We start from the raw sequence: 115,343 nt of genomic DNA, 5'->3' as shown, positions 1-115,343 counted from the left end.
TCCTGAAGTACGGCACCGAGCAGCAAAAAAGCGACTTTCTGATGCCTTTGGCCAGCGGCGCCATGCTCGGGGCGTTTGCACTGACCGAGCCTCAGGCCGGTTCTGACGCCAGTGACCTAAAAACCCGTGCTCGGCGTGAAGTTGACGGCTACGTGCTCAATGGCTGTAAGCAATTTATTACCTCGGGGCAAAACGCAGGGGTGGTGATTGTGTTTGCGGTCACGGACCCCGCCGCCGGCAAGCGCGGCATCAGTGCCTTTATCGTGCCCACCGATACGGTGGGTTACAGCGTGGCCCGCGTCGAAGACAAGCTGGGGCAGCACGCCTCCGACACCTGCCAGATCCTGTTTACGGAGATGAAAATCCCGCTGGGCAATCTTTTGGGTGAAGAAGGGCAGGGCTACAAAATCGCGCTGGGCAACCTCGAAGGCGGTCGCATCGGCATTGCCTCACAAGCGGTGGGGATGGCGCGCGCGGCCTTTGAGGCGGCTCGTGATTACGCTCGCGAGCGTGTCACGTTTGGTCAGCCTTTGGTCCAGCATCAAGCCGTGGCCTTTCGTTTGGCAGACATGTCGACTGAAATTGCGGTGGCCCGCCAGATGGTGCAATACGCCGCCGCGTTACGTGACAGCGGGCAATCGGCCTTGGTCGAGGCTTCGCAGGCGAAGCTGTTTGCGTCGGAAATGGCTGAGCGGGTGTGTTCCAAGGCGTTGCAAACCTTGGGGGGGTATGGCTATTTGAGCGACTTCCCGCTGGAGCGCATCTATCGCGATGTGCGGGTGTGTCAGATTTATGAAGGCACCAGCGATATTCAGCGCATGGTCATTTCGCGCAATCTTTGAATTGAGGACCTTATCCATGAGTTACGAAACCTTGCTGTTGGACATTCACGGGCATGTTGGCCTGATTACCCTGAACCGGCCACAGGCGCTCAATGCCTTGAATGCGCAGCTGGTGAGCGAAGTCAATCAAGCGCTGGACCAGTTGGAGGCGAATAACGAGATCGGTTGCATCGTGCTTACGGGGTCTAAAAAAGCCTTTGCGGCCGGGGCCGATATCAAGGAAATGGCCGATCTGACCTACCCGCAAATTTACCTGGACGACCTGTTTTCAGACAGCGAGCGCGTATCGACCCGCCGCAAACCAATTATTGCGGCAGTGGCCGGGTTTGCCTTGGGCGGTGGTTGCGAGCTGGCCATGATGTGCGACTTCATTTTGGCCGGTGATAACGCCAAATTTGGCCAGCCTGAAATCAACCTCGGCGTGTTGCCGGGTATGGGCGGCACGCAGCGCTTGACCCGCGCTGTGGGCAAGGCGAAAGCCATGGAGATGTGCTTGAGCGGGCGCTTGATCGACGCGGCTGAAGCTGAGCGCTCGGGGCTGGTGTCGCGCGTGGTGCCGGTTGACGAATTGGTTGAAGAGGCTTTGAAAGTGGCGGCTTTGATCGCCAAGAAATCCTTGCCGGTATTGATGTTGACCAAAGAATGCGTCAACCGCGCCTTTGAAGTGACCCTGGCAGAAGGCGTGCGCTTTGAACGTCGGGTGTTCCACTCCCTGTTTGCCACTCACGACCAGAAAGAAGGCATGGCGGCTTTCGTGGGCAAGCGTGAAGCGCAGTTCAAGCATCAGTGACGGGTTGTGCCTGAACACCGCGGGGTCTGGATGGCGTGCAAGCGTGCGTCAGCTAAAAGGCCTTAACCCCTCCAGAACCGCATTTGTGCGCTCCTGGAGGGGGCAGGTTCAGATCAGGTAGTTTTTCAGCTCTCGCGCAATCACCATCCGCTGAATCTCGCTAGAACCTTCGTAGATCTGGGTAATGCGCGCATCGCGGTAGTAGCGCTCGACCGGGTAATCCTCCAGGTAGCCATACCCGCCGTGAATCTGAATGGCTTTGGAGCACACGTACTCGGCGATCTCCGAAGCAAACAGTTTGGCTTGCGACGCCTCTGACAGACATGGCTTGCCGGCGCTGCGCAGGCGCGCAGCGTGCAGGATCAGCAGGCGCGCAGCATTGAGGCGGGTTTGCATGTCGGCCAGCATGTTGGCAACGCTTTGGTGCTCGATGATCGCTTTATCAAACTGCACGCGATCACGGGCGTAGGCCAATGCGGCTTCAAATGCTGCACGGGCGATCCCCAGCGCTTGCGCGGCAATACCGATGCGACCGCCTTCAAGATTGGACAGGGCAATCGCCAGGCCCTTGCCGCGTTCACCCAGCAAATTGGTTTGCGGCACGGTGCAGTTGCTCAGCGTGACAGCGCAGGTGTCCGAGGCGCGGATGCCCATTTTGTGTTCTGTGCGATCGACGATAAAGCCCGGCGTATCAGTTGGCACCAAGAACGCAGAAAGGCCCTTTTTACCCAGCTCAGGATCAGTGACGGCAAACACGATGGCGAGTTTGGCGCGCTTGCCGTTGCTGACAAACTGTTTGGCGCCGTTGATCACCCAGTGGCCGTCATGCAGTTCTGCGCGGGTACGCAGGTTGTGGGCTTCGGAGCCGGCCTGCGGTTCAGTCAGGCAAAAACAGCCAATGGTTTGACCGCTGGCAAGTTCTGCCAGCCAGGTTTGCTTTTGCGCTTCGTTGCCGTATTTGAGGATCGGGCCACAGCCTACCGAGTTATGAATGCTCATCAGCGCGCCGGTGGCACCATCGCCGGCCGAAATCTCTTCGACCGCCAGGGCGTAGGCTACGTAATCAACATAGGTGCCACCCCATTCTTCTGGTACTACCATGCCGAGCAAACCCAGCTCGCCCATTTTCGCGACCAGAGCGTCGTCAATCCAGCCTGCTTTTTCCCACGCCTGGGCATGTGGCGCGATTTCGCTACGGGCAAAATCACGGGCCATGTCGCGAATCATTACGTGTTCTTCGCTCAGTTCGATGTCCTGCATGGCTCAGACTCCCGCAGGTTTAAAGTTAATGAAAAAACTCGCGACTTTATCCGCATCCAGGGCGTCTAGCGTCGGTGGATTCCAGTGCGGTGTTTTATCTTTGTCGATAATCAGCGCGCGTATCCCTTCAATCAAATCGCCACGGTCGAACCATTGACGATCCAGGTGCAGCTCCAGCGCGAAACATTGTTCAAGCGGTAGCGCAAGGCCACGGCGCAGCATTTCGAGGGTGACGGCCATGGCCAGAGGCGAGCGGGTGTGCAGCAGGTCAGCCGTATCATTGGCCCAGGCTTGGTGCGCCGGGTCAGAGGTCGCACGCAGCCGGGCGACGATGTCAGGGACGGTCTGGGCATTGAAGGTGTTATCAATCAGTGTGCGCAGTTTTTTTAGCGGCGGGTCGGGCAGGGTATCGACGGTCAGCCGCTCGAGCTGGGCCTTGAGATCGTCCAGAGGCGCGGAGCGCCATTTCATCGAGTCGAGTGCACGGTCAAGATCGGGCAAGACGCTGCTGTCGATGTACCGGTCTGCAAGCCCGCAATACAGCGCGTCACTGGCGCGAATCTGTACACCGCTGACACCCAGATAGGTGCCCAATTGGCCAGGCGTACGGGTCAAAAAATAGCTGCCGCCCACATCCGGGAAATACCCGATGCCGACTTCCGGCATTGCCAGCTTGCTACGCTCAGTGACGACACGCAGATCAGCGCCCTGAACCAGTCCCATGCCGCCGCCCAAGACTAAACCGTCCATCAGCGCCAGAACGGGTTTGGGGTAGTGGTTCAGGGCCAGATCGAGGGCGTATTCCTCTTCGAAGAACGCGGTATGCAGGGAGTTTTTATGGCGGTAGCTGTCGTACAGCGAGCGGATATCACCGCCTGCGCAGAAGGCTTTGTCACCCGCACCGCGCAGAACCACCGCTTTGACGTTGACGTCTTTGGCCCACGTGTCGAGGTGACGCTGAAGTTCGCGCACCATGTTCAGATTGATGGCATTGAGGCCGCTTGGGCGGTTCAGGGTCAGGTGGCCAATATGGTTGCGCACGTGAGCCAGAATTTCGGATTGAACGACCTCAACATACGGTGCCGGTGTGGAAGAAACCTGAGCAGTCATCACTAACTCCCTGCTTTGTCTTGTTTTTAGGGCTGTCCGCAGGCGAACGATGCTCGATGCTAACAGTGCAAATTTGCCCATTACAACCGGAATAAGTGCAGGGCAAACGTGCATATTTGCATGTTGGTTGGGCGTAAATATGTGCTGTTACTGCGCGAGCCAACCCCCATCGACATTCCAGGCGGCGCCGCGCACTTGGCTGGCTGCTTCGCTGCACAGAAATAACACCAACTCTCCCAGTTGAGGCGGCGTCACAAACTCCAGAGAGGGCTGCTTCTCGGCCAGCAGGTCATGTTGGGCCTGATAGGGGTCGATGCCCTGGCTGATGCGTTGATCAATTTGATTTTGCACCAGTGGGGTGAGCACCCAGCCGGGGCAGATGGCGTTGCAGGTGATGTTGCTGGTGGCGGTTTCCAGTCCTACGACTTTGGTCAGACCGATCACGCCATGTTTGGCAGCTACATAGGCCGATTTGCCCGCCGAGCCAACCAGCCCGTGAACCGATGCGATATTGACGATGCGTCCCCAATTGCGCTTGTGCATGCCGGGCAGGGCGAGGCGGGTGCTATGAAACACCGCTGACAGGTTGATGGCGATGATCGCGTCCCAGCGCTCAACCGGGAATTGTTCGACGCTGGCCACATGCTGGATGCCTGCGTTGTTGACCAGAATATCAATGCCGCCGAATTCACGTTCGCCATAGCTGATCATGTCGGCAATCTGGGCGGGGTCGCTGACGTCGGCAGCATGATGGCCAACCCGACCACCGAATTGTTCAACGTCTGCGATGACTTTGCTGGCATCGCCGAACCCGTTGAGTACTACGTCAGCCCCCGCTTTGGCCAGGCTCATCGCAATGCCCAGACCAATGCCACTGGTGGAGCCGGTTACCAATGCAGTTTTACCCTTAAGGCTCATGATCAATTCCCCCAAGTGAGACACGATTCATTCGTGAATGAGGAAACGTAGCACGAGGTTAAGGCTGCGGATACGAAACGGCCCACCAAAGGGCGGGCCGTTATCACACAAAACCGCAGAGTTAGTCCTGACGGCTGGTGACTTCTAGCAGGTGGTAGCCGAACTGGGTTTTAACCGGGCCTTGAACCACGTTAATCGGTGCGCTGAACACTACAGTGTCGAATTCTTTAACCATTTGGCCTGGACCAAAAGAACCCAGATCGCCACCTTGACGGCTTGAAGGGCAAGTAGAGTTGGCTTTGGCGACTTCAGCGAAATCAGCGCCGCCTTCGATTTGTGTTTTCAGTTCATTGCACTTGGCTTCGCTGGCAACAAGGATGTGACGGGCGGTGGCTTTAGCCATGAGAGAGTGCTCCTTTCAATAAAGTGGTGAGACTACCGGATTCAGTCCGTTTTTTCTCGGCAAAAGTTCCTGAGATGAATCGCTCTTGGTGCGTCACAGGCCTTTGGCCTTCAGACGCTGGGCATGCTCGACATATAGCTTCACGGGGTCTACGGCTTTTGGGGGGCGCCTGCCTGCCAAGTGATTAATCGTGTCCATGTGGTCCAGCGCGTAATCCGAACGAATGACATGGCCTAAATGCGAGCTGAAACGCCCCACCATTCCGTCGTTTTGTTTGGTTTCATGGGTGAAGAAACGTGCGAAGACCCGGCAGGCATTGTGCAAGGGGTCCAGGATGTTGATCGACTCGGACAGGAGTGACCCTTTAATGATCCCGCTCCAGGAATAATAGAAAACGCCATTGGCCTGTTCCGGGCCCATGCCGCCCCAGACGCCGGGTAAACCTTGCGGGTATTTGCGGTTGAATTGCGCTACGCCTTTTGTCGTCAGCGCATTTAACGCACTGAGTGCATCCTGCGGATTGTTCGGTTGGCCGCTGATGGCGGACATGAACGAGCCAAATGCTGTGGTCAAGGCCGCGACGACCAGCTCTGGACGTTTGCCCGGGGTAAACGCCTGACGCAAACGGTCGGCCAGTTCTGAGCCGTGGTTGGGGCCGCTGACAGAGGTGACGGACGCCACGGCCTGCGGGGCGATAGCGCCTGCATAACGGGAGGTCAGGGCGCCCTGGCTGTGGCCGATCAGGTTGACCTTGGGTGAACCGTAATGACGACAAATGGCGTGTACTTGCTCAAGTAATTGCTCACCGCGTAACTCATTGCTGTTTGCGGCTGATACTTGCGCTACGTAAACAGTGGCACCAGCGTTATTGAGTGCCTGCTTGATGCCTTTGAAATAGTTGAACGGGCCGATGTGGTCGAAGCCAAAAAGCCCGTGCACCAAAACAATCGGGTACTGCGTATGGGCTGACGTATCCATGTCTATGCGCATCCTCGCAAGATGGTTGATCCATAGACAACACCCTAGATGACAACCTGAGCGTTGTTGTGCTGGGGAGTTGGATAGCCTTAGCGGCTCATAAGCCTGGATTAGAGCCTCATTAGCAGCAATCCTGCCGAGGGGGAGCGCATATCTGGCTGGTTGTGCTGAATTGTCAGACCGCTTGAATTGGCCTGCCTGACAGGTACGCTCCTGTTCTTGCGCAACCGCAGGCATGGCAATGCCGGGTTGCGCAGGGGAGCAAGGCTAGCCGATGACGTTGGTCTTTATCCGTTGTTGGCGCAGTTGGGTAGCGGCATTTCGCAATAAGTGCTCGGTCGCCTCCCAGCCAAGGCAGCCGTCGGTCACAGACACGCCGTAGCGCATGTCGTCACTCAGGGGTTGGCAACCTTCGAAGAGATGGCTTTCGAGCATCATGCCGATCACTGAGTCATCCCCCGCGAGCCGTTGCGCAAGCACATCGTTGAAGACGTCGGGTTGGCGCAGCGGGTCTTTGCCGCTGTTGGCATGGCTGCAATCCACCATCAGGCGTACGGGGATGCCATTTTTCTCAAGCCCGGCACGTGCTTTGGCTACATGTGCGCAGTCGTAGTTCGGGCCGCTGTGACCGCCGCGTAATACCAAGTGGGTATCAGGGTTGCCTGGGGTCAAGACTATGGCCGGATGGCCTCGGTCATCCACGCCGAAGTGTCGATGGCTATGTGCCGCGGAACGCATGGCATCGCAGGCAATGGAAACCCCGCCATCGGTGCCGTTTTTGAAGCCTACGGGCAGGTCAAGGCCACTGGCCATTTCCCGGTGTATCTGTGATTCGGTTGTGCGTGCGCCAATCGCCACCCAGCCCAGCAAGTCGTCGAAGTATCCAGCAGCAATGGGTTGCAACAGTTCGGTGGCAACAGGCAGCCCCATGCGCAACATTTCGATCATCAATTCTCGCGACAGTTTGAGGCCGTGGGCCATATCATCGCTGCCGTCCAGATGGGGGTCGTAAGCCAGACCTTTCCATCCCACCGTGGTGCGCGGTTTTTCGATGTAGGCACGCATCACCAACAGCACGTCCTTGCTGATATCGCGGGACAGAGCCGCCAGATGGCTGGCGTATTCAAGGGCTGATTGAGGGTCGTGGATAGAGCAGGGGCCGACCACAATCAACAGTCGGGCGTCTTCACCGTTGAGGATGGCGCGGATGGCTTGGCGTTGTTCGCTGACCTGATTGCACAACAGTGTGCTCAGCGGCAATTGCTGCTTGAGTTGCGCTGCGCTGGGCAGGCGTTGGGTCAAGACGTTTTTGCTTTCTGGGGTAGCGGTGGGTAGTGCGCAGGCGGTTGCGTTCATGATGTGAGCTTCCTGGGCAGGCGGCGGGATTTCCCGCGCGCTCGGCCCTAGTGGGGTGTTCGACGATTGACCGGACAGGTCGTGAGTGCATGCTTGCCACCAATGTGGGTCCGTTCGGAGGCGGCAGACTGTCCCGAACGACGGCTGATAAATCGCCATGCAGTGCAAAGGTCGAAGCGGTAATAAGTGGCGTAGTTCATGGGTTAAATCCTCAAATTAATAAATTGTCAGGGCCTGAAAAAACAAAACCCCCGGTCGGGGAGCCGACCGGGGGTGAGAATTCTCTGGTAGGCGACCCCTGAAACATGGGCGCCGGTTGGGTATCAGGCGCGCCAGTGGCTAAACCAATACCCAAAATAAAATCGTGCAGCGCAGAGCGTGTTGTTCGCGCACACAGTGCCACCCGAGCGCGAAACGCTGGCGATCTGGCAAATGTCTAAGTGGGCGTGGTGCAACATGGCTGCTCTCCGATGAATGGCTTGAAGCTTACTCGAGACAAGTCAACCGATTCAATCAAAAAATGCTATGAGCCGTTGTAGCGGGGGCTATGAGTGGCGAATTCATGAATAGTCAGATCAAGGATTTAGCGTTGAACAGTCCCTGGATCGTGTGCAGCTGACGGCTTTGACCGCATGGCTCAATACTAAAGCGGGTGGTATTTGCATTAAGGCGCATACTCAACTGAGGGAATCACTTTTCGCCATAGCCTCTGCTGGAGCAGGAATGATTCCATCCTTCATGCCCAACAGCACCGCCACTTTGTGGGCTTCTCCGCGCTTTCCTTTTTTGCGCCCGGCGAGCACTTGATACGTGGTTGCCGGGTCAACGCCGTGTTCTCGAGCAAACTCTTGAACCGACTTTCCTTGATGCTCCAGCCATGCCTTGGCTTGTGCGGCAGTACGAATTCCGGTCATAGCTCAAAACCGTTCAAAGTTGTTTAATATTTTTTGATTATACCATCCGGGCGGGTGTTTAAAATGGGAACTTACATCCAAATGAGTGGAATTGGTTCGCGGTTGAGGCATGAGAGAGAGCGACTGGGTATGTCGCAGAAAGCTTTTGGCATAATCGGTGGCGTTGAAGCAAATGCACAGGGCAAATATGAAAATGGCGATCGCGCACCCAAGGCAGATTATTTATCGCGGGTGGCTGAGCGCGGTGTAGATGTACTTTTTGTGTTGACGGGCAGTCCAACGCCGACATTGGTCGATAATCTGAGTCAGGTAGAAGAGAAGGTGCTGGTCAGTTACCGCGTGCTGCAAAAGGAGGATCAGGATGCTATTCGCCGCTTGACGACTACATTGGCCGACTTGACGGTGATCCATTCAGTTAAAAATCGTCATGAGCCGAGTGACGCTTAAACCCATGAACACGGGCGGCTTATAGGCTCATCTTGTTTTTGCGGGGGGTGACGTTGCAGGTAAATAGGTTGGTTCAATTGTTTTTTGCTAAGGTGTCGGCAACCAACGAAGACCAATTTACGAGGTGTCGACTTGATTCGGGTTCTAGTGGTCGATGACCATGATCTTGTGCGTACAGGCATCACACGAATGCTGGCTGATATCGATGGCTTGCAGGTAGTAGGTCAGGCCGAGTCCGGCGAAGAGTCATTGATCAAGGCTCGTGAACTGAAACCGGATGTCGTCCTGATGGATGTCAAAATGCCTGGCATTGGGGGGCTGGAGGCGACACGCAAAATGATGCGTAGCCATCCCGATATCAAAGTAGTTGCGGTGACCGTCTGTGAAGAAGACCCGTTTCCTACGCGCTTACTGCAAGCAGGCGCTGCTGGCTATATGACCAAAGGTGCAGGCCTGGCTGAGATGGTCCAGGCCATACGCCTGGTGTTCGCGGGCCAGCGCTACATAAGTCCGCAGGTGGCTCAGCAGTTGGCGCTCAAGTCATTTCAGCCTGCCAGCGACTCTCCCTTTGACGCCTTGTCCGAACGTGAAATCCAGATTGCCCTGATGATCGTCGGCTGCCAAAAAGTGCAGGTCATCTCCGATAAGTTGTGCCTGTCCCCCAAAACGGTGAATACCTACCGTTATCGGATCTTTGAAAAACTTTCGGTTAAAAGTGATGTTGAACTGGCCTTGTTGGCTGTTCGCCACGGCATGGTAGATGCTGGTTGACGATGACTGACGTGTTTGATTCAAGTGCCTTTCTTTCGACGTGCAGCGGTCGCCCTGGCGTATATCGCATGTTCGATCGCGACGCTCGCCTGCTTTACGTGGGCAAGGCCAAGAACCTGAAAAAGCGTTTGGCCAGCTATTTTCGAAAAACCGGGCTGGCCCCCAAAACAGCTGCGCTGGTCTCGCGCATCGCTCAGATCGAAACCACGATCACCGCCAACGAAACCGAAGCCTTGTTGCTTGAACAGACGCTGATCAAAGAATGGCGTCCGCCGTACAACATTCTGCTTCGTGACGATAAATCGTATCCCTATGTATTTCTGTCTGATGGTCAATACCCGCGCCTGAGCATTCACCGTGGCGCCAAGAAACCCAAGGGTAAGTATTTTGGGCCATATCCCAGTGCGGGTGCGATTCGAGAAAGTTTGAGCCTTTTGCAAAAGACTTTCCTGGTGCGTCAATGCGATGACAGCTACTTCAAAAATCGAACCCGGCCTTGTCTGCAATATCAGATCAAGCGCTGCAAGGGACCGTGCGTCGGCCTGGTTGAACCGCAGGAATACGCTGAGGACGTGCGTCACTCGGTGATGTTCCTTGAGGGGCGCAGCAGCGCACTGACCGACGAATTGAACAGTGCCATGGAGCAGGCCGCCAGCACTTTGGACTTTGAGCGTGCCGCCCAAATACGCGATCAGATCTCATTGTTGCGCCGTGTCCAGGACCAGCAAAGTATGGAAGGCGGCAATGGCGATGTGGATGTGATCGCCGCATTTGTGAACCCCGGTGGTGCCTGCGTGCACTTGATCAATGTGCGGGGCGGGCGGGTGTTGGGTAGCAAGAACTTCTTTCCACAAGTGGGCATTGAGGAGGAGGTGGCCGAAGTCATGGCGGCCTTTCTTGGGCAGTACTACATCAGCAGCCCTGAGCGTGACTTGCCAGGCGAATTGATCGTGAACGTCGAGCACGAGAGCTTTGAAGCCATCAGCGCGGCCATAGAGGAGCTGCGCGGGCGGGAAATGGCAATCAGCTATCGAGTACGCGGTACGCGTGCGCGCTGGCAACAATTGGCCGTGACCAACGCCGAGCAGGCGTTGAGTGCTCGCTTGGCTAATCGCCAGCATGTAGCGGCGCGTTTTGAAGCGCTGGCCAAGGTGCTCAAGCTGGATGAAATTCCGCAGCGGCTGGAATGCTATGACATCAGCCACTCAAGCGGGGAGGCCACTGTTGCCTCTTGCGTCGTTTTCGGGCCTGAAGGCCCAATCAAGTCAGACTACAGGCGTTTTAACATTGAGGGCGTCACCGCAGGTGATGACTACGCCGCCATGCGTCAGGCCCTGATGCGCCGCTTTAGTCGACTCAAAGAGGGTGAGGGCAAGTTGCCGGATATTCTGCTGGTCGACGGTGGTAAAGGGCAGATGTCCATGGCCCGGGAAGTGCTGAATGAATTGGCGGTTCCCGACCTCATCTTGTTGGGTGTTGCCAAAGGGACAACGCGTAAGGCCGGTTTCGAAACCTTGTACCTGAATGATTCAGCTCACGATTTCACCCTGAAGGGGGATTCTCCGGCTTTGCATTTGATTCAGCAAATACGCGACGAAGCTCACCGTTTTGCCATTACCGGGCACCGCGCTCGTCGCGGAAAAACCCGTAGAACCTCCACGCTGGAAGGCATTGCAGGGGTAGGCCCGACGCGCCGCCGAGATTTATTGAAACATTTTGGTGGATTACAAGAGCTGTCTCGTGCAAGCATCGAGGAGATCGCCAAAGCACCCGGGATCAGTAAAAAGCTCGCTGAGTTGATTTATGCAAATCTGCACAGCGAGTAGAATGCCTACTTAGCACGGCAAGAGGTCAACCCAATGATTCCGGGGCTTTGACCATGATGAACACCGCCACGCACCCTCAAAGTGTTAGAACAATGTTAGAGCTTGCGCGTCCCTATCTGTATAGGCGCCAAGGTCGTTACACACTCAGGGTCCGTCCTATGGGCTCCAAAGAGACCCTTTCGGTCTCCCTCAAGACAACCAACAGGCAATCCGCATTGGCTACCGCTGCACACCTTCTGGGCACCCTCAGAGCCTTCCACCTCGATACACCCGACGCTACCTGGCAAGACCTCAAAGAGAACCTCTTAGACATCGCCAAAGACATCCTCAAGACTCGCTCTGTGTGGGACCAGTTGGGCGACACTCGGTTGGTCTATAGGGACGTTCGTAAAGACCTCAACGAGATATCCAGTACTGAGCCACTGAGCATTGATCAGGCCAGAGCTGTGTCCTATGGCAAACGGATAACTACTGCCGGTGAGAGACGGGACGAGGGCGATATGGGGCCCATCCTGGCAATCATCGCGGAGTTAGGAGAGGGCGAAGGGAGGACTGATTGGAAACCGGAAATATCGGTTCCGAACATGGTAGGGGTAGCTCCAGCCAGCAAGACGCTTACCTTCAAGACTCTCGCAGATACCTACTTGGAAGAACGCAAGGAGGACGTTAAGGCGTCGTCTATGCGCAGCATGAAGGCTTGTTGCGACATTCTCGTAGGGGTGCTGGGTGAGATGGACATGGCGACTCACTCAAGGGCAGACCTTGTGGGCGTCCGTGAGACATTGAAGGAAGGGCGTAAGCCCGTGACTGTTAACAAGATCGTTACTCAGATGACCACCATCCTAAATTGGGCAGTGGACAACGGGCATATCAAACAGGCTTTCGGCAAGAAACTTCAGCTAACGAAGGGGGCTGAGAGCGGACGTATACCGTTCTCCCAGGAACAGATAGCCAAGCTCATTCAGTGCGCTAATAGCCTTCCTGCGGATGATTGGAAGCGCTGGGCGGTCACTTTGGGGGTTATCAGTGGGGCGCGCATTGGTGAGATTCATCAGCTCACTACGGCGGACATCGTAGAGATTGATAATGTGTTGGTGATGGACATCAACACCAATGACGGGAAGGGTACTAAGAACAAATTCAGCATTCGTAAGGTGCCCTTGGTGGACATCTACGGGGTGGACCTTGAGGCGTTGAAGGCCTTCGCTGAGGCTTCTAACGGGAAGCTCTTCAAGCGAACCCTTGGTTCCTTCTACGGGGTCCTCAACAAGTTTATTCGAGAGACACTCGGCATTCAGACCAAGGGAGGTCTGTCGTTTCACTCCCTTCGGCACTTCGTCGCGGGCTCTTTGAAAGCCGCTGAGGTTCCTTTGGGCACCGCTCAGGAAATATTGGGGCATAGTTCGGGGTCTATCACGTTCGACCTGTATGGCTCAGGGAGGTCCGTGCAAATGCAACGCATGGCCGAAGCCCTCAAGGTCGCTTTAGGAGCAAGGGGGAGTGCAGGTGAATTAACCTACTTGCCAAATAAAAACCTATTAGGTTAATATTCGGTCATGGAGAAGAAGACACCCCACTGCAAGCTAACAACCGTCAAGGCCCTGATTAAATCTGGGAAGGTGCGCACCACGAACTCTGCACGAGTGGGCGCCGATGCACTTAACCTTGACCTTTCCGATATGCTGGCCGTGGTAATGGGCCTTCAACCAATGGATTTTTATAAGAGCATGACCACCTACGCCGACCACACGATATGGCAAGACGTGTATAGGCCTCACACGAAGGCGGGTAATGTGTACCTGAAACTCACGGTTATCGAAGACGTGCTAATCGTGTCCTTCAAGGAGCTTTGAACATGAAATGTCCTGTTTGCGGCGCTGCGGGTTTGGTCCATGACACCCGCGATGTGCCCTATACGTACAAGGGCGAAACCACATTGATTAAGAACGTGACGGGTGATTTCTGCCCGTCTTGCTCTGAGTCGGTCTTGGACCTTGCGGAATCAGATCGGGTCATGAAGGAGATGCGTGCGTTTTCCAAGCGGACCAATGCGGACCTCGTAGACCCTGGCTACATCACGAAGGTACGGAAGAAACTCGACTTGGACCAACGGGAAGCCGCCGAGATATTCGGGGGAGGAGTTAATGCCTTCTCGCGCTATGAGAACGGTAAGACTAAACCACCGCTGGCACTCATTAAGCTTCTCAAGGTACTCGACCGACATCCTGAGTTACTCAACGAAGTCAGAACGGCTTAGGTCGCTCGGATGGGCCGCTAACGGTATCATTGGGGCTTCTTGATTGGAGTCCCACTGATGCGTTGTGTTGTCCTTGCTTTACTTTGTGGCCTTGTAATGGGCTGTAGTAGTCACTCTTCTAATCTTCAGGTAGGCAACGATCAGTCCTACACGAGCCTCAAGGACCAGCGTGAAGCGGTTCGGACGGTGAAGGTTTACGACGCTCTCCCAGCAGGCGCGGAAGTAGTGAGCAAGGTTTCAGCCGGTCGCTGTCATAGGAGCTTCGTTGAGCAAGCCCCGGAAGAATCCACAGTTTTGACTGACTTGAAGATTGCAGCATACGCACAGGGTGCAGACGGCATTACAGGTGTAGCCATATCGAAGGATTCCGGCCTTAACCGTAACTGCTGGTACGTCCTGGGCGGGACCGCTACGGCCTTCACTCTTCACAAGGATTGACCCATGGACCGAGCGTTAACAGTCGCCGCGTGGGTCGTCAGTGCCGCTGTTCTCTACGGGATCGTTAAGCTTGTCCAAGCGTTCCCAAAGGTGACGGCTCTATTAGGATTTTGATTCATGGAATCACCAAAACTATTCACGACCACCTACGAGATTCTCCAAATGGGGCCGGTGACAACTCGCCCCAGGTCTCACGCTGACTTGATAAGGACTTTTCGAGCTGCATTGGCTGAGCTATCCGAGGCTGGTGTTCTTGTCGAAAAGCCTGCTGGTTTTTGGTTTGCTGGCAGTACGGCTGTAGCCCATCATGGTCAGTATAAGGATGCCTACGGGAGAAATCAGGACTGCATATATTTTGGGTCTTGGCTGTGCCTTGCGATGTCCCTGAAGGTCTCTCACATTGAAACACGCCGCTCCCTAATGACGCTGCTGAAGCAGAATCCTCTTTACTGATAGCGCCACACTGAAGCCCGGTTGAGTCCCTAAGGATTCGCCGGGTTTTTTTTTCGTCTTCGCGTTGACATATACGCATCTTGTGCGTAGATTAGGCGACCTCAGTGCAGTTCTGAGCAAGGCTTTAAATAGATATACGCATTAAATGCGCACACCCCCCCAGACCGAGATTTCAAGCTCATGCACAACCTTCGCAGCTTCACCGTAGCGGACCTCAAAGCAGCCCCTGAAGGGATCACTGCCAGTCATAGCGGCTACGCATTCGAGTTCTCCTAAACCCCTTTGGGTGAATGCTGGACGAACTATTCCATGAAGGCGCCGTGCGGCCATGTGTACCGCGATAACAGCTTGGGCTACCTCAAGAGCTGCGCTCGTACCTGGGCGCAAGCGGAAAGGAAACTCAGTAAGCCGCAGCCACCTTTAGTAGTGGGTCGTAGGACAAATGCTCTAATGCATCGAATATGCATAAATGCATAAACGTGGATGGAAATACAGTGTTTGGGGCCCTATTGTGGCGGCCCCTTGGGAGTCACGGACGATCCCAGGCTAAAAACCCTCACTGTTAGAAACCCTCAGCAAAGCGTCACCGAGGCCCAACCGACAGCCTTATAGGCACCAGAAAGGCGGTTCCAGGTTGAAGCCGGATATAAAGGAAAGGTAAACCATTTTCGAAGTATCACTATTCCTCTTAACGGTAGCCCTTTGGGGCGCCAGTTCACTCTACTTAGACATTAGAAGGTAACTACAAATGTTGACCAAACTCAACGTGACGGCGTTCGCGTCGGATTCGCTCGCCTCGAAGATTCTTAAAGCTGTCGATGACGTACTAACTACAGGTGCTGAGCAGTACTTGGAGAATCGCAACCGGAAGCGCTGGCTTCGTGTGGACATCAAGGAGCAGGGCGGTAAGCAGAACTTGCAGTTCCTCGCATATAACGGTCAGGAAGTAGGCGACATTATCGCGCAGTCCTCTTGGTTCCACTGGTCCCGCCCTTTGGAAATTCGTTTCGCTGCCTTGTTGAAGGCCGTATATGAACTTCTTGAGCACCCGGCTGTGACCATTGAGAAACGTGAGGCCTGGAAAAAGGAACAAGTAGAAAGGGCCGCTGTACGACTTGAGCGCGAACGCACCGCAAGGGTCAACACTGCGGCGAAGCGTGTTCGTTTGCATGCTCGCGCAAAACAAATGGGTGCAACTCATATTATCCGTACCGGCGCCGGTAAGTATTTCTTTGCGAGCTTTAAGAAAAGCCTGTTCGGCTTCGGTAAGACCGTCATTACGGTTTATCCGAAAGACGGTGAGATAGCAGTCAAGCGTAACGGGGGCGGGAAGTTGAAGACTATTGAGGCGGTGCCCTACAAGTTGAGCCCCGAAGCATCCCAATACGTAACCCTTATCGGAGTCTTGAAGTAATGACACACGTTTTATCGAAACCGTTAACAGCAATTCCAAGCATGGATAAATACGCAAGTCGTTTGCGGAAGAATTTGGATGTTCTTAAGGAAATGGCCGAGTACGCAGAAGGTGTAAACCCGGTGTCGGCTGAGGATTACGCACTTGCAAGTGACTGGAGTGATGCACTTCGCCCAATCACGCAGCATGCCCCCGGCGTCTTCTCGTTCCCTTACCTGGCCCCTGAGTTCTGCAAGGACCTCATGCTGGAACTCGATTGTATGAACTACGTGGTAAACGAGGCGGAGCCCGAAGAGGCCCAGATTCCCGAGCTGGTCTTTGCGCATCACTGCCCGTCGCTTCACGAATGCTTGAGGGCCTTGTGGCATGACGCTGGGATCACTCTCGCCAAGGTTTTGTTCGGGCAAGACCCGCACAAGTTGCGGACTATTCAGGCCGCTAAGTACACCCCTGAGAATACGCCTGGGGGGCACTGGCACGCGGATAACGATTCGGATGTAACGATGGTTGTAGCTCTAACTAATGACCATATAGGCGGGGGCACAAAGGTGCATCTTGGTCCGTTCTCCAAGTCTGTAGTGGTCCCTCAACTTCCAGTGGGACACGCAATGTTCTTCAACGGTAAGTCCATGCGTCATTACGGCTTGCCCGTGACGAGCGGTGAAAGAAATCTTTTGGTTCATTGGGGCGAAGTTAAATGACCCCTTTATTTGCACCGATTCCTTTCGGGTTGACGGAGCTGTACAACACCCAACTAAGAGAGGAACAAACAGCGACAAAAACCAAGAGTATCAAAGTGCCATCATTTGGCAAGCCAGTAAGTAGTCTCCGCTTCTTGGCGACGGTTCCGCGTTTCAGTGTTTGCGACGGTGATTATCGGTTTCGTGTCGAGCGCTGTGAGTTCTCGTTAGGACTTGGCCCCTGTGGCCGGACAGTAACAGCTCTTTGGTATCGCGCAGATGGCGACTTCCTTACGATCATTCAAGAGTGTGCGCCTCACGAATGCGGCAAAAGCGATGTCAAGGAGTTTGTTTACCTAATAAGAGAAATAACAGGCCGTGTCGAAGCTACTTCGGTGTGAGAATCGGCCAGTAGGCTTAAAAACCCTCACTGTTAGCAGTAACTCTCCGAGCCTCCCTTAGAGATTATTTAAGACCATCACAAAGAAATCTTAGAGATACCTCTAAGGGCCCTCTACGCCCTCGATTTAGTAAATAACCCAACTACCAGCCAACAACTTATTGGGCTCTTAAAGAGCATCCAAGGGATAATCATGTCCGTAAAAAGCAATATTAAAGTAACTAAGCACGACTTTAGCGACATCCAAAGCGAATCTTCGTGGGCCTTTGAGACTCTCGCAGGAATGTACGGCGACGAGCTTGCGGCGGCCCAACTGAGCCTTGAACATGAAGCTTATACGCTTGGTGAAGAGCGTTTTAATAAGCAACTGGAACGCCAGATTGAACGCGGAGAGTTTGCAGATAACGCGACTGCTAAGCCGGTGCTTGCTCACTTGGTCCCTAAGTTGGTCGAAGCCTATGAAGCGTGGATAGACCATCAAGTTAACAAGGTTCGGCGTAAGCATGTGGGTCTTTCCTATTTCCTGCAAATGAGCCCTGAGGCCGTCGCGGCAGTAACGATTAAGATTGTTCTCGGTGACTTGGCTAAGCCAATGGTTAAAACTATTCAGCAAGTCGCCGTAAGGATTGGCCAGTGTTTAGAGGAAGAGGCACGCTTTGGCCGCATCCGTACCCAAGAAGCCGCCCATTTCAATAAACACGTTAAAAAGGCCCTCGATACTCGTAATGCTTATACCTACAAGGTCAAGTTTATGGAGAAGGTCGAAGGCCACATGCTGGACGCTGAACAACTTACTTCCGCTTGGGTGAAGTGGGACACGCTTGATAATGATGTGACCTATCACATGGGTATTCGCCTGCTGGAGCTTCTCATTGAATCGACTCAGTTGGTCGAAGTTAAGCGGGAGTTTGCGGGGATCAAAGCTAAGGACGGTGAATACGTCTATTTGCATCCCGAGTGGGCTAACAAGCTGTGCGACCGTGCGTTCTCTCTTGCAGGCGTATCGCCACAACATCAGCCCATGATTGTTCCACCCCGTGAGTGGACGCAGATGGTTGGTGGTGGTTATTGGGCGAAAGGCCGTAAGCCTATGCCGCTGATTCGAGTCCGCTCTAAGAAGGCACTCAACCGTTACCGTGATGTGTACATGCCTGAGGTTTATAAGGCCGTTAACCTGGCCCAGCAGACCGCATGGAGCATCAACACTAAGGTCCTCGACGTCGCTAACGCGGTGATGACTTGGAAACACGTGCCTATCGACGGCTTCCCTTTAGCTGAACGTGAGGAACTCCCTACCAAGCCGGAAGGCATGGAAGAAGACGCGGAGCTGTTGAAGACCTGGAAGCGCGAAGCTGCAACGGTTTATCGCCGCGACAAGGCACGAGTATCGCGCCGCTTGGGCTATGAGTTTGCTTTGGAGCAGGCTACGAAGTTCTCCGCTTTCGAGTCCATCTATTTTCCTTACAACTTGGACTGGCGCGGCCGGGTGTACGCGATCCCTGTGTTCAACCCGCAGGGTAACGACATGACCAAAGGGCTCTTGCAGGCATCTATCGCGGAACCTGTAGGCGAAGAGGGCATTGAGTGGCTAATGATCCACGGCGCGAACTGCGCTGGGGTCGATAAGGTCGCTTTCGATCAACGTAAACAATGGGTGAAAGACAATGAAGAGCTTATCCTCGGATGCGCCGCCGATCCCCTCAATAACACTGAGTGGACCTCAATGGATTCGCCATTCTGCTTCCTCGCTTTCTGCTTTGAGTGGGAAGGGGTCAAACAGAACGGCGCACAGCACCTTTCCGCTCTACCTATCGCCTTCGATGGCTCGTGTTCTGGGATTCAACACTTCAGCGCAATGCTTCGAGATGAACGTGGTGGTCGTGCGGTCAATCTCGTGCCCTCCGAAACCGTGCAGGACATCTACAAGCTTGTCGCAGACCGCGTTAATGAAGCGCTGGCACGAGACCTTGCAGAAGGCTCCGACGATTCAACGGAAACCGTAGCGAACAAGAAGACCGGGGAGATAGCTGAGAAGCGGATTCTTGGCACTCGTGGCATGGCCGCTGGATGGCTCGGCTACGGGGTTACTCGTTCAGTTACCAAGCGTTCCGTAATGACCCTGGCGTATGGCTCAAAAGCCTTCGGGTTCTCCGAACAACTCATTAGCGACATCATCAATCCGGCAATGGATCGGGGAGTGGGTCAAGAGTTCTTCGCCAACGTTCAGCAGTGTGCGCGGTACATGGCCAACCTCATTTGGGAAGCCGTAGGGGTCACCGTAGTAAAGGCCGTTGAGGCGATGAAGTGGCTACAAGTGGCCGCTAAGCACCTGGCTAAAGAAGTGGTCTGCAAGGAGTCCGGTGAACAGCTCAAGCCGTGCATGCCTGTCTTCTGGGTAACCCCTGATGGTTTCCCGGTGTGGCAAGAGTATATGAAGCCTGAACAGCGCCGAATTGACCTGACGTTTCTGGGGTCCATGCGTCTCCAAACGACAATCAACGTCCGCGACAGTAATGTCATTGACGGCCTGAAGCAGCAATCGGGCATCTCTCCGAACTTCGTACACAGCCAAGACGGTAGCCACTTGCGGAAGACCGTAGTGAAAGCCTCTGAGGCTTACGGGGTGACCTTCTTCAGTTTGATTCACGACAGCTTCGGGACCATCCCAGCGAAGGCCGGTGCAATGTTCCGGGCCGTCCGCGAAACAATGGTTGAGACCTACGACGCTACAAACGTCCTCGCTGATTTCCGGGATCAATTCCTTGAGCAGCTCCACGAGACCCAGCTAAGCGATATGCCCGAGGTTCCTGCACAGGGTTCCCTGGATATCACTCAGATTCTCGAATCCGACTTTGCATTTGCCTAACCGCTGCAACACCCAAGAGGGCGCCTAAGGGCGCCTTTTTGCTGCCTGAAATTTAAAAACCCTCACTTTTAGAAATACCAACCAAATCCCTTTAGGAGAACCGAATGAACGCTGCAATGACCTTTGAAAAGAACCCTCGCAAAGTCCGCCGTAACGCTGACGAGATGGAACAAGTCCGTGCGAAGAAAGGCAAGCGTAACAAGACCCAACGTGGTGGCCGTACTGAGTGGGAGGCTGCCGAATGAGCGACTCCATTACCTATAGCGTCGTAGCGTTTCGCCTGGATCACCGGACGTTTTGTATTGAGTCCCGTGTAGGTGGAACTGTCGCCCGAAAGGCTATTGATCAGTTCGCGCTGATGCACCTCAAGTGCCTCTCGGGGTCTTCGGCTCAGCGCCTTGAAGTACTGCGTAAACAAGAAGAGGACGCCATTGGTGAAACCCTTCGCCGCCTCGTTAACGACCGCCTTAAATCCCTCAAGGAGACCAACTGATGTCCAAAGTAGAAGCTGTAATCCTGGCGACCAAGCCACACCGCCCAGTTGATTACAACGAGGCACAGTTGCAAGCGGTTCTCGACGAAAGCTATTTGATTGCCGACAAGAAAGAAGATGGGGTCCGCCTGAATCTGATCGTTCAGCCCTCGATTTTTACAGGCAAACATCACACTGAATGGCTCAGCCGTGAAGGTAAGCGTTTCCCGCGTCTTTCAGGTTCCCCACTGGCTCGTGATGACCGTTGGGACACGTTCTTTAACCCGTACTACGGGGATGCCGCCTTGTTCCCCGATGGCTTCATGTTGGACGCCGAGTTGATCGTACTGGACCATTTGGGCAAGCCGATGGCCTGCAAGGATACCGCGGGCTCTTTGCGTCGCGATCCGATCAGGGCAGGCAAGATGCACGTTAGCCGCCTGAAGGTAGTTGTGTTCGGAATCGTCCCGCTCGATGTAGTACTGACCGGAGAAGCCTATGAGGTCTCTCACAGCGTCATGAAATACCACGTTGAATACCAAGTGTCCCTCTTGCAGAAGCGGTTCCCTGAGATTCAGTGGGAAGTCGTTGAGAGCGTCGACGTGTTCAGTCTCGAAGAGCTGCATCTGTTCAACGAGAAAATACGTGGTGAGCGGGGTGAGGGCGTTGTAGCCAAGGACCCAAACGGTTTCTACAAACGGTCGAAGCAAGCCGGTATGTGGAAGGTGGTTCCGAAGGACAACGAAGACGGCAAGGTTGTTGGTCTGGTCTGGGGCACTGAAGGCAAGGCTAACGAAGGCAAGGTGATTGGCTTTGAGGTTCTCCTTGAGTCCGGCCATGTCGTCAATGCCTGCAAGATCAGTCAGGCGCAAATGGAAGAGTTCACTAATGCGGTTGCTGTCGCGGAGTTTGCTAACAGTGGTGGCCGTGTGAACCCTTTCGAGGGCTGGACCTGCAAGGTCACCTTTATGGAGCGCTACGAAAACGGCTCGCTCCGTCACCCAAGTTTCGACTCTTTCCGGGGCATCTCAGACCCCAAGATCAAAGAGTAAGCCTCTCCCGCAATAGCTAATCACTCAATGGAATACCCAATCACCTAACCAAAGGAGGTCCCCTCGTGGCCGAAACATTCTTGCACCACAACAAAGGCGTTCCGAAGCTGGCTTACACCGTTCGCATTAACCGAGCGATTAACCACGTTTCCCTGAAGCCATTCAACGCGGTCCTGAAGGACCAAACAGACGGCGACACTTTCATTGTCACCAAAGGTGTTTGTGAGACTGCCCGCAAGGTGGGCCGTTTGAAGCTGGCCCCGTATGCCGGTAACTGGCCGCGCTGCGCGTTGATCATCAAACGCCTTAAGGAAATCGTCAATGACTGACCTTCTGGCTCTGAACAGCATCCGGGGGAAGTCCGGCAAAGACACCCTTATAGGTCTGTTGGAAGCTGAGGGCCGTAAGGTTTTCCGCGTGGCCTTCGCTGATGTTCTTAAAGAGATGTGCGCCCAGGTTCTTGCGGGTGGCCCTGGCGAGCTTGCGACCGCGTATCAGCGGGACATGCACAAGTCCATTAAGGACAAGCCCCAAAGCTGCCTCGGTATCTCCCAGATTGCACCCAGTTCCTACCAGCATTGGCTACGTACAACTTACTGGGAAGAGCCATCCGCACCTAAGTCCTTGCGCTGGCACTTGCAGACCTTCGGGACTCAATACCACCGTGAATATCTCGGTAAGCCTGACGTTTGGTTTGACCTCGGCATGCGTGAGGTACGCCAGGGTCTCGAAGACTCTTCCTATGACCACGTTGTCGTCACTGATATGCGTATGCCCAACGAATACAAGGGCCTTCTGTACGCACCTGACGTTAAGACGATTCGAATAGTTCGTGACTGGTTCATTCCAGGCGTCGACGACCAGCCTTATCACATCTCTGACATAGCCCTGATGGCGCACCCCTTCGACGCTCTCGTAGTGAATCGACTGGGCGAACCGTGGGCAATGCTCGACCAACTTAAAGCACAAGGAGTTTTGAACTAATGGAACACGCAAAGAAGGCTTTTAAAGCAACCGTACAGATTGACGATCATGTCGACGAAGTAACCGTCTACGCGGTGAGCCTTGATGCCGCATGGGCTCAGACCGAAACTATGTTTACTCAAGCTAAGGTCACTCGCATTCGCCCAGCCGTTGCGCCAGACACTTCCCGTTTCATGGTGACTCAGTGAGGCGTTCACACGGTAATGGCCGTGCCAAGCCTGATGGCTTCCTTCACCTGAACAACTTCAGCCACGTCAAACAATCCGGTCTTGCCGGGGTTCTTTACGAACGTGTTATGACCGAGCCACAGCAAGAGCTTGTCGAGCTGACCCTACTGGAACTGTCCCAAGGGTCGGAGGCTGCACACTTCAAACATGACGTTTGGCGATTCGATAAGAAGTTCCTACGGGACCACTTCAAGTCGGTCGTGTATTCGGTCTATCGGTCCATCCGTAAGAGCCCAGCCCAAGAGGTCTCAATGGCAATTAGCCGTGAAGAACTCCAAGAGACTTCCGTGTTTGTTGTACGGCCTAAGTTCTCTTAAAACCCCTCACTGTTAGCAACACAACCCGAAAGGAAACCAATCACCTAACCAAAGGAGCATTTTTCGTGGCTATTAAGAAAGAATTCATGTTTACCCCTCGTGGCACCGCTGAACCATATTGCTCGATTCAAAAGCCGGACTACGGCAATCCTGAAAAGGGTTTCGGCAATCCACGCGGCGTTTACAAAGTTGACCTCACTGTCCCAAGCAAGGACGCCCAAGCGCTGATCAACAAGATCAACAAGCTTCACGAGGCGAACTACGCGGCTATCTGCGAGCAATTTGAAGCAGATCGTCCAGGCCTGATGGCTAAGCTCGGTCGCGGCAAAAAGCTGCAAGAACCCTACGAGGGCAACATGCCGTATTTCGTCAACGATGACGGTACTGTGACTTTCAAGTTCAGCTCTTACGCCTCCTACGTGGACAAGAAAACCGAAGAGCTGAAACCCCTGGTCCTGAAGGTCGTGGACTCCAAGGGCAAACGTATTGACAACGTTCCTGCCATCTCTGGCGGTTCCGAGTTGAAAGCCCGTTTCTCCATGTTCGCCTACGGCTTCTCGGCTGTGGCCGGTGCGTCCGTCAAGCTTCAGTTGGACTCCGTGATGCTGCTGAAACTCGTTGAGTTCGGCGGTGGTGATGATGAATGGGGCGACGAAGCTGAAGAGGGCTACGTAGCCGAAGAGAATCGCCAGGAAGCAGGCTGGTCCGATGCTGATCAAGGCCAGGGCGAAGAAGCTGAAGCTGATGATTCCCAATACGGCGGCGACTTCTAAAGGTGGCCTTCGGTCGCTACACGGGACCACGGAGAACCTCTGAGGTCTTCCGCTCAGGTCTCGAAGAGAAGAACAGCGAGCATCTCGACAAGAACAAGGTTGAATACAGCTTTGAGCAACACTGGATCAAGTACACGATTCCAGAACGAGCCGCAAAGTATCTGCCCGACTTCATCCTGGCGAACGGGATCATTATCGAATGTAAAGGAATCTGGGAGGTTGACGACCGCGCTAAGCACCTGCTGTTGCGTGAGCAATACCCTGACCTCGACATACGCTTAGTGTTCTCTTCGTCAAAATCGAGACTCTACAAGGGCTCGCCTACGACTTATGGGGCGTGGTGTGAGAAACACGGCATTCAATACGCAGACAGGCTGGTTCCACTGGCTTGGATGAAGGAGAAGCGAAAGGTAATCCCGGAAGGGGTCCTAATACCAAAGGGGACCAAGTAATCATATGGCTAAAGTTCAATTCAACAAGAGGACTAAAACGAACCTGATTGTTATCCACTGTGCTGCAACTAAGCCGACTATGGATATCGGCCTTCGTGAAATTCGGCAATGGCATGTGCAACAAGGTTGGCTCGATGTTGGCTATCACTTCATTATCCGTCGAGATGGTCAAGTGGAAGAAGGGAGGCCCCGCGATGTTGTCGGGTCCCATGTAAAAGGCCATAACTCAGAATCTCTCGGTATCTGCCTCGTAGGTGGTATCGACACTTCGGGGAAACCTGAAGATAACTTTACGGACGCACAGTGGACGGCCCTTGATGGTCTTGTCTGGGAAGCGTCCACGGTCTGGTATCCCGAGGCGCGTATATGCGGACACCGGGACCTCGACAGCGGTAAAGCCTGCCCGTCCTTTGACGTGGCCTCTTGGCTTAAGACCCGTATCAAGAACTAACACACAACTTTAGGCGGGCCGTATTGGCTCGCTTAAAACTCATTCTATTGACTTAGGAGGATTTTCTATGTCTGTAAATCGGGCAACTATGCAAGGAGCTTTCGATATCGTTGAGATGTTTCAGAAGGAAGGCGTCCCGGCTATTATTGCAGGTGGTGCGGCTCGTGATATTTATTTCGGTGTTCGTCCCAAAGATATCGACGTAATTATTGCAGGAATCTCAATGGCGACAGCAGCCGAGATTCTCGAAAAGGTTGGCATCGTTTCCGTAGGTTTTCATATCTACAACGGCGCGGCCACTGATCGCCTCTTGGGCGGTTATAAGTTGGTGGGCACCGATATTGATATCTGCGTGTATGACTGTGATGACGTAATGGATGCGGTCGACTCGTTCGACTTCAACCTGAACCAATTCATCATCTCGGGCATTCATCACGGTATTGACGGCGCTCATGTCCGCTTCGTTGGTGCGCGTCACTGGTCCACCTTGGTCCCTGTCCGCAAGGATTACACCAAAGAGCGCCACGACAAGATGCAAGTTAAGTGGTTAGACCTGTCGTATCGCCGAGCTACTGGCGAGGCCGTCGAGGTCCCTGTGGGCGGCCCTGATGGAGCGTTCTGAGGACTACCCAGAAAGCGAGCTGCTTCATAAGGGGCCTTGTGATCAGGACGACTGTGGTTCTTCGGATGGATGCGCAACTTATTCTGATGGTCACACCTATTGCTTCGTCTGTAATCACCGCACCGGGGCCAACGGCGATGTATCTGGTGAGCGCGCTAAGACCCTGAGGGCTGACGGTACGTTGTCCCTTGGCGACCACCAGGGCCGCTACGTCGATTTGCCAAAACGATTCCTACAGTCTGCCGTGTGTAAACAGTACGGGTACTGGGTCGGCAAGCGTAACGGCAAGTGGATACAGGTAGCGGACTACCGCGACGAACACGGGAATCTCGTGGGTCAGAAGATACGCGACGAGGACAAGAACTTTTCGTCAACTGGCAAGCATGGAGTGGACTGCCTCTTTGGTAAGCACCTGTGGTCTGGCGGCCGAAAGATCGTCGTAACGGAAGGTGAGATTGACTGCCTTTCTGTAGCTCAGTTGCAAGGTGGTAAGTACCCAGTGGTGTCCATTCCGACTGGTGCAGCCGCTGCCCGTAAGTCCTGTGCCCGTAACTACGAGTACTTCGACACCTTCGACGAAATCGTATTGATGTTCGATATGGACGAGCCTGGGCGCAAGGCAGCAATGGAAGCCGCTGAGGTCCTGCCCGCAGGCAAGGTCAAGATTGCCGTATTGCCCTTGAAGGATGCCAATGAGTGTATTCAGCAAGGACAAGCCAAGGCTGTCACTGACGCCATCTGGAACGCTGCCCCCTTCGTCCCTGACGGTGTGGTCTCCGCGAAATCCCTCAAAGAGCGCATCAAGAATAAGCAGGAAATCCCACAGATTCCGCTGATGGGCCCCGCTGAGATGCGCCGTAAGACCAAGAACGCACGGGCCGGTGAGGTACTCATGGTGACCTCTGGGTCTGGCATGGGGAAATCCACTTGGGTCCGGCAGAACGTCTACAACTGGTTTCATAACTCAGGTCTGCCGACCGGCGTAGCAATGCTCGAAGAGTCCGTAGAGGAAACCGTAGAGGACCTCGTGGGCCTCCATATGCGCAGACGTTATCGCCAGGACCCCGAAGGGACCACCGAGGAAGAGTTTGATAAAGCCTTTGATACGATCTTTGAACACGACAAGCTGTTTCTGTATGACTCCTTTGCGGAATCCGTAGAAGACCGCTTGTTATCAAAGCTGCATTACATGGTGAAGGGCCAGGGCTGCAAAGTAATCGTCCTTGACCATATCTCTATCGTTGTTTCCGGCATGGAAGATAACAGCGACGAGCGTAAGACCATTGACCGTCTTATGACCAAGTTGAAGACCTTCGCTAAGACCAATGACATTCTGATGGTGGTCATTTGCCACTTGAAGAACCCAGAGAAAGGGAAGGCCCACGAAGAGGGGCGCCCAGTATCTATCACGGACCTCCGTGGTTCCGGCTCTTTACGCCAACTATCAGACACCATTATCGCCCTGGAGCGTAACCAGCAAGGCGACTTTCCTAACGTGGTCACTATCCGCGTATTGAAGTGTCGTTTTACTGGGGAGACCGGCGTGGCTGGATATCTGATTTACAACAAAGAAACGGGTTGGCTCGACGAAACACCGGATGGCTGGAAGCCTGAAGGTGACGACGATTCCTCTACCGAAAACACCTGGGCCGGACAAGTGGACCAGAACGCAGACTATTAAAGGAGAAACAACTATGACTATCGTAAAACTGTACACCTTCGCCCTGACCAAACTGCAAGCCGCCTTGTTGAAGTCTTCGAAGAAGGCCGACGCGAAAGCAACCGCTCTCTTCAAGGCTGCCCGTGAGGCTAATTCGGCTGCCGCCGCACAACTGCGTGAATCCAACGAGCTGGCCGTTAAGGCTGAGAAGCTGTCTGCGTTGATTTAACTGTTATCCAAGGGTCTCCGTAATTGGGGACCTTTCAGTAACCGTTACACCAACCAAAGGAGAGTTCTATATCCGATTAACTTAATGGGAGGGCTATTGCTCACATCTGACATTGAAACAGATGGTCTCCTTGAGGATGTTTCTAAGTTTCACTGCGGTGTTTCTCAAGACTACTTCACAGGTGAGACCTTCGAGTATGGCCCTGATCAACTGGGCGAATACATTAAACAGCTTGAAGCTGAAGCGGCCAAACCTAACGGCCTTATCGTTTTTCATAACGGTATCAAGTACGACATTCCCGCCCTCGATAAACTGAAGCGCCTGTACTTCGGTAAGCGCCTGAACATCCCCCGCAAGCGCGTAATGGACACCCTTGTCCTGTCGCGGCTGATCTACGCAAATATTCGAGACATTGACGCGGGGCTTCTGCGCACAGGAAAGCTCCCAGGTTCCCGTTTTGGCTCTCATGCCTTGGAAGCCTGGGGTTACCGCCTGGGCGAGATGAAGGGGGAATACAAGAACGACTTCGTAGCCATGTGCGCCCGAGAGGGAATCCCTTATGTGAAGGGCATGGAGTGGGCCAAGTGGTCCCCTGAGATGCAGGCTTACTGCGTTCAGGACGTTGTGGTTACCTCCAAGCTCGTCACCAAGATCATGTCTGACCCTTACTACTTCCCAGGTGGTCTCGCCCCTAATGGCGAACACTGGATGAAGTCGATTAAGGCAGTCCACTTGGAGCATGAGGTGGCCTGGACGCTGGCACAGATGGAGCGTAATGGCTTCCCATTTGACCAGGACGCAGCCGAACGACTCTACGCGGACCTTGCGGGCCAACGCTCTGACTTGCTCGTGAAGCTCATTAAGACCTTCGGGAGTTGGTACGAGCCCAAGGGCGGCACTGAGCAATTCCGCCACCCAGTCACACGGAAGCCGATTGAGTTTTGGTCGGATGGTCGTGTGATGCCTCGGGTCAAGTACCCAAAGGTCGGTGGTGTCTACACCAAGGACGGTAAGCGGAAGGACAAGCGGGAAACCTTTGAGGGTGCCCCGTATACCCCGGTCGAGTTCATCACCTTCAACCCTGCGTCCGGTAAGCATCTGATCCGGGTCCTGAAGATTGCCGGTTGGGAACCCACCGAGTTCACCGAGAAGGGCGCCCCTAAGGTCGATGACGAGACCCTCGAAGGGGTCCATGTCGATGACCCTGAGGCCCAATCCTGCATTGCACTGGTACGTGACTATCTGATGATTCAGAAGCGTATCGGGATGCTTGCGGAAGGGGATAACGCCTGGATGCGCCTTGTCGGTTCTGATGGGTTCATGCACGGCTCTATCAACCCTAACGGGGCGGTGACCGGGCGAGCTACTCACAGCTATCCGAACATGGGCCAAGTGCCTTCTTCGAGTTCCCCGTATGGGCCTGAATGTCGTTCGCTCTTCGGGGCGATCTTGGCGAGGCACTTACCGGGCTGGGAGAACTGCGTACAGGTTGGCGTCGATGCCTCGGGTCTTGAGCTTCGCTGCCTGGGCCACTTCGGGGCTCGCTTCGATAACGGCGCGTATGCCGATACGGTTCTGAACGGCGATGTGCATTGGGCTAACGGCTTGGCCGCTGGCTTGATTCCTGCCGGGACCGTCCGGGACAAACACAACGATGCCCATGAGGCTTGGCGTGGTAACGCAAAGACCTTCATCTATGCGTTTCTCTACGGTGCTGGTGACGCCAAGATCGGCTCAATTGTCGGTGGCGGTGCGAAGCGCGGTAAGGAGCTGAAGAAAGCTTTTCTTGACGGTACGCCAGTTATTGCGGACCTCAGAGCGGCCCTCGAAGACTCCCTTATTGCGGACCAGAAGTGGAACCAGGCGCTTCGCAAATTCGACATCAAATGGAAGCGCCGTTGGATCAAGGGCCTCGACGGTCGAAAGATTCACGTTCGTTCCCCACACAGCGCCCTTAACACTCTCCTACAGAGTGCCGGCGCGTTGGTCTGCAAAGCCTGGGTAGTTGAGGTTGAGCGGATTTTGATGGAAGAGCATGGCCTGACCCATGGTTGGGACGGCGACTTCTGTTTCATGGCTTGGGTCCACGACGAACTCCAAATTGCCGCACGAACCCCAGCAATTGCTGAGCTGATTCTGGGCGTATCCAAGCAAGCAATTCAACACGTAGCTGAAGTCTTTGAGTTCCGGTGCCCCCTCGATACAGACGGGAAGACCGGGCCGACTTGGCGCGAATGTCACTAAACCATAAGGGTCCTTCGGGGCCCTTTCTCGTTTCTAAAGGAGGACTTAATGGGTGAATACCTACGCACTCTGTACGCCATCAAAAAGGAGGCCCGTACCTACCAGTCGGACTTTTACCGAAAGAACGCTGCATTGGTCTCCGAGGCTGCCTCCCGAGGTCATATTTCTTGTGTGTCTACTTCTGGCCGCAACATGGGCTATTGGTCGCTGACCACGAAGGGCCAACTGTTCCTGAGTGAACACGGCGGTGCCGTATGACCGCTCGTATCGGTGTGGCCCTGGACATGGACTTCCTGATTTTCTCCGCGTTGTCTGCGAGTGAAAATGAGGTGGACTGGGGTGATGATGTTTGGTCCCTGGAGTGCGACCACAAGAAGGCGCGGAGCATTCTGGCGGGCACAATCAAGACGATCCTTTCGGACATCGAACGGACTTTGAAGAAGGGCAATAAGAAGCCCTTCGAGTTGATTCCGCTGTGCATCGTGTCTGGCGCTGACAACTGGCGTAAAGAGGTCCTTGAGACCTACAAGGCGAACCGTAAAGGCAAGCGCAAGCCAGTGGGTTACCCGGCGTTTGTCGAAGCCTGCATGCAGTACTACGGCCACGAGCGAGCCTTTAAGTGGGACGGCGTGGAAGGGGATGATGTCTGTGGGATCCTATCGACCAAGCCCGAGCTTGCAGGCTGTGACCGCGTGGTTACGGTGAGCTGCGACAAGGACTTTAAAACGGTCCCCGGCATGTTCCTGCACCTGACAACAGGCGAGTTCCTGCGCGTCACTGAGGATCAGGCAAACGACTGGCACATGTATCAAACCCTAATGGGCGATACCACGGACGGCTATACGGGAATCCCAGGTCTTGGCCCCGAGAGCGCTCGACAGTTCCTTGATGCCCCTCAGTTCTTTTACCCCGCAACGAAGGTCATGAAGTCCGGTCCCCGTAAAGGCCTTGAGGTCGAATTCTGGGCCGCTCGTGAACCTGAGGGTGAAACCCTGTGGGAATGCATGGTCTCCCTGGCGAAGTCCAAGGGCATGACGGAAGGTGAGCTACTTGTTCAAGCTCAAGTGGCGCGAATCCTTCGAGCTTCTGATTGGGACTTTGAAAACAGCAAACCAATCCTTTGGCAGCCGCAACACTAAAAGCCCTCACTATTAGCAGCAGGGGTCCTCCCTGATTACTTTAAGTTCATCTCTAAGATAAGGAGGTCTCTTGCTTCATGTGATTCAGGAAACTTTGGATGACCCGGAGAACATACCGGACATTCCGAATGCTTCAGCTCAATACTTAATGGTTCGTTGCAACTATTCATATCTTCAGCGTACCGGGGTTATTGATGACCTCCGTAAAGCTGGTTATTCCGAACAATACATTCTTGGGTTTGTGGACGGTTTGGGCTCTGTGCCCGAGCTGTGCGAACTCATGATGTCCCAACGAAATGCAACTAACGAGGATGACGACTAAGGAGGATTGAATGTGTTTTAAATCCAAGGTCAAGACACCAAAGCAAGACCCTAACGCAATCATTGCGCCCGCCCCAGTGAATCTCGAAGAGCCTAAGGGCATTGAGTTTGGGTCGGATGTCAGCAAGGACGATGGCGGGGAAAACGATGGTATCGGAAGTTTGAAAGTCGAGAAGGGCACTAAGGATTCCGGCGACGGCTCCTCTACAGCGTCCGTCAAGGCCCCAGCTTCAACCAGCAAGAAATCTAACACCGCCGTAAAGCGGGCCCTTCAACGCTCAACATAAGGAGGTCTATATGGGTTTTCTCAAAAAGGCATTCAAAAAGGTAGTAAAAGCTGTATCTAACCCCCTTGGCGGCGGTGACGATAAGAGGGCGCCAGAAGTTGCCGCACCTGAGGCGCCTGCACCGGCCCCGGCTGCTGTCGTCGAGGCTCCGAAGAATGACGATAAGGTAGACGACGACGCAGACACCGAAGCAGCAAAACGCGCCGCAAAGGCCAAAGGTAAACGAGGGCTTTCAGTAGTCCGCAGCTCGGGGACCGGTCTGAACGTCTAAGGAGGTCTTTATGGCCTCTACGGCTCGAACTGGTCTCGGGGAGGAAAGTGCAGTTGCAGCCTATAACCGGCTGAAGAACGACCGACAACCCTACGAGACCCGCGCTGAAAACTGCGCAAAAGTCACCATCCCTTCGCTATTCCCCAAGTCCTCCGACAACGCCTCAACGAACTACACCACACCATGGCAAGCCGTTGGCGCTCGGGGCCTTAACAACCTCTCCGCAAAAGTAATGCTCGCCCTGTTCCCGCTGCAAAGCTGGATGAAGCTGAAGGTTTCTGAGTGGCAAGCGAAGCAGCTTGTAGCAGACCCACAGCAACTGGCGGTCGTTGATCAGGGCCTTGGCATGGTTGAGCGTATCTTGCTCGCCTACATGGAATCGAACAGCTACCGGGTCACTCTCTTTGAGCTAATCCGACAGCTTGCCCTGGCCGGTAACGGCTGCCTGTACCTTCCACCGCCTGACGCTTCCGACACGGGCTACAACCCAATGAAGCTCTACCCGTTGCCTTCGTATGTGGTGCAGCGGGACGCCTTTGGGAACGTCTTGCAGATTGTCACCTTGGATAAGGTCGCCTATGCGGCACTGCCTGAGGATGTCCGAAACGCTCTGTCTTCCGAAGGGGAGACCAAGCCGGAAGAAGAGATTGAGGTCTACACCCATGTTTACCTCGATGAAGACTCGGGGGACTACCTGAGCTACCAGGAAGTGAACGGCGAGGAAGTAGACGGCACCGATGGGCAATACCCCCGTGAAGCGTGCCCCTGGATTCCGGTGAGATGGACCAAGCGAGATGGCGAGCACTATGGCCGGTCGCACTGTGAGGAATATTTGGGTGACCTGACCTCATTGGAAAACCTGCACGAAGCAATGATTAAGTTTTCCATGATCGCCTCTAAGGTGGTCGGTTTGGTTAACCCCAACGGCTCCACACAGGTACGTCGATTGACCAAGGCCCAGACGGGCGACTTCGTAGCGGGCCGTAAGGCTGACATCGAATTCTTGCAGCTTGAAAAGACGGCTGACTTCTCGGTAGCCAAGTCCGTAGCTGATGCCATTGAGGGCCGCTTGGCTTACGTCTTCATGCTCAACTCGGCGGTTCAACGATCCGGCGAACGAGTGACAGCAGAAGAGATTCGGTATGTCGCAAGCGAACTGGAGGACACCTTAGGGGGCGTCTACTCGATTCTCTCCCAGGAACTGCAACTGCCTATCGTGCGAATCCTGCTTACTCAGCTTCAGGCAACCGCCCAGATTCCAGACATGCCAAAGGAGGCCGTAGAGCCAACCGTAAGCACCGGTTTGGAAGCGCTCGGACGCGGCCAGGACCTGGACAAGCTGCAACAGTTCTTCACGGGACTACAGGCCATCGCACCGCTTGCCCAAGACCCCGATATCAACATGAGCAATCTCAAAATCCGATTGGCGAACGCTATCGGCATGGACACCTCTGGTCTTCTCCTTACCGATGCCGACAAGGCCAAACGGCAGGCAGAAGCGATGGTCGCTCAAGGTGGTCAGCAGGCAGCCGCAGGTATGGGCGCCGGTCTGGCAGCTCAGGCGACAGCTTCCCCAGAGAACCTACAGGGCGCTATGGACGCTACTGGCGTCGAGATGGCTCCCCCAGGCGCTTAATTTAAAACCCTCACTATTGCGAGCAGACAACTTCGGGAATCTGTTCGCCTTCTATTTAATCCGATAAGGAGATTTGAATGCGTCTTAATATGCTGGCTGCTGCTATGGGCCATGTTCTGCAATCTGCCGATGTATATGCGAGCTTCGGTGTTAACAATGCTGTTATTAGCTCGAACGATATTTCTGAGCATGAGCAAAACATGCTTGCTCTTGATGTAAGCGCCCGTGATGGTGACGATAGCCTGACCCTCAATGACCCGGAACAACCGGAATCGCTCGAAGAGGAACAGGAGGAAGAACAAGAAGAAGAGGGTGAGTCCGAAGAAGAAGGCGAAGAGGAAGAACAAGAGGAATCCGAAGAGGACGCCTTTAAACCTCTTGGCGAGCCCTCTGAGGAACTTACCAAAGCTTCCGCACAGATCGACGATTACGCAGCAGGCTTTGACCAGATGCGCGCCCAGGCTGTTAAAGCTGGTCTTCCTGACGTCGTAGCGGATCGCATTGAGTCCGAGTACGAAGAAAACGGGCAGCTCTCAGAAGACTCCTATGTTCAGCTTGAGAAAGCCGGTTACTCCCGTGGTTTTGTGAATAGTTTCATGCAGGGCCAAGAAGCTCTCGCGGAAACTTTCGTGGGCAAGATCATGGACTTTGCAGGCGGTAAGGAGCAATTCCAACGTATCTGCAAGCACCTACAGGCGAACAGCCCTGATGCGGCTGACATGCTCGCGGATGCTATCTCTCGGCAAGACCTGGGCGCTATTCGTACGACCATTAACCTGGGTATGGCGAGCCAAACCAAAAAGTTCGGTAAGAGCCCTTCGCGGACTTTGAACCGCCGAGCTGCTGCACCTGCTGGCCGTAGTGTCGCTGGTCCTGATGGTTACACCTCACAGGCTGACATGATTAAGGACATGAGTTCTCGTGAATACCGCGAAGACGCATCTTTCCGAGCAAAAGTTGAAGCCCGCGTAGCGGTTTCTAACTGGTAAACAAAACCCCTCACTATTAGCAACAGACAACATAGGTCGGCAAGTTTCCTTCAGTTCTGAGGGAGGCCGGTTTGTGTCTGCTTGCTTATCCCTAACTTTTCCAAAGAGGAAATAAAGAACTAAATACAAGGAGGCTTATTAATGGCAAATGCAAAAGGCGGTCAACAAGTAGGTGCTAACCAGGGCAAGGGTCAATCCCCAGCCGACAAGCTCGCGCTGTTTCTGAAAGTTTTTGGTGGTGAAGTTCTGACCGCATTTATGCGCCGGGCTGTGACCATGGATAAACATATGGTCCGAACTATTCAGAACGGTAAGTCTGCCTCTTTCCCTGTTATGGGCCGGACTGGCGGTTACTACTTGGCACCGGGTGAAAGCCTGGATGACAAACGCGGTGACATTAAGCACTCCGAAAAAGTGATTCAGATTGACGGCCTGTTGGCTTCCGATGTGCTGATTTACGACATCGAAGACGCAATGAACCATTACGACGTTCGTGCTGAATACTCGGCGCAACTGGGCGAAGCTCTGGCTATCGCTGCTGATGGTGCGGTCCTGGCTGAAATGGCAGCTCTGTGCAACTTGCCAGCGGCCAACGATGAAAACATTGCAGGCTTGGGGAGCGCGTCGGTTCTGAGCGTTGGTAAAGCTGCTGACCTGACGGACCCGGCTAAATTGGGTCTGGCAATCCTGGCTCAGTTGACTATTGCCCGTGCCAAGCTGACTAAAAACTACGTTCCCGCTGCTGACCGTAAGTTCTACACCACGCCGGAAAACTACTCGGCAATCCTGGCTGCACTGCTGCCCAACGCTGCGAATTTCTCGGCGCTGACTGACCCAGAAACCGGCAACATCCGGAACGTAATGAGCTTCGAGGTAATTGAGGTTCCACACCTGACGGCTGGCGGTGCTGGCGATGACTTGGCCGGTACTAACCGTAAGCACGCATTCCCTGCGGCTGCTGGTGGTGATGTCCGAGTGGCCCTCGATAACGTTGTGGGTCTGTTCAACCATCGCTCGGCTGTCGGCACTGTGAAGCTGCGTGATATGGCCCTGGAACGTGCACGTCGCTCGGAATACCAAGCTGACCAGATTATCGGTCGTTACGCGATGGGTCACGGCGGCTTGCGTCCTGAAGCTGCGGGCGCTCTGGTGTTCGATGCGGTGAAAGCCAAGTAACACGTAAAGAACAAACAAACCCTTGGGGTCCTTAACGGGGCCTTGAGGGTTTTTTTTATTCACAACTTAAGGAGAAACATAAGGAGGAATAAATGTCGCGCTCTATTGAAGCAACACTTGAGTCTGACGAGGAACTGGGCGCTGTTAACGACATGCTCGCAGCTATCGGGGAGAGTCCCGTAAGTTCGCTTGAAGGTGACCCAAACGCAGACGTGGCGAATTGCCGGAGAATCCTGGCAAAGATAAACCGAGAGGTTCAGGCAAAGGGCTGGACATTCAACATTGAGGAAGGGGCAACACTTCTTCCTGATCAGTTCTCGGGCCTCATTACATACCTTTCCGACTACCTGAAAATTACGACTTCTGGCGGTTCTCTCTATGTGAATCGCGGTGGGTTTCTTTTCGACCGCCAAGCGAAGACGGATGTGTTCCGTAACCCTATTACTGCTGATCTTATTCGCCTGCGTGAATACAACGAGATGCCTGAGTGTTTTCGCTCGTACATCGTTGCTAAGGCGGCGCGTAAGTTCAACATGAGTTTCTTCGGCGCCGGGGAGATTGAAGGTTCTCTTGCAGAAGAGGAAGCAACTCACTGGGCGAGTGTTCAGGAATACGAATTGGATTATGGGAATTTCAACATGCTTGACGGTGACGCTTTCGTAGGGGGCCAGATCGGACGGGGATAATTAACAGGGAGGGCTATATGGGTCTTGTTTCTCAAAGTATTAAGAACCTCAAAGGAGGTGTTTCACAGCAGCCGGATATTTTACGCTTTAGTAACCAGGGCGAGTTTCAAGAGAACGGGTGGTCTTCGGAAACGGAAGGTTTACAAAAGAGACCACCAACCACTTTCCGTAAGCGCTTAGGTAACATTGGGCTGTTTGGTGATAAACCACTTATTCACCTCGTGAACCGTGACGAGAAAGAACAGTATTACATGGTGTTTACCGGCACTGGGATTAACGTAGTTGACCTCTTCGGGAACTCCTACAGCGTCCGTGGGTACGATGGGTATGCGAACTGCGACCGGCCTCGGGACGACCTACGGTTAATCACCGTGGCCGACTACACGTTTGTTGTGAACCGCCTCAAGGTGGTCGCATTGAATTCAACGATGACCCAGGCAGGCTACCCAGCCTTGACCAGTCGGGCAATTGTGAACGTCCGTGGTGGGCAATATGGCCGCACCCTAACGGTTAGCGTCAATGATGCAGTGGTGGCGAACGTTGTGATGCCAAACGGTAACGCTGTTGAGCAGGTTGCCCAGACTGACGCTCAGTTCATTGCCAAGGCCATCGCTACCCAGGTCAACGCAACTGCCCTGTGGAAAGGGGAGGCGGGCCCCGGTTGGGTCCTAATAGAGCCGAAGACCGCTGGCACGCTGATAGACAAGATCACTACAGCGGACGGCTACGCGAATCAGCTTATCTCCGCGTTCATCTATCAGGTCCAAACCTTCTCAAAGCTGCCGTTGCAGTGTAAGGACGGATACCTCGTGGAAATCACCGGCGAGGCTACACGCTCAGGCGATAACTACTGGGTCCGCTATGACGCAAAGGGCCAGGTCTGGAAGGAAACCGTTAAGCCTGGGATCATCGAAGGCTTCAAGGCCGAGACCATGCCCCATGGGCTTGTCAGAGCGGAGGACGGACAGTTTGATTGTAAGGTTCTTCCGTGGGCTGGCCGGACTTCTGGGGACGACACCACCAACCCTATGAGTTCCTTCGTGGACGCGACGATTAACGACGTGTTCTTCTTTCGGAACCGCCTCGGTTTCCTCTCTGGGGAAAACGTAATCATGTCGAGGACCGCGAAGTACTTCAATTTCTTCCCGGCGTCCGTGAGCGTCCTCAGTGATGACGACCCTATCGACGTGGCCGTGTCCCACAACCGAATCTCCATCCTTAAATATGCCGTTCCTTTCTCCGAACAGTTGCTGCTGTGGTCTGATCAAGCTCAGTTCGTGTTGACCTCTCAGGGCATCATGTCGAGCAAGACGATTCAATTAGACCTCACGACGGAGTTTGACGTGAGCGATGGTGCCCGACCGTGGGGGATTGGCCGAGGTGTTTACTTTGCGTCTCCACGCGCGTCCTTCACGTCGGTAAAAAGGTACTATGCGGTACAGGATGTTTCCTCGGTGAAGTCTGCTGAGGATGTCTCTGCGCATATTCCGAGCTACGTTCCGAACACCGTCTACAACATCCATGGGTCAGGGACGGAGAACTTCGTGTCGGTCCTCTCGGATTCGGTGGAACACCGTCTGTACCTCTACAAGTTCCTATACCTACGTGAAGAACTGGTGCAGCAGGCTTGGTCTCACTGGACCTTCGGGGATGACGTACGGATTCTCGCGGCTGCTTCCATCGGGTCCTATATGTACCTGATTCTTGAGAGAGCCATGGGCGTCACTCTGGAGCGTGTCGAGTTCACCAGTAACACCGTGGACTTCATAGAAGAGCCCTACAGGGGCTACATGGACATGAAGAAGGTAGCCAAGGTTACCCAGTACAACGAGGACTTGAACGAGTCTTACCTGAACCTTCAGGACATCTATGGTGGTTTTCCGCACCTCACGGCTGTGTTCTTCACCCTTGACCAACGAGGCGTACTTGAGCGTCACGAGCCGGTGACTACATGGGAAGCGGATGCACGGTTGGTCCTTATAGGGGATCGCCGGGATCAGACGTTTATCGTCGGCCAGGAATACGCATTCCAGTATGAGTTCAGCAAGTTTCTGATCAAGCAGACCGCCGACGATGGCACCAGCGCTACCGAGGACACTGGGCGGTTGCAGCTTCGGCGCGCCTGGGTGAACTACGAGACCTCGGGGTTCTTTCAGGTCAACGTCAACAATGGGTCAACAGAGTACGTCTACCAGATGGCCGGTGGCCGCCTCGGCACAGAGACCGTTCTTGGCTCTCTGATGCTTGGCACAGGGCAGTTCAAGTTCCCGGTTACAGGCAACGCCAAGGCTCAGCGAGTAACGATCTACAGCGCGGCCCCAGTGCCTTTAAAGATCATCGGGGCAGGCTGGGAAGCTAACTACATGCGTCGTTCTGCTGGGGTGTGATAGCTCCAAAAGTCCTCACTATTACGAACAATAGGGAGGCTCAACGCATGTACAAAGTAAAGGCAACACACGGGGACCTATGGGCCGCATCCCTCGACTTATCCGCTGGTGACCTTGCGGAATTCCATTCTCTTCAATCTGGCCGAACACCCTCTGACGTACTCCCGAAAGCCCTCGACGAAACAACTCACGCGATCAAGTGTGGGGCTCTCGTGCTGGCCGTTGGTGGGCACGCTCAGGGGGTTGTTTGGTTCGTGACTACGAATGTCGTAGGCATGCTTAAGAAGTCCGAGCGATTCCGGTTCTACCGAATCCTTAAGGAACACTTGGCGCTCGTGAAAGACGAGCTACCCAACAACACACCACTGACCAATTGTGTGTCCGTGGACAATCACGCCCATATCCGCCTCTTGAATTCGCTCGGTGCCACCTTTGATAAAGGGCATGTAATGAGCCCGGCTGGATGTAGGTTTCGTCAATTCTGGCTATAGGAGGTCACCAATGTGCGAACCGGTTTCTATTGGTTTGGCCGTGGTCGCTGTAGCTGGCGCAGCCATGGGAGCATCCGAACAAGCTAAGGCTAAAGGTGCTGCTACAGATGCCCAGCGCAAGAACCAACAGGAAATAATCAAGCAAGCAAACATGCAGGACGCGGACACGGCCTTAACGATGGTAGACAAACGTGAAGAGGCGCAACGCCAGCTCACAGAAGTAAATCTACAGGCCCTTCGCAATCAGGGAACGATCAACGCGGCAGTGGGTGAGTCTGGCATGGCCGGTAACTCCATTGACCGTATCCGACGCTCTGCTGACAACGAAGCCTCAGCCGAGAAGATGAACATTACCGATAACTACAACCGCGACTATGCGGCGATCTTTCAGAACCGTGTCGGTGCTGTGGAGAATGCCCGTTCGGCTGTGCGCGGCGGTGGTGGCCAGGGTGCGAAGGTGAACAACATCGCGAATGCCTTGAACATCGTCGGAGCGGGTCTTGGAGGTTACGCCGCAGGCGGCGGCTTCTCGAAGGCAGCACCTAAAGGCGCTGGGACACCACAAGGAGGACCCACTAAATGAATTCGATTGAACAGGCACTAAGCCAGTCGCAGCAGACCACAGCGAAACGTAAGGGCTTCACCGCGCAAGGTGGGGGTAACTTCCAGGCGCAACGACAGCTAAGCGATTACACGGGCAGCAACGGGTTCGCTGAAGGCATGGCGAACTTCGTGAAAAACTCGGGAGCCGCCTACGGTGCCATGCGGGAGCAGCAGCAACAAACCGCTGATGAACGCTCTAACGAGATAATCCGAAAGCTGAGCCCAGAGCAGCGCCGGTCCGCAATCGCTGACGGGACGCTTCTGTACAAAGATGACCCGGACGCAATGAATCAACTGCGCCTGAAGTCGGGCCGGAATGCTGCCTATCAGGTCGACTCCGAGATTCAGCAAGAGATTCAGAAGGGCACCTTCCGAACTCGCAAGGACCTTGACGAATACCGACAGACTCGCATGGAGATGGTCAGCAAGAGCTACGCGGAGGATGCAGGCATTGACCCGAACGATACGCTGTATCAGAAGGGCTTTAACACCGACATCACCAACCGCAACGCTGCTGTTTACGACTTGCACGGCCAATGGATTTCCAAGAACTTTGAGGCCCAATCGGTTGTTGAGACTCGGGCAGATACACAACCGATGCTCGATGACCCAAAGGTTATGTCTAACCCTGCAAGCGCCCAATGGTTTTCTAACTACATCAACACAGGGCTTCAGTCGGGGCTCTTCCCGAGCGACCACCACGCTATCCAGGCAATTCAGCAGGTAGCTTCAGAGGCCGTTAACAAAGAGGGCGGTACTACTCTTTTGGATAACCTGGGGGACCAGACGCTAAACGTCTATGGGGCACAGCACCGGGTAAAGGATCTATTGGGCCCTGAGGTCTACGAGAACCTTCGAGTTAAAGCTATGGGGGCCTCTTACACACGAGACTCCAAGCGCAACGAGACTTTTCAATTAGGTATCACCAACGCCATCAATCAGGTTGATCCGGCTGCTGGCTGGCAGATGCTCAACAAGCTCGAACAGGGTAATGATTGGTTGCAGGCAGGTCCCGAGATGACGCCTCAGCGGCAAATGCTGATCGACGCAAAGTCGCAGCTCTCACACAAAGTGGCTCAGTCGTCACAGCAAGGACTGGTGAAGCTCCAACAGGCAGCCCAGGCGGACAACCGACAGCTTGTAATTGATGATGCCTACACCCGTCGCATGAATGGGGAAAACGTTTCGGTTGATCCCAAGTTTCTCCCGGTTAACGAAAACACAGGGGAGATGAAGGCGAGTGATATGGCGACCTACGCGGCAAAGAAACTGGGTCAGGTAGACGCCTTGCAGATTCCCGATGATCAGAAAGACGCTATGAAGGCTTCGCTGTTGCGAGCCGACTATGACAAAGGCCCGTTTCAAGCAGCCTTCGGGACGCTTATTACGGACGCCTCTCGGGAATGGCAGGGGGCGTTGATTAGCCCAGAGCCAGCGGGTGACATGCCACGGCTCAAGGAACTTCAGCGAGCCTATCAAGCAGACCCCGCGACAATCTCTCAACTCTTCCCGGACCAAGCGGGGCTCTTGGAGAAACTCCGTTACTCAGCAGAATCCGGCATTGACCCTCAGGTTCTTATCGACGCCGAGAAGTCCAAGAAGGGGCTATCCCAGGATGAACAGAAGTACAGGAATGAGCAGTGGGCATCCATTAAGAACGACAGCAACGCGAAGGAGCTGAAGTTTCTACCGGGCGCCTTCGAGACCCAGGCAAGAGCCGTGTTTGACGCGGTGACACTGCGTTCTGGCGACTCCAACGAAGCCTCCCGTGCAGTCTCTGACTACCTCAAGAAAACCACTGTGTCCTTTGTCGAGGACAACGGGTGGAACAGCTCAAACAGCTTCCACGGAATGATTAGCAAACGGGACTTGATGGTAGACCCGAACGACTCGGCATCTTGGGAAACCGGGAAGGCGCATATAGACGAAACCATGCAGGCCCTACGCAAAGATTCCGAATGGGGGGGCGGTGGGATGACCGTCGAGAGCAAGGGTGGCGCTCTCTATATCTCGAACATGATCGGCAAGCGCATGCGTATCAGCCGTGAAGACATGCAGAAGCACGCCCAGGAAAAAGCAGCGACGGCCCAACAGAAACGATTCGATGACGGAGTTAAAAGCGCCGAGCGCATTAACGACTTGCACGAGCGTTGGATTCTGGGAGGTGCCCGCAAACAGTAACCACAAGGAGGACATTTTGAATAGCAAAGACGAATACACCCAGGTCCTGGCAAAAGGGACTCCGTTTGATTCCATGATTCGCCAAGAGGCAGACCGTGAGGGCGTGCCCTACGACTTCGCCCATAAGCTGATCTTCAATGAATCCCGGTTCAAGACCGAAGCGAAGAGCCCCACAGGTCCTCTCGGGTTGGGCCAGTTCACAGAGGCGACCGGGAAGGCATATGGTCTTATGAGTCCTGAGGACCGCATGGACCCACAGAAGGCAATCCCGGCTGTCATGCGCCACCTTAAGGACCTCAAAGGCGCCTATGGCGGTGACTTGCTGAAAACAGCCCTTGCGTATAACCAGGGGCAAGGTCGGCTCGGTTCCCCTCAGTTGGCCGCATTGGATCAAGGCGACTTCTCCAAGATCAGCCCGGAAGGTCAGACCTACATGCGCAATCTCTTGGACGTGTCCGGTGATAGCCCTTCGCGGAAATACTTTGATGCCCTGGAGGTGACCGACCCAGGCATTCACCCAAAGGCTAAGGCTGTATCCTTTGAGGACGCCACTCAGGGGACTACAGCCACCAACCCCATTCACGTAGGCCAGGACCTCCCAAGTCTTGGCGCAATGGGTCTTAAGGGTGGCGAAGCCCCAGTGACCCAGCCCGATTACCTGTCGATGGCGAAGCCAGAAAAGACGTTCTTCGAGGGGACGGGCGAGGCTACGAAAGCCTCTGTTATTACTTCCCCAATTCCCTCGATTCTGCGCTACGCAACACAGGACACCGTGGACCCGTTGGAGTGGGCGAACCCTACAGATACCTCTTCTTGGACTCGTGACGACTTCGAGATGATCCGCAAGGAGGGCGTAGACCCTCAATACTTCGGTTTCATCATGGATTACTCGAAGGGCAAACGGGCAAATCTCCCTCAGGCTATTGCGATGGCGAAGGAGAATGCTGGCTATGAGGCTCGAATCCGGGGGGCGGGTACAGGGGCTCAGATAGTCGGCGGGTTTGTATCAGCCGGTGTTGATCCAATGACCTACGCACCACTCCCAGGCGCTACAGGGGCCCGTTTGGTTTCCCGTTTGGCGCAAGGCGCTGTGTACGGTAGTGCGGGTGCTGTTGCGTCCGAAGGTCTCCGTGAGGCGGCTACTGGTATCGAGGGGCACTACGGGACCGCTTTGGTCGGTGGGGCTCTCTTTGGTGCCGGTGCTACAGCTCTGTTTGATCGGGCGGCACAGCGAGCCGTCAAGGCACCACGTGAGGAAGTCCCTGATGACCTCTTGGAGAAAACCTTGGCGATGCACGGAGAGTCGGCTTTACCTAACGAGCGGTTCGACCTACACCCTGAAATGGAGAGCTTTGATAACAACCCTTTTGCGAGCGCTGCGATTCGCCTGGAAGCACGTGAGACAGCCCGACAGACCGGCATGGATGACCCTTCGCGGTTCCCTTGGCAGGCTGGGGAAACGCCTGAGAACATCGGCGGGATTGAGGTAGTCCCACACCCAAGCGAGCCCGGCGCAGTTCGTCTGCAAGACGGTTCGATTCTTTCAGCCAACAACCCGTTAAACCCGATGACTATCCGTGATGCTGAACAGTTCATGGAAGAACCAGCGGAGAGAGCGGCCCGAGGGGTTTCGATGGGTGGCTTTACGGAGATTGGCTACACACTGTTGCGCTCCGAGAACCAGGCTGTGAGGGACATCGGCGGCCAGCTCTTCAGGTCTCCTACGGGGACCGTGAGCGGGTCTAATGGCAAGTTCGGGGCGACTGCTTCGGACATCATTGAACGTACAGCGTCCCAGGATCATGTCACGTACAACAAGATGTCTGAGCAGCTCTTGGAGGCCATTAAGGACCCTCAGTTTGCTACTCAGGCAGGGGGCCGACAGGCTCACATGGACATGGTGAACCGTCGTGTTGCTGAAGCCGTTGAGGACACCACAGGGGCTAAAGCGGCTCAACTAACCCAAGGTGAACGCAAGCTGATGGAAACCGTAAAGGGTCATTACGACCGTAAGGCGGATTACCTTGCAGCGCCTGCACAGTTCGGCAATCGGAATGCCAGAGCGATCCTCCCAGAGACTCGCCACGCTGGCTCATACATTCCCAACGTCTACTCGACGGCAGCCAAGGCACTTCACCTTCAGAAGTTCGGGGGCCAGGAAGGACTACAGCATGCAATCTCTGAATCCTGGCTCGCCAGCTATGCAGCAAGACCACACGTAAAGGCTCGGGTAGATAAGTTCCTGACGGATCAGGCAGCCCGTGAAGGTCGCGTGTTGGAACCGTCGGACCTGCAAGCCGCCGTAGAGGATTACGCCACACGTAAGGCTTTCGGTATCGCCAAGTCTGAGGACTTCGACGGTTCCACCCTTCTTTCCGTAGGTGACCACGGCAGCATTCCCGGGGAAATGGGATTGGCTTCTAACAACTTCCTCGAAGGGCGGCACCTATTTGATTCTGATATGTCCGTGCCTCTTTCGGATGGGACACAGTTCGCAGTCAATGACCTTCGGGAGTTTGACTTGGGCCGCATCACTCCGAGCTATGACCGCCGTGTTAACGGTGACATCGGAATTATGGGCGCCACTGGCCGAACCACGGGGGAATTGCTACACGACATCTCCCAGGTCAAAGCCCCCAGCAAGGTCGAGAGGGCAGCGCTTGAAGAGTCCCTAAAGATTCTCACAGGTCGGGCACGTCGTGACGCGGAAGGGGCCTTAGCCACCACTGCGCGGATCCTCTCGGACCTGGGCTTTGTCGCAAAGAATGCCTACATGGGTGTTCAGTCAATCTCGGAAGTGGCGGGCATGATCACGAAGGGGCATACACACATGCTCTTAAAGGGCGTCCCTTTGCTTCGTGAGATGACTCAGTGGGGCTCCAAGATCAGCGCTAAGGACTTGAAGGACATGCACTCAATGGTGTTCGGACGTGAGCTGGATAACCACCTTCGGCCAACTCGGACGGACATCGTTGAGCGCCTTCGGGACCAAGCTGATGTAAACCCGCTGATGGCAAACGTCGTGGGGACTGCTAAGTACGTCACACAGGAAGTATCGGCCCGTTCACCGTTCACGAAGTTCCTTACAGAGTCCTCTAACTACATCGCAGACGCGGGGCGGTCGGGTGTTCTGTCGGACCTTGTGGACCACGTTTTAGCTGGCCGTAAATCGGGCCTGTTTGAGCCCCAAAGGCTTCACTCGATGTCGATCAGTCCCGAGCAATTCGAGGGAATGAAGGCCGCTATTCGAGAACACATGACTGTCGACGGGAAGGGCAAGTACACCATCAAGGACCGTGCAGCTCTACAGCGCGACCCTCGGACAATGGACATGTGGCGGATGGGCGACAAGATTGCCCACGAGACCATCCTACGCCCACACGTTTTGTCTTCTGCCGATACCCAGGCTTACGGGGCAGGGGTCAAGATGGCTATGCAGTTCAAGAACTTTACGATGCGCTCCGTTAACTCTCGGTTGGTTCGGGGCTATCACGATGCTACGAAGAACGACCGGGCGATTGATCAGACTTTGCAAGCGGTTCTCTCCACGGGCCTTGCTGTGTCCACTTACGTAGGCATGAAGTACAGCCAAGCGTCGGGCATGCCAAAGGACCAGCGCGAGGGGTTCTTGAAGAGTTCCCTTGATCCCAAGATGCTGGCTTACGCGGGCTTGTCTCGTAGCTCTCACATTGGGGCACCACTGGGCTTGCTGAATATCGTTGCGGCTCCTTTCGGATTCGACCAGGGCGCCGCTGTGCGCTCTTCGATCCTTCCACGAGGGGTCAAGGAGAAACCTGAAGAGGGCGCAATGAAGTACAGCGCGACCCAGGACAAGCGATTCACCGGGTTTCTTGGCCGTGTCACTGAACAGGTCCCCGCCATGGGCGTCCTGGCGAACGGCTATCAGGCTGGCTACAACGCTTTTGGGGCCTTGGGCTCCGACTCCCGTAGGGCTGATCAAGAGTACATGACAGGCGTTTTCAATGGCCTGCGTGGGCTCGTGCCTAACGATCCAGTCACACAAAAGCTTTTGCTAATGATGATGGAGTCTCAAGGCGTCGAGATTCGATAAGTCCCAAAACTACTCACTATTAGAACCCGGCTCACACAGCGGGTTTTCTTTTGCCTATTACAAAGGAGGACTACATGGCCGCACCAAAGACAGTCCTTACGTATCCGCTCGACGGGTCCCGTAAAGACTTTGATATCCCTTTTGAATACCTCGCTCGTAAGTTCGTTGTGATCACCCTTGTAGGCGCCACTCGACGAGTTCTTATTGCGAACTCTGATTACCGCTTTGCAACGAAGAGAACCATTACGACCACCAAGGCCTGGGGTCCCGGTGACCTGTTCAATAGCATAGAGATTCGCCGGGTCACTTCGGCAACAGAACGACTTGTGGACTTTTCAGACGGTTCCGTCCTTCGGGCCTACGATTTAAACACCTCGCAGGTTCAATCTTTGCATATTGCTGAGGAAGCTCGGGACCTCACAGCGGATACTATCGGTGTGAACAATGACGGCGACTTAGATGCTCGCGGTCGGCGCATTGTAAATGTCGCAGATGGTCTGGGCGACGGGGATGCAGTAAACCTACGCCAACAAAAGGCGTGGGCAGGATCAGCGCTAAATCAAGCGAACCGGGCACAGCAAGAGGCCGACAGGGCTACTTCGCAAGCTAACTCTGCGACTTCTCAGGCAGGCATTGCCATTGCCCAAGCAGGAATAGCAAAAAGTGAAGCGGATCGCGCAACGACTCAAGCTAACTCTGCGACTTCTCAAGCAGGAATCGCGGTAGCGCAAGCGGTAATTGCGACTTCTCAGGCAAACTCTGCGACTTCTCAGGCAGGCATTGCTCAGAGTGAAGCCGACAGGGCAACCTCTCAGGCAAACTCTGCGACTTCTCAGGCAGGCATTGCTAAGAGTGAAGCCGACAGGGCGCGCACTGAAGCGGATAGAGCAAAAGTTGAGGCCGGGAAGTTAGGTAGCGCTAACCAATTTATGGGAACTCTTAGTCAGATTGATAACGCGTGGGTTTATTGGAAATATCCCTACGGCCTTGCAACATCACGTATGGCTACAGACAAGATCGTAGGTTATAGGAGCAATCTTGTAATTGATGCAGCCACTTCTTTCACAAGTTATATTAATGTCAATGCCGGTGGCTTTGTAACAGGTAACTGGCAAGCATCGGGGAATGTCGTAGCAGGCGGCTCAATATCATGTACAGACGCGTTAACCACTCAATCAACTCTAAATGCCCACGAAGTTTCTCTGTGGGAGAATGGTGCGCGGCAATCTCGGATAAGCACTAAAGGAAACATTGAATCCCCTTTATACCTCGGCGGCTCTACTTACGATGAACTGGTGCTACATCGTGCAGTTCTACAGTGGAAGAATGCGGGCGCGCGGTGGCGCATGCGTGAAAGGTTAGTTTTTGAAGGAACCTTCGCGGGAAACACTACAATCACGTTTAGGGAACGCATGGACATCTACGACACTGTTTGGGTCTCCGACAAATCTAACAGTACAAAACGCCTACCTTCCGTACTTGCGTTCCCGGCCGTAGGTGTAGAGTGGTTCTTATCCAACGCAGGAGCTTGGTACGCCGTAGTATGGATGGACGCAAATTATACGACCCTGAAAATGGTGGGCTGGTCAGGTTCCGCAACTGACATATTGCGGATCTATGTGTCTGAGCGATACACGCCTTTTATTTAAAGGAGCACTATAAATTGATCGAATTAAATTTCAACGAAGGTGTGCTTCGTGCCACTCCCGTTGTGGCGGCGGCTGGTGCTGATGTAGCAAGTCGCTTTGCTGGCTTAACGATGTCCGATTGGTTTTATGCAGCGGCCATCATCTACACACTGACTCAATGCGGCGTCTTGGTCTACAAGACCGTCAAGGGGGTTAAAACATAGGAGGCTCTAATGTCCGAAAATCCACTTGAACAACTACTTGAAGCTATCGACACCGAAAAAGCTCGCTACATGCTTGCCGACCTTCGCAATGAAGAGAAGCGCACCCCGCAACTCTATAACGCCATCGAGAAACTGTTAGAGCGTCACAAGTTTACTATTCAGAAGTTGAAGCCTGATGCGTCCCTATTGGGCGACTTAGCGTCTTCGCTGGATTCCGTGCGTGACCTTTCTGATGATGAACTTTACGGAATTACGCATTAAGTAATAAGGAGACCCATGGGAACAATCACCAAGATCATCTTGGGGCTTGCCTGTGCCTGTCTGTTGGTCCTTGGGATTTATTCCAAGGGCTGGCATGATCGGGACCTTAAAGCATCCAACGATAAGGCTCAGGAGCTTGTAAAGCTCAACAGTGAACGGGAGGAAGAACGTGCAGCAACTCAAAAGGCTCTTAACGAAGTCTCGAAGAATTGGCAGGACTACAGCGCAAACAGTAAGGCTGTGGCTAACCGTACTATTGATAGGCTGCGCGCTGACGGTATCAGGCTGTCAGTCCAGCTCGCAGATTCAACCGTCTGCAACGTCACAGGTAGTTGTGGACCAATCAGCAATGGTAAAGCCGAGTTACACCCAGACACTTCTCGATTTCTTATCGAGCAAGCCCAGCGCGCAGACGAACAAGTAACCGCGCTTCAACAAATTGTAAGGAGATTACAAGGAGAGAAATAATAGGGAGGGCAATTGAATCAATCAGAAAAAGACATAGCGTTAATGAAAAGGTCCTTTGTGGCCTTTCTTTTTGTCCTGTGGGCAGCCCTTAACTTACCGAAGCCAACGAGATGTCAGATAGACATGGCTCGGGTACTTTCCTCCGGGAAAGATAAACGGTTCATCCTTCAGGCATTCCGAGGTATCGGCAAGAGCTTTATTACGTGCGCCTTTGTGGTGTGGAAGCTCTGGAATAACCCAGACCTAAAGTTCCTCATTGTGTCGGCCTCGAAAGAACGGGCGGATGCAAACAGCATCTTTATTAAACGGATCATTGATCTACTTCCGTTTCTGCACCACCTGAAGCCAACCGCGAAGCAACGTGATAGCTCTCTAAGTTTCGACGTTGGACCGGCTAAGCCTGACCACTCGCCGTCTGTGAAGTCGGTTGGTATTACTGGGCAGCTTACGGGCTCCCGTGCAGACATCCTTATTGCGGATGACGTTGAGGTCCCAGGTAACAGCGCCACTCAGGCAGCTCGTGAAGCCCTGGCAACACTCGTTCAAGAGTTCGACGCGATCCTAAAGCCGCTGCCTGGGTCTCAGATTATTTACCTGGGCACGCCACAAACCGAGATGACCCTTTACAGGTCGCTCGAAGATAAAGGCTACGTGACAACCATCTGGCCAGCTCGGTATCCCAAGGACCACAAGGACCTTGAGAGCTACGCGCATGGTGGTGGGAGTCGACTGGCGCCGATGCTTCTCCGAGAGCTTCAAGAGGATGACTCGCTTTACTGGAAGCCTACTGACCCTGTTCGGTTCGACGATACGGACCTGCGGGAACGTGAACTGTCCTACGGTAAAGGCGGCTTCGCGCTTCAGTTCATGCTTAACCCGAACCTTAGCGACGCCGAGAAGTACCCGCTTAAGCTTCGTGACTTCATCGTGGGGCTGTTCTCCTTAGACACTGCACCAACAACCCTTCAGTGGTTGCCCAACACCAACAACGAGGCCAAGGGCGTTCCTAACGTGGGCCTTAAGGGTGACCGCTTCCATCGCTACGAATCAGCCGGGGCCGCTACTGCTGCTTACGGAGCAAAGATACTGGCGATTGACCCAAGCGGGCGGGGCAAGGACGAAACAGGCTACGCAGTCCTCTACATGCTCAACGGCTATATCTACCTGATTGACTGGGGCGGTTTCCGTGGTGGCTACGATGACAAGACCTTGCAGGCCCTTGCCGACATCGGGAAGAAGTACAAGGTTAACGAAGTGGTCATTGAGGGCAACTTTGGTGACGGGATGTACGTGAAGTTGTTCAGCCCTGTGATGACCAGGACGCACCGCTGCGCCATTACTGAGGTGAAGTCTAAGGGCCAGAAAGAACTACGCATCTGCGATGTGCTGGAGCCTGTATTGGGCAGCCACCGGCTTTGTGTCCATGAGTCTGTCATTGAGAAGGACTACCAATCGGCTCTAAACGTCGACGGGACCACGGACGTTAAGTACAGCGGCTTCTACCAGCTCACTCGCATCACAAAGGAGCGGGGCTCGCTGCTGCATGATGACCGCTTGGATGCCCTGGCGATTGGCGTTCAGTTCTTCACAGAGGCCATGGAGAAGGATTCGGAGGTTGGGGCCCAAGAGATGCTCGCGGATTTCCTTGAGGAACAAATGGAGAACCCCTTGCACGGCTACGAGTCGGCCATGAGCTTGACCGTAGGCGGGGACATAACGATGTCCTGGGAGGATGACGTGGGCTCTGGGAGCTTCATGGAGTGGGGCAGGTAACAGCTACAAACACGAGGGGTCCTTAACGGACCCCTTAATTTCACTGTTTGGTTACTTTTTGTACACCTCTGGAGCCCTTACAGGCCGGGGCCTCCAAAAGAACTCACTATTAGGATAGGGGGCCTAAAGATATCCCCTTAAAGACCATCTCAAAGACCCAGAGAGGGTTGGTGATTATGCTGATAAGCATCACCTCCCACGGCAGACACAAAGGAGTAAACAGGAATGAAGGATGTAATGAGCGCCGCATGGCCGTCCCTTCGAGTCCTGCTGACGCACCGTGTCACCTACCGATTTCTTGCTTTACTCCTTGTGTCTCTCGGAGTTGTTCAAGGTGGTCCACTTGTCGAAACCTTTGGGGATGTCGTCTGTGTTCTACTTGGTGGCTGTGACGGGTGACCTTAGCGGGATTCTCGTAGGGCATTTGATGGGTCCCTTAAAGGAAGCAGGGCAGAAGAGGCATGAATCCAAGCACGATTGAGAACTACTATTTCCACCGCATGTACTCCATTGACCTGGACACGGCGCTTCACACTTTGCAGACACTCAAGCGCTACAAGCGGTTGGACGTCCGTTATGCCTTGCTGCGGGACCTTACGGTTTCTTATGCGCGGCCTTTCTCCGTGAATAAAGGCAAGCTCGCTAAGCACACTCTTGGGGTCAAAAAGTACGTCCCGAAGGAAATGGTGCCGCTCCATGAGGAACTGGTACGCCTGCGCATGCAGCAGTTCGCACATACGGACCTTAACTATTACAACCCGAAGGCTTCGTCGTTGGGGGCTGGGCCGTTAGGGATGATGTTCAGGGGCTTTGATTACGCCGCACTATTGGCGAAGCTACCGGAAATAGAAGCGCTTATTTGGGCCGTCGAGGGGAGCGTTCACGCGCGCATAGTGGAATATGAGAGTGATCAGGGTCTATTGGAAGGGCTGCGCGCCCCGAACCCTGCGGTGCATCTATGATTCAATGCGGTCAATGAGAATCTGACAGAAAAATCTGAATGACCACCTCAATAGGGGTCAGCCCGCAGTTCCCCCCATGGGGCCTCGCCTGGGGTCCTTATCGCGCACATGGGCGCCTCTGTAGGCCGGTCCTTTCTGGTATCGTTACGGCCTGTCTCCCTGATTCCCGAGTGTTAGACTTGGGTTATAACACCGTTAGACATTCGTTCGATTATGCTCGTATCATGGCTGTGCCACGCCTCTTGTGCCTGCATAGCGAGTAGAATGCCACCTCACCTCGTAGCCAGTTGTGCCGATGAATATCCCTAATTTGATCACCGTACTACGCGTTCTTCTGATTCCTATCTTCATCCTGTTGTTCTACCTCCCCTACAGCTGGAGCTATGTTGCCTCCAGTTCTGTCTTTGCATTTGCGGCGGCAACGGATTGGCTGGACGGGTATCTGGCCCGGCGATTGGAGCAAAGTACCCCCTTTGGTGCCTTCCTTGACCCGGTGGCAGACAAATTGATGGTGGCTGTTGCCCTGGTGTTGTTGGTGCAAGAGCACCATAACGTCTGGCTGACCTTGCCGGCCGCCGTAATCATTGGTCGTGAGATTGTGATTTCTGCTCTGCGCGAGTGGATGGCCGAGTTGGGCGCGCGAGCACAAGTTGCCGTATCCAACATGGGCAAATGGAAAACCGCCGCACAGATGCTGGCACTCGTGATTTTGCTCGCTAACCCCTCAGATTTCAGCTTTTGGGTGGTTGTCGGATATGGCCTGTTGTTGGTCGCTGCCGGGTTGACGTTGTGGTCGATGCTCCAATATTTGCGGGCTGCCTGGCCACATTTGAAAACCACTTCAGGAAAATAAAATAAAACTTATTGAATCAAGGGGTTGACGCATTCTTTTAAAACTATAGAATGCGCACCACCAAGACGCGGGAATAGCTCAGTTGGTAGAGCACGACCTTGCCAAGGTCGGGGTCGCGAGTTCGAGTCTCGTTTCCCGCTCCATATATCGATCTACAGAGTTCCACGGAAGTCTGTAAGTCATTGAAAATAGACGCTTCGGCGTCTTTTTTCGTTCCAGTGCAATCCATCGAAAACCAGTGTATCCGGACTTTTTTAGTCCAGAAATTAGTCCATGAAATCCGGGTGGTCGCGGTGCGGTTTTTTGCTGGAGAGGAGCGTTTGAGGTAACGAGCATCTATCCCTGAATCCTCTATCAGGAGCTCGTACTATGACGTTCTCAGATGCAACGGTTCGCTGGTCACTGTCGTCGAACACCAATTGGTTATGGCCATTGCCGTCAAAGCCCAGGGTTTTGAACCCGGACAACGCCGCCGCATTGCGATGCAAATTGTCGCCTGCACCGCCACCGTGCCAGGCCGGGCTGTTGCCACCGGCGAGATTGGCTTCGGCGCTGGGGCGCTGATCGCTGGCATTTTCATACACTGACAGTTTGCTCTCGCCAGGGGCGCCACCCGGCGTCGGGGGAACACCGCCTTCGCCGCGGCCATTGTATAGCGCCTTGGAAATGATCGGCCGGTCGATGTCGCCGTTGACGAAATGCACCAGGACTTCCTGGCCAATGCGCGGCAGAAATTGAGCGCCGAAGCCTTTGCCAGCGAAGGCTTGGCCGACGCGGATCCAGCAGGCACCGCTGTCGTTTTCGGCCTGCCAATGAAAGTGCCCCCTGACGCGACCCAATGCATCGCAGTGCACAGGCCCGCTGCTGCCTGGCGTGGTTTCACCTTCGGGGCCAACGACCAAGGCTGTCTGCGGCCCATGAGCGGTCGGGCGTGGATTCAGGCGTTGGCCTGTGCCGTCCACGAGGGTAGGGCGCCAACGCTGGGTGTGCAGCCCTGTAAGATGCGGATTTTCTGTGCTCATCTTCAGCGAAGCAATTATCGCCACGGTTGCCTGTTTATAATCCGCCTTACCGTCTTTCCAGCTTCCTCTATCACCGTATCAGCTACCTCTTGGGCCGTATCCGCCGCCGCGTCAACGACTCGTTTGCGCGTGCCATCAATAGCTTCGTTTGTGGCTTTTTTCGCTGTATTCCAGGTCCGTTGGGCCTTCTCGGTCAGCGTGTCTTGTGGGGAGTAATAAGTCCTCCAGCGCAGGTATCCCCATATGGAACTGGTTTCTCGTCCGTCTGGCTCAACGGGCAAACTACCGTCCTTGAGATAACGATCAAGGTCAATTCTATCCAGCCCCCATATTGGGGAGGGGGCAACATCACCTGACCCCCCTTCCTCGTAGGGGGCGTACCGTTTGATAGCGGCCTTGGTGTCGCGCTGGAATTCGGCTTGATACTGCCGGTAGGCTGCCTCCTGCTGCATAAGCTTTTTCATGCGAATGGTTTGATTATGTTTCCACACATCCTCACTGGGGGCGCCGAGGGGTTTGAACCAGGCACGCGAATCATGTACGTAGTCGTCGAACAGGCGGATGATCTCCGGCTTCAGCGCCTTTTCATGTTCCCAGTACGGTTTTACTTCGCGCCATTGCCGGACTTTCTCACCCCATATCGCTCGTTCTATTTCACTAGAAAGCGCGCTGGCAGGCACCGATTGCAATAGAGTTCGGGCCATCCAACCATCAGAGTAGACAAGCTCATTTTCCCGCTCGCGTAATACCACCGCTTCGCGGCGTAGCTCATCATTGGCTCGCTGCAAGTCTTCAGCGTCTTGCCGGTTGTTGATCCTTGCGCGAGCAAAAAACGGTTGTTGCTCCAGAGCGTTAGAGTTGTTGGTGATGCGAAGACGACGCCAGCGAAGATAGAGTCCGTATTGAATAGTGGCAGCTTGGGTCGTACTAGCGTTGCTGGGCGTCATGGCAGTGACGATAGCAACGTAATCATTGAAGGATTGACGAAGTGCTGGACTGATCGTGAATGCGTTTTTGATTCTAGGTGCAAGACGCGGATTGTTTATATTTAAAGGCACGCCAGCCGCAACCGCACTGCGATACATTTTTGCAAGCGGTACTTGAGATAGTTTGCTGCCATCGTCAGGCATATCATTGGTGCTGCATCCACGGCCTTGATCGCCTGGTGGATAGCCTCCTCCGATATCCGAATGCACGCCTGGGTATACCAGCTCAATACAGTTAGGATGATCGCCCACTATATCTAGCGGGAAGGAACCACGAACCTCGTGGCCTGAAACAAGGTGAACAACTCTTTTGATTTCCTTGGGCACACGTAGAAAACGTTCCTGTCCCCAGCCACCATGCCCCTCGAATAGCAAGGTGCTTTGCGCAACTCCTACCGAAGCGACGGTGTCAAAAATACCCAAAAAGTCAATGCTGACCGGCACACCAGCCAACGTTCTGTTTTTGTCCAGTGCATCGGTCAACCAGTTGCAAAATACACGAGCTTGCGCTGCTCCTCGGGAGAACCCGAATACCGAGAGTCGAATGCTGACTAGCTTTGGTTTAACGCTGGCGATCTGGCTGGATAGTTTTTGGGTGAGATCATTGTGTCTGGACTGTAAAAGTTTTCGTCGCTCAGTATGTCGCGGCTCGAAATAGGCAGTGTCAAGAATTTTGCCAATGGTGGGTATGGTGCTAGCGTTTTTCAGCTGCTCTACGTCCGTATTACCAGCTGCTATTAGGTCGGCCTGGGGTAGGTTAATATCAGTTGAAATACGTTTGACCAGTTCTATATCTTCAAGCCCGTTAACTTCACTCAGCGTTTTATTGGTAAAGAAATAATGAACTTGGTTGGATAGTTGCAATAATGCCCAGTTGATTCTCGCTTCGCCTCCCCAGCCAGCCCCAAGGCCTGCGCGTGCATGGTAACCCCTTCCGGTATCGCCTGTTTCTTTCGGTAAGGGAGTACCAACACCAGGAACGTAGATTTTCACAGTGTTCTTCGTTACTTCGAATACGTCAAATAACCGAGCAACGTTGCTGTGGGCCAGCTTTGGCGTATCGCGATCTTTGTTATTATTGGTTCCATCGAAAAAGAACCCGAGGTGCAGGTTAGTGCAGCAATCCATGTTGCTGCTAAGGTTCTGGTTCGATAAAAATTGCGCTTGTTCGGCTAATGTCAGTGCGCTTGGATCATTGTTTAGTTTTTCTAGCTGCATGTTCTGATCCCTCAGCAGTTTTAATCAAAGAATTTTTCTTTGCAAATTGGGTTGGCTTTGCAAAGGGTCTCTGGACGCTGCAAGCCTTCCGGAAATTCAGGATGCCCTGGACCCATGCTGCTAGGGAAAACTTTGATTTCTTGGTTGGGGAAAAAAGCAACGAATAGAATACTCGGATAGTTGCCGGTGTAGGGCGAGACGGGCACCACTGCACTGTGTAACGCGTTTCGATCTTTCTGATAGAGAGTATCGTCTTGCCAGTCGACCCTTACAGTTAGTCCTGGGCGCCACTTTCTCGGTAAACTTGCGCTGCCTGCAAAAGAGTTGCCTCCACCATGAATCAGCATCCCGCCAGCCCAATTGTCATTGACATACACCACACCGAGAGGTTGATCCGTGTAGTTGAGGATAGAAACAGACAAGCCGATTTCTGAATCTTGCTGTGAGGGCTCTTTCTTGAATACGACGAGCGCCAATACAGCGAACAACAGCGCGGCAGCGGTGGTCGACCACCTCAATAGCGTAAAATTTTCTTTCATCATTGAGTTATCACCGTCCTATTCTTGAGCTTGTGAAAGCAAACCATTGCGGCAAAGCGACTCAAGTATCTGGCGAAACACAACAGCGTCATGTACTTGCTCTGAGTCGTGACTGTCTAATACTTCCTGAATACATCTGTGTGCGGCTGAAGGACGGCCTGACAGTCGCCCAAATATCTCTGCGTTTTTTCGCAGGCAGAACAGCAAACCGTCGGCACGCGCACCGTTTTCCATCAGTTGTATCTGTCGGCTATCGAATTGATAAGGTTTGATTGGTGGACTGTTATCACTTACCGCTCTGCATCCTTGGACGTAGCGGAGCTCTCCGTCTCGACGCCAATACCACCATTGCAGGCCGTCGAATAGCAGTCGTTCACGTTGTGGTTGGGTAAGTGTTTTCAGCAATAGGTCCAGTGCACGCGTGTCGGCGAAGCGAAGTAAAAAACCTCTACCTTGGATGTCTTTTGCTTCCAGTTGAGTGTGCAGATGTTCGAGTAGTGGGGTTTTCTCGGCTGACAGGAAGCTGAGCATCGGTTTCCCGTTGCTGGCACGCATCAGGTAGGTGATGAGTTCAAGGCGCTCCTGCGGGATGTCCGGTATTTCTACCAAGCAGGGACTCAAGGCAGCCAGGTCAGTTCCTGTGTATAGGTCCTTGAACAAAGACTGTTGAGCCAAGTGCGGAAAACGGTGCTTTAGCCCAGCACTCAAAGTAGTGTCGAACGCTCGATCAATAAGCGCGTACACATCACTGATTGGTAAGGCGGTGATTAATGCTTGCAGTGCCCCAGTAGGGTAGGCGTCTATCCAATGCGAAAAGCTGCTTGAACGCGTAGATGTTTGGATCAGGTCAGGTAATGACATGCTGAGCACTCTTAGGCATTTTTGTTGGCGAGCGGGTTTCCGGCTTCCATTGCCTTAAGCAGGCATTCCGCGCAGATGCCTTGTGGGAACTGCGGCATTGCGAAACCTTCTTGTATCGGGCCGGAGAACGACTTTTTGCCAGCATGCACCTTGATCGTGCCCGGACAAGCGAAGGTAATATTGCCGCCCTCCATCGTCAGGCTGGCACCGCCATCCACGGCCAAGTGCAGAGTCGTCCCCGCAGCCATTTCCGCTTCTGCATTGATGGAGATGATCTTCAGTTCGCCTTGGGCACTAAGGTTGATATCACTTTGTTGCGCCTGCACATCCACCGGCCCGGCGCTGGCGATCATCGCCAGCCCAATGCCCTCAGCCTTCTGCGCGCCGGCGAGATAGCCGATGGCTTGGCCGCTGTGCAGGCGCAGGGTATTGCCGGTGGCCATATGGGTGTCGTAACCGCTACCGAGGGTGAGGGTTTCTCCGGCTGTCCATTGCAGGGATTGACCCGCGATCTTGGCGATGCTGTCGCGGGCACTCAGGGTCAGTAGAGCGTCACCGCTGTGGGGAATAGCGTGATGGGGTTCACGTTGTGGGGCTTCACCGGCGGCCTTGGCCAGTTGCTCATTGGTCACCGTGGTATTCAGGCTGGTGTGCAGGGCATGGAGCGGCGACTGGTCGTCAATCAACAGGCTTTGATTGGCTTTCTGTACCCCGCGATGCGCGGCCAGCGGTACTGTTTGATGGATCTTCGCGGCCAGGTCAAAACGTTCGGCCAGGTCGCGTTGCTGTTGCAGCAAGGCCTGTGCGGCGACGGCATCGCCGGCGGGTGTTTGCGGGTCGATGGCGTATGTGCTGAACAGCAGGCCTTTGGTCGCGCGAATCGAGCCGTAGGCATCGGTGCGCAGTTCAAACCCTAGGCCACGAAAGCTCCCCCGGTAGTTGCCCGCCTGGTGAATCAGGTGGCCTAGGTTGAGCTGGGTATGCGCTTGGGTGGTCGCCATCTGCACACGGCCTTGCTGGTCACTGTCGTCGAACACCAGTTGGTTATGGCCATTGCCGTCAAAGCCCTGGGTTTTGAACCCGGACAACGCCGCCGCATTGCGATGCAAATTGTCGCCTGCACCGCCACCGTGCCAGGCCGGGCTGTTGCCACCGGCGAGATTGGCTTCGGCGCTGGGGCGCTGATCGCCGGCTTTTTCATACACTGACAGTTTGCTCTCGCCAGGGGCGCCACCCGGCGTCGGGGGAACACCGCCTTCGCCGCGGCCATTGTATAGCGCCTTGGAAATGATCGGCCGGTCGATGTCGCCGTTGACGAAATGCACCAGGACTTCCTGGCCAATGCGCGGCAGAAATTGAGCGCCGAAGCCTTTACCCGCGAACGCTTGGCCGACACGGATCCAGCAGGCACCGCTGTCGTTTTTGGCCTGCCAATGAAAGCGCACCCTGACGCGACCCAATGCATCGCAGTGCACAGGCCCGCTGCTGCCTGGCGTGGTTTCACCTTCGGGGCCAACGACCAAGGCTGTCTGCGGCCCATGAGCGGTCGGGCGTGGATTCAGGCGTTGGCCTGTGCCGTCCACGAGGGTAGGGCGCCAACGTTGGGTGTGCAGTACCGCGCGAAATTGCTGTGCGAAGCCACTGCGGTCTGCTTCACGGAGCACTTCTGCGTCGAACGTTTCCAGGCGCAGCAATGCTGCGGTATCAGCATCCAGCTCAGGCATCCCTAATTTCAGATTATTGATACCGTAGCTGCGTACTTCGGTGAACAGAAAATCCTGCATGTCACGCATATGCTCGGCAGCGGCCCAGGGCGTCTCACCGAGATGGAACCGTGTACCGGTCCGGGCGCTGCGCACGGTACCTCGGCCCTGCCAAGACGCTTGTTCAGTGTGCATCGCTTCGATGTGCAATCGAGTGTAATGCTCGGCTTCGTTGAGAGTGGCGAAGGCGTAGTCGCCCACCGGGTCGTAGCTTTCCAGACCTTCGCGTTCCGGGCCGATGGGGCGCGAGGCGCTGATGGCTTGGCGACTTTTATAGTCGGAGCTCAATAGCGTGACGCGGTGGCTGCCCAATTGATGGACGCGGCCCATGAACTGAATGGTGTCCTGTTCTTCTGTCGCATCGGCGCGGTGAAAGCGTAAGCCGGTGGCACCAGTAGAAGTCGGGTCCTCAGGCAACATGGGGCTGTCACCGAAGATGACCAGGCGGTGTCCGGATGGGCTCAGTTCATCTTCGACGAAGCAGTAGCCCAAGCCTTCCTCGGCCAGCAGTCGCTGCACGAAGTCAAAGTCGCTCTCGCGGTACTGCACGCAATAGCTACGGGGGCGCACCGCGCTGAGCAGTTGCACGGCGTCGCTGGTGAAGCGCCAGCTGGCGTAGTCCGTATACCCTGTGAATACCTGGTTGATGATCTCCTGCACGGTCTTGTCTTGGAACACCCTTGAGCGAAAGCTCTGGGTCAGGATCCACAGCCAAGGCACCAGTTGCACATGGTAGCGGGTCAGCGCGCCGTAGCTGCCGGTGCGCCGCGCCACATTGACCAGCCCGCTGCGCCGGCACTGATGGCCATCCGCCAGGGTGGTCAGCAGTGTGAGCTTTTGGCCGAGGAGGGTGTTGAGCGGCAACGTGTGGTCGCTGGTCAAGGCCAGTACATCCCAACGGTAAAGGTCTGACAGCAGTTCATAACCGGACCAACGCTCTACATGAAGTTGGTCTAGTGTTGATTCAAACGAGTGCAGGCGTGTGTGACTGATAATGATCGGTGCAGTTGTGCTCATCGGCATTGAAATCCATGTCGTACGCTTTCCCCTGCTGCTAAACGAAAGTTTTAGGCGCAGGCTTGTCTGGCGGAAAAAACACAGTGATGATTATCTGGCTTAGTTTCTGACTGGGCGTAGTGTAATCACTTACATCAGAATATTGCATCACTGGCAGGGGGTTTTAGTGTCTGATCTTGAAATTTTGTTGCGCTCTATAAATGGCTTACACGGAAAGGGAAAAGATCTTACATATTCGTCTGAGTTTGATGAAATACAAAAACTCCGGGAGTTTGATGATCCAACATTAGAGCAAGGTGAGTGGGTTGCCGATCTTAAAGTCGCCAATTGGCCGGAAGTAGTTAAACGGTGTTCGAAACTGTTACGAGAGGACAGTAAAGACCTGCGTGTTGCAGGATGGCTGACGGAGGGTTGGGTCTACACCCAGGGATTCTCAGGGTTGGCCCAAGGCTACAGCTTGATTGCAGGGTTGGTTGAGCAGTACTGGGACGACTTGTTTCCCGCCATTGAGGACGGAGACGATGTTGAGCAGCGGGTTGGTTGTTTGGCGTGGGTGCTCAAGCAGAGCTTGCGCTGGGTGTCCTCAATTTCTGTGGTGGATGATGGCGTGCGGCCGTACACGCTCTCTGACTATGCCGTGGCGCATCAGCGATCTGGCTGTGCTCGTCTTGGGGATTCCGAGCATGTAACGCTGGAGCAATTGGAGCGTGCCAGGGCTGCAACGCCGGTAGAGTTTTATCAGCACCAGTGGCTTGCGGTTCAGGAGGCAGTCGTTGCGCTAAGTCGTCTGGAGCATCAGGCAGAGGTGCGTCTAGGCGATCGGACGCCCAGGTTTGCTGCAATCCGAGAGACGTTGGACTCCGCTTGCAGCAGTATTCAGCGGTTTGCCAAAGAAGCGGGTGTGGATGTGCGTGGAGGGGAAGAGTCGAAAGTTCCAGTGCTTGAGCAGCACTCCAGTCACTTGCCTCCTCCTCCCGCTGCGCCATCAGTAACTGATGCTCAGGTTGTGGTGTCAGGCATTTCTTCGCGCGTGGAGGCGCTGAATCGGCTGCGCGAGGTGGCAAATTACTTTCGTCAGGCTGAGCCCCACAGTCCGGTGGCTTACATGGCAAACCAAGCGGCCGAATGGGGGGAGATGCCCTTGCATGAGTGGCTCAAGGTGGTGCTGAAGGATGACGCCGCACTGGCTCGTCTGGAGCATGTACTGGGTGTGGCCAAGGCTGTCGAAAGTGGCGGCTGACCTCTGGGTTTACTGGTGGTCAAGGCGAGGGGCACAAGCTCACCGAGCCCGAAAGGTCGGCGCAAATACGCTGACGACAGTCAATGCCCGCTTCGGTGTTGGCTGCCGGGCAGGCTTTGATACGTTCTTGCAAGGCTTTGCGAGTAGGTGGGGGGAGCTCGTTGTCCGGGCTTTCGATATAGCTCATCAGAGCAATCAGCACGTCTACATCGCTGGCGCGAGGTGAGGATGCTGTGCTGTTTGCTGAGCGTGAGGCAGGGGTTGTGTAGTAAGGTTTTGCGGCTTGGGTAGGTGGTGTTTTGTTGGGGGGTGGGCTGGCGCGGGTGGTGCTGATGAGGTTCGTGGGCTGCTCCGTAGGGGCTTCGTTAAAAATCTGGGCGGACTCACTGATCATTGGCGGTGGCGTTTGCTCACTCATGGACGGCGAATGGTCGGGGGCATCTGTGCTGCTGACGGTGTAAGCCTCTGCGGGGTTTTCAGCCACTTGAGGCGCCGAATCGAACACCCAGGCCACGCCGGTTGCGAGTGTCAGCGCGATGATGCTCAGCCAAATGTACAGAGTCTTTTTTGAGCGGGTGCTGGACTGGCCTGCATTGTTAATCGGGCGAATATTGGGAGTGCTGCCTTCTTGAGCATCCGCTAGCAAGCTGGGCGCTTTTGAATGTGCGTTACTTGATGTCACGGCGTCGATTCCGGTATTTGGCGGCTGTTTCGCCAGTGAGGTGGTGTGCGCTTATTTGCGGGCTGGCAAGTTTGAGTGGCGCAAAATGTTGCCAGGGATTTAGGCGCAGCTCTATTTAATTTTCAATGCTGTCATTTTGATAGTTCGTCATATTGGCGTCGCCGTTTGACGCTGGCTCTATATTTTTATTCGAGGCGGGTTGTATACTTCATGCTATTGCTCGTAGTTTTTTGTTCGACCGCAAGTGCGATTGGCTACTTGTGGTTTTTGTTGTTTCCTGAAAGCGTATCGGCATATTTAAACTCGATAGGTCGACTCCTGAAGCGCTGTAGGAAGTTTCTCTTTGCTAGGTTGGAAAGTTCTGCTTCTGTTTCGGGTAGTAGTGTTGTTCGCCTTGGATTTAATTGTAGGCGCTGGTTATTGCCAATAGTTCATTACCAACGGCTCCTTTGGCTAATGCTTCTCTTGCTGCTGTTGCCGCCCGCATTGGTTTTCAACTTGCGTGGGACGGTGGAGCTCGAAGGGTATGGCAGCGATGTTCATCGTGGAGAGGCGCCAAGCTTGATTGCAGAGCTGTTGCGTGGTGAGCGTTTGGTGCCGCCTCGCGCGTTGCCGCCGCAGGTGTTCACCTCCCGAGAGGTAGAGCGAATTCGACCCCGTACCGGCGCGGCAGACAGGTCATGGGACAAGATGGATGCCGACTTCGTCCAGCGACTACTGGTGGTTTACAAGGTGATGTTGGAGCGCCATGGGTACGAAATGGTGTTGCTAGAGGGCTATCGCAGCCCGGAACGGCAAGACGTTCTTGGCCTCTTGCCAGGAACGACCAATGCCAAGGCCTGGCAGAGCTACCACCAATACGGTCTGGCGGCGGACAGTGCGTTTTTGCGAGAGGGGAAGTTGGTGATTACCGAGAAAGACCCTTGGGCAATGCGCGGATACGAGTTGTACGGGCAGGTGGCTGAAGAGCTGGGTTTAACCTGGGGAGGCCGCTGGAAACTGATGGATTTCGGGCATGTGGAACTGCGCACTGCCGGCCGTGGGCCGTCGGCCAGATCCACGCCTTAACCCTGAGCTGATGCAGTGCTTGGGCCTACATGGAGAGCCAAGATGACGCGACCTTTGATTGTAAAAGGGGATACGACCAGCCACGGCGGGATGGTGATGGAGGCCAGTGACGATTCGACGATCAACGACAAGGGCATTGCCCGCGTAGGTGATCTGGTGGCTTGTCCTGTCCATGGCCCCACAGTGATTACGACTGGCGACGGCGACTATGAGGTGGATGACAAAGCGTCGGCCCGCGACGGTGATCTCACCACATGTGGCGCCGTCTTGATTGCAGGCCAATCCACGACGTACAGGCCGTAAGTGTATGGCGAGCAGGAATGGAATCTGATGTTTAAACGAGTCCTTGGCTACAAAACGCTGTGGGTAGTATTGGTCTTTGCCGCTAGTTGGGGCTTTACCCTGTGGTCCTGGCGTGACCATTACCGTCTGCCGACGGCGGAAGACATTATCGCCCACTTTTTGGTGATACCCACGGCGCTTTGCCTGGGGTATTGGGGGGTGTACCTGGGCGTTGAGTGGCTGAAGCGCCGCCGACAGCCGGGGCCGGCAGAGTATCTGGCTGATGTTGAGCCGATGCTGGCCGCTGAACACGTCATGCCAGTTCAGATACAGGATTGGAGTCTGTATTTGCCGCTTGGCGATGAGCCTGCCGGGGTTATCGAAGCCTTGAAGGCGCGTGACCGACCGGCTCTTCACCCCACACTGAAAGACACAAACGGGTTCCCACGTCGTATTGCCTGGATTGATGCCTTGAGCACTGAGGATTTCATCGAATCAGGGCAAGACGATCCGTTACCCATCGATGTCCGACGCGCACTACTGTTGGCTTCGGAGGTTCTCGAACCTTTGCTGATGCGCCACCTGGAGCGCGACAGTATCGATGGGAGCGAGCTTCGAAGTCCCTTGCCTGTGCATGTCCTTGTCCCCACTCGCTGGTCGATCAATACTCAAACAACAGCACGCCAATGGTTGGTATCAGCCTTTACGCCGTTCTCTGAGCATGGCCTGGAATGCCCCGTGTTTATTCACGGTGCGAGCGACACTCGCCAGGTGCTGAATTTTATCGAGCAGTTGCGCCATACCGAGGGTTTGGACGCGAAGTCCCATCTACAGGTCGTGGTCGCCATTGTTTCGTTTACCCAAGACGATGCGCTACTTGAGGCGCTGCCGGAGGTGTCCGGAGAGGGGGCGTGCGCGCTTTTGCTCGCGTGTGGGCTTCCCGCGACCACTGGGCCCGTCTCGGCGATTGTTCATCCTTTTCGCAGCGAGCAACGGGCGCAATCGGCCGACCTGCCCGGAAAGGTGCGAGCCGCGACGCTCCAGCACCTGCTCGAGCAATACAGCATGGACCTTCCACTGGTCAGTGTGGTGATTGCCGATGCGGATCAGCGTACCTCTCGGCAGACCGAACTCTTGGCTGCTTTGCATACAACGCTTCCCGAGTTGGACCCTATCGATGAATGCCTGAGTTTGCCGGTGTGCTGTGGGGAGATGGGTGCAGTGACAACGCTGGCCTCATTGGCATTAGCCGCGTCAAACAGCCTCGAGACGCAGCAGGAAACCTTGCTGGTGTCGGTTCAGGATCCCTTTTGGCGAGCGGTCTGCCGCATCCAGCCCTCGCCGCCACGGGCTCCAAAGCCTCTTCAAGACTTCGCATGAATTTGCGTATCACGTTAGCCCCGGGAATTGTTCACCATGATTAACAGCCTCTCCGCTTTTTTCTCCAACTCTCGTGTGCTCGCTGTTCTCGGGCTCTTGATCGTTGCAGGCTTGCTCCTTCTTAATGCTGCCACGTTGAAAAAAGTGCTCCTTGCGCTCTTGGTATTGACGCTTGTCGCATTGGCGGCCGCTTGGTTGTGGCGGCGAATAGTGGCCAAGAAGTCGGCTGCGGCGTTGCATCAGATGGTTGCCGGTGGAGAAGGAGAGACTCCAGAGTTGCGCCAACGGCTTGAAGAGGCACTCCGCGCGATCAAATCCTCGCGACTTGGTCGGCGCAGCGGGTCAGAGGCACTGTACGAATTGCCGTGGCTGATGGTGATCGGCAACCCGGCAGCGGGTAAAAGCACAGCGGTCTTGAACTCCGGGTTGACCTTTCCCTTCAATGATCAAAAAGGCTCTGCGCTGCAGGGGATCGGCGGTACGCGCAATTGCGATTGGTACTTCACCACTGAAGGCATCCTGCTGGATACCGCCGGGCGCTATTCGGTGCAGGACGAGGACCGGGGGGAGTGGTTGACGTTCCTGAGCCTGTTGCGTAAACACCGCCCACGCGCGCCGATCAACGGGATTATTATCGCGGCCAGCGTTGCCGAGCTGACCGGAAATTCGCCGGAATTTGCGATCGATTTGGCCAAAAAGCTGCGCCAACGTATTCAGGAGCTAACCGAGCGCCTTGAGGTGGTCGCTCCGGTCTACGTGGTGTTCACCAAGGTCGACTTGATCAATGGTTTTAATGATTTTTTCCAGACGCTGGAACCTCAGGAACGAGAAAAAGTGTGGGGGGCCACCTTCGCTTTCAACTCACAAACAGGTCTGGAGGCTGTCAGCCAGTTTGACCAGCACTTCGATGAGTTGTGTGACGGCCTCAAAGAAATGAGTCTGGCGCAGATGGCGCTTAACCGTGGGGGTGTCCAGGCACCGGGGCTGTTGACCTTGCCGCTGGAGTTCAAAGGCATCAAGGCCAGCCTGAGCACGTTCTTGATGGCGCTGTTCGAGGAAAATCCTTATCAGTACAGGCCGGTATTTCGAGGTTTTTACTTCACCAGTGCTGTCCAGGAAATTGCCAGCGTTTGCGGCATGTCCAACGAAATTGCGCGGCGTTTTGGTCTGAGCGCGGCGCAACAATCAAATGTGCCTGGTGAAGACCCGCAGTTGTCCCGCCACAGCTACTTCCTCCTGGATCTGTTCCGCAAGGTGGTGTTCGTCGACCGGGAGTTGGTGCGCCAGTATTCCAGTCGTTCACGGACTCGAAAACGTTCTGTAGCGTTCCTCGGCACCGCGTTGTTGCTCGGCGGTAGCTTGGCGGGTTGGACATGGTCCTACACCAACAATCAACAGCTGGTAAGCAACGTCCAGGCCGATTTGCGTAAGGCCCAAGACATTCAGAAGGATCGTATCGACCTGCAGTCGCGCCTTGAAGCATTGCAGGTGATTCAAGACCGGCTGGGCCAGCTACAAAAATACCGTGATGATCATCCGTTGATGCTGGGGCTGGGCCTCTATCAGGGTGCAGCACTGGAAGCCAAATTGCGTCATGAGTATTTCCAGGGGATGCGGCAGGTGATGCTGACTCCGGTGGCCGAGCAGCTGGAATCCTACCTGCGCCAGGTCAGTGCGAACTCTACTGCACTGAAGCCAGCGCAATCGACTGCCGCGGTCAGCGCAAATTCTGTCGGGGTTTACCAGGCCCCATCGCCGAGTAATGTTCAGGATGCTTACAATGCCCTGAAAGCGTATTTGATGCTGGGCACGGCCGAACGCGTAGAACCCGCACACCTGAGTGACCAGCTCACCCGTTTCTGGCGCCTCTGGCTGGAAGACAATCGCGGTGGTATGGACCGCGAAGACATGGCGCGCCGTGCCGAACGCTTAATGAGTTTCTATATCCGCCAATCCAATGCACCCGACTGGCCCGTCCTGGATACCAAGGTCACCTTGACTGATGACTCTCGTCGTACGCTCAGTAGCGTGATGCAAGGGCTGCCGGCGCGAGACAGAGTCTATGCAGAGCTCAAAGCCAGGGCTGCCACACGTTATCCGAGTGTGACAGTTGCGGGATTGCTGGGGGAGGGTGACAAGATCTTTGCTGGGAGTTATGCCATTTCTGGCGCCTTCTCTCGAGAGGCGTGGGAAGGCTATGTGAAACAAGCCATTCGCGACGCTTCTCATAAAGAGCTGACCACCACGGACTGGGTGCTGCAGAGCGCGCGTGCGGATGACCTGACGCTGTCAGGTAGTCCAGAGCATATCCAAAAAGAGCTGGAGCAGTTGTATACCCAGGAATACATCGCAGAGTGGCGAAAATTTCTGCAAGGCATCACGGTTGCCAGCTTTTCCAGCTTCAGTGACGCCAGTGCGGCGATGAACCAGCTGGGTGATCCGCAGAACTCACCTATGCGCAAGCTGATGGAGGCGATCTACCGGCAAACATCGTGGGACAACCCCTCGCTGATCAATGAGGGTCTCAAAACGGCTAAGGGTGGATTTTTGAGTTGGTTCTCCAAGGCCCCTGCCGAAGCGCAGGCGTTGGCGCGCGACAATGCCGGAGAAATTCCGGTCGGGCCTGTGGGTCTTGAGTTCTCCGGGATTGCTCGACTGATGGTGGCTCGCGACAGCGCGCCGTCACTGCTGCAAAGCTACCTGCAAAACCTGTCTGGCATTCGTACGCGTTTGAATGCCATCCAGACCCAGGGTGACCCTGGGCCAGGTGCCCGTGAGTTGATGGTGCAGACACTGGATGCGAGCCCCACCTCCGAGTTGTCTGCTGGGCTCAGGCTGGTCGATGAGCAATTGCTGTCCAGCATGGAGGATGGCCAGCGTCGCACGTTACGGCCGCTGTTGTTATGGCCGATGATCCAAACCTTCGGCGCACTGATTCCACCGACTCACAACGAGATCAACAAGGTCTGGAAAGCCCAGGTTCATGAGCCTTTCCAACAAACCTTAGCGGGCAAGTACCCCTTTGCCCCTGCAGGGCAAATTGAAGCAGGCACTGCCGAAATTTCCCAGGTGTTTGGTCCACAAGGGTCTATCGCGCAATTTGTTAACGACAGCCTCGGCCCCTTGGTGATCCGTCGCGGAAACAGCCTGGTCAGCAAGCAATGGGCTGATGTCGGGCTGAGCCTCTCGCCGTCCTTGATGACCAATTTTGCGCAATGGGTGGCTCCGTTAGGCCAAACGGCTGAAGGCGGGGCGCTGGTGACGTTCCAGGTATTGCCGGGTTCTGCCGCGGGGTTCAGTGAGTACAGCGTGCTGGTAGGTGATCAACAGCTGCGTTATCGCAACACCCCCGCTCAGTGGAACAACTTTGTCTGGGATAGCAGCAAGCCCAATCAAACCGCCAAAGTCAGTGTGGTGACCTACGACGGAAGGGCGATCGACCTTCAGAGCTTCGTCGGTCAAAACGCGCTAGGCCAATTGATTCAAAGTGCTCAGAGTCGACAAAACGCTGATGGCTCTTACGAGCTTCAGTGGCGTCAAGACGATTGGGTTGTACCTGTCACCATGAAGATCATCAGTAATCCGCGCGCCAATGCCGATGGCAGCCAGCGCAAAGGGTTGGATGGTACTCAACTGCCGCTGGCTGTCGTTGGTCTGGATGCGACCTTGGAGGAGCGGCCATGACCTCGGACGATCTGATGTTACCCATCAGTTACTTTGGTAAATTGCCAGCGCAGGGGGATTTTTTAAGGGCTGCGAACAATCACCGTCCGTTGATTGCCATTCTCGATCGCTGGGCAACTGAGGGGTTGGATTTGCTCGCCCAAGACGTTGCCTGGAAATCTCTCTATGACAGCGCACCTGGGTTTAACTTTGCCTTTATGGGGTCTCGCCATCGGTCGGTGATCGGTGGGCATCTGTTGCCCAGTGTCGACGCGAGCGGCCGGCGATTTCCATTTATGGCCGGTGTTGCCTTTGAAGTGGCAAAACCGTTGGAGTTTCTTGCGCGCAGCCCATTGGCGTTCACCCGAATGTGGTCGCACCTGGGCCGTGAACTGTCGTTGGCGAAGCAGGCAGGTGAGCCGGCACCCATCCTGAATGAACTGAGTGTGTATAAGGCCAACCTTACGGTCAGCTCCGACACGCTACACCATACCTTTGCCGGCTTTCTGCAAGCGCAGACGATGGGCTCGCTACAGCAGATGCTCAACACGGCCGGGCACCAGGTTGATGTTCGGCGTATCTTGCTGGCCCTTGGTTTGCTGCTACGTCCGGTCATGAGCACGGGCGCGCCAAAAATGGGTAAGGGTTTGCGCTTGCCACTCCCATCCGATCCGCTCCACCGGCATCTGGTTTCGGCATTTTGGCTCGATTTGATCGCCGAGTTTTTGGGGCGAGCAGATTTTGAGTTGATGCTGCTGCAACGTGGCGAACATCAACCGACGATGACACTGGGTTTTGGTGGCGCCTCCGCCCGTGGGCTTTACGGTGTCATCGATCCGCGAATTGAAGAGCAAGACACCATCTGGCTTGCAGACCCTCAGTGGGTCGAGCAAGAGGTCAACGCGAGCTACGCATTGAAAAAAATGTCTACCTACACCAGTCAGCCGGAGCTTTCCTTGAGCACCGCCAGACACACCTTTCGCGAAATTTTTTTGGGGTTATGACATGCGTATTGCCTTAGGCTTTTTGCTCTCATTGATGTGCCTGACCGACGCTGCCCAGGCTGTCCAGGACAAGATTGTGGTCAGCGGCACCGTACCTACGGAGGCGATGAGGGCGCAAGTACTCTCACGTTTGCGTGACCTGTACGGTGCCGAGAAAATTACCGATCAAATGGAAGTGGGGAATGTCGTAGCCCCGGCGAACTGGGATCAGTACGTATTGAAAATGCTTAGCCCAAATCTTCGGAATATTTCCGCCGGGCAGGTGCAAGTGGAAGGCAATCAGATCCGAGTCAGCGGTAATGTGAAGAACGAAGCGTTGCGTCAGGAGGTCACCAGTACGCTGGCCAGTTCCTTCAACCAAACTTATCAGGTGCACAACACGTTACAGGTCAGCTCAGGACAGCAAGCACTGGATGAAACGTTGGGTCAACGCACCATTGAGTTTGAAAGCGGCAGTGCGATTCTTACCGCCAAGGGCCGTATCGTGCTGGATGAGATGGCGCAAGTTATACGCGAGCTCAACAATGCCCGGATTGCGATCATTGGCCACACCGACAATGTTGGGTTGCGTGAGAGCAACATCGAACTCAGCTTGGCGCGTGCGGCAGCAGTGCGTCAGTACCTGATCGGCAAGCGGATCGAGTCCAGCAGCATGTCAGTAACGGGGAGCGGGCCGGATGCGCCGATCGCTGACAACAGTACGGTTGAGGGGCGGAGCAAAAACCGTCGAATTGACTTCAAGATCTTAAATTGAAGGTCAGTACTTCACTGCGAAATTTACCGCCTGTTGGGTTAAATACTGGTCCAGCGCCAGGAAGCGTTTGCGCGTTTCATACTCAAAAAACCGGATAGCCAGTTCGTTGACTAAACCGGCAAGCACGGCGGGTCTCAGCTGCAACGTGAATGAGTAACCAACTCCGAAGTGCCGCCGCTCAGGTTGAGGTGGCGCATTGTTGCAGCCCACCACTTGAATGGGCCGCTGGGTTCAACCAAGACCGTCGACGCAAGCTCGGAGGTACGATGTGTCCTCGCTTGATCATTTCTGGAGTAGGTTGATCCGTCTGGGTGCTTGTGTCGTAGAAGGGCCCTGTTTAGATCGGCTGAATGCCTCTATCCCTAGCCGTCGTCGGCGTTTGAGCACTGCACCGCTGGTCACCCCGGCCAACTTGGCTATCTCGCTGTCTGGTTGAGTGCCAAGCAGCCCATCAAGACCTTCCCATGGTGATGGGTGTTGACTGCGTTGAGATTTGATTCCCATCTTTGTGCGCCGAAACGTCACGGCTGCTTTTGTAACTCCCGCGAGCTGGGCAACGATCTGGTCGGTCAATACGCCCAACAAGAAATCATATCTGGCAATACGGCTCGGGGTTTTGCTGTGGAACGAGGCGATACCCAGACTACGCCGGCGCTTATTGACAGCACCTTGAGAGACTTTGGCCAGTTTGGCGATTTGCGCGTCAGGTTGCGTGCCCAAGAGGGCGTCGAATTTGTACAGATCGCTCTTGTTTTTCATCGGAACTCCACCATCACATCAGTCGCTGACGGCGGCTTGTAGCCAAGGCCATTTGCAGAGTAACGGGGGGGAGGCGGGCGGCAGGCAATCTTCCAGGACCTTTGCCAGAATCACCAATAACAACAACGCGAGCCCCGAAATGATCAGGTAGTGGCGCGGGAGCAGACGCTCGTTGGAGGGCTTTTTCGAGTTGAAGTGAATAGGGCTGTTCATTGGCGAATCTCGCATCGTCCTTTAGTAATTGCTTCATGCTTTGGGCGACTACAGCTTCGGCGCGGATTGATCCGTGCTCCATTGCCAGAAGGTTGTGCCGTAGTCGCTGCCCTCTATCGCCGGAAAGGCGATGCCTTGTTGAACGTAGCGGCGGGAGTTGAGTTGGGCGGGGGTGAACCACCAGCCAGATTTTGGGCAGGACTGTCCTGCCGCAATGCCGGCATTAGTTGCAGGATCGCGTAGGGCTTTTGTATCAGTTAAATATTTGGTTTTGTTGGCTCGGTACCAAGCAACCAAGTCCTTGGGGTAATAGAGGTATTTGTGAAGGCTGCTGTCATCCTTTATGCCTAGAAGAACAACGGCAGCTCCCGCTTCAAAGCTCCAGTAACCAAAGTATCCACCCTCAGCTTTATGGCTGTCGTGCCACGCACAACCCACGAGGTCTTTATACCAATGCTTGAGGTAAGTATTTAGCTCTTTAAGTCTTGCTTCGTCAGATAGCTCCGTCAAAGCATGGAATAACGCCCGGTATGGTTTGGTGCAACACAGGTAGTCGCTTTGATAACGCTCCTCGGGTCCCATTCCATAACACATGAATTCTTCGAAAAGCGTATCCATTCCAGCATTTTCTTTATTAACGCCGTCTTGCAGGGCGGCAATTCTTGGCAGCAGATCGTATCTGTGCAATAGAAAGCAGAGTCCGATAATTTGCATTAGGGTGGTGTAGTCATCAATGATGGCTAAATCAAATGCAGGGCGGTTGTCGTCATCGTAGTATTTCCAAAGGAGGTTTGCATAGCGTTCGTAATTGGCAATAATTCCTCCAATTTTTTCTCTTAAGATAACTTCGCTCTCGCCAGCAGTGTAGTCCAGCATTAATAGATTGAATTTGTCATTGGCGATGCCGTGCGCAAAGAAGATCTTTTCTTTCGGTTCGGTTTTTGAAGAGGCCAAACTTGCCTCAAGTCCGTCGTCATCGTCAATTATTTGGTTGTGAACCTCGGTGGCTAGCTTGTAATATTTCTCTGACAAAAACTGTTGTCTTCTAATCAAGTGAAAGCTCATTGTGTTAACCTACTTTGCTTCTGCCTTTGGGAGAGATTCCAGCGCGATTGTTAACGACCTGCTCAATTTGATTGTCGGTCCATTCTCTTGTTGCTTCGTGTGCAGAATGAGTCGATGAATTCACTTTGGAGCTTGAGCTGTGCAGGATAAGTGCTTCGGCGTGCGCCATTGCGTGAGGAATAGAGAATAGAAATACGTGTCGGGAATATCCATTTGTTCCTGCTTTTATTAAGCGCGGGAAGTCTGCTGAACCTGGGCCAACTGCTTTAGAAAGACGTCTCTTTATCCACTCATGACTCATTTGAGTAACTTTACCGTTCTGCTGTCGTGGAGACTTAGGTTTAGAGCTGCCTTTACCTCGAGAATGCCCACCTCCTTTACCTGATCCTGGTCCACCTGTACTCGCATCACTTCCATTTTTATCTCCTGCCTCACCAAGCAACTGCCCCAATGACTTAGCAGGATTAAAACTGGCCTTGGCTTCAATGATGGCGTACGGCTTACGCCCATTGGACTTCCACACCGCATCAATCCCACGACCTCGCGGAATGCACGGCCACAGTTGCACCATACGATGCTGGTCATTCAGCTTGGCCAGGTTTTTTGCGCCTACATCGTGAGACGCTTGGCCTTTGCCCCAGCCCTTTACGTCCTGGCAGTGGTAGTCAGCCATATGTTCACCTAGCACCCCGAGCACTTTGTTGCTGAGCGTCTTGAAGCGGGCCGTTCGTTGGGTATGAGCATTGGGTTGATTTGGATGTGCATCGTTGCTGGCGTCACGCCGAGCATTGCGGCCTTCACCGTTTGGGCTGTTGGGTTTGCTGTCAGGGGTCCGGGTGGAGGGCGTGCTTCTGACCGGTGCTTCGGCACTGGTTTTGCGGCCTTGCCCGAGCCAGCCATCCACTTCTTTTTTGAAACTTGCAAACTGCTTGTCCAGGCTGTTGCGGATGCGACTGACCTGGGCACGCATTTGCGGGGAGAGCTGATTGATCAGGCGCGGGTTATTGAGAATTTCGTCGAGCTTTTTACGTAACGGCCCCAGGTCCATCACTTGTCGCAGCAGCTTTTCCGGGTCGCCGGAATAGAAGCGGCGGATCATGGCCAGCAAATCATCAACGTTCGCAGCACCGCTTTTAACCGCACGCAACGAGCGTTTGGCAGCGTCACCACCGCCGGGGATCAGACCTATCAGTGCTGTGATGACATTGAACCAACCCGCCGCACTATCGGGCTTCCCGGAGACTTCGACCAAGCCCTTAACGATATCGCGTGCGTCGACGATCTGCCCGAGCACCGGGACGCAACCAATAGCTGTTTCGGCGAGGATTGCCCAAGGCGCGTTGTTGTCACCTTTGAGAAAGCTCAACGATTCGGATTTCAACGATTCAAACCAGCCCTGGCGAGGGCTGGGTGCTTTGGATGCTGCAGATAGGCTGCTCATGCGTCGTCTCCAGCCAAGGTCGTGCGTAGTTGTTCTTGTTGAGTTGGGTCCAAGTAACCCCACAAGCTCTCTTCAGAATCAGACACAGAGTCACTGCTCAACTCACTCATCGTTTCGCGTTGCTCTGTATCAGCTTTTTGCTGCCAGAATTGGTCGGACTGATTGAGGTAATGCTGAATATTGGCGAGTGCTTGCTCATTGTTGCTGGACTGGCCCTTGAAGGTGTTTTCGGGTAACGGGGTTCGAGTTTCGGGTGGTCGAGGATCTTCGCCGTAGTACACCTGTGCGGGTAGGTCAGGAACACCTTCCAGGCGTGCGTGCCCTTTGGTATCTAGCTCACCTTGTCGAACGGTACCGTCTTCAAAAAGCACCGTGTAGGGCGCACCTGCCAAGGGTGTTAACGCTTCGTCGTGGTAATTGAGTTCCATGGCAATGGGAGGCTTTAACAGATTGCCTACTGGCAGGGCAGGGAGTGATGGCGTGTTCTTCGCCCCACCTAACAGCGGATGCTCACTGCCCTTGACACTGAACACCCCCGGACAGGCAAAGGTGATGTCGGCGCCTTGCAACGTAATGCTCGCCGAACCGGCTTGCAGGACGATGCGGGTCTTGGCGATCAGGTCGATCCTCCCTGCCGTCGCGGTGAAGGTTGCCGCTTGGTCGGCCAACACCTCCATACGGTCGGTGTGTGCCTGCAGGCTGACAGCACCTGTCTCCGCCACGACCTTGGCGCCACCGTTGGCGGTATACCAATGCAGGTTGCCACCGCTGGCCCCAGCGATGGTGTGAGCGGCGCTTAAATGCAGGTCCTGTTGACTGGTCACCTGTAGCTGCTGCCCGGCAAACACATTGCTGCTGGCCGGGGTGGCGACCGTTAAGTGATCTGGCGTTTCCAGCACTAAATGCGGCGCACTGAAGCGTTCGACTGCTTGTTCCATGTCGGGTTGAGTGGTGCTTTGCCCATTGACCTGGGCGGGGTAGTGCGCGCCCTTGCGCGGGTTCAACTCATCGCCTAACGCTTGTTGCGCAGCGTGAGCGGCCATGATCCCTGCCTGAGCTTGCTGCGCAGCCTGGCTCAAATGTTCGGCAGTGTTCATCGCGCCGTAGAGTTGGTCGAGGGCGTCGCTCATCTGCATCTGGGTGGCGTTTGCGCCAGTCTGGAGGCTGGCGGACAGGAGCAATCCTTCAGCGGCCCGAATCTGCCCCCAGCCTTGTGTGGACTGGCTGAACCCTAACCCCTGATAAGCATTGCGTTTGCTCCCTTCGCTGGCAATCGCATACCCCAGGGTGAGGGTGCTGCGCGCGGTCTGGTTACCTAGCTGCTGGCGCAGTTGGCCTTGGGCGTCATCCAGTTGCCAATGGCTGGCGGGTTGGCCATCCAGGCCAAGTGTTTGCACCCCACTGATCGTACCGGGATGGTTGGCAGGCGCGCCGATACCGGCACTGAAGGGGGCAGTGGCTTCGCCGTTGAACACCTGCGCGATGACCACCGGTTGATCAATGTCGGCATGGGTGTAGCTGATCACCACTTCACTGCTAATGCGCGGTGTGAAGTTCTGACCAAAGTGCGCACCGGCCAGGGCTTCGGCGACACGGATCCACGTGCCCGACGTTTCATTGCCGGGGGCATGCGCGTAGTCCTGCAGGCCTCCTGGCAGAGGGCTTTCTCCCCGTTGCCAAAAAAACTGTACCCGCACTTGGTGGTCACGGTTGCTGGTGATGACGTGCTGCTGCGCTCCGACCACGGTGGCTGTTTGTACACCGGGTGCCTGCGGGCGAGGTCGTCGGGTTGGCACGATCGGCACGTTCGGTGCAACGGCGTGGAAATGATTGGTGTAGGTGCCGCGCTCCAGAGCGGGGTCCCCCAGCCGATTGGCCAAAAGAAGGCCGAGATTATTGCTTGCCACATGCCTGATCTGCCGGCAAACCAGCGGGAGGGCACCCATGACTGGATGTTGCTCCACGGTATAGCGGATGCCCAGTTGCAGAGACCGCGTCGCGCTGTCTCCTTGATATCCATGGCGTGCAAGGCGACGCGAGTTCAACAGATGGTTGGCGGTCTGGCGTGCTTCGTTCGACGTCTCGAAAATGGCCGAAGGATTTGCATCGAACACTTCCAGCTCAGGCAACGCGGGGCCTTCGGCGATGGCGCTGTCAGCGGTCCCACTCAACCCTAGCAACTGCTCAGCGTTCCAGGCGCAGGTTGTGGCCGCATCAATAGTGATTTGGTGCTGCTCTTCCAGGTGGCGAATACCGTCATCCGCCTGCGGTGTATCTTCACGGGAAAAGACCAGCACACCACCGTCAGGCCATTGGTAGTCACGGTCAATAATCACCAGCCTGGCGCTATCCTTCCCGTTGCCCCCGTGTTCAAAATAGAAACTCAACCCCTCTTCGGATAACAGCCGGCAGACGAATTCAAAGTCGGTCTCGCGGTACTGCGTGCATAACGCACGTCTTGGTAGCAGTTGGGTAACCCGTGCATCCCACTGGGCGTGAGGGTAGCCCGCAAAAATTCGCGTGACTATCTCAAGCGCATTCAGATCCTGGAAGATCATTGTATTGCGGCGTCGCTTGAGTAAGCTCAACCAGGTTCCGGCATGCAGTCGATAGCGTGCGATACCACCGTCGCTGCCGTGCTGTTCTGCGCTGACCACGATGCCTTGCCAGCTGCGTTGCTGACCATCCAATTGCGCCAGTTGCAACTGCAGGGCTGTTCCCGGCAATGCAGCCAGATTCAACAAGGCTGAAGGGCTGATGCAGTCGAGCGTGAAGACTGGTTCTTCATTGATCGCTTCGAGGCTTTCCCAGTGCCGCACCACCAAAGCGTCGGGCAGAACCGTTTGCACGTGCAGCAGGCGGTTGTGCTGCGAGAGCAACGACCAGTCGGTGGCATCCATGTCAGCCGGTGTGGGCATGTGTAGCTCCTTCAGGGGAGGGTGATGGTCAGGCTGGCCGTGCGGGTCGGAAGCTGAATCACGTTGTCGAGTAAGGCCATTTGCGCTTGAGTGTCGGTTGAAAGCGTCAGGCTGAAGGCGGTAAAACTGATTGCCCCAACCACCCCCAAGACTAATGCGGGCGTCCATAACGGCACCTGACGACGCAGGAGGTGGGCGACACGGTCTGGTGAGGCCCAATGGGGGGCGAAGGCGGTTCGTTTGCCTTTGAGAAATACCAGCTCCTCGCCCAGGCGCGCCGTCAGATAGCCCAGCTGTTCCGAACCCTCCAGACGATATTTGCCCTGAAAGCCGATCAGCAGGCAAAGGTGGTAGACCTCCAGCGCCTGCAAGCGAACCGCACCTTTACTGCGCAGATCTTCCAGATAGGTGAAGAACTTGTCCCCCGCCAACTGATCACCGAACATCACCAACTGCATCGGATTGAGCTCCCACTGATCGCGGAAGGGGCAATCGGATGCGGAGAGAATCAGCTCGTCGATGGTTGCGCAAAACGCATACTTGGCTGCGTAGATGTCTTCGCTCGCGATACCCGCAGTAGCGGCAGCGTTCTCTATGCGGGTAAAAAACTGTTTGATCGCTGCGCTGAACGCTTGGTGGTGTTCTGGAGCTTGGCGGCGTTGAATCATCAGCAGCAGATAAAAGCCATCGGACATCAGGTCGATCAGACGTTGTGGAGCGTTGCCTGTGTGGCTGAGAAGTTCTGCCGGGGCAGGCATGTGAGGGGCGCTGGTATAGGTCATGGCATCAGGGCTAGCAATTCAAGTTTCAATTCGGAGAGGCCGTTGGGGATGTACACCGTAACGGTCTGGCTTTTAAGCATGTGTTCGTAAAGTGACCCGCGCGGCTCAAGGGCGAAATACAACATGCCTGGCCGCACAGGGATCGCGGACGGTGGCACGGGGGTGTAGGTCAATGTCACACCGGGCATAGAGGAGGTGACCAGTTTTTCAACCGCGTCTGGCGAGCCAATTTTTACTGTGCGCGGTACGATTTCTGCGAGCTCTGCGCCAGCCTTTTCCGCACTGACACCCAGGTAGAGGGTGCAATTGCCATCAATGCGCTCATTGTCCAGGCGCCCTTGGTGGTACGCCGGTTTCACTTGGGCGAGCGCAATGCTGAAGTAACGAGCAGAAATAACGGTGTCTACCAGCGTGTGAATAATGGCGAACAGGGTGTTGAAGCCAGGTGCTGGGTGGTTATGGTCGTAAGGTGGTAGATCCGCAAGGCGATGTGTCTTGGAAAACGTCAGCAGGGCGCCTGCCAAGCGAAGCAGTTCTTGATGAACGCGTTCGGGATGCAATCCCGGATGCTGGAAGAGGTGAGAAAGGCTGGCGCACGCGGTATTACTGGTGTGCAACAACCAGAATGACGCGATATCTCCGGCGCGGAACTCAACGACATTCTGAGAGGGCTCGCGGTGAGCTTCCTGCATGACCTGGACCTTGGCGTCGAGGGCTTCAAGCAGCTGTCGCAACTTGATCAGCAGGCTGGGCATGGCGGCCAAATTCACGGCGGGCGCCATGTACTGTTCGTCGACCTCAAAGCCTCCGGTGCTGCTGCGTTTCAAGCGCGCTATCGGGATGACTTCAAATGCATCATGCGCCTGGTCTTCCGTCAGCAAGCGAACGGCGGGGGCAAGGAATGCCACTTCGCTTTCTTCTGCTTCGGTGAACATATCCGCAGTTTGTTCGTTGTTCTGTGCATAGCGGCCAGCGTTTGCACCTGAGTCGCTGACGGCCAGATTGCGGCCGTGAGGGTTCAGTCGCGGCAGCGCCAGATACGTTGTGATTTCAGACACGCTGAGGGGGAGATCCTGAAGCCCAATGGCCGATGGCAGCGTGGCGCCTTCTGGCGCAGAGTACAGTTCACCGCCCGGAAACACGGCGGACACCTCCAGAACGCGTAACGTGCCTTGGGCCAGGCTCGCTTTGTCGAGTTTCAGGCGTTGAATGCCCCAGGCATAAGGCTGCAGCAACTGGCTCATCTGACTCAGCCTTGCCTCGTGATAGCGGTCCTGCTGTTGAAAAAGTTGCGGGCGCAGAAACAGCCCTTCACCCCACAGTATTTTGGCGTTATGACTCAATGGTGGGACTCCTGTCGGGCGCGGCGGGTGGAAGCACCGTGCTCATCTTTTGCTCTGGCATTTGACCGTCGCCAGTGTGTCGGTGGCGCCAGCGGCTGTGTTGATCAGTGCTCCTTGGGTGGAGGTGAGGGCGCAGGCATGAACCCCCAGGGTGATCCCCGTCAGAGCCGAAGCGTTGGCTTCATACGCAAAACGCCAACGCCGCTCGGCCGGTTCCCGGAAAAACGCAACAATGCCAATGTAGGCGGCACCGTTTTCCAGCTTTTCGTTGAGTTCGTAATGCTGCTCCGGCAGCAACAACATTTCCCTTACGCTGACCAAGTCTGAGCCTAGTGCTCTGAGTTCCTGCGCATCGTCTAGGAAGCTGTCGAAAGGTGTCTGTTCAAAGCGTTCGGTAGCGCGCAAGTGATAAATTTTAATGACTTGTGCCAGCGGTTTTTTATGGGTTCCCTGATTCATATTGGCGGCGGCATGGATGCGTAGGGGGACCTGGGTGTTCTTATCCTTCGGTGTTTCATTGCTTGAGCAGCCAATCAAAAAAAATATTCCAACCAGAGGCAGGTGCTTCATGTTACTTCCAAGTGCAGTTATAAAAGCGATGAGGTGATGAAGAGAGGGCTTTTTTTGTGTTTGCATCGGTAAGTGGCTCTAGAGCATATGAAGAAGTGGTGTGGCAGTTGAGTTCTAGCTCTAAGTTGGTCCGGAGGCCATTGGCCTCTCAGAAATTGCTTGCGCGCAGATGCACTGTTATCGCCGCGTGTGCGCTTGTCTATAAGAATTCATAGCGCTCAATTTGAGAGGTTTATCTACTTTGGTCAAGTGCGAGTAGGGGTTTTGGCTGTTTTAGTTTCTGTAAAGAGGTTGTTGTTCTTTGGTTCTGTAAGATGTTTTTATTTGTGTTGTGGGAAATGTTACTGGCTAATAGATTCCCTGAAAATTCTATAGAATTTGTTTGCAAGCCTTTTTCGGTTGCTATACGGTTCGGTTTCTTGCCAGTGCCGGTAGTTGTTTGCCGGATAACTCTAACGTTATACACGGATCTTTTAGTCAGGGAGGGATTGCTGTGCGTGCCATTCTTATTGTGATTGGTTTTCTAATAGTGTCAGGGTGCGCAATGCAATCTGCACAAGAGCCAGTCCCAACGTTTGAACACTTAATGTTTAAAGCAGATGAACGTATTCAAGCGCGCAACTTCGAAGCGGGTAGGAAGTTGCTGTCAGAAGCTGCATCCATGGAGCCCACTCGAAAAGAGCCTTGGTTGCGTCGAGCTGAGCTGGAGTTCAAAGCTGAGAATTATGGTGCCGCGATTCTGGCCGCGCAGGAAGTGTTGCAGCGCGATGCAGCTAATACCCGTGCTGACGCCATTCTGACCGTCTCGGGCTTGCGAGTCGCGGTGCAGTCGTTGGGAAGGCTACGCGATGAAAAAGACGTCAACGGCCCAGTGCATCAAGAGGCGCAAAAACTTGCTGCGAGACTGCGCGAAACCCTGGGAGCCAAGGCTTTGCTGCCCAAGGCCAAAACTGCGCCACGTAAGTCGGTGCCTGCACCCGCCAAAGCCACGCCAGCGGCATCGAGCTCCAATCCGTTCTCCAGCCTGCCGGGCATGAATTGAGCGTGAACCTTAAGTAAGTATTTGATCGAGGCGGTACCTGCTATGGCTAAGAAGGAAAGTGTGCAAAAACGCCTGCAAAAGGTGCGGGCGCCGAGGATTCAGCTGACCTACGACGTTGAGATTGGCGATGCCATCGAGCAGAAAGAGCTGCCCTTTGTGGTCGGTGTATTGGGTGATTTTTCCGGGAATCCGGAAACACCTCTGGCTCGTCCCAAGGATCGCAAATTCGTGTCGCTTGATCGGGATAATTTTGACGAGGTCATGGCGGCGATGACGCCACGTGCCACGTATCGGGTGGCCAACGCACTGACCGGGGAGGGGGAGTTCGGCGTGACCTTGAACTTTCAATCACTGGAAGATTTTGGACCAGAGGCACTCATTCGCCAGGTGCCAGCACTGCATAAGCTACATGAGGCCCGTAGCAAACTGGCAGACATGCGCAACAAGATCTCGACCAACGAGACCCTTGAGGATGTGCTCAGCGACGTGCTGACGAACACCGAGCAGATGGCCACGATTCGACGTGAATCTCAGGGGGATGTATGAGCACCGCAAACGCTTCTGGTGATATGAGTGCTCCACTGTTAAATGAAGGGTCCAGCTTGCTTGATCAGGTGGTCGAGCAAAGCAAGATTGCCAAATCCGAGTCGGAGCACCTTCGAGCGCGTGACCTGATCGCCGAGTTGGTTGCTGAGGTCATGCAGGGTACGGTCGTGGTCTCGGAGAACCTCGCTCGTAGCCTGGATGCGCGTATTGCAGAGCTGGATCGTATGCTCTCGGAACAGCTGTCGCTGGTCATGCACGCCGCAGAATTTCAGAAGCTCGAATCCAGTTGGCGCGGCTTGCACCATTTGGTGACTGAGTCGACTACCGGGGCCATGATCAAAATCAAGGTTTTCAACGCCTCGAAAAAAGAGCTGATGCGCGACTTCAAGGCCGCATTGGAGTTCGACCAAAGCTCGCTATTCAAGAAGATCTACGAGGAAGAGTTTGGCACCTTTGGTGGTGCGCCGTTTGGTGCATTGATTGGTGACTATGCGATCACCCGTCAGCCAGAAGACCTGTACTTCCTTGAGCAAATGTCCCATGTCGCGGCTGCCGCCCATGCGCCATTCATAACGGCGCCTGCGCCGGAGCTGCTTGGCCTGGAGAGCTTTGCCGACCTGGGCCGCCCGCGCGATATGGCCAAGGTATTTGATACGGTTGAATACGCCAAGTGGAAATCCTTGCGCGAATCTGAAGATGCGCGCTATGTGGGCTTGGCGTTGCCGCGCTTCCTGGGGCGCCTACCGTACAACCCTATTGATGGCATCACCATTGATAGCTTCCCATTCGTAGAGGATGTAGACGGTCGCGACCACTCTCGATACCTGTGGTGTAACGCTGCTTACGCCCATGGCGCGCGTCTTACGCAAGCGTTTGAGAACTTCGGATGGTGTGCCGCCATTAGAGGCGTTGAGGGTGGTGGTCTGGTGGAAGGGCTGCCGACTCATACCTTCAACACCGATGATGGTGAAGTGGCGCTCAAGTGCCCGACTGAAGTGGCCATCACTGACCGCCGGGAAAAAGAACTCAGCGATCTTGGCTTTATTTCCCTGGTGCATTGCAAGAACACCGATTACGCGGCTTTTTTTGGCGCGCAGTCGTTGCAAAAGCCGCGTAAGTACAACACCGACGCGGCCAACGCCAACGCGCTGCTGTCCTCGCAACTGCAGTACATCTTCGCTGTGTCGCGGATTGCTCACTACCTCAAGTCGATGATGCGCGACAAGATTGGCAGCTTCGCTTCGGTGTCCAGCGTTTCAACCTTTCTGAACACCTGGATCAGCCAATACGTGCTGCTCAATGACAACGCGAGTCAGGAGGCTAAAGCCCAATATCCCTTGCGTGAAGCGTCTATTCAGGTCTCCGAAGTGCCCGGTCGTCCTGGCGTATTCCGCGCCGTGGCGTTCCTACGCCCCCATTACCAACTTGACGAACTGTCGGTGTCTTTGCGCCTGGTCGCGGAGCTGCCCGCGGGCGTGAAGGCATAAAGTCACTGTTGCACCAACCCTCCCTAAAAAAGGACGAAGTAATGAAAGACATCTACCTCAAAATTGGACAGCCGGATGTTAAGGGTGAGTCGCTGGATAAGGACCACGCGGACTGGTTGGAAATCGACTCCTGGGTGCATGAGATCCGCCAGCCGAAATCGTCAACGGCGTCTGCGACCGGCGGCAACACGGCCGAGCGTTGCGAGCACGATGCGATGGAGTTCACCAAGGCGATGGACGTGACAAGCCCTCAGTTGTATGAGGCAGCGTCCAGCGGTACCACCTTCAAAGAAATCACCATCGAGTTCTTTAAACGAGACGGCGAAGGCAATCGCGTGAAGTACTTGGCGATTGATTTGAAAAACGCCGTGGTGGCCAGCATTTCGCCCAAAGTCGTGGCGGGGCAGGAGCCTATGGAAACCTTCAAGTTGAAGTACGCCGCCGTGCAATGGCGTTACACCCAGAAAGCCAGTGGTGGCGGTCAGCAGGGCAACACCCAAGGCGCTTGGAGCTTGACCAAGAACGACAAGTCGTTCGCGGTCTGATTGATGCGTTAAGTCGGGCCATGACGTAGTCATGGCCTCGAACTGTTTTTCCGAACATTTTCTGCATGGCTCTGGGTGAAAACCTCTCGGCCCAAAGGACTACTTCTGCGTGAAAGGATACGAACCTAGCCTGCTGGAAAAGCTCTTTGATGAGGCGCCGCACAGCGTTGCTCAGGGTAAATTTACCCGGCACACCCTGGAGCAGTTCAAGGAGTCCGTAGCGCTGGATGTTGAGGCTTTGCTCAACAGTCGGTTGGTCATGGAGGAGCACGTTTTAAAAGAATTCCCGCATTGCCAGGCGTCATTGATGACCTACGGCTTGCGCGATGTTTCAAGCCGCAGCTTGGCCAGCTCGGTGGACCGTGCGTTTATCTGCACGGCATTGGAAAAGGCCATCACCTTGCACGAAACCCGCTTGAAAGATATCCGGGTATCTCTGGATGAGCACCGGCGCGCGTCGGGGGGGTTACGCTTCTCGATCAGCGCCATGCTGATTGTTCATCCGGCACGTGAACCCGTCAGTTTCGATGCGTTGTTGCAGCCCAGCACGTTGCAGTACCGCGTCAGTAAAACCCGACGCTTGGCGGTGAGTGAATAAATGTCCATGGATGATCTCCTGCCGTTTTACGAACGCGAGCTGGCTTTTCTGCGCAGCTACTCTCGTCAGTTTTCTGAACGCTACCCGAAAATTGCCGGACGGCTGCTGCTGGCTGGCGACGTCAGTGAAGATCCCCACGTCGAGCGGATGATCCAGTCGTTTGCCCTGATGGGCGCACGTATTTCGAAAAAGATTGAAGACGATTACCCCGAATTTACCGAAGCACTGCTGCAAGTGCTGTACCCGCACTACTTGCGACCCTTTCCTACTTGTTCGATTACCGAATTCGATCTCGGTGATGGTGCCGGGCAACTCTCCGAATGCGTGACATTGCCGCGCGGAACGGAGTTGCTGTCCCGTCCGGTGCGGGGTGTGGAGTGCCGGTTTCGTACGGTCTACGACGTGACCTTGGCGCCATTGCGTATTGCTTCGGCGCGTTTTAGCCCATTGGTGCAAGCGCCCCGTGCCGTACAACTGCCGCTCAAGGCCAGCGCCCAGCTTTCAATTACCTTTGAGCTCCTGTCCACTCATGGCTCCATGCGGGAGCTGGGTCTGGATCATGTTCGACTGTTTATCGACGGTGAGCCGTCGTTTTGTGCAGTGCTGCGTGATGTGCTCGCGCTGAACGTCGCAAAGGCCTATCTCGAGTCGAGCGACAGCGGACAATGGCAGGCACTATCCGCGTCACCGATGAAAAGTGTCGGTTTTGCCGAAAATGAGGCGCTGATTGACTGGCCGGCGCGGGCTCATCCGGCGTATCGGTTGTTGACAGAATTTTTCGCGTTCCCAGAGAAATTTGGTTTCTATGACTGCGATTTGAGCGGCGCTCAAGGCCGGCGTTTCACGCTGCATCTATTGCTCAGCGATGTGCTGCCTGGTTCGACCGCTTCGCGCCTGTTGGAAGGGTTATCCGCCGCTAATGTGCGCTTGCACTGTACGCCAGTGGTGAACCTGTTTCGACAGCATGCACGTCCTATTTTGGTGTCGCACCAGGCCGTGTCTTACAACGTTGTCGGAGACCAACAAGCGGCGTCTGCGTTTGAAGTGCATGCCATTGAATCGGTCACCCGGACCACCGAAACAGCGGATGGAGAATCCCAGAGTGAGATCCGGCCATTTTATTCGTTGCACCACGGCGAATGCCAGGAACGTAACGGCCTTTACTGGGTAGCGCACCGGGATGAAAATCTGGCGCGTAGAAGCCCAGGTCATGAATTGCAATTGACCATCGTCGATCCTGACATGGATCCCATTTCTCCAGGTAATTCATCGTTAAGCCTGGAGCTGACTTGTAGCAATCGCAATCTCCCTGAGCAGCTTGCCTACGGCGTGCCGAGTGGCGATTTACGCATGCCTGGTGGCTCCCTGGCACAGCGTATTTCGCTGTTGCGCAAACCTACGGCCGCCGTGCGTTTTGCCTGTGATCGTGGTGCGCAATGGCGCTTGATTTCGCATTTGTCGCTCAACCATTTGTCGCTGGTCGAGGGCGGGGCTGCTGCGTTTCGCGAAATGCTCAAGCTGTACGACTTGCAACGCTCAGCCACGACGGCCCGGCAAATTGAAGGCATACACGCGTTGAGTCACCGCCCGGTCACCGCCTGGCTGCCCGGCAAATACTTCGCCAGCGTGGCGCGTGGGACTGAAATACGGTTGGTGATCGATGAGGAAAGCTTTGTCGGTATCGGCTTGCACATCTTTGCCCAGGTGGTGGATCACTTCTTTGGGCTTTACGTTCATGCCAACAGCTTCACGCAGTTGGTGCTGATATCCAAACACAGCGGTGAGGAGGTCCTTCGATGCCAACCCCGAAGCGGCGACTCGATATTGGTGTGATCGCTCGGATGGTCGAGCAGCCTTATCGCTATGAATTTTTCCAGGCGGTTCGGGTGCTTGAGCATCTGTTTGTTGGACAAGGCGACCGCCCAGGCGATGTGGTGGGTAAGCGTCTGCAATTTCACAACACCCTAACCCTGGGTTTTCCCGCCAGTGAGCTTGAGCGGATGGAGGTGTTGGCAAACACCCCCGAACAGGGGTTGGAACGTGTTGAGCGATGGCAGGCGCATTTTCAGGGCCATCTTGATTCGGTGGCACTGACCCCGGCGTTCTTTGGCCTGCTGGGAGGGCAAGGGGCGTTACCACTGTCCTACACCGAGCGACTGGGAGAGCGGGAGGTGGTCCACCGCGATAGGGCCGCGCGAGCGTTTCTGGACATCTTCAGCAACCGCGCCACGGCGCTGTTCTACGGCGCCTGGAAGAAGTACCGACTCGCCTTGCAGTATGAGCTGGATCGCCAGGGGCGTTTTCTGCCGTTGACCCAAGCCTTAACTGGGTTGACGCAACGCTTTCTTTCCAACGACCCCGAGTCGGGCGGTGTATCCGACCAAGCCCTTGCGTTCTACAGCGGGGCCATCGGTCATCGGCCGTTGTCGGCGGCGTATTTGCAACGCGTGCTCAGCGAATATTTCCAGGTGCCCGTACGAATTGAGCAGTTTGTTGGCGGTTGGCATTCGGTACCGACGGATCAACGCTCCCACCTTGGCGCCCCCGGCTTGACGTTGGGACGCAATGCCTTGGTCGGTGGCCGTGTCTGGCAGTGCGATTTGCGCATGCGCTTATGGATAGGTCCGCTGTTGCGCGAAACGTTTGATGACTTCTTGCCCGGTGCGGACGCTGCCAAGGCGTTGGCAACATGGCTGACCTTGATGGTCGGTAGCAGCCTGGAGTTTGAGGTGTGCCTGGTCTTGCAAGCCGATCAGGTGGCCGGGGTAACCCTGTCACCAACGGGCAGCAGGCGGCTGGGCAGGGATGCGTTTTTGGTCACCCAGGCCCAACAAGTGGATCGCACCGACGCCCGTTACCAGATCGCCACATTGCATTGAACACCTGGGTCAACGCTGACGGCTTGACCCCGACATTTATCAAGGACGCACGATGAGCACTTCACTGAAAACCCTGATCGCCAAACTCAACACCACCTGCCGTCAAGCCGCCGAACAAGCTGTCTGCCGTTGCCGGGCGCGTGGGCACTTTGAGGTGGAGGTTGAACATCTGTTGTTGGCCTTGTTGGAGCAGCGCCACAGTGATGTGTCCGTCATCGTCAAACGAAGCGGCTTGAGCCTGGAAAAACTGGAAGCGGAACTCAGTCAGGAACTGGACACGTTACGTGACGGTAACACCCGCACCCCGGTGTTCTCCACGCAACTGCCGGTGTGGCTCGAAAGTGCCTGGCTGATTGCCTCCCTTGAAGCACAGGACGGCGCTATTCGCAGCGGTCATTTACTGCTGGCGTTACTGACCCAGCCGGCGCTGGTGCAAAGGGCGACCCGTAGCTCAACGGTGCTGGCGCAATTGTCGGTTGAAGACCTTAGGGGGCATTTTGACCGGTTCACCGAAGGCTCTCAGGAGCAGGATCATGTTAGCGATACTGCGCCTGAGGCAGAGGCCAGTGAGGGGGCGGCTGTACGGGTGAAAACACCGGCGCTGGATCAGTTCACCACCAGCCTGACCCAGCGCGCCCGCGACGGACACCTGGACCCGGTTATTGGCCGCGAGGTGGAAATTCGCCAAGTGATCGACATCCTCATGCGCCGCCGGCAAAACAACCCGATCCTTACCGGTGAAGCCGGTGTGGGCAAAACGGCGGTGGCCGAAGGCTTGGCGCACGCCATCGCCGTCGGCGATGTGCCCAGTGCGTTGCTGGGTGTTGAATTGCTGGCGTTGGACATGGGGTTGTTGCAGGCCGGGGCCAGCGTCAAAGGTGAGTTTGAACTGCGCCTTAAAAACGTGATTGAAGAGGTCAAGAAACACCCGGTTCCCATCATTCTGTTTATCGACGAAGCCCACACGTTGATCGGTGCAGGGGGCACGGCCGGGCAAAATGATGCTGCCAACTTGCTCAAACCGGCATTGGCGCGTGGGGAACTGCGCACCTTGGCGGCGACCACGTGGTCCGAGTACAAAAAGTACTTTGAAAAAGACGCCGCTCTGACCCGACGCTTCCAGATGGTCAAGGTCGATGAACCGTCCGAGCCGGTAGCCGCCGCGATGTTGCGCGCGTTGGTGCCGTTGATGGAACAGCACTTCAACGTCCGTGTGCTGGATGAGGCGGTCACTGAAGCGGTGCGCTTGTCGCATCGCTATATCAGTGCCCGGCAACTGCCGGACAAGGCCGTCAGCGTATTGGACACGGCCTGTTCAAGAGTCGCCTTGAGCCAAGGTGTTCGGCCTGCGGTGATCGCGGTTCTTCAGAAACAACTTGAGCAACTTGAGGTCCAGCGCCAGGCGTTGAATCGTGAACTCGCTAGCGGCGGTCAGCACGAAAAGCGACTCAGTGAACTGCAAGCTCAATCCGCGACGCTGAAGCAACAGCTGGACGACGCCAATGCGCTTTGGCAGCAAGAAGTGCAGCTGGTCCAACGTATCGCTGAGCTACGTGGTGAGTTGGAGGAGGGTATGCCCTCTGTCAATTCGTTGACGACGGGGCGTAAAAAAGCGCCCGTGTCACCTCAACGCTTGGAACTGGCCCGGGCGATGGAAGCCTTGGCCAACGTGCAAGGGGAAAACCCCTTACTGCCGTTGCAAGTTGACGCTAATGTCATTGCCCAGGTGGTGTGCGCGTGGACCGGCATTCCTTTGGGCAAGATGGTCAAGGACGAGATTCGCACGGTGCGCACCTTGGGTGATGTGTTGGAAGCGCGGGTGATCGGTCAGTCCCATGCTTTAGCTGCTATCGCACAGCGGGTGCGCACCGCTCGCGCTTATCTTGAAGATCCCAATAAACCCAAAGGTGTGTTTCTGTTCGTTGGACCTTCCGGCGTCGGCAAGACTGAGACCGCCCTGGCCTTGGCCGATGCGCTGTATGGCGGCGAACGCAAGTTGATCACTTTCAACATGAGCGAATACCAGGAGGCCCACAGCGTCTCAGGACTCAAAGGCTCACCGCCCGGCTACGTCGGTTACGGAGAAGGCGGGCAACTGACCGAAGCCGTTCGGCGCAACCCGTACAGCGTGGTGCTGCTCGACGAAGTGGAAAAGGCCCACCCGGACGTGCTCGAACTGTTTTACCAGGTGTTTGACAAAGGCGTGTTGGACGACGCTGAAGGTCGTGAGATCGACTTTCGTAACACACTGATCATCCTCACCAGTAATACCGCCTCGTCGCTGATCATGCAGGCATGCCTCAACAAAACACCCGACGAACTGCCGAATGTCAAACAGCTGTCGGAATTGATCCGCCCCACGCTGTACAAGACCTTCAAGCCTGCCTTTCTGGGCCGGATGGATGTCGTGCCTTACTACCCGATCAACGATGATGCGTTGGCCGCGATTATCCGTTTGAAACTGGATCGCGTCGGTCGCCGTGTTGAGGCTAATCACCAAGCCGAGTTCCACTACGACGATGCGCTGGTCGAGTCACTGCTGGTGCGTTGCACTGAAGTCGACATTGGTGCCCGTGCCGTTGACCAGATCATCAATGGCAGCCTGCTTCCGGAAATCGCCGATGCCGTGTTGGCACGCATGGCCGATGGGCAGGCCCTGTCTCGAATCAAAGTCGGCGCCAATAAGCGCGGCTTTACCTACCAGATCAAGTGAACTCCATCAGGAAGGATGACCTGTGACGGCCTCTACCGCATTGACGCAACAGCAGCGCCTTTTGCAATTGCACACCCCCTTGGGCGCAGACACGCTGGTCGCCGAGTACCTCGACGGCTGGGAGGCACTGGACCAGCAAGGGTACCGCTTGCAACTGAGTGCCTTGTCCGCGGACGAGCGCTTGCCTATTGAACAACTGGTCGGTGCCCCGGTGTTGTTGCAGATGCAATGTGCTGACTCGCGTACTGACTTGCGCGCCTTTCATGGGCATGTCAACCAATGCACGCGCGTCGGCAGCAATGGCGGATTGGCCCGTTATCAGTTACGGATCGAGCCCTGGTTGAGCCTGTTGCGACACCGGCAGGACAGCTACACCTTTCATGACCTGACCGTGATGGAGATTTGCGAGAAGATTTTCGGCTTCTATAGCAAGGGCGTGATTGAACCGCAGTGGCGTTGGGCCCTGGAGGATCCGGGCGTGTACCGCAAACGTAGCCTGACGACTCAATACCAGGAAAGTGACCTGGCGTTTGTGCAGCGGCTGCTGGCGGAGGAGGGCATTGCCTATCACTTTGAGCATCTGGGCGATGCCCAGGCCCCGAACTTGGGCAGCCACATCCTGGTACTGACCGACAGCAACCGCAAATTGGCGCCGAATGCACCGGTATCCGTACGCTTTCATCGCAGCGACGTCACCGAGGCAGAGGACAGTGTGCAGCAATGGGCGGAAGAGCACCGCTGGATGGTCGGACAGGTACAGCGCCAAAGCTGGGACTATCGCAGCCATTCATTGTTGTCAGGACATGCTCAGGGCGACACCGGCATCAGCGGCTGTGTGGACCAGGACACGGTCGGGCCTTATGCCTGGACGGACACCGCCCAGGGTGAGCAGCGTGCACGTCAGCACCTGAATGCTCAGCAGGTTGTGCGTCGCCAAGTACACAGCCTGGGGACATGGCGACGTTTAGCACCGGGCACGCAGCTCTGTTTAAGCGGGCATGACAGTGTTCAGGCAGATGAACCCATGCTGTGCATACGGGTGCGCCATCAGGCCCGCAATAACCTGGATGCTCAGCTGCAGGCGGCGGTACTGGCAGGGCTGGGGCCTGTACCTGACCAGGTGGAGGCTGTCTATTGCAACCACTTCACACTCATCCCCGGCAGTCACCCTTATAGCCCGCAAACCCAAGACGGTCATGGACGTCGCTTGCATCCCATCCCTACCGTCCACGGTGCACAGAGCGCCATTGTGATCGGCGACGGCGGCCCCGTGATGACTGATCGCGACCAACGCATCAAGGTGCAATTCCACTGGCAGCGCGGCGAACGCTCATCCAGCCATCACCCCCATCCTCGGGGTACTGACAATGCGCCGGCAGACACCAGTGTTGGCACTTGGGTGCGTGTGGCCGCGATCCAGGCCGGTGGCAATTGGGGGAGTGCCTGGGTGCCCCGGGTCGGGCAGGAGGTGCTGGTGGAGTTTCTTGAAGGGCATATCGATCGCCCCGTGGTCATCGGCTCGTTGTACAACGGCCGGGGCCAGGCCGAAGCGGCACATAACCAGATCGCGGGCGGCGCCTCCGGCAGTACCGGCAACGCACCGGCGTGGTTCCCTGGTAACCAGCACGCCGGGGTACTCAGTGGCTGGAAAACCCAAGACCTATCCACCAGCGCCACAGGCAACGGCGGCTATCGACACCTGCAGTTCGACGACACCCCAGGGCAAAGCCGCGTCCAGCTCTACACCACCGATCAAGACAGTGGCCTGACGTTAGGGCACCTCAAGCAGAACAAAGACAACAAACGCTTGGCTGACCGAGGCTACGGCGTCGAACTGCACACCCGGGCCCAAGGTGCATTGCGAGCTGGTACCGGGCTGTTGGTGACGACGGAATCGGCTGACCAGCAAATGCAGGCCAAGGGGCTGTTAGCCGAGCTGGAAAAAGCCCAAGACCAAGTGGATCAATTGGCCGACAGCGCCAGACAGCAAAAAGCCGGGCTGGCCCGCGACGCTAAGGCGTTGCCCACCAGCGAGGCCCTGCAGAACAGCCAGGAAAGTCTGAAGGCGACGCAGCAGGGCACTGCGTCAGGCGCGGGCATCGGTGGTGGTGAAGGGCAAGTAGCGGCGTGGAGCAAACCGCTTCTCGCGCTCTATGGTCGGGCCGGCGTGCTCAGTCTGACGCCCAAGCACCAGGTCTGGGCGACGGGCACCCAATGCCTGCTCAACGCCGGTGCGGACATCAACCTCACCGCCCAAGGCCATACCGCCTTTCTCGCGGCGCAAGGCCTGGTGCTTTTTACCCGTGGCGCAGAGGGCGACAGTCGCCCCATTGCGAACACCGGCATTGCCCTGCACGCCGCCACCGGAGCGGTGAGCGTACAAGCGCAAAGCGACAAAATCAGCGTGGCTGCACAGCAAAATATTCGCATGGTCAGCACCCAGAGCAATGCCCATGTGCAGGGCAAAGAGCACGTGTTGTTGAACGTGCAAGGGGCGAGCGTTCGGCTGGTGGGGGGCAACATTGAGATTCATGCGCCGGGGGCGGTGACGTTCAAGGCGCAGCGTCATCAGTTGACTAAGCCTAAAAGCGACACAGGCGTTAATGCAGTCATGGGCAAAGGCGAACTCAAGCTATGCGACTTTAAAATGGCAGGCGCCAACATTGGCAATGATGCTCTGGTCTCGGTGGAGGGGTGATATGAGTGTTGTTCGGGAGCATCGCCTTATAACGGATTGCCCCTTTGCGCTGGTCAACCCTTTTGACGTTGATCGCGACCTTTGGGTTGACCTGCCTCATCACCCCTTAAGCGCTCCACGGCTGAGTGCTTTGCCTGGTCAGCTACCTGTACTGGTCGACCTGCTTAAGCTGTCGTTCACATCCCGTTTGGAATTAGTACAGCGTACCTGGGATTGGAAGCGCGCGAACGAACGACCATTGTTCTGCGGGTTTATTAAAAGCACTGAACCCGTCGAAAGGATGGTCCGCCACTTGGGACGTCGTTTGCTGATAAAAAACACCTCGGATGAGCAACTGTTTTTGCGTTTTTACGATCCTCGGGTCTTTGAGCACTTGTGTTGGATATTCACGCCTGCGCAGTTGGCGTCCTTGATGGGACCGGCTGAGGCTTGGTACTGGCCGACGCGTTGCGGTGAATGGCAGAAAACCGTTCGCCCTGAGCTGAAAACTTATTCGTTGATTCTGGAGCCGCAACAACTCTTATCGTTAGGGCGCATAAGCATCCTAAATCGAATATTGAAAAACCTGCACCGGCGAGAGCCAAGCAACGCTTTGGACATCACATCGGTTCGACAAATCGAATCATGCTTGCGACGTGCGCTTGACGACGGGCTAAGCGAGGCAGCCGACCTGCAACTGTATGTCTTTCAGGCGTTGCAGTTTGGTGCAGGCATTCATCGGCACCCAACACTAGCGAATGCTCTACAAACGGTACGTATGGGGCATTCCACCTACGTCGGTGCGTGCTTGAGGATCAATGACGAAGAACTGCATCATTCAAAGGAGGCCCAATGAGCCAATGCGACCCCTCAAAAGCCTGCGCGGTCTGCGATCAACAGGGCCTGGCACTGATGCCGCTGCGTTATGCCGTCGCACAACCGGCCACTAAGAGTGCGCCAGCGATCCAGGCGCCGTTTGGTGAGGGCCTGGAGGCGGTGCCGTTGCCCACCGATAACGCCCACTACACCGTGCGTCACTTGCGCGGCGGTTACCTGTACGTGTTCAACGAAGTGCGTGGTGAGTGGAAAGCTTATGTAGTCAACGAAGATGCCTACCTGGTCGAGTACGACATTCACGATAAGACACCTCCCAATCTCTCAGGCGCCCGCCCTTGTTCGCGCATGGCGAAGTCGGCGGCGTCGCGTTGCGTGATGATCCCGGATGCCATTCGTGCCGGTGCTGTGTGGTTGGGCTTCAGCGATGTGGCCTGGACTGACAGGGTGCTGGAGCGACATCGGCAAGCGGCGTATCGCGACAAGCATATGCGGCGCATCGACCTGGGTGCTTGGGCCAAGAGCCAGACCGTGCAGCCCCACCTGACCGGTCTGAGCAAGGCGCGGGAGGTGGTCGCCGAATACCACCTGCCTGCTCAATCGGCGGCGGCTTCGCAGACTGCCGCCCCACACCTGCCCGGCATCCGCTTACAAAGCGTCAATGTTCACGGCTACAAGGCTTTTATGCATTCCCCACAGGACTTCCAGAATTGCCACGCTGAACTGGAAGCGTTCTTGGTCAGTGCACAAACGTCAGGTCGCGGTGTGCCGCCTGCCATGGTCGCGCTGGCCGACCCGCTGGGCATCACGTTGGAGCTCAATGCCCTGACCCTCGGCCGGGTCGAGCGGTTTGAGCAGGAGGATGATCGCGACTGGAAAAAGACCACCTCGACCGCGATCCAGGGCCTGCGCCAGATGCTGGAAGAGGACGCCGTGGCCACGGCACTGGCGCGTCATCAAGGCGAACGCTATGCCACCTTCGAAGGCATGCCGCTGCACCCGGAATGGGATGAGGCAGCACGTGAGCGCAATGAGCTGATCTTTTCTTCCCTACCTGCCGCGAAGGAAGCAAAAGCGCGCACCGACGCCTGGGCGCGCTACATCGACAACTACCGTGAAGCTGATCGCATTGCGTTTGAAGAGCAACTCCAGGTAGATCTTGAGCAGTTTATGCAGACCACCGTCACACCGCTGGTGAAAGCGTTGGCAGGCTGGTACTGGGGTGAGCCATTGCGGCAAAGCATGCTGTGCAACCACGACGCAGAAGAATGGGACAGTGGCTTGTGCTTTACCACCCTGGTGACCGCCAGTTTGACCGGACTGACCGGGCACCCGTTGATCATCGACAAACTAGTGGAGGATCTGCGTGGGCGTTACAGCGACCCCAACAACCTGACGATGCGGGCGTTGGTGTTGAACAATGATCGGATTGCTGAACGCCTGGACGAAGCCGCCACACCAGAGTTGGTACTGGGCAACCCATTTGCGTGGCGCAATGTGTTGAATGCGTTTGGTCATGTGCTGGACGAATACGACAAAGGCCTGGTCAGCGGCGGTCTGGCCAGGGCTGCCGGGCTGGCGCATCAGATCTCCGGAGCGCTGGTGCGCAGCTTGGGCAATCCGTTGAAAGCCGGGGCCTCGGGGGCACTGGACTTGAGTGTTCGCTATCGCATGCTCGGGCTGCTGGGGGCGTTGTCGGGCAAGCAGATCCTGTCGTTGTCGACCACGGCGTCCGAGGCACAGATGGCGCACATCATCAGTGAAAAAGTTGCGCTGCTGCAGCCGGGGATTGATCGCAAGGCCTTGCAGGACAAGGTCACGCGGGAACTTCGGCAGCTGGAAAAACAAGCTGGGGTGCGTGAACCCACGGGGGCGAGAAATGCGCGGCAGAAAAAGGTATTCAGCTGGACCCTGATGTACGACGCAGATGTAGGCAAAGCCTTGAGTGTCGACAGTCGCGGCAAACTGAACAGCAACACACCGTTTCTGATGAGCCAGGACGAATTACGCAGGGTGATCGCGCAACGGCATGCGAGCTTGCCGAGGTTGGCCACGATGAATGTCGGTGTAGGCGTAGTGGGCGGGATACTGGATGGATGGAATGCGTATATGGCGGTGCAGTTGGTGGATAAGGAGGGATATACAGCTAAATCCAGTGTCAACTTGACGGCGGCAGCGTTTGGTTTGACCGGGGCAGGGGCGGATATTGCACATAGAGTTTGGAGCAGGTACCCAATTCAGCAACTACGGTTGGCTAACACTTTTCAGTTGATAGCAGGACGTTGGAGGCTAAGTCTGGGGCGACTTGGTACTATAGCAAAATGGCTGGGTGCTCTCGGAGGTATTTTGACTTCCCTGGTTGATTTAATGAGCGGTCTCGAAGCTTTGGGAAATGGAGATTTATTGACCGCAGGTCTTCGTTTTGCCACAGCAGGACTGGGCGCTTTAATCGTTATTTTGGTTGTGTTTTCCAGTATGACTGCTGGGGTAGGGTTCATCCTCTTTTTGATGGTTGCTGGAATTTCAATGCTGGGCGATTGGCTGATTGGTATGTTCAAAAAAAATGGAGTTGAGATTTGGCTTGATAAAACTCCGTTTGGAGCGGAAAAGGTGAATGGATATGAATCTTTTGAGGCGCAACAAAACGCATGGTTTTCTATGGTTGGTGGTAAGGAGCATATAGAGTGAGAGGTCCAAGTGAAAACCCATTTGATGGTTGGATAACCAAATATAGAGTTAGTCGATCTGTTCATGAGTCTGAAATCCAAGCGAGGTTAGATCGAAAGGTTGGTATACATCTTCCGTCAATAGATAAAGGTGTTTTGAGAATTAATAGCGTATTTTTAGAGTATATTGATCGTTATTTTTTTCTTCGAGGTTATGCTGCCGTAGGTGGGGGAGTCATAGCCATTTTTACCCTATGGGCATCTGTAATGCTTTTTATAGTTGCCAATAAGCCGCTTAACAGTGGTGAGCTACCTCCGGTGGCCGCGTCAATTATGGTTTGGTTTTTTTCGTTTTTGTTTTTAAGTATGTTTTTTTGGGTGTTAAAGTTTGCGCTACTTCGCGAATTTTTTTGTTATACCTACTATCCGATACGCTTCAATCGAAATACTAGAAAGGTTTATATTTTTCTTCATAAGGATAAAAATGGTGTATTGGCTCTGGATTGGAATAAAGTCTTCTGGTTCATCGGACGCTCTCGTGATGGTTCTCACTATATTTATGACTTGCGTGGTCATGTCTTGGATGACGAGAAAATCGTGCGGTACACCTTTGCTGTCGGGCACTACGGTGAAACTCAAGCGGAGATTTTGCAGCACTGGGAAATGATCCGCCTATATATGGAAGAGTCTCCTGCCTCTCTGCCTTATCCGCCGCTAGCCTTGTCGCTTTCGACTCAGCCGACTTTGCGAAACTGTCTTCTCATCCAAATGGGCTGGCTGAATACCTCTCAGTCGGGAGCTGTATTCCTTCTGAGCGTGGTCTGGGGCTTTTTCCGCTGGCTGGCACTCAAGACCTGCCGTCAACCTCGCTGGCCCGCTGATATCGAAGCCGCGTGTCAAATCCCGGCCAATGATCCCTATCGGCAGACTGAGCCGTTGAGGGCTGGCGAATTTCCCGATTTTGGCGAAGCAGAGGAACTTCGGCAATCTGAATATATACGGGAGGCTCGGGCTGCGGCCGAGGCATATGAACAGGCTCGTTCCAAGGCAAACGCCAGCTGATGCCTGAATGTAATCCTTCAGCAATCTGCGCGATCTGCGATCAAAAGGGCCTGGCACTGCTGCCACTGCGCTACGCCGTCGCACAATCTCTCAGGCGCCCGCCCTTGTTCGCGCATGGCGAAGTCGGCGGCGTCGCGTTGCGTGATGATCCCGGACGCCATTCGTGCAGGTGCTGTGTGGTTGGGCTTCAGCGATGTGGCCTGAACTGACACGGGGGCGAGAAATTCGCGGCAGAAAAAGGTATTTAGCTGGACCCTGATGTACGACGCAGATGTAGGCAAAGCCTTGAGTGTCGACAGTCGCGGCAAACTGAACAGCAACACACCGTTGCTGATGAGCCAGGACGAATTACGCAGGGTGATCGCGCAACGGCATGCGAACTTGCCGAGGTTGGCCAAGATGGATGTCGGTGCAGGCGTGGTGGGCGGGATACTGGATGGATGGAATGCGTATATGGCGGTGCAGTTGGTGGATAAGGAGGGATATACAGCTAAATCCAGTGTCAACTTGACTGCGGCGGCGTTTGGTTTGACCGGGGCAGGAGTTGATTTGATGGATCGGATCCTGAAGAAACTTCCAGCAGAGCAGCTACGTCTCGCTACGCCTTTCAAAATACTGCGTGAACATTGGATTGTACGTTTGGGACGGCTCGGATCGATAGCAAAAATATTAGGAGCTGTTGGTGGAGTTTTAACGGCAGTTGTTGATTTCATCGCCGCATCAGAAGCTGCTGCTGTTGGGGATAAGCCTATTGCTTTTTTACGAGGTGCTACCGGGATGTTGGGGCTTATTTTAACGTTGTTGGTGCTGTTTGGTGTGCTAAGTGCCGGGCTAGGATTTTTACTTTTTTTAATACTGGCTGGGCTGTCGATGCTAGGAGATTGGCTTATCAATTTAATTCGCGATAATCAGGTGGAAATATGGTTGGATAAAGTTTCTTTTGGGGTAAATGAACATGGTTTTTTTCATTCGGCAGAAGAGCAGGAAAGATCTTGGTGTGCTTTGATGGGCCTAGACTATCAGGAGACACAGTAATGAGAAAACGATCCTTGATTTATGATGGCTGGTTGACCCGGTATAAAGTAAATCGTGTGTTGGATGACTATGAGGTCCAGAATCGAATTAGTCGCCGTACGGCAATAAAATTGCCTCCTATTGATAAAGGGTTAGTTAAAATTAACAGTGTTTTTGTAGAGTGTGTGGATCGATATTTTTTTCTGCGCGGCTGGGCAGCAATGGGGGGTTCACTTGTGGCGAGTGTATGTCTCGCGTTTATGATTTTCTTTGGATTCGATTTGTATTTGGTGCTCTATGGTGATCTGGTCTTATCATCGTTTCAGGTGGAGTTCGCCATAGGGATGACTTCATTGCTTGGTATATTTTTCATTGTGATTTTTCTCCTGATTTTGATTAAGGATTTTTTTTGCTTTACTTACTACCCTATTCGCTTTAACCGATTGAATAGGAAAGTTTACATCTTTAAAAATAATAGTGCGAATGGAGTCTTGGCGCTGGGTTGGGATGACGTTTTCTGGTTTGTCGGACGCTCTCGTGACGGTTCTCACGATATTTATGACTTACGTGGCCATGTCTTGGATGACGAAAAAATCGTGCGGTATACCTTTGCTGTCGGTCAATACGGTGAAACTCAAGCGGAGATTTTGCAGCACTGGGAAACAATTCGATTATATATGGAAGAGTCTCCCGCCTCTCTGCCTTATCCACCGCTGGCTTTATCACTCTCGACCCAGCCGACCTTACGAAACTGTCTTCTCATCCATATGGGCTGGCTGAATGCCTCTCAGTCGGGAGTTGTATTCCTTCTGAGCGTGGTCTGGGGGTTTTTCCGCTGGCTGGCACTCAAGACCTGTCGTCAACCTCGCTGGCCCGCCGATATCGAAGCCGCGTGTCAAATCCCGGCCAATGACCCCTATCGGCAGACTGAGCCGTTGAGGGCTGGCGAGTTGCCCGATTTTGGCGCAGCAGAGGAACTTCGTCGATCTGAATATATACGGGAGGCTCGGGCTGCGGCCGAGGCATATGAACAGGCTCGCTCCAAGGCAAGCGCCAACTGATGGCGGAATGTGATCCTTCAAAAATCTGCGCGATCTGCGATCAACAGGGCCTGGCACTGATGCCGCTGCGTTATGCCGTCGCACAACCGGCCACTAAGAGTGCGCCAGCGATCCAGGCGCCGTTTGGCGAGGGCCTGGAATCAGTACCGCTGCCCACCGATAACGCCCACTACACCGTGCGTCACTTGCGCGGCGGTTACCTGTACGTGTTCAACGAAGTGCGTGGTGAGTGAAAAGCTTATGTAGTCAACGAAGATGTCTACCTGGTCGAGTACGACATTCACGATAAGACACCTCCCAATCTCTCAGGCGCCCGCCCTTGTTCGCGCATGGTGAAGTCGGCGGCGTCGCGTTGCGTGATGATCCCGGATGCCATTCGTGCCGGTGCTGTGTGGTTGGGCTTCAGCGATTTGGCCTGGACTGACACGGGGGCGAGAAATGCGCGACAGAAAAGATGGCCGAGGTGCTGCCGGTCAGGGTCAGCAGAGTCGAGCTTACTTCGTGCAAGTTAGCCTTGAGTACTTCGGCGGTTCCAGAAGGATGCCCGGTGTCATGAAGGTTGAGCAGTTGAACACGCGTCCCTTGGCTGTGGTGGCCTTGAAGGCCAGTTCGGCACCGCCGAGGAAGTCCTCCTTGCCTTTGGTCACGGGTCCCATAGTCAACTCATCGGTAGAGGCAAGCCCGATCGTTTCGGCGGTAACTTTGTGGAGTTGCAATACGTTGGGGTTGCTGGCACACGCTGCCAAAGCGCTGGTGAGTAGTAGCAGAAAAGCGACTCGGGAGATCGTTGTCATGAGAGTGATTCCTTGGACGTGAGCGGTTGCAGCCTCTTTTCTCTTAGAGAGACTGAACGATTCGTTTTGGAGTGTGGTTTTTGCCCTTCGGCGAGCGGAGTCTAGGAACGTCAATCTGCCCTCACAATGGGTCGGCAGAAATCAGGAGCGGGATGACCGCTTACGGCGTTAATGTCTGACAGTTGCGTCCTACAAATTTGACGTCGGTCTTGGTCTTAACGCAATAACCAATCCAGGTTTGTCACCGCCAGTGGGTTCCAGCGATCGGCTGGAATCCACCGACCGTGTAGCAAGGATGGTCAGGTGCTTCAGAGTGCAAGGTGGTTGAAGTAATCCTGGCGGAGTTCGCGCCGTTGCGGTTTTCAGGGGATTGGTCGGGACAACTTCAATGTTTGGGTGAAAGTGCCATTGCCGTTGGGTTGCGAGCTCATTTCACCCGTAAACCCGGCATATTTCCCGGTGCTGCCGATGACCGCCACCACTGATGTGCCGACCTCGTGCTCTTGTCCGGCCACCACTAGAGTGCCTTCGACGTTGCCTGTTGCGTCATGGAACAGCAGTGTCCACTGACACTGGCTGTGAACGCTAGGTTGTGTATTAACGCAGTAACCACTGTTGCTGCCGATATCCTGTTGATCTTCATTCATCAGGGGCTGGTCAAACACAAACAGATCGCCCTGTGTGGAACCAGTCGCCCCTAAATCCACCGTATTCTTGGTGCCCCGGTTGCCGTCCGCAAGGGTAACCAGAGTCAAGGATTCGGGCTCATGGGCCTGAGCGCCGAGGGGAAGTGTCATCAACAACAGGCAGAGCAGGCGAAAATAAGTGTTCATGGGGACTCGATTGTCGGAGAGAACGTTGCACGGCGCTGCAGGCCGTGTTGTCGTGATAAAGCGTAGCAATCGCTGACGGGATACGAGGGAAGAAGTATGTGAGTTTTTATGAGAGGTTCAGTGGGTCGGCAGGATCGGCGGCCAGTTTTGCGCCTCATGCAACACGCGCAGGATCCGCACACGGTCATCGTATATCCGGTAGGCCGTGAGATGGGGCGTGCGATCAATTACCCGTTCGCGTGTGCCGAAGGGGAATCGGCGCTCTGGTTTTCGACACTCACCGAGGCCGAAGCGCTTGACGTCTATCCCCGGCTTCAAGGCGAACACGCTGATTAGGCATTCAAGCCTGACTTCAACGCGTTTCACCGCTTTACCCTGTAAGCCTCTCCACGCATCATGCCGCCCACTGATAAATGCCCGAGGTATCGGGCAGTCGTGGTCAAAAGGAAGCATCGTTTGAATGAACACACATTGTCCGTGCGCCTGGAGCGTGTGGCGGCGCACGTCCCGGCGGGCGGGCGTTTGGGGGACATAGGTTCCGATCACGCGTATCTGCCTGTGGCCTTGATGCGGCGCGGCGCCATCGTGGCAGCCGTAGCAGGCGAGGTGGCGCTGACGCCGTTCCATGCGGCCACCCGCACCGTGCGTGAAAATGGCCTGAGTGAACACATCACTGTGCGCCTGGCCAATGGTCTGGCAGCGATCGAAGCCCAAGACGCCATCACTGTCGTCACTGTCTGCGGAATGGGGGGCGAGACGATCCGCGATATCCTCGAACACGGCAAGGCAATACTCAGCGGTGAGGAGCGTTTGATCTTGCAGCCCAATGGCGGTGAACAGCCTCTGCGCCAATGGCTGATGGAAAACGGCTACCGCATCCTCTGCGAGGAGCTGCTGCGCGAGAACCGTTTTTTTTACGAGATAATCGTCGCCGAGCGCAGCGGGCCGGTGACTTACTCTGCTGAGGAGTTGTACTTCGGGCCGTTGCTCATGCAAGCGCGCAGCCCGCTGTTTCTGGCCAAGTGGCAGCGCATGCAACAACAAAAACACAAGACCCTGACCAGCTTGAGCCTGGCGCGCGAGGCAGTCCCCCGTGAAAAAATCCAGGAAACAGAGCAATACATGCGGTGGATCACTGACTTGCTCAAGTGAACCTAAAGCGTAATAACAGCACGCTGTTCATTCACATGACACAGCGTGCGTGGCTCTCGGGTTCGCCTCACATCACTCTTCGATGCGCGGATGCTGCTGTGCCAGGTTTTTGCGCTTGGCTTCCAGATCGGCGATTTCCGCGTCGATGTCTTCGATTTTCTGCTCGATGTTGTCGTGATGCTCCTGGAGCAACTCGCGTGCTTCCTCAATATCAGAGGCTGCTGGCGCGGCGCCGCGTAGCGGTTTGTTAGCGGTTTCTTTCATGGTGATGCCCGTTACCAGGCCGACCACGGCGATCACCATCAGGTAGTAAGCAGGCATGTACAGATCGTTGGTGCTTTCTACCAGCCAAGCCACGGCAGTCGGGGTCAAGCCTGCGATCAGCACCGAGATGTTGAAGGCGCTGGCCAGTGCGCTGTAGCGAATGTGCGTGGGGAACATCGCAGGCAGTGTGGAGGCCATTACGCCGATAAAGAAGTTGAGCAGCACGGCCAGCATCAGTAACCCGGCGAAGATCAATCCCAGCTTGCCACTGTTGATCAGGATGAACGCGGGTACAGCCAGGAAAAACAGCCCCACGCTGCCACTGATGATGAACGGGCGACGACCAATCTTGTCACTCACAAAGCCGATCAGGGGCTGCACGAACAGCATGCCGACCATAATCGCAATGATGATCAGCACACCGTGGTTTTCACTGTAGTGCAGGTTGTGTGACAAGTAGCTCGGCATGTAGGTCAGCAGCATGTAGTAGGTCACGTTGGTTACGGCGACCACGCCGACACACGTCATCAAACTACGCCAGTGCTTGGTGGCCACCTCTTTGAACGACACCTTGGGGCCTGCGGCCAGCCCTTCACGGTCACCTTGCTCCAGTTTTTCGAGATGCTGCTGGAAGGCCGGTGTTTCTTCCAGGGCGTGACGTAAATACAGGCCGATCATGCCCAATGGCAACGCCAGGAAAAACGGCACGCGCCAGCCCCACTCAAGGAACTTTTCTTCCCCCAGCACGGTGGAAATCAGCACCACCACGCCTGCGCCGAACACGAAGCCTGCGATGGAGCCGAAGTCCAGCCAACTGCCGAGAAAGCCGCGTTTACGGTCGGGGGCATATTCGGCCACGAAGATTGAAGCACCGGTGTATTCACCGCCCACAGAAAAGCCTTGGGCCATCTTCGCCAGCAACAGCAGGATCGGCGCCCAGATGCCAATCGAGTTGTAAGAGGGGATCAAGCCAATGGCGAAGGTGCTGAGCGACATGATGACGATGGTCGCGGCCAGGACTTTTTGCCGACCGTACTTATCGCCCAGTACGCCGAAGAACAGTCCGCCCAAAGGCCGGATCAAGAAGGGCACCGAGAAGGTCGCCAATGCGGCGATCATTTGTACGCTGGGGGACGCAGTGGGAAAGAAGACTTTGCCCAAGACATAGGCGACAAAACCGTAGACGCCGAAGTCAAACCACTCCATTGCGTTGCCCAATGCCGCAGCGGTGATTGCCTTGCGCATCTTGGTGTCGTCGACAATGGTGATGTCTTTCAACCCGATGGGCTTGGCCTTTTTCTTGCGAGATATCATGCGTGTCCCTCTTCTATCTGTTCTGTCCGTTCCAAACCGCTGACCCAGTCGTATGAAGGGTAGACCCGTTTTGCGCGCGCTGAATGCCATCGCAGTGATGGCACTCGCTCTTGGGGATCAGATACATGGAGACACGAAAAAATTCACCGCTGGGCGTTTTTTCTTTCCTGACCTTAAATGTCCTCGGCTTGATGAGGCATCTGCTATCAGAGCGGCCAGAAAGCCATGCCCGTGCGCTGAGTTACACCATCAGCCTTTGGCGGCCATTGCGGTCACTTCAACGCGCATGCCTGCGACTGCCAGGGAGGCCACGCCCACTGCTGCGCGAACGGGCCACGGTTGGCTGAAGAAACGCTTGTACACCTCATTGAAAGCAGCCCGGTCAGCCATATCGGTAAGGTAAATGGTCAGGTGCATGACGCGCTCCATTGAACTGCCTGCACGCTCCAGTGCAACTTTTAGCGCCTGTAGCGTGCATTCGCTCTGTTCGGTGATACCGCCCAGTTCGAGGCTGCCATCGGCATGTGTCGGGATCTGGGTAGACACCAGTACGCCCGCAAAACAGGCGACATCAGACGAAATGGAAGCGGGGTCAGGATCAGGGATAAAGGTCAGATCAGGGGTAGTCATGGGGAACTCTTTTCCGGGGGAGGCGGGCCAGTGTACAGACGTCTGAATGCCCTAAAAACCCGATGAGGCGCTGCTGCAACTGTCTGCGACGGTTATTGGCGGGTACTTCAAGTGGCCTGATTGATACCAGGCGCTGAAAAGTCCGGTAGCGTCTGCGGGTGGAGTGTCGGACTATACCGAGCTTTCCACGGGCTGTTCTTCATCTCCCTGCGCATAAGGCCTCAACTTTTCATGGACAAGCTGGATAAGGCAATTCTGCAAATCTTGCAAACTGACTGCACGCGTGCGGTAGGTGATATCGCCGAAAAAATCGGGCTGGGTACTACGGCCTGTTGGCGCCGGATCCAGAAACTCGAAGAGGCGGGCATTATTCGTGGCCGCGTTGCGTTGTTGGACGGTAAAAAACTGAACGTGGGGGTGATCGTGTTCGTGTCAATCAAGACCACCCAGCACAACCCGGACTGGCTTGACAGTTTTCATGCCTCGGTGTCTGCGATCGAAGAAGTGCTGGAGGTGTACCGCATGGCCGGTGATACCGACTACCTGTTGCGCGTGGCAGTGCCTGATGTCGCCGCCTATGACGCGGTCTACAAACAGTTGATTCGTATACCGGGCCTGTCGGACATCAGCTCGAGTTTCTCGATGGAGCAGATCAAGTACTCGACGAGCCTGCCACTGCGCTATGCCCCCTGACGGTTCCATCGATCAGCCTCAGGCGACTGCCACACAGGGCTTGTTGAGCGCGATGTCCAGCGCACGATGGAAGTCGTGCTGCAAATCATTGATGTGCTCCAGCCCCGCATGCACACGGATCAGATAGCCCTGCGCCGGGGTGCAATGATTGCGCTGAGGCTGCCCTACGGGCACGACCAGGCTTTCAAAGCCGCCCCATGAAAGCCCGATGCCAAACAGTTTTAAGTTATCGAACAAGCGGGCCAATACCACCGGGTCTTGTGTATTGACCTCAATGCCGAACAGTCCACTGGCACCCAGAAAGTCGCGCTTCCACAGGTCATGGCCGGGGTCGCCAGGCAGCGCGGGGTGCATGATGCGGGTGATCAACGGATGGTGTGCCAGGCTGCTGGCCAATTCGACGCCGTTGCTCCAATGCCGTTGCAACCGTACGGGCAGGGTACGCAGACCTCTCAGCGCCAGAAACAGGTCATCCGGGCTAGCGGTTTGGCCAAAGTCATGGGCGCCGGCTTTTAACAGGGACCATGCCTGTTCGTTGGCCGTAGCGACTCCTAGCAAGGCATCCGAATGACCGACGATGTATTTGGTTGCAGCCTGTATCGACACATCTACGCCGTGTTCGAACGGTTTGAAATAGAGCGGCGAGGCCCACGTATTGTCGAGCAGCACAAAGGCGCCCACGCTGTGGGCCGCCTGGCAAATAGCCGGCAGGTCGCACACCTCAAACGTCAGCGAGCCAGGCGATTCGGTGAATACCACGCGGGTATTGGCTCGCAGTTGCCGCGCAATGTTCGCACCTGCGCTGGGCGCAAAGAACTCCACCGCTACGCCAAGGCGCGTCAGTACCGTGCTGACAAAGTTACGTGTCGGGCCGTAAATATTATCGGTGATCAGCACATGATCACCGGCACTCACGAAGGCGAGCAGGGCATGTACGCAAGCGGCCAGGCCTGAGGGGAATACCAGGCTTGAGTGGCCACCTTCCAGTTCGGCGATGGCGTCTTCGAAGGCGCGGGTTGTCGGTGTGCCGAAGCGGCCGTAGTGGGCGTATGGGTTGCCATCTTTTTTGCTGGCCTCCCAACTGCTGAAATCTTTGGCCAGTATGGTTGAGCCCCTAAACACGGGGGTATTGATCAAACCGCTGTAGGCTTGGGAGTCTCTGCCGCAATGGAGATAGTGAGTGGTGGCATCGTGCATGGTCGTCAGTCTTGGCTGAGAGTGTCGAAAAATGATACCGATGCATAGCGTGTTTATTTTTGCTTTTTATTCGGTATTTGGATTGATAATTAGAATGAAATTCTAGTTGGATGAGGTTTTAGGTTGATAATTCTCCAGGACGGCCGGATGGAAGCCGTCAAGGGTGCAAGCGCAAAGCGCGGTTACCCGCTTGCTGGCCTAGGCAGCGAGCGGGCAGCGCAGTGATCGGCAATGTTGCGTATCAACTCTCTTCATCAGCCCGATAGTGCAGCAGGTCACCCGGCTGGCAGTCCAGTGCTGCACAAATGGCCTCCAATGTCGCCAGCCTTATACCTTTGACCTTTCCTTGTTTGAGGAGCGAGAGGTTTTGTTCGGTGATGCCGATGATCTGTGCCAAGTCTTTGGACTTTACCTTGCGCATGGCCAGCATCACGTCCAGCTTGATTTCGATGGGCATGCTTACCTCTTAAACAAACTGCTGATTTTCACGCGCCAACACACATGCGCGGTGCAAGCTGCGGGCAACGATCATGACACTGGCTGCCAGGAACAAGGCAACCAGATCCGAGGGGCCAAAGCTTATGGTAAACAAGCGCTCCCCTTGCGGACGCATAAAGGTGATCCAGACGCTTAATACGGGGCCCAGCACGAAGCTGATCAGTACCCACAGCCCGACACTTTTCCCGACTTTACCCAGTAATTGCGCAGATTCTGGTGCGAAGTATTCACCCTCGGCGTAGAGCTTGAACAAAGCACTCAGGGCAACCAGGCCCTTGGCCAGAATCAGCAACGGAATACTGGACAATATGATTCCACCTGCAACTTGCCACCATGGCATGTATTGAGTCTTTGCATCGAGGCTGTCTGTCAGGGCCGTCAGGTTAAAGCCCGGACCATAAACGTTCATGACCTGGGGAAACAGCCAATAGGCGATATTGGAGAGCAGCATTAAGGCAATCAATATCAAGGTCGCAGTAGCCAGCATGTTGCTGTATTTCGCCAAGCGGTCGGTATTCATTCAAAAATCCTTCTGTGTGGGTAAGGGCTCTGCGCATGACGTGTGTGAGGTCACAGGCTGCGTATGGTACGAAGGATAAAACAGCAGGAAATGATTGTAAAACGATAATTTAATATCGTTTTATATTCATATTCCCCGAATGACTGCACCGCTAAGCCCGGCAGGTCATGACACTTGGTACCGCGCCTCTCGTCGAAATTTCCTACAGATAAATTGACCTGCAACGCTTGCCGAAGTTTACTGTATGCCTATACAGTTATTAGATAAGGCGTGCGTCATGGGTTTCACGGTGTTGGGTCCTCTGGCTGAAGGTGGTGTTCGCCGACCGTTGTGTTCGTTCAAGGTGCCTGCCGGTTTTCCGTCACCGGCAGCGGACCATATCGAGAAGCACATCTCCCTCGATCAAGCGCTCAATCTCCGCGCGGCCCATGTCTATCTCGTCACCATTGAGGGCGACAGCATGCAGGATGCGGGGATTTTTTCAGGTGACCTGGCCGTGGTCGACCGCGCGATTGAGGCGGGCCACGGGCATGTGGTGGTGGCGTTGCTCAATAACGACCCGATCTGCAAACGGCTGTCGAAGAAGGGCAACACGCTCATCCTGATCTCTGAAAACCCTAAATACCCCAACCGCTACATCATGGAGGGCGATGAGCTTTCGATTTGGGGTGTGATCACCCATACAGTGCGCACTCATGGTCACTGACCCCAAGCCGGTGTTCGCCCTGATCGACTGCAACAGCTTCTATGCCAGTTGCGAGCGCGTGTTTCGCCCGGACTTGGCCAAGGTCCCGATTGTGGTGTTGAGCAATAACGATGGCTGTGTGATTGCCCGTAGCTATGACGCCAAACCGTTTATCAAAATGGGCGCGCCCTATTTTCAGATCAAACAGTGCCTGGAGCAGCACGGTATCCGGGCGTTCTCCTCGAACTATGCGTTGTACGGCGACATGAGTGAGCGGGTGATGAGCCTGATCGAGGCTCAAGTGCCTGCCGTCGAGGTGTACAGCATTGATGAGGCGTTCGCGGACATGACCGGTATTACAGATGTCACCGAGGTAAGTCGGCAATTGCGAGCACGTATCTTGCAATGCACCGGTATCCCGGTCGGTGTCGGTATCGCGGCGACCAAAACGTTGGCCAAGCTGGCCAACCACACAGCTAAACGTTTGCAGGAGCAAACGGGTGGGGTGGTCAATCTGTGCCCGGATATTTCGCGTGACTGGGCGTTGCGCAATACACCCGTTTCGGATGTTTGGGGGATTGGGCGGCGCATGAGCGCGCATCTGGAAGGCATGGGCATTACCAAGGCCATGCATTTGGCGAAAGCCGACCCCTGGATGCTGCGTAAAAAATTCAGCGTGGTGATCGAAAAAACCGCCCGTGAATTGGCGGGCACGCCGTGCCTGGAGCTGGATCAACCCGACCCGCCGAAACAGGAAATCTGTTGCAGCCGAATGTTTGGCAAACGTTTGAGCGACATAGCGCCGATCAAAGAAGCGGTCGCGACGTACATGATGCGTGCTTCGCAAAAGCTGCGGGAACAGAAGTCTTATTGCCGTAAGGTTCGCGTCAGCATTCGTACCGGGATGTTCAACCCCGACGAGGCCAAATACGCCAAAGGGGTGGTGGTGACGTTGCCATACCCGACCGATGACGTGCGCCTGCTCACTAAAACCGCCGTCGAGGCGGTGGAGCATGTTTTTCAGCCCGGGTTCAAATACAGCAAGGCCGAAGTCATGCTGCTCGACTTGCGCCAACCGGGCGAGTTTTCCGATGACCTGTTTGCCCTTAACCAGCCCGCCGAAGCCAGCAAGGTGATGGCCGTCCTTGACCAGATCAACAACCGCTGGGGCAGGGGGACGCTGCGGGCGGCCAGTGTGCCGAGTCACCCAGACTGGGGCATGCGCCGAGACCTGATGAGTCAGAGTTACACCACTCGGCTGGACCAGTTGTGGAAAGTGTCCTGCCACTAAACCAGCAGCCAGCCCGCCACATATAAGCCAAGGCCAAAGGTCAGGTGCGTGAGCAGGCTTTTTTGGCGTGCCAGGCGCGGATTGGGAGTGTTTGCAGCCGCGATGCCCATGCCAAACGCGGGCTGCATAATCACCCACGGCAGCGCAACGCTAAGCAAGCCTGCAAACAAGGCGGGAACCAACGTGGGCTGATAGAGCCAATCTTTACCGACGGCCGCGACCAGCAACCCCGCAAAGACAACGCCGGTCAGGTAATGAAAGCCCCAGCCAATCAGGCGCTCATGCCGCGTGGGGCGGGCGCTGTTAATTGAGGGATGGCTGAACGTGCCCGAAACCATATGGCCTAACCATCGGCCTACGAGTGCGTAATCGAGTGATTGCACATTAAAAAGACGCTTGCGCAGCCAGGCCACGAGGTCCATAAACAGGGTGGCCCCCAAGCCAATTCCTACCATCCTGGCGATCATTTCAGCACTGCTCATGTCAGGTTCCCCTTGTCGGGCAGACGTTTGGGTTAATTGAAAGGCGAGTGTGCAGGTTCAAGTCGACTTGAGGTCAAGCATGAAAGAGTTGGGCATTGGTGAAGTCGTAAAGCGCAGCGCGGTGCCCGCATCGACCTTGCGCTACTACGAAGAAAAAGGATTGATCCGTTCAATAGGCCGACGCGGCTTGAGTCGCGTGTTCAACGCAGACGTGCTGGACCGTCTCGCAGTGATCACACTCGCGCAATCGCTGACGTTCTCACTGGATGAAATTGCTCCCATGCTGGGAGAAAATGGCCGGGTGACATTAGACCGGCAACAACTCACCCGCAAGGCTGATGAGCTGGACCGGTTATTAGATAAAGTCAGCGCGGTGCGTGATCAGCTGCGTCGTGCTGCCGCGTGCCCATCGGCCAGCCATGACCAATGTCCAAGCTTTCAGCAACGCCTCACAGAGGTGTCGCGCGAGGATACTCTTGCGAGCGCCTTATGCTTTCAAGGCCGCAATGCCCCCTTGTCATCACGAGCGTAGGGCTATCACGCAGGCGTCGGGTTCAAGGCCGGTAACTCGCGCCAAGGCATACCTGCCCATGCGCCTGTCTTGGGTGCCAGCAATTGATTCAACCGCGTTTCATTGAAACGCTCACCCAAAGGGTCAGCCCGAAAGGCCGCTACCCATTGCTGACGGCCATCAATGAACGCCTTGCCCAGATCCTCCCAACTGGCAAAACAATCCTGTGCACGTTGGGCGTTGAGTAACAGCACGCGCCAAACCGTTTGCTCAGGCAGCCATGTCATTAACATCACACAGCGCATCAGAAACGCTGTGCGGATACAGGCAAAGGCCATGGCTGCGCGAGGATCATCGTCGGGCGACAAATGCTCAAGGTCCAGGCCAAACCACTGACGCTCCAGGGTTGCTTGCAGATGCGCACGCACTTCGTCATCGGTGGCGGTGCTGCGAAACCCCAATTGATGCAAAAGTGGACCTCTGATCTGCGCCAATGTCTGGTCTGTAAACGCGGTGGTGCCCGGGTCATAGAACCCCGTCAACCCCTGGGCGTCGACCATAGGTTGGGACAGTGTCAGTGCCCACTGTTTGCGTTGCGTGAAGGGCGAAGCTGCGACAGCGCGCGGCTTTCTGAACGACCACCAACTCAGGCATAAAATCGTAATAATTAGAATCGTTACCATCGCAAATATTTCACCGTGTTTTTGCTTGCCAATCGATGATGCCCGCCGCGTGCGCAGAAGATAGGCCAACCCATGGCACACCCTCGGTGCTGAAGTGTCGGTTATCCGACAGATCGGGTGGGTTGAGGGGGGCGAGCACGTGGCGTGCGGCATACCGAACCGAGGCGGCTTGCGGCTCGACGTGCTGCAACAGGTCGACCTGACGGGCTGCAACCAGCCATTCGACCATGGCCGAAGGCGCCGCAAGGCGAGCAAACAGGTGCGGATAACGCACCACCAACCGGGTCTGGTCGCTGGCATCGCTGACCTGCTCGATACGCATCCAGCCTGCGTGTGTGCGCACAATCCCCATGGCGATACAGTCCGGTGGTGATTGTTGATCAGTGCCCAGCGCGTTCAGGCCCCTCAGCAGCGGCTCAACGTAGCGTTCAATGGGTGCACGGTTCTGTTTGCCTTTCACTTGCTCGATGGTCAGTTCGCCATTCGCGTGCACCGTCATGCTGAGCGTGATGTGCGGCTGGCCTTGGCTGTCACGCAAACTGAACAACCGCATGTGACCGTTCTCAGCAGCGTGGGCGTAGTGTTCGCCATAGCCTCCGGTCAGCGCTTTGCGATCGGCGAACTGCCCCAGGCAATGGCGCATGGCATAGCTTTCATAGGCCATTTCGGCGCGTAGCAATGGGCTTTTTGGCAGCAACTCAACCCACGTATGCTCACCACACGTCACCACGCTGCGCAGGGCTTGAGGCTGACTGGCACGCCAGCCTTGCGCTGTACGGGTGACCATTTGCGCATGCTCTTTTTCCCACAACATCAGCGCCTGAGGGCAATTAATGCGCTCAAGTTTGCCCTCAAGTGGCGTGCCGCTGCGCGACGCCAAAAACTCCACCAGCAATGCTTCCTGTTGCAGCAGGGGCGGCGCCTTGGGGTCGACCCACACCAGTGGCACGGTCTTGTCCTGTTCATTGAAGTGGCGGCTCAGCCACCGCGGCGCCGGGCTGCAACCCAGTACCGTGAGTGCATCTTCCTGAGTGTGGATACGCTGTGCAGGCTCAAAGTTGCTTACCAGATGGCGATAAAAGTGGTTCTGCAACCATGCGCGGATCGACGTTTCATCGCCCCGTGTTTGGCTACGCTCGGTAATGCCCTGTTTCAGCTCGTCTGCATTTAAGGCATTACGCGGTGCGTAACCCCCGTGGTGCAGGTGGGGCACTACTTCCATATCTGCCACCAGCTTTTATTGGCTGCTCTTTCAGCCCGTTGCAGCTCTGCAATGCTTTTCTTTATGGCTGAGGCGTCCGGGTTCGCCCAGTCGGCCTCGGTTGAACGGGTTAATAACGCACGCTGGTAATACTCGATGGCTTCGGCCCTGCGTCCCAAACGCTCGAACATCGAGGCGGCCTGGACCATCAGCGTCAGCATATTCGCGGTCTCGACTTGAGGGGCATAGCGCTGCCACAAGGCATATGCATTGTCGGGATGGCTGTGCGCCAGATAGCGTGCCAGCACCATGCGTGAAATCAGCCCGTTAGCCGTCAATTGCTGATCGCTGATGCCCTGTGCTTCCTGGCATTTGAGCAAGCGTTCAATCCAGATCAGAATTTCGCCACTACGATTCAAGGTAAGTAAGGCGTAGGCAACGTCACAAATATATTGGTCGAGTTCATGACGGCCGTAGCCAAACTCAAGGGCGTAATGCCAAAGCTGTTCGGCAGCCTCAACGATGGCCGAGTGATTATTCTGATCGCGATATACCCGAAGGATGCCGTCATAGTGCTCGGCAAACGGACTGGCTTGAATGCCACGCTGATGCAGGTTGATGGCACGTTCTTGCAGACTAGGTTCGTGGGCGCATTGGTACTGAATCGCAAGGTTGTTACACAGCATGGAGTACAGGTGCGTGCAGGCATTGAAGGGATGCCCGGTGCCGCTGGCGAAATAACGCTCCATGTGCGCCAATCCTTGCTCGTATGCATGGATTTGAGCGTTTGCCAGCAGCGCCTTGGCTTCTTGACGTTCTGTAGCCGGCAGCCCTTTAGACTGTTCTTCGATCAGATTGTCTATGTGGCCCGCGTAGTTATAAGCATGCAAGCCACAGATAAAAATGGGAGCAGGGTGTCGCAGTGCTGCAATCACCCCCAGAGCATGCACGCGGGCTGTAAACAGGCTGAAAGCGGTACGGTTGTCTTGCAAATTGCCGGCGTGGGCAGCTTCCAGCAACAAGGCCAATTGGGCCGGGGCATCAATGATGCCGGCCTCGCCATCGTGCACTGCCGCCAGACGCTTGATCCAGTAATGATCCGGTGCTCGCCGTTGCGCTTCGGCACGGGCCAGGGCAAAGACCTCGTTTAGTCTCTGTGCAGTATCGGTGGCTTGATATAGGGTTGCGAGCAAGGGGCAGGGCGCAGTGCTGCAGGTATCGAGGGGTGGCAGGGCTTCGATAAACGCGTGCAACGCCTCAGGCCTCGCGCAGGCGCGCATCACGCACAACGGCCACCACACCCGCTGGTCTTCGGGATCTTGCAGGCGTTCATGCACCAGGCGCACAGTGCCAGGCCATAGCTCGCTGCCCAGTTCGTAAACGTCGTGAAATGCGCGCTGCCCAGCGGCGTCGATCTGGCCGCTCTCCATCAGCCACGGTAAGTGGCAGTGGATGAAGTTATGACCTCCCTCACAGTCCAGGCTGAGTGTTGCCACCGCACAGATTTCCAGTGCTTGGGCAAGTTCGCCTTGTGCGTATTTGGAACGCGCAGCAAGACGCGCCATTTGCACTTCCCATTCGCGCTGTTGAGGCAGGGGTAAATGTGCCGTCAATTGGGTGATAGGTTGTTCAAACATTGCCAGGCGCAAAGGAATGATTTCGATCAGCGCATTCCCCAGCCATACCCAGTCGGCGGCATCGACATCCTGATCGGCGCCTGCGGTGCGTAAGGCGGTCACGGCGTGTAATGCCGCCTCACGTGCCTGTTCGTGTTGCTCATAAGCCGCCAGCACCCCGGCACGCCGTTGATGCCGATCCGCCAGGTCCCAGGCCTGCACTGCAACGCGATCAGGATTGGCAGTTGCCAGGCGATGGCGCACCTCAATGGTTTGCAGCGCCACCTCCAGGCTGCCGCACTCCAGCTCGTCGAAAAGACGGTGCTGGCGATAATGCTCCACGTCGAAGTCCAACGTTTGAGTCGCCATCGCTGCCAGCGCTTCAAGCTGCTCAAGCATGGCGCTGTCTTCATTCAAATAGTTGGCCAGGCGCAAGCGTAAAAAAGCCAGATTCATGCTCAGCTCAGGCTGTTGCGCGCTAGGAACGGTCAGCAATAGCGCAGCAGCATCCTGCTCAAGTACGGCTTTGGCGGCGTGCGCATCCCCGGCGTTCACCCACAACACATGCAGGCGGTCGATGGCATCCAGAGAATCAGCCTTCAGCGGCTGAGCACGCAGGGACGCCAACGCGGTATCGGCATCGTGTTCCTGACGTTCAGCGTCCACACGGTCCATGAATTGGTCCAGCGCGATGCCGGTAAGTGCCTTTAAATTGTTCACACTCAACTCCATGTGTTGACCTTATTTCGTTGTTTAACAAACTGCGTCACAGCAACGCCGCCATTGCGCAGCAAGCAAGGGCGGCTTGATGGTTAACCTGGTTATTGGGTGTCAGCCGCCTCGTCATCTTCTGGCTCGCCGCAGAAATTTTCCGGGTCGGTGGGCCACACTACTTTGCCGCTGCCATCAATCACTTGCTGCACATCGCAGCCAACCGTGCGGGTCTGAAAACTTGGCGTACCGTTGAGGCTATACAAGGCTCGCAGGCTGCGGGTTTCATCGTTTGGCGTACCTTCCAGCGCGTAAGCGAATAGCGCGCCGCGCGCTTCATCTATAACCACTTTTTGCCACTGCGCTGGCACCAGAAGCTTGCCCTTCAGGTCGTAGAGCGCAGTGTTTGTTTGGCGGGTTGATTCGGTCATGGCGCGGATAAAACGGCCACTTTTGTCCAGCGTAATGTTCAGATACTGGCCGGGTTCAATCAGCACCTTGCCGCTGGCATTCATCACGCCCAGCGTGGGCTGTTGATTGGCGGAGCCCAGAAACGTGACGGTTTTGGTAGGCGAATCGGGCTTTGCAAACACAAACAGATCAGGCGTCAAAACCCCTACCTGCACGTATTCGGGCTTGAGCAGTTCAATACCCTTGTCGGTGTCAAAAATGCCGTAATAAGCCACGAACATATTTTGCAGCGTACCGGTCTGGGTATAGCCAGGGGCATTCTTGAACATGCCCATCGGGGCATGCACTGCAGGTCCGGCCCAGTCGAACGTCGGCTCAGTCAGTGCTTGCCCGGTGCGTGCGATAAAACTGAATTTACCCCTGTCGCCGTCAGCAGTCATGGGCTTAACCATTGCGCCTTTCTGACCAAAAACCTCACATTCTGCATAGGCCGGAGCAATGGCGACCTTGCCCTGAAAATCCAGATAGCCACAGGGGCTGTCGTAGTTTTCCTTGAACGCAACCAAACCATTGCCAGGTACGCCCATCCAGTAATATTTGAGGTCGGTCAACAGCTTGTTTGACGCGTCTGCCAAGCCCTTCTTGCTACCGAGCGAGACCACGAAATGGTCGTTGGCATATTCAACGAACTTATCGAAGCCGACCTGTTTGGTTTCCCCCGTCTGGAGGTTAATCACCCAATTCTGAGCGTCACGTTCGGCAAGAATCCAGCCGCCGGCCAGCGCGATGTCTTTGTCTGTTGTTAGAGAGTCGAAGAGCGGCTCAGTGACAACATGCCCATCAGCGCTAAGCAGGCCGAACTTTTCGTCGATCCCGTAGACGATGTACTGACCCATGCCAGGCGGCAGGTCACCTCCTGAATAGATTTCATCATAAGCAGGCGCTTGAACTTCATTACCTTGCTGATCCATCACGCCAAACTTGCCATCACGTTCGAAACCGAAATAACCCGGTGTCAGCAAACGCAGGCCATCCGTGAAGTTGGGTTTAATGATCTGAGAGCCATTGGCATTGGCGAGATTCCATTGACCGTCTTCGGCAAAGATAAACGTGTTAGTCAGCGGTATGGACAATGTCACGGCATACGTATTATCGCCGTTGACCAACATCGTACCGTTTTGATCCAGTACCAGACATTCATCATTGACACAGACTGGAATGACCATCGAGGCGAGAGCAGCAGGCTGGGCTGTATCAGTTTTGGGGGCGGTATCTTCATTACATCCCGCCAGAAATAAGGCTGATAACGAAAACGCCAAAGGTGCCAGGCGGGCACTGAATATTCTTTCCATGACAAAAAATCCTTACAGGGGTAAGCCAATGCCCACTCACATATCAATAAGTGAATGGGCACTTGTGATGCGTTATATCCGGATGATCATTACCGAGTCCGACAGCCCTCAGCATTCATGGGCTATCGAAACGATGCATCCTGTACAAACGTCTTAATGCGCGCTCGTACTGTTTATGGCTGCATGGATTTCAAGCCTTGGCGCATGCCTTCATCGGCGCCTTTGCACCAGGCTTCAAGGCCTTGCGGGGCATCCTTGATATTCACAAGTTTGCCATTACTGCCTTGGATCATGCCCTGGCGGCCGGTTTTTTCCATCGCGTCCCCCGCGCTTTTATCGAACGTAGCCGGCATGTTAGTGACGTAATCCACCATTTTTCCGGCGTCAGCCTGGCTTTCTTTTTTCAATACACCTTGCTCGACACAGTACGAAATCAAGCCCGACATCGAGCGGCTGGTGTCATAGATTTGCTTCAGGGTTGCAGCATCGGGCATGCCCGCAGCAGGTGCGGGAGCCGCGTGAACGACAGAACACAAAGAAACGGAAGCTGCCAGCAACAGGGTTGAAAACTTGAGGTTCATGTTTAATCCATTAAAGTTGATGCAAGTTTGAACTTGCAGGACGAATCCTGACCGGTTCCGGGAGTGCCCGGGCAGGTGAAAGCACACCTGCATTAAACGGATTTAAGGCAGGTGTACAGAGCTCTTTCTGGTGTGAAGCGAAGGCACAATCAACTGCTAACAGCGCCTTTAGGGCCACTGGCTATTAGCGCCGCGCCACAAGCCGTCTTCATTCCA

Annotated in this window: 108 protein-coding genes, 1 tRNA gene and 1 pseudogene (1 of these 110 running past the window's edge); 75 read left to right on the top strand and 35 right to left on the bottom strand. The window is 55.2% G+C overall.

Translation table 11 applies throughout. The features are described from left to right. Together GYN01_RS00545 and GYN01_RS00540 are read left to right on the top strand one after the other, a co-directional pair. On the top strand, positions 1–842 hold the 3' portion of the coding sequence (locus tag GYN01_RS00545) for an acyl-CoA dehydrogenase (protein WP_203306435.1). Its footprint begins 286 nt before the window's first position; 842 of the gene's 1,128 nt are visible here — the last part of the coding sequence; its start codon lies beyond the left edge, outside the window; its stop codon occupies positions 840–842. 16 nt (positions 843–858) lie between these two features. Continuing rightward, positions 859–1,632 carry an enoyl-CoA hydratase gene (locus tag GYN01_RS00540; RefSeq protein WP_048365482.1) on the top strand — a complete coding sequence of 258 codons (774 nt, stop codon included), beginning with the start codon at positions 859–861 and terminating at the stop codon, positions 1,630–1,632. 108 nt (positions 1,633–1,740) lie between these two features. On the opposite strand, the gene GYN01_RS00535 is transcribed toward GYN01_RS00540, so the two are convergent. The 7 genes from GYN01_RS00535 to GYN01_RS00505 form a co-directional block, all read right to left on the bottom strand. Beyond that, positions 1,741–2,892 carry an acyl-CoA dehydrogenase family protein gene (locus tag GYN01_RS00535; RefSeq protein ID WP_203306434.1) on the bottom strand — a complete coding sequence of 384 codons (1,152 nt, stop codon included), beginning with the start codon at positions 2,890–2,892 and terminating at the stop codon, positions 1,741–1,743. A 3-nt stretch (positions 2,893–2,895) separates the two neighbouring features. Next, the gene (locus tag GYN01_RS00530; RefSeq protein WP_203306433.1) at positions 2,896–4,002 is read right to left on the bottom strand and encodes an enoyl-CoA hydratase/isomerase family protein; all 1,107 of its coding nucleotides are present in this window, start codon (positions 4,000–4,002) and stop codon (positions 2,896–2,898) included. 147 nt (positions 4,003–4,149) lie between these two features. Beyond that, entirely contained in the window at positions 4,150–4,920 is a 771-nt protein-coding gene (locus GYN01_RS00525; protein ID WP_082149331.1) for a 3-hydroxybutyrate dehydrogenase, read from the bottom strand. Between the two features lie 121 nt (positions 4,921–5,041). Continuing rightward, a complete protein-coding gene (locus GYN01_RS00520; RefSeq protein ID WP_048365485.1) occupies positions 5,042–5,323 on the bottom strand; it encodes a peptidylprolyl isomerase in 282 nt (93 codons plus the stop codon). A gap of 93 nt (positions 5,324–5,416) precedes the next feature. Further along, positions 5,417–6,301: a lipase family alpha/beta hydrolase gene (locus GYN01_RS00515; RefSeq protein ID WP_048365486.1), complete on the bottom strand. Its 885-nt coding sequence runs from the start codon at positions 6,299–6,301 to the stop codon at positions 5,417–5,419. Between the two features lie 267 nt (positions 6,302–6,568). Further along, positions 6,569–7,657 carry a 3-deoxy-7-phosphoheptulonate synthase gene (locus GYN01_RS00510; RefSeq protein ID WP_048399533.1) on the bottom strand — a complete coding sequence of 363 codons (1,089 nt, stop codon included), beginning with the start codon at positions 7,655–7,657 and terminating at the stop codon, positions 6,569–6,571. A 677-nt stretch (positions 7,658–8,334) separates the two neighbouring features. Further along, complete coding sequence (locus tag GYN01_RS00505) at positions 8,335–8,571, bottom strand: DNA-binding protein (RefSeq protein ID WP_048365488.1); 237 nt, start codon at positions 8,569–8,571, stop codon at positions 8,335–8,337. Between the two features lie 81 nt (positions 8,572–8,652). On the opposite strand from GYN01_RS00505, the gene GYN01_RS00500 reads away from it, so the two are divergent. From GYN01_RS00500 to GYN01_RS00280, 46 genes are all read left to right on the top strand, one after another. Next, positions 8,653–9,018, top strand: a complete 366-nt coding sequence (locus GYN01_RS00500) for a helix-turn-helix domain-containing protein (RefSeq protein ID WP_048399648.1) — start codon at positions 8,653–8,655, stop codon at positions 9,016–9,018. A 132-nt stretch (positions 9,019–9,150) separates the two neighbouring features. Further along, the gene (gene gacA, locus GYN01_RS00495; protein WP_047273603.1) at positions 9,151–9,789 is read left to right on the top strand and encodes a response regulator transcription factor GacA; all 639 of its coding nucleotides are present in this window, start codon (positions 9,151–9,153) and stop codon (positions 9,787–9,789) included. A 2-nt stretch (positions 9,790–9,791) separates the two neighbouring features. Beyond that, positions 9,792–11,615, top strand: coding sequence for an excinuclease ABC subunit UvrC (gene uvrC, locus GYN01_RS00490; RefSeq protein ID WP_048403005.1), 1,824 nt, complete (start codon positions 9,792–9,794; stop codon positions 11,613–11,615). Between the two features lie 158 nt (positions 11,616–11,773). Next, complete coding sequence (locus GYN01_RS00485) at positions 11,774–13,162, top strand: site-specific integrase (RefSeq protein ID WP_203306432.1); 1,389 nt, start codon at positions 11,774–11,776, stop codon at positions 13,160–13,162. Between the two features lie 9 nt (positions 13,163–13,171). Then, complete coding sequence (locus GYN01_RS00480; RefSeq protein ID WP_203306431.1) at positions 13,172–13,468, top strand: type II toxin-antitoxin system MqsR family toxin; 297 nt, start codon at positions 13,172–13,174, stop codon at positions 13,466–13,468. 2 nt (positions 13,469–13,470) lie between these two features. Further along, positions 13,471–13,872, top strand: a complete 402-nt coding sequence (locus tag GYN01_RS00475; RefSeq protein WP_203306430.1) for a type II toxin-antitoxin system MqsA family antitoxin — start codon at positions 13,471–13,473, stop codon at positions 13,870–13,872. A gap of 1,639 nt (positions 13,873–15,511) precedes the next feature. Continuing rightward, complete coding sequence (locus tag GYN01_RS00470; protein WP_203306429.1) at positions 15,512–16,177, top strand: hypothetical protein; 666 nt, start codon at positions 15,512–15,514, stop codon at positions 16,175–16,177. Between the two features lie 41 nt (positions 16,178–16,218). Beyond that, positions 16,219–16,878: a 2OG-Fe(II) oxygenase family protein gene (locus GYN01_RS00465; RefSeq protein WP_203306428.1), complete on the top strand. Its 660-nt coding sequence runs from the start codon at positions 16,219–16,221 to the stop codon at positions 16,876–16,878. Beyond that, entirely contained in the window at positions 16,875–17,258 is a 384-nt protein-coding gene (locus GYN01_RS00460) for a hypothetical protein (protein WP_203306427.1), read from the top strand. The genes GYN01_RS00465 and GYN01_RS00460 overlap by 4 nt, the downstream gene beginning before the upstream one ends. A gap of 192 nt (positions 17,259–17,450) precedes the next feature. Then, complete coding sequence (locus tag GYN01_RS00455) at positions 17,451–20,123, top strand: DNA-directed RNA polymerase (protein WP_203306426.1); 2,673 nt, start codon at positions 17,451–17,453, stop codon at positions 20,121–20,123. Positions 20,124–20,227: 104 nt separating this feature from the next. Further along, positions 20,228–20,368 carry a hypothetical protein gene (locus GYN01_RS00450; protein WP_203306425.1) on the top strand — a complete coding sequence of 47 codons (141 nt, stop codon included), beginning with the start codon at positions 20,228–20,230 and terminating at the stop codon, positions 20,366–20,368. After that, the gene (locus GYN01_RS00445) at positions 20,365–20,616 is read left to right on the top strand and encodes a hypothetical protein (protein WP_203306424.1); all 252 of its coding nucleotides are present in this window, start codon (positions 20,365–20,367) and stop codon (positions 20,614–20,616) included. The genes GYN01_RS00450 and GYN01_RS00445 overlap by 4 nt, the downstream gene beginning before the upstream one ends. Continuing rightward, complete coding sequence (locus tag GYN01_RS00440; RefSeq protein WP_203306423.1) at positions 20,616–21,647, top strand: ATP-dependent DNA ligase; 1,032 nt, start codon at positions 20,616–20,618, stop codon at positions 21,645–21,647. Before GYN01_RS00445 ends, GYN01_RS00440 begins: the two co-directional genes overlap by 1 nt. A 65-nt stretch (positions 21,648–21,712) precedes the next feature. Then, complete coding sequence (locus GYN01_RS00435) at positions 21,713–21,976, top strand: hypothetical protein (RefSeq protein ID WP_203306422.1); 264 nt, start codon at positions 21,713–21,715, stop codon at positions 21,974–21,976. Next, positions 21,969–22,631, top strand: a complete 663-nt coding sequence (locus tag GYN01_RS00430) for a nucleoside/nucleotide kinase family protein (protein WP_203306421.1) — start codon at positions 21,969–21,971, stop codon at positions 22,629–22,631. The genes GYN01_RS00435 and GYN01_RS00430 overlap by 8 nt, the downstream gene beginning before the upstream one ends. Then, a complete protein-coding gene (locus tag GYN01_RS00425) occupies positions 22,631–22,819 on the top strand; it encodes a host cell RNA polymerase inhibitor (protein WP_203306420.1) in 189 nt (62 codons plus the stop codon). Before GYN01_RS00430 ends, GYN01_RS00425 begins: the two co-directional genes overlap by 1 nt. A 421-nt stretch (positions 22,820–23,240) precedes the next feature. Beyond that, on the top strand, positions 23,241–23,948 hold the full coding sequence (locus tag GYN01_RS00420; protein ID WP_203306419.1) for a DUF2815 family protein: 708 nt from the start codon (positions 23,241–23,243) through the stop codon (positions 23,946–23,948). Between the two features lie 2 nt (positions 23,949–23,950). After that, positions 23,951–24,400: an endodeoxyribonuclease gene (locus tag GYN01_RS00415; protein ID WP_203306418.1), complete on the top strand. Its 450-nt coding sequence runs from the start codon at positions 23,951–23,953 to the stop codon at positions 24,398–24,400. A gap of 4 nt (positions 24,401–24,404) precedes the next feature. Beyond that, the gene (locus GYN01_RS00410; protein ID WP_203306417.1) at positions 24,405–24,851 is read left to right on the top strand and encodes a peptidoglycan recognition protein family protein; all 447 of its coding nucleotides are present in this window, start codon (positions 24,405–24,407) and stop codon (positions 24,849–24,851) included. A gap of 67 nt (positions 24,852–24,918) precedes the next feature. Further along, on the top strand, positions 24,919–25,473 hold the full coding sequence (locus GYN01_RS00405; protein WP_203306416.1) for a hypothetical protein: 555 nt from the start codon (positions 24,919–24,921) through the stop codon (positions 25,471–25,473). Continuing rightward, positions 25,460–27,154 carry a DnaB-like helicase C-terminal domain-containing protein gene (locus GYN01_RS00400; RefSeq protein ID WP_203306415.1) on the top strand — a complete coding sequence of 565 codons (1,695 nt, stop codon included), beginning with the start codon at positions 25,460–25,462 and terminating at the stop codon, positions 27,152–27,154. Before GYN01_RS00405 ends, GYN01_RS00400 begins: the two co-directional genes overlap by 14 nt. Before the next feature lie 13 nt (positions 27,155–27,167). After that, complete coding sequence (locus GYN01_RS00395) at positions 27,168–27,362, top strand: hypothetical protein (RefSeq protein ID WP_203306414.1); 195 nt, start codon at positions 27,168–27,170, stop codon at positions 27,360–27,362. Positions 27,363–27,458: 96 nt separating this feature from the next. Continuing rightward, entirely contained in the window at positions 27,459–29,606 is a 2,148-nt protein-coding gene (locus GYN01_RS00390; RefSeq protein WP_203306413.1) for a DNA polymerase, read from the top strand. A gap of 48 nt (positions 29,607–29,654) precedes the next feature. Beyond that, complete coding sequence (locus GYN01_RS00385; RefSeq protein WP_203306412.1) at positions 29,655–29,864, top strand: hypothetical protein; 210 nt, start codon at positions 29,655–29,657, stop codon at positions 29,862–29,864. Beyond that, the gene (locus tag GYN01_RS00380; protein WP_203306411.1) at positions 29,861–30,745 is read left to right on the top strand and encodes a hypothetical protein; all 885 of its coding nucleotides are present in this window, start codon (positions 29,861–29,863) and stop codon (positions 30,743–30,745) included. Before GYN01_RS00385 ends, GYN01_RS00380 begins: the two co-directional genes overlap by 4 nt. 79 nt (positions 30,746–30,824) lie before the next feature. Then, positions 30,825–31,067: a phage protein gene (locus tag GYN01_RS00375; RefSeq protein WP_338053143.1), complete on the top strand. Its 243-nt coding sequence runs from the start codon at positions 30,825–30,827 to the stop codon at positions 31,065–31,067. A gap of 10 nt (positions 31,068–31,077) precedes the next feature. Further along, a complete protein-coding gene (locus GYN01_RS00370; RefSeq protein ID WP_203306409.1) occupies positions 31,078–31,353 on the top strand; it encodes a DUF5476 domain-containing protein in 276 nt (91 codons plus the stop codon). A 10-nt stretch (positions 31,354–31,363) separates the two neighbouring features. Further along, positions 31,364–31,624, top strand: coding sequence for a hypothetical protein (locus GYN01_RS00365; RefSeq protein WP_203306408.1), 261 nt, complete (start codon positions 31,364–31,366; stop codon positions 31,622–31,624). Between the two features lie 10 nt (positions 31,625–31,634). After that, the gene (locus GYN01_RS00360; RefSeq protein ID WP_203306407.1) at positions 31,635–33,260 is read left to right on the top strand and encodes a portal protein; all 1,626 of its coding nucleotides are present in this window, start codon (positions 31,635–31,637) and stop codon (positions 33,258–33,260) included. Positions 33,261–33,337: 77 nt separating this feature from the next. Beyond that, entirely contained in the window at positions 33,338–34,249 is a 912-nt protein-coding gene (locus GYN01_RS00355; protein ID WP_203306406.1) for a capsid assembly protein, read from the top strand. 141 nt (positions 34,250–34,390) lie between these two features. Next, a complete protein-coding gene (locus tag GYN01_RS00350; protein WP_203306405.1) occupies positions 34,391–35,425 on the top strand; it encodes a major capsid protein in 1,035 nt (344 codons plus the stop codon). A 92-nt stretch (positions 35,426–35,517) separates the two neighbouring features. Continuing rightward, positions 35,518–36,111: a hypothetical protein gene (locus GYN01_RS00345; RefSeq protein WP_203306404.1), complete on the top strand. Its 594-nt coding sequence runs from the start codon at positions 35,518–35,520 to the stop codon at positions 36,109–36,111. Positions 36,112–36,128: 17 nt separating this feature from the next. Further along, positions 36,129–38,498 (top strand): phage nozzle protein, encoded by a 2,370-nt coding sequence (locus GYN01_RS00340; RefSeq protein WP_203306403.1) that lies wholly within the window; start codon positions 36,129–36,131, stop codon positions 38,496–38,498. Positions 38,499–38,545: 47 nt separating this feature from the next. After that, positions 38,546–38,989 (top strand): phage protein Gp13 family protein, encoded by a 444-nt coding sequence (locus tag GYN01_RS22600; RefSeq protein ID WP_203306402.1) that lies wholly within the window; start codon positions 38,546–38,548, stop codon positions 38,987–38,989. A 10-nt stretch (positions 38,990–38,999) separates the two neighbouring features. Continuing rightward, positions 39,000–39,572, top strand: coding sequence for a virion core protein, T7 gp14 family (locus GYN01_RS00330; protein WP_203306401.1), 573 nt, complete (start codon positions 39,000–39,002; stop codon positions 39,570–39,572). Then, positions 39,569–41,773 (top strand): hypothetical protein, encoded by a 2,205-nt coding sequence (locus GYN01_RS00325; protein WP_203306400.1) that lies wholly within the window; start codon positions 39,569–39,571, stop codon positions 41,771–41,773. Before GYN01_RS00330 ends, GYN01_RS00325 begins: the two co-directional genes overlap by 4 nt. 16 nt (positions 41,774–41,789) lie before the next feature. Beyond that, the gene (locus GYN01_RS00320) at positions 41,790–45,845 is read left to right on the top strand and encodes a transglycosylase SLT domain-containing protein (RefSeq protein WP_203306399.1); all 4,056 of its coding nucleotides are present in this window, start codon (positions 41,790–41,792) and stop codon (positions 45,843–45,845) included. Positions 45,846–45,919: 74 nt separating this feature from the next. Then, positions 45,920–47,494 carry a phage tail fiber domain-containing protein gene (locus GYN01_RS00315; RefSeq protein ID WP_203306398.1) on the top strand — a complete coding sequence of 525 codons (1,575 nt, stop codon included), beginning with the start codon at positions 45,920–45,922 and terminating at the stop codon, positions 47,492–47,494. A gap of 14 nt (positions 47,495–47,508) precedes the next feature. Continuing rightward, positions 47,509–47,697 (top strand): phage holin family protein, encoded by a 189-nt coding sequence (locus tag GYN01_RS00310; RefSeq protein ID WP_203306397.1) that lies wholly within the window; start codon positions 47,509–47,511, stop codon positions 47,695–47,697. A gap of 9 nt (positions 47,698–47,706) precedes the next feature. Further along, positions 47,707–47,958 (top strand): hypothetical protein, encoded by a 252-nt coding sequence (locus GYN01_RS00305; RefSeq protein WP_203306396.1) that lies wholly within the window; start codon positions 47,707–47,709, stop codon positions 47,956–47,958. Positions 47,959–47,973: 15 nt separating this feature from the next. Beyond that, entirely contained in the window at positions 47,974–48,426 is a 453-nt protein-coding gene (locus GYN01_RS22820) for a lysis system spanin subunit (protein ID WP_203306395.1), read from the top strand. A 12-nt stretch (positions 48,427–48,438) separates the two neighbouring features. Next, positions 48,439–50,199, top strand: a complete 1,761-nt coding sequence (gene terL, locus GYN01_RS00295; RefSeq protein ID WP_238936060.1) for a phage terminase large subunit — start codon at positions 48,439–48,441, stop codon at positions 50,197–50,199. A gap of 225 nt (positions 50,200–50,424) precedes the next feature. Further along, positions 50,425–50,598 carry a gp19.5 family protein gene (locus GYN01_RS22590; RefSeq protein ID WP_420850348.1) on the top strand — a complete coding sequence of 58 codons (174 nt, stop codon included), beginning with the start codon at positions 50,425–50,427 and terminating at the stop codon, positions 50,596–50,598. Positions 50,599–50,660: 62 nt separating this feature from the next. Beyond that, positions 50,661–51,161 (top strand): hypothetical protein, encoded by a 501-nt coding sequence (locus GYN01_RS00290; protein ID WP_203306394.1) that lies wholly within the window; start codon positions 50,661–50,663, stop codon positions 51,159–51,161. A 295-nt stretch (positions 51,162–51,456) separates the two neighbouring features. Continuing rightward, a complete protein-coding gene (gene pgsA, locus GYN01_RS00285; RefSeq protein ID WP_048365490.1) occupies positions 51,457–52,014 on the top strand; it encodes a CDP-diacylglycerol--glycerol-3-phosphate 3-phosphatidyltransferase in 558 nt (185 codons plus the stop codon). Positions 52,015–52,081: 67 nt separating this feature from the next. Continuing rightward, positions 52,082–52,157, top strand: a tRNA-Gly gene (locus tag GYN01_RS00280). A 123-nt stretch (positions 52,158–52,280) separates the two neighbouring features. Here GYN01_RS00280 and GYN01_RS00275 read toward each other — a convergent pair. From GYN01_RS00275 to GYN01_RS00255, 5 genes are read right to left on the bottom strand one after another with little or no spacing between them, the layout of a single operon-like run. Further along, positions 52,281–53,036 carry a phage baseplate assembly protein V gene (locus GYN01_RS00275; protein WP_238936059.1) on the bottom strand — a complete coding sequence of 252 codons (756 nt, stop codon included), beginning with the start codon at positions 53,034–53,036 and terminating at the stop codon, positions 52,281–52,283. A gap of 14 nt (positions 53,037–53,050) precedes the next feature. Further along, complete coding sequence (locus GYN01_RS00270; protein WP_048403003.1) at positions 53,051–55,240, bottom strand: T6SS phospholipase effector Tle1-like catalytic domain-containing protein; 2,190 nt, start codon at positions 55,238–55,240, stop codon at positions 53,051–53,053. Between the two features lie 20 nt (positions 55,241–55,260). Beyond that, positions 55,261–55,782, bottom strand: a complete 522-nt coding sequence (locus GYN01_RS00265) for a DUF3304 domain-containing protein (RefSeq protein WP_053221393.1) — start codon at positions 55,780–55,782, stop codon at positions 55,261–55,263. A gap of 15 nt (positions 55,783–55,797) precedes the next feature. Next, positions 55,798–56,640 carry a DUF4123 domain-containing protein gene (locus GYN01_RS00260; RefSeq protein WP_048403001.1) on the bottom strand — a complete coding sequence of 281 codons (843 nt, stop codon included), beginning with the start codon at positions 56,638–56,640 and terminating at the stop codon, positions 55,798–55,800. A gap of 11 nt (positions 56,641–56,651) precedes the next feature. After that, complete coding sequence (locus GYN01_RS00255) at positions 56,652–59,420, bottom strand: type VI secretion system Vgr family protein (RefSeq protein WP_203306393.1); 2,769 nt, start codon at positions 59,418–59,420, stop codon at positions 56,652–56,654. Between the two features lie 166 nt (positions 59,421–59,586). On the opposite strand from GYN01_RS00255, the gene tssA reads away from it, so the two are divergent. Then, complete coding sequence (gene tssA / locus GYN01_RS00250) at positions 59,587–60,660, top strand: type VI secretion system protein TssA (protein WP_203306392.1); 1,074 nt, start codon at positions 59,587–59,589, stop codon at positions 60,658–60,660. Positions 60,661–60,679: 19 nt separating this feature from the next. Here tssA and GYN01_RS00245 read toward each other — a convergent pair whose 3' ends face one another. Further along, the gene (locus GYN01_RS00245) at positions 60,680–61,342 is read right to left on the bottom strand and encodes a hypothetical protein (RefSeq protein WP_203306391.1); all 663 of its coding nucleotides are present in this window, start codon (positions 61,340–61,342) and stop codon (positions 60,680–60,682) included. Positions 61,343–61,798: 456 nt separating this feature from the next. Here GYN01_RS00245 and GYN01_RS00240 point away from each other — a divergent pair, with 456 nt between their 5' ends. Genes GYN01_RS00240 through GYN01_RS00215 form a run of 6 tightly spaced genes read left to right on the top strand, consistent with a single transcriptional unit; the run spans position 61,799 to position 69,493 of the window. Next, complete coding sequence (locus GYN01_RS00240; protein WP_238936058.1) at positions 61,799–62,410, top strand: M15 family metallopeptidase; 612 nt, start codon at positions 61,799–61,801, stop codon at positions 62,408–62,410. Positions 62,411–62,452: 42 nt separating this feature from the next. Further along, entirely contained in the window at positions 62,453–62,713 is a 261-nt protein-coding gene (locus GYN01_RS00235) for a PAAR domain-containing protein (protein ID WP_048365494.1), read from the top strand. A gap of 27 nt (positions 62,714–62,740) precedes the next feature. After that, entirely contained in the window at positions 62,741–64,072 is a 1,332-nt protein-coding gene (locus GYN01_RS00230; protein ID WP_203306390.1) for a hypothetical protein, read from the top strand. A 36-nt stretch (positions 64,073–64,108) separates the two neighbouring features. Beyond that, on the top strand, positions 64,109–67,756 hold the full coding sequence (gene tssM, locus GYN01_RS00225; protein WP_203306389.1) for a type VI secretion system membrane subunit TssM: 3,648 nt from the start codon (positions 64,109–64,111) through the stop codon (positions 67,754–67,756). Continuing rightward, positions 67,753–68,739, top strand: coding sequence for a type VI secretion system-associated protein TagF (gene tagF, locus GYN01_RS00220; protein WP_048365497.1), 987 nt, complete (start codon positions 67,753–67,755; stop codon positions 68,737–68,739). Before tssM ends, tagF begins: the two co-directional genes overlap by 4 nt. A 1-nt stretch (position 68,740) precedes the next feature. Continuing rightward, a complete protein-coding gene (locus GYN01_RS00215) occupies positions 68,741–69,493 on the top strand; it encodes an OmpA family protein (protein ID WP_053076047.1) in 753 nt (250 codons plus the stop codon). A gap of 282 nt (positions 69,494–69,775) precedes the next feature. On the opposite strand, the gene GYN01_RS00210 is transcribed toward GYN01_RS00215, so the two are convergent. From GYN01_RS00210 to tssJ, 8 genes are read right to left on the bottom strand one after another with little or no spacing between them, the layout of a single operon-like run. Further along, the gene (locus GYN01_RS00210) at positions 69,776–70,252 is read right to left on the bottom strand and encodes a hypothetical protein (RefSeq protein WP_203306388.1); all 477 of its coding nucleotides are present in this window, start codon (positions 70,250–70,252) and stop codon (positions 69,776–69,778) included. Positions 70,253–70,270: 18 nt separating this feature from the next. Beyond that, a complete protein-coding gene (locus GYN01_RS00205; RefSeq protein WP_203306387.1) occupies positions 70,271–70,465 on the bottom strand; it encodes a hypothetical protein in 195 nt (64 codons plus the stop codon). Positions 70,466–70,513: 48 nt separating this feature from the next. Next, positions 70,514–71,530, bottom strand: a complete 1,017-nt coding sequence (locus tag GYN01_RS00200; protein ID WP_203306386.1) for a PoNe immunity protein domain-containing protein — start codon at positions 71,528–71,530, stop codon at positions 70,514–70,516. A 4-nt stretch (positions 71,531–71,534) separates the two neighbouring features. Further along, positions 71,535–72,971 carry a hypothetical protein gene (locus GYN01_RS00195; RefSeq protein WP_048402908.1) on the bottom strand — a complete coding sequence of 479 codons (1,437 nt, stop codon included), beginning with the start codon at positions 72,969–72,971 and terminating at the stop codon, positions 71,535–71,537. After that, complete coding sequence (locus GYN01_RS00190; RefSeq protein ID WP_203306385.1) at positions 72,968–75,889, bottom strand: type VI secretion system Vgr family protein; 2,922 nt, start codon at positions 75,887–75,889, stop codon at positions 72,968–72,970. The genes GYN01_RS00195 and GYN01_RS00190 overlap by 4 nt, the downstream gene beginning before the upstream one ends. A gap of 11 nt (positions 75,890–75,900) precedes the next feature. Further along, complete coding sequence (gene icmH / locus GYN01_RS00185; RefSeq protein WP_082152913.1) at positions 75,901–76,647, bottom strand: type IVB secretion system protein IcmH/DotU; 747 nt, start codon at positions 76,645–76,647, stop codon at positions 75,901–75,903. 20 nt (positions 76,648–76,667) lie between these two features. Continuing rightward, entirely contained in the window at positions 76,668–78,014 is a 1,347-nt protein-coding gene (tssK, locus tag GYN01_RS00180; protein WP_048365502.1) for a type VI secretion system baseplate subunit TssK, read from the bottom strand. 42 nt (positions 78,015–78,056) lie between these two features. Next, entirely contained in the window at positions 78,057–78,584 is a 528-nt protein-coding gene (gene tssJ / locus GYN01_RS00175; RefSeq protein ID WP_053076049.1) for a type VI secretion system lipoprotein TssJ, read from the bottom strand. A 661-nt stretch (positions 78,585–79,245) separates the two neighbouring features. Between tssJ and GYN01_RS00170 the strand changes: the two genes are divergently transcribed. The 15 genes and pseudogenes from GYN01_RS00170 to GYN01_RS22540 all read left to right on the top strand — a co-directional run bounded on the left by GYN01_RS00170 (position 79,246) and on the right by GYN01_RS22540 (position 98,220). After that, a complete protein-coding gene (locus tag GYN01_RS00170; protein ID WP_157395918.1) occupies positions 79,246–79,626 on the top strand; it encodes a tetratricopeptide repeat protein in 381 nt (126 codons plus the stop codon). 42 nt (positions 79,627–79,668) lie between these two features. Continuing rightward, complete coding sequence (gene tssB, locus GYN01_RS00165) at positions 79,669–80,172, top strand: type VI secretion system contractile sheath small subunit (protein ID WP_048402904.1); 504 nt, start codon at positions 79,669–79,671, stop codon at positions 80,170–80,172. Continuing rightward, positions 80,169–81,659 carry a type VI secretion system contractile sheath large subunit gene (gene tssC, locus GYN01_RS00160; RefSeq protein WP_048402903.1) on the top strand — a complete coding sequence of 497 codons (1,491 nt, stop codon included), beginning with the start codon at positions 80,169–80,171 and terminating at the stop codon, positions 81,657–81,659. The genes tssB and tssC overlap by 4 nt, the downstream gene beginning before the upstream one ends. 41 nt (positions 81,660–81,700) lie before the next feature. Then, positions 81,701–82,204 (top strand): Hcp family type VI secretion system effector, encoded by a 504-nt coding sequence (locus tag GYN01_RS00155; RefSeq protein ID WP_048365504.1) that lies wholly within the window; start codon positions 81,701–81,703, stop codon positions 82,202–82,204. 109 nt (positions 82,205–82,313) lie between these two features. Then, a complete protein-coding gene (gene tssE, locus GYN01_RS00150; protein WP_048365505.1) occupies positions 82,314–82,802 on the top strand; it encodes a type VI secretion system baseplate subunit TssE in 489 nt (162 codons plus the stop codon). Positions 82,803–82,808: 6 nt separating this feature from the next. After that, positions 82,809–84,635, top strand: coding sequence for a type VI secretion system baseplate subunit TssF (gene tssF, locus GYN01_RS00145; RefSeq protein ID WP_048402915.1), 1,827 nt, complete (start codon positions 82,809–82,811; stop codon positions 84,633–84,635). Then, entirely contained in the window at positions 84,599–85,681 is a 1,083-nt protein-coding gene (tssG, locus tag GYN01_RS00140; RefSeq protein ID WP_048402902.1) for a type VI secretion system baseplate subunit TssG, read from the top strand. Before tssF ends, tssG begins: the two co-directional genes overlap by 37 nt. A gap of 52 nt (positions 85,682–85,733) precedes the next feature. Beyond that, positions 85,734–88,394 carry a type VI secretion system ATPase TssH gene (tssH, locus tag GYN01_RS00135; RefSeq protein ID WP_048402899.1) on the top strand — a complete coding sequence of 887 codons (2,661 nt, stop codon included), beginning with the start codon at positions 85,734–85,736 and terminating at the stop codon, positions 88,392–88,394. Between the two features lie 22 nt (positions 88,395–88,416). After that, positions 88,417–91,092 carry a type VI secretion system tip protein TssI/VgrG gene (locus GYN01_RS00130; RefSeq protein ID WP_203306384.1) on the top strand — a complete coding sequence of 892 codons (2,676 nt, stop codon included), beginning with the start codon at positions 88,417–88,419 and terminating at the stop codon, positions 91,090–91,092. Position 91,093: 1 nt separating this feature from the next. Continuing rightward, positions 91,094–91,927, top strand: coding sequence for a DUF4123 domain-containing protein (locus GYN01_RS00125; RefSeq protein WP_203306383.1), 834 nt, complete (start codon positions 91,094–91,096; stop codon positions 91,925–91,927). Then, a complete protein-coding gene (locus GYN01_RS00120) occupies positions 91,924–94,593 on the top strand; it encodes a T6SS effector BTH_I2691 family protein (RefSeq protein ID WP_203306382.1) in 2,670 nt (889 codons plus the stop codon). Before GYN01_RS00125 ends, GYN01_RS00120 begins: the two co-directional genes overlap by 4 nt. Then, complete coding sequence (locus tag GYN01_RS00115) at positions 94,590–95,633, top strand: DUF6708 domain-containing protein (RefSeq protein ID WP_048402891.1); 1,044 nt, start codon at positions 94,590–94,592, stop codon at positions 95,631–95,633. The genes GYN01_RS00120 and GYN01_RS00115 overlap by 4 nt, the downstream gene beginning before the upstream one ends. 258 nt (positions 95,634–95,891) lie before the next feature. Further along, positions 95,892–96,668, top strand: a complete 777-nt coding sequence (locus tag GYN01_RS00110; protein ID WP_048402889.1) for a hypothetical protein — start codon at positions 95,892–95,894, stop codon at positions 96,666–96,668. Beyond that, the gene (locus GYN01_RS00105; protein ID WP_203306381.1) at positions 96,668–97,708 is read left to right on the top strand and encodes a DUF6708 domain-containing protein; all 1,041 of its coding nucleotides are present in this window, start codon (positions 96,668–96,670) and stop codon (positions 97,706–97,708) included. The genes GYN01_RS00110 and GYN01_RS00105 overlap by 1 nt, the downstream gene beginning before the upstream one ends. Beyond that, positions 97,708–98,220, top strand: a pseudogene (locus GYN01_RS22540) (toxin VasX). The gene GYN01_RS00105 and the pseudogene GYN01_RS22540 overlap by 1 nt, the downstream one beginning before the upstream one ends. On the opposite strand, the gene GYN01_RS00095 reads toward GYN01_RS22540, so the two are convergent. The 3 genes from GYN01_RS00095 to GYN01_RS22450 form a co-directional block, all read right to left on the bottom strand. Continuing rightward, positions 98,203–98,502 carry a hypothetical protein gene (locus GYN01_RS00095; protein ID WP_048402885.1) on the bottom strand — a complete coding sequence of 100 codons (300 nt, stop codon included), beginning with the start codon at positions 98,500–98,502 and terminating at the stop codon, positions 98,203–98,205. The pseudogene GYN01_RS22540 and the gene GYN01_RS00095 overlap by 18 nt on opposite strands. A gap of 362 nt (positions 98,503–98,864) precedes the next feature. Next, positions 98,865–99,335 (bottom strand): dirigent protein, encoded by a 471-nt coding sequence (locus tag GYN01_RS00090; RefSeq protein ID WP_203306380.1) that lies wholly within the window; start codon positions 99,333–99,335, stop codon positions 98,865–98,867. 117 nt (positions 99,336–99,452) lie between these two features. Beyond that, a complete protein-coding gene (locus GYN01_RS22450; RefSeq protein WP_193387786.1) occupies positions 99,453–99,701 on the bottom strand; it encodes a type II toxin-antitoxin system RelE/ParE family toxin in 249 nt (82 codons plus the stop codon). A gap of 90 nt (positions 99,702–99,791) precedes the next feature. On the opposite strand from GYN01_RS22450, the gene GYN01_RS00080 reads away from it, so the two are divergent. Beyond that, positions 99,792–100,487, top strand: a complete 696-nt coding sequence (locus tag GYN01_RS00080) for a tRNA (adenine(22)-N(1))-methyltransferase (protein ID WP_048365517.1) — start codon at positions 99,792–99,794, stop codon at positions 100,485–100,487. A 72-nt stretch (positions 100,488–100,559) separates the two neighbouring features. Here GYN01_RS00080 and proP read toward each other — a convergent pair whose 3' ends face one another. Further along, entirely contained in the window at positions 100,560–102,065 is a 1,506-nt protein-coding gene (gene proP, locus GYN01_RS00075) for a glycine betaine/L-proline transporter ProP (RefSeq protein ID WP_048365518.1), read from the bottom strand. Between the two features lie 249 nt (positions 102,066–102,314). Then, entirely contained in the window at positions 102,315–102,695 is a 381-nt protein-coding gene (locus GYN01_RS00070) for a RidA family protein (protein WP_048365519.1), read from the bottom strand. Positions 102,696–102,926: 231 nt separating this feature from the next. Between GYN01_RS00070 and GYN01_RS00065 the strand changes: the two genes are divergently transcribed. Continuing rightward, positions 102,927–103,388 carry an Lrp/AsnC family transcriptional regulator gene (locus tag GYN01_RS00065; protein WP_048365520.1) on the top strand — a complete coding sequence of 154 codons (462 nt, stop codon included), beginning with the start codon at positions 102,927–102,929 and terminating at the stop codon, positions 103,386–103,388. Between the two features lie 18 nt (positions 103,389–103,406). On the opposite strand, the gene metC is transcribed toward GYN01_RS00065, so the two are convergent. The 3 genes from metC to GYN01_RS00050 form a co-directional block, all read right to left on the bottom strand. After that, a complete protein-coding gene (gene metC, locus GYN01_RS00060; RefSeq protein ID WP_048402883.1) occupies positions 103,407–104,585 on the bottom strand; it encodes a cystathionine beta-lyase in 1,179 nt (392 codons plus the stop codon). A 241-nt stretch (positions 104,586–104,826) separates the two neighbouring features. Beyond that, positions 104,827–105,042 carry a helix-turn-helix domain-containing protein gene (locus GYN01_RS00055; protein WP_048365522.1) on the bottom strand — a complete coding sequence of 72 codons (216 nt, stop codon included), beginning with the start codon at positions 105,040–105,042 and terminating at the stop codon, positions 104,827–104,829. 9 nt (positions 105,043–105,051) lie between these two features. Next, entirely contained in the window at positions 105,052–105,603 is a 552-nt protein-coding gene (locus tag GYN01_RS00050; RefSeq protein ID WP_048365523.1) for a DUF2975 domain-containing protein, read from the bottom strand. Positions 105,604–105,880: 277 nt separating this feature from the next. On the opposite strand from GYN01_RS00050, the gene GYN01_RS00045 reads away from it, so the two are divergent. Further along, complete coding sequence (locus tag GYN01_RS00045; RefSeq protein ID WP_048365524.1) at positions 105,881–106,309, top strand: LexA family protein; 429 nt, start codon at positions 105,881–105,883, stop codon at positions 106,307–106,309. Next, positions 106,299–107,579: a translesion error-prone DNA polymerase V subunit UmuC gene (umuC, locus tag GYN01_RS00040; RefSeq protein ID WP_238936057.1), complete on the top strand. Its 1,281-nt coding sequence runs from the start codon at positions 106,299–106,301 to the stop codon at positions 107,577–107,579. The genes GYN01_RS00045 and umuC overlap by 11 nt, the downstream gene beginning before the upstream one ends. Here the strand turns inward: umuC and GYN01_RS00035 are convergent. Then, complete coding sequence (locus GYN01_RS00035; RefSeq protein WP_203306379.1) at positions 107,576–108,061, bottom strand: DUF2938 domain-containing protein; 486 nt, start codon at positions 108,059–108,061, stop codon at positions 107,576–107,578. The two genes, umuC and GYN01_RS00035, sit on opposite strands and share 4 nt — an antisense overlap. Positions 108,062–108,140: 79 nt before the next feature. Between GYN01_RS00035 and GYN01_RS00030 the strand changes: the two genes are divergently transcribed. Continuing rightward, entirely contained in the window at positions 108,141–108,593 is a 453-nt protein-coding gene (locus GYN01_RS00030) for a helix-turn-helix domain-containing protein (RefSeq protein ID WP_203306378.1), read from the top strand. A gap of 5 nt (positions 108,594–108,598) precedes the next feature. Here GYN01_RS00030 and GYN01_RS00025 read toward each other — a convergent pair whose 3' ends face one another. The 5 genes from GYN01_RS00025 to GYN01_RS00005 form a co-directional block, all read right to left on the bottom strand. Further along, positions 108,599–109,132 carry a DUF1266 domain-containing protein gene (locus tag GYN01_RS00025; RefSeq protein ID WP_238936056.1) on the bottom strand — a complete coding sequence of 178 codons (534 nt, stop codon included), beginning with the start codon at positions 109,130–109,132 and terminating at the stop codon, positions 108,599–108,601. 133 nt (positions 109,133–109,265) lie between these two features. Continuing rightward, positions 109,266–110,477, bottom strand: a complete 1,212-nt coding sequence (locus GYN01_RS00020) for a PcfJ domain-containing protein (protein WP_203306376.1) — start codon at positions 110,475–110,477, stop codon at positions 109,266–109,268. Beyond that, positions 110,468–112,792, bottom strand: a complete 2,325-nt coding sequence (locus GYN01_RS00015; protein ID WP_338053126.1) for a tetratricopeptide repeat protein — start codon at positions 112,790–112,792, stop codon at positions 110,468–110,470. Before GYN01_RS00015 ends, GYN01_RS00020 begins: the two co-directional genes overlap by 10 nt. A gap of 101 nt (positions 112,793–112,893) precedes the next feature. Then, entirely contained in the window at positions 112,894–114,546 is a 1,653-nt protein-coding gene (locus GYN01_RS00010) for a WG repeat-containing protein (protein WP_203306374.1), read from the bottom strand. A gap of 173 nt (positions 114,547–114,719) precedes the next feature. Continuing rightward, positions 114,720–115,127 carry a hypothetical protein gene (locus GYN01_RS00005; RefSeq protein WP_048402877.1) on the bottom strand — a complete coding sequence of 136 codons (408 nt, stop codon included), beginning with the start codon at positions 115,125–115,127 and terminating at the stop codon, positions 114,720–114,722. Positions 115,128–115,343: the final 216 nt, after the last annotated feature.

Source organism: Pseudomonas weihenstephanensis, assembly GCF_016812185.1.
Taxonomy (GTDB): domain Bacteria; phylum Pseudomonadota; class Gammaproteobacteria; order Pseudomonadales; family Pseudomonadaceae; genus Aquipseudomonas; species Aquipseudomonas weihenstephanensis.
Note: the sequence above shows the minus strand (reverse complement) of the source record. Positions and strands in the feature narration are given on the sequence as shown.

Coding starts and splice junctions, on each gene's coding strand:
- GYN01_RS00540 (WP_048365482.1), top strand. CDS start 859: ATGAGTTACGAAACCTTGCTGTTGGACATTCACGGGCATGTTGGCCTG.
- GYN01_RS00535 (WP_203306434.1), bottom strand. CDS start 2,892: ATGCAGGACATCGAACTGAGCGAAGAACACGTAATGATTCGCGACATG.
- GYN01_RS00530 (WP_203306433.1), bottom strand. CDS start 4,002: ATGACTGCTCAGGTTTCTTCCACACCGGCACCGTATGTTGAGGTCGTT.
- GYN01_RS00525 (WP_082149331.1), bottom strand. CDS start 4,920: ATGAGCCTTAAGGGTAAAACTGCATTGGTAACCGGCTCCACCAGTGGC.
- GYN01_RS00520 (WP_048365485.1), bottom strand. CDS start 5,323: ATGGCTAAAGCCACCGCCCGTCACATCCTTGTTGCCAGCGAAGCCAAG.
- GYN01_RS00515 (WP_048365486.1), bottom strand. CDS start 6,301: ATGGATACGTCAGCCCATACGCAGTACCCGATTGTTTTGGTGCACGGG.
- GYN01_RS00510 (WP_048399533.1), bottom strand. CDS start 7,657: ATGAACGCAACCGCCTGCGCACTACCCACCGCTACCCCAGAAAGCAAA.
- GYN01_RS00505 (WP_048365488.1), bottom strand. CDS start 8,571: ATGACCGGAATTCGTACTGCCGCACAAGCCAAGGCATGGCTGGAGCAT.
- GYN01_RS00500 (WP_048399648.1), top strand. CDS start 8,653: ATGAGTGGAATTGGTTCGCGGTTGAGGCATGAGAGAGAGCGACTGGGT.
- uvrC (WP_048403005.1), top strand. CDS start 9,792: ATGACTGACGTGTTTGATTCAAGTGCCTTTCTTTCGACGTGCAGCGGT.
- GYN01_RS00485 (WP_203306432.1), top strand. CDS start 11,774: ATGGGCTCCAAAGAGACCCTTTCGGTCTCCCTCAAGACAACCAACAGG.
- GYN01_RS00480 (WP_203306431.1), top strand. CDS start 13,172: ATGGAGAAGAAGACACCCCACTGCAAGCTAACAACCGTCAAGGCCCTG.
- GYN01_RS00475 (WP_203306430.1), top strand. CDS start 13,471: ATGAAATGTCCTGTTTGCGGCGCTGCGGGTTTGGTCCATGACACCCGC.
- GYN01_RS00470 (WP_203306429.1), top strand. CDS start 15,512: ATGTTGACCAAACTCAACGTGACGGCGTTCGCGTCGGATTCGCTCGCC.
- GYN01_RS00465 (WP_203306428.1), top strand. CDS start 16,219: ATGGATAAATACGCAAGTCGTTTGCGGAAGAATTTGGATGTTCTTAAG.
- GYN01_RS00460 (WP_203306427.1), top strand. CDS start 16,875: ATGACCCCTTTATTTGCACCGATTCCTTTCGGGTTGACGGAGCTGTAC.
- GYN01_RS00455 (WP_203306426.1), top strand. CDS start 17,451: ATGTCCGTAAAAAGCAATATTAAAGTAACTAAGCACGACTTTAGCGAC.
- GYN01_RS00450 (WP_203306425.1), top strand. CDS start 20,228: ATGAACGCTGCAATGACCTTTGAAAAGAACCCTCGCAAAGTCCGCCGT.
- GYN01_RS00445 (WP_203306424.1), top strand. CDS start 20,365: ATGAGCGACTCCATTACCTATAGCGTCGTAGCGTTTCGCCTGGATCAC.
- GYN01_RS00440 (WP_203306423.1), top strand. CDS start 20,616: ATGTCCAAAGTAGAAGCTGTAATCCTGGCGACCAAGCCACACCGCCCA.
- GYN01_RS00430 (WP_203306421.1), top strand. CDS start 21,969: ATGACTGACCTTCTGGCTCTGAACAGCATCCGGGGGAAGTCCGGCAAA.
- GYN01_RS00425 (WP_203306420.1), top strand. CDS start 22,631: ATGGAACACGCAAAGAAGGCTTTTAAAGCAACCGTACAGATTGACGAT.
- GYN01_RS00410 (WP_203306417.1), top strand. CDS start 24,405: ATGGCTAAAGTTCAATTCAACAAGAGGACTAAAACGAACCTGATTGTT.
- GYN01_RS00405 (WP_203306416.1), top strand. CDS start 24,919: ATGTCTGTAAATCGGGCAACTATGCAAGGAGCTTTCGATATCGTTGAG.
- GYN01_RS00400 (WP_203306415.1), top strand. CDS start 25,460: ATGGAGCGTTCTGAGGACTACCCAGAAAGCGAGCTGCTTCATAAGGGG.
- GYN01_RS00395 (WP_203306414.1), top strand. CDS start 27,168: ATGACTATCGTAAAACTGTACACCTTCGCCCTGACCAAACTGCAAGCC.
- GYN01_RS00385 (WP_203306412.1), top strand. CDS start 29,655: ATGGGTGAATACCTACGCACTCTGTACGCCATCAAAAAGGAGGCCCGT.
- GYN01_RS00380 (WP_203306411.1), top strand. CDS start 29,861: ATGACCGCTCGTATCGGTGTGGCCCTGGACATGGACTTCCTGATTTTC.
- GYN01_RS00370 (WP_203306409.1), top strand. CDS start 31,078: ATGTGTTTTAAATCCAAGGTCAAGACACCAAAGCAAGACCCTAACGCA.
- GYN01_RS00365 (WP_203306408.1), top strand. CDS start 31,364: ATGGGTTTTCTCAAAAAGGCATTCAAAAAGGTAGTAAAAGCTGTATCT.
- GYN01_RS00360 (WP_203306407.1), top strand. CDS start 31,635: ATGGCCTCTACGGCTCGAACTGGTCTCGGGGAGGAAAGTGCAGTTGCA.
- GYN01_RS00355 (WP_203306406.1), top strand. CDS start 33,338: ATGCGTCTTAATATGCTGGCTGCTGCTATGGGCCATGTTCTGCAATCT.
- GYN01_RS00350 (WP_203306405.1), top strand. CDS start 34,391: ATGGCAAATGCAAAAGGCGGTCAACAAGTAGGTGCTAACCAGGGCAAG.
- GYN01_RS00345 (WP_203306404.1), top strand. CDS start 35,518: ATGTCGCGCTCTATTGAAGCAACACTTGAGTCTGACGAGGAACTGGGC.
- GYN01_RS00340 (WP_203306403.1), top strand. CDS start 36,129: ATGGGTCTTGTTTCTCAAAGTATTAAGAACCTCAAAGGAGGTGTTTCA.
- GYN01_RS22600 (WP_203306402.1), top strand. CDS start 38,546: ATGTACAAAGTAAAGGCAACACACGGGGACCTATGGGCCGCATCCCTC.
- GYN01_RS00330 (WP_203306401.1), top strand. CDS start 39,000: ATGTGCGAACCGGTTTCTATTGGTTTGGCCGTGGTCGCTGTAGCTGGC.
- GYN01_RS00325 (WP_203306400.1), top strand. CDS start 39,569: ATGAATTCGATTGAACAGGCACTAAGCCAGTCGCAGCAGACCACAGCG.
- GYN01_RS00315 (WP_203306398.1), top strand. CDS start 45,920: ATGGCCGCACCAAAGACAGTCCTTACGTATCCGCTCGACGGGTCCCGT.
- GYN01_RS00305 (WP_203306396.1), top strand. CDS start 47,707: ATGTCCGAAAATCCACTTGAACAACTACTTGAAGCTATCGACACCGAA.
- GYN01_RS22820 (WP_203306395.1), top strand. CDS start 47,974: ATGGGAACAATCACCAAGATCATCTTGGGGCTTGCCTGTGCCTGTCTG.
- GYN01_RS22590 (WP_420850348.1), top strand. CDS start 50,425: ATGAAGGATGTAATGAGCGCCGCATGGCCGTCCCTTCGAGTCCTGCTG.
- GYN01_RS00290 (WP_203306394.1), top strand. CDS start 50,661: ATGAATCCAAGCACGATTGAGAACTACTATTTCCACCGCATGTACTCC.
- pgsA (WP_048365490.1), top strand. CDS start 51,457: ATGAATATCCCTAATTTGATCACCGTACTACGCGTTCTTCTGATTCCT.
- GYN01_RS00275 (WP_238936059.1), bottom strand. CDS start 53,036: ATGAGCACAGAAAATCCGCATCTTACAGGGCTGCACACCCAGCGTTGG.
- GYN01_RS00270 (WP_048403003.1), bottom strand. CDS start 55,240: ATGCAGCTAGAAAAACTAAACAATGATCCAAGCGCACTGACATTAGCC.
- GYN01_RS00265 (WP_053221393.1), bottom strand. CDS start 55,782: ATGATGAAAGAAAATTTTACGCTATTGAGGTGGTCGACCACCGCTGCC.
- GYN01_RS00260 (WP_048403001.1), bottom strand. CDS start 56,640: ATGTCATTACCTGACCTGATCCAAACATCTACGCGTTCAAGCAGCTTT.
- GYN01_RS00255 (WP_203306393.1), bottom strand. CDS start 59,420: ATGAGCACAACTGCACCGATCATTATCAGTCACACACGCCTGCACTCG.
- GYN01_RS00240 (WP_238936058.1), top strand. CDS start 61,799: ATGCTTCTCTTGCTGCTGTTGCCGCCCGCATTGGTTTTCAACTTGCGT.
- GYN01_RS00235 (WP_048365494.1), top strand. CDS start 62,453: ATGACGCGACCTTTGATTGTAAAAGGGGATACGACCAGCCACGGCGGG.
- GYN01_RS00230 (WP_203306390.1), top strand. CDS start 62,741: ATGTTTAAACGAGTCCTTGGCTACAAAACGCTGTGGGTAGTATTGGTC.
- tssM (WP_203306389.1), top strand. CDS start 64,109: ATGATTAACAGCCTCTCCGCTTTTTTCTCCAACTCTCGTGTGCTCGCT.
- tagF (WP_048365497.1), top strand. CDS start 67,753: ATGACCTCGGACGATCTGATGTTACCCATCAGTTACTTTGGTAAATTG.
- GYN01_RS00215 (WP_053076047.1), top strand. CDS start 68,741: ATGCGTATTGCCTTAGGCTTTTTGCTCTCATTGATGTGCCTGACCGAC.
- GYN01_RS00210 (WP_203306388.1), bottom strand. CDS start 70,252: ATGAAAAACAAGAGCGATCTGTACAAATTCGACGCCCTCTTGGGCACG.
- GYN01_RS00205 (WP_203306387.1), bottom strand. CDS start 70,465: ATGAACAGCCCTATTCACTTCAACTCGAAAAAGCCCTCCAACGAGCGT.
- GYN01_RS00200 (WP_203306386.1), bottom strand. CDS start 71,530: ATGAGCTTTCACTTGATTAGAAGACAACAGTTTTTGTCAGAGAAATAT.
- GYN01_RS00195 (WP_048402908.1), bottom strand. CDS start 72,971: ATGAGCAGCCTATCTGCAGCATCCAAAGCACCCAGCCCTCGCCAGGGC.
- GYN01_RS00190 (WP_203306385.1), bottom strand. CDS start 75,889: ATGCCCACACCGGCTGACATGGATGCCACCGACTGGTCGTTGCTCTCG.
- icmH (WP_082152913.1), bottom strand. CDS start 76,647: ATGCCTGCCCCGGCAGAACTTCTCAGCCACACAGGCAACGCTCCACAA.
- tssJ (WP_053076049.1), bottom strand. CDS start 78,584: ATGAAGCACCTGCCTCTGGTTGGAATATTTTTTTTGATTGGCTGCTCA.
- GYN01_RS00170 (WP_157395918.1), top strand. CDS start 79,246: ATGGAGCCCACTCGAAAAGAGCCTTGGTTGCGTCGAGCTGAGCTGGAG.
- tssB (WP_048402904.1), top strand. CDS start 79,669: ATGGCTAAGAAGGAAAGTGTGCAAAAACGCCTGCAAAAGGTGCGGGCG.
- tssC (WP_048402903.1), top strand. CDS start 80,169: ATGAGCACCGCAAACGCTTCTGGTGATATGAGTGCTCCACTGTTAAAT.
- GYN01_RS00155 (WP_048365504.1), top strand. CDS start 81,701: ATGAAAGACATCTACCTCAAAATTGGACAGCCGGATGTTAAGGGTGAG.
- tssF (WP_048402915.1), top strand. CDS start 82,809: ATGGATGATCTCCTGCCGTTTTACGAACGCGAGCTGGCTTTTCTGCGC.
- tssG (WP_048402902.1), top strand. CDS start 84,599: ATGCCAACCCCGAAGCGGCGACTCGATATTGGTGTGATCGCTCGGATG.
- tssH (WP_048402899.1), top strand. CDS start 85,734: ATGAGCACTTCACTGAAAACCCTGATCGCCAAACTCAACACCACCTGC.
- GYN01_RS00125 (WP_203306383.1), top strand. CDS start 91,094: ATGAGTGTTGTTCGGGAGCATCGCCTTATAACGGATTGCCCCTTTGCG.
- GYN01_RS00120 (WP_203306382.1), top strand. CDS start 91,924: ATGAGCCAATGCGACCCCTCAAAAGCCTGCGCGGTCTGCGATCAACAG.
- GYN01_RS00110 (WP_048402889.1), top strand. CDS start 95,892: ATGTACGACGCAGATGTAGGCAAAGCCTTGAGTGTCGACAGTCGCGGC.
- GYN01_RS00105 (WP_203306381.1), top strand. CDS start 96,668: ATGAGAAAACGATCCTTGATTTATGATGGCTGGTTGACCCGGTATAAA.
- GYN01_RS00095 (WP_048402885.1), bottom strand. CDS start 98,502: ATGACAACGATCTCCCGAGTCGCTTTTCTGCTACTACTCACCAGCGCT.
- GYN01_RS00090 (WP_203306380.1), bottom strand. CDS start 99,335: ATGAACACTTATTTTCGCCTGCTCTGCCTGTTGTTGATGACACTTCCC.
- proP (WP_048365518.1), bottom strand. CDS start 102,065: ATGATATCTCGCAAGAAAAAGGCCAAGCCCATCGGGTTGAAAGACATC.
- GYN01_RS00070 (WP_048365519.1), bottom strand. CDS start 102,695: ATGACTACCCCTGATCTGACCTTTATCCCTGATCCTGACCCCGCTTCC.
- GYN01_RS00065 (WP_048365520.1), top strand. CDS start 102,927: ATGGACAAGCTGGATAAGGCAATTCTGCAAATCTTGCAAACTGACTGC.
- metC (WP_048402883.1), bottom strand. CDS start 104,585: ATGCACGATGCCACCACTCACTATCTCCATTGCGGCAGAGACTCCCAA.
- GYN01_RS00055 (WP_048365522.1), bottom strand. CDS start 105,042: ATGCCCATCGAAATCAAGCTGGACGTGATGCTGGCCATGCGCAAGGTA.
- GYN01_RS00050 (WP_048365523.1), bottom strand. CDS start 105,603: ATGAATACCGACCGCTTGGCGAAATACAGCAACATGCTGGCTACTGCG.
- GYN01_RS00045 (WP_048365524.1), top strand. CDS start 105,881: ATGGGTTTCACGGTGTTGGGTCCTCTGGCTGAAGGTGGTGTTCGCCGA.
- umuC (WP_238936057.1), top strand. CDS start 106,299: ATGGTCACTGACCCCAAGCCGGTGTTCGCCCTGATCGACTGCAACAGC.
- GYN01_RS00035 (WP_203306379.1), bottom strand. CDS start 108,061: ATGAGCAGTGCTGAAATGATCGCCAGGATGGTAGGAATTGGCTTGGGG.
- GYN01_RS00030 (WP_203306378.1), top strand. CDS start 108,141: ATGAAAGAGTTGGGCATTGGTGAAGTCGTAAAGCGCAGCGCGGTGCCC.
- GYN01_RS00025 (WP_238936056.1), bottom strand. CDS start 109,132: ATGGTCGACGCCCAGGGGTTGACGGGGTTCTATGACCCGGGCACCACC.
- GYN01_RS00020 (WP_203306376.1), bottom strand. CDS start 110,477: ATGGAAGTAGTGCCCCACCTGCACCACGGGGGTTACGCACCGCGTAAT.
- GYN01_RS00010 (WP_203306374.1), bottom strand. CDS start 114,546: ATGGAAAGAATATTCAGTGCCCGCCTGGCACCTTTGGCGTTTTCGTTA.
- GYN01_RS00005 (WP_048402877.1), bottom strand. CDS start 115,127: ATGAACCTCAAGTTTTCAACCCTGTTGCTGGCAGCTTCCGTTTCTTTG.